General features: G+C 70.9%; 98 protein-coding genes and 2 pseudogenes (1 of these 100 running past the window's edge). 42 read left to right on the forward strand and 58 right to left on the reverse strand.

The genetic code is table 11. From position 1 onward, the window contains the following. Positions 1-135 precede the first annotated feature (135 nt). Complete coding sequence (locus ACZ470_RS17725) at positions 136-3,420, reverse strand: GH92 family glycosyl hydrolase (RefSeq protein ID WP_468428158.1); 3,285 nt, start codon at positions 3,418-3,420, stop codon at positions 136-138. A 323-nt stretch (positions 3,421-3,743) separates the two neighbouring features. Between ACZ470_RS17725 and ACZ470_RS17730 the strand changes: the two genes are divergently transcribed. The 3 genes from ACZ470_RS17730 (at position 3,744) to ACZ470_RS17740 (ending at position 6,929) form a co-directional block, all read left to right on the forward strand. Then, positions 3,744-4,931 carry a peptidoglycan-binding domain-containing protein gene (locus ACZ470_RS17730; protein WP_468428160.1) on the forward strand — a complete coding sequence of 396 codons (1,188 nt, stop codon included), beginning with the start codon at positions 3,744-3,746 and terminating at the stop codon, positions 4,929-4,931. A 103-nt stretch (positions 4,932-5,034) separates the two neighbouring features. Next, on the forward strand, positions 5,035-6,258 hold the full coding sequence (locus ACZ470_RS17735; RefSeq protein WP_468428161.1) for a sensor histidine kinase: 1,224 nt from the start codon (positions 5,035-5,037) through the stop codon (positions 6,256-6,258). Continuing rightward, positions 6,255-6,929: a response regulator gene (locus ACZ470_RS17740; RefSeq protein WP_468428163.1), complete on the forward strand. Its 675-nt coding sequence runs from the start codon at positions 6,255-6,257 to the stop codon at positions 6,927-6,929. The genes ACZ470_RS17735 and ACZ470_RS17740 overlap by 4 nt, the downstream gene beginning before the upstream one ends. 49 nt (positions 6,930-6,978) lie before the next feature. Here the strand turns inward: ACZ470_RS17740 and ACZ470_RS17745 are convergent, their stop codons facing one another. Next, positions 6,979-8,277 carry a HEAT repeat domain-containing protein gene (locus tag ACZ470_RS17745; protein WP_468428165.1) on the reverse strand — a complete coding sequence of 433 codons (1,299 nt, stop codon included), beginning with the start codon at positions 8,275-8,277 and terminating at the stop codon, positions 6,979-6,981. A gap of 224 nt (positions 8,278-8,501) precedes the next feature. On the opposite strand from ACZ470_RS17745, the gene ACZ470_RS17750 reads away from it, so the two are divergent. Next, a complete protein-coding gene (locus ACZ470_RS17750) occupies positions 8,502-11,624 on the forward strand; it encodes a discoidin domain-containing protein (RefSeq protein WP_468428167.1) in 3,123 nt (1,040 codons plus the stop codon). Between the two features lie 88 nt (positions 11,625-11,712). Here ACZ470_RS17750 and ACZ470_RS17755 read toward each other — a convergent pair whose 3' ends face one another. Beyond that, positions 11,713-12,246 carry a YbhB/YbcL family Raf kinase inhibitor-like protein gene (locus ACZ470_RS17755; protein ID WP_468428169.1) on the reverse strand — a complete coding sequence of 178 codons (534 nt, stop codon included), beginning with the start codon at positions 12,244-12,246 and terminating at the stop codon, positions 11,713-11,715. 107 nt (positions 12,247-12,353) lie between these two features. On the opposite strand from ACZ470_RS17755, the gene ACZ470_RS17760 reads away from it, so the two are divergent. After that, the gene (locus ACZ470_RS17760) at positions 12,354-13,046 is read left to right on the forward strand and encodes a GntR family transcriptional regulator (protein WP_468428170.1); all 693 of its coding nucleotides are present in this window, start codon (positions 12,354-12,356) and stop codon (positions 13,044-13,046) included. Positions 13,047-13,152: 106 nt separating this feature from the next. Beyond that, positions 13,153-14,631 (forward strand): hypothetical protein, encoded by a 1,479-nt coding sequence (locus ACZ470_RS17765; protein ID WP_468428171.1) that lies wholly within the window; start codon positions 13,153-13,155, stop codon positions 14,629-14,631. Between the two features lie 62 nt (positions 14,632-14,693). On the opposite strand, the gene ACZ470_RS17770 is transcribed toward ACZ470_RS17765, so the two are convergent. Then, positions 14,694-15,383 carry a hypothetical protein gene (locus ACZ470_RS17770; protein ID WP_468428172.1) on the reverse strand — a complete coding sequence of 230 codons (690 nt, stop codon included), beginning with the start codon at positions 15,381-15,383 and terminating at the stop codon, positions 14,694-14,696. 45 nt (positions 15,384-15,428) lie between these two features. Then, entirely contained in the window at positions 15,429-16,217 is a 789-nt protein-coding gene (locus ACZ470_RS17775) for a leucine-rich repeat domain-containing protein (RefSeq protein WP_468428174.1), read from the reverse strand. Between the two features lie 161 nt (positions 16,218-16,378). On the opposite strand from ACZ470_RS17775, the gene ACZ470_RS17780 reads away from it, so the two are divergent. Together ACZ470_RS17780 and ACZ470_RS17785 are read left to right on the forward strand one after the other, a co-directional pair. Next, positions 16,379-17,065 (forward strand): hypothetical protein, encoded by a 687-nt coding sequence (locus ACZ470_RS17780; RefSeq protein ID WP_468428176.1) that lies wholly within the window; start codon positions 16,379-16,381, stop codon positions 17,063-17,065. A 202-nt stretch (positions 17,066-17,267) separates the two neighbouring features. Next, positions 17,268-17,621: a hypothetical protein gene (locus ACZ470_RS17785; protein WP_468428177.1), complete on the forward strand. Its 354-nt coding sequence runs from the start codon at positions 17,268-17,270 to the stop codon at positions 17,619-17,621. Between the two features lie 70 nt (positions 17,622-17,691). On the opposite strand, the gene ACZ470_RS17790 is transcribed toward ACZ470_RS17785, so the two are convergent. From ACZ470_RS17790 to ACZ470_RS17835, 10 genes are all read right to left on the reverse strand, one after another. Then, positions 17,692-20,493 carry an erythromycin esterase family protein gene (locus tag ACZ470_RS17790; RefSeq protein WP_468428179.1) on the reverse strand — a complete coding sequence of 934 codons (2,802 nt, stop codon included), beginning with the start codon at positions 20,491-20,493 and terminating at the stop codon, positions 17,692-17,694. Positions 20,494-20,608: 115 nt separating this feature from the next. Beyond that, on the reverse strand, positions 20,609-21,502 hold the full coding sequence (locus ACZ470_RS17795; protein ID WP_468428181.1) for a septum formation family protein: 894 nt from the start codon (positions 21,500-21,502) through the stop codon (positions 20,609-20,611). Positions 21,503-21,759: 257 nt separating this feature from the next. Then, the gene (locus ACZ470_RS17800; RefSeq protein ID WP_468428183.1) at positions 21,760-22,674 is read right to left on the reverse strand and encodes an alpha/beta hydrolase; all 915 of its coding nucleotides are present in this window, start codon (positions 22,672-22,674) and stop codon (positions 21,760-21,762) included. 12 nt (positions 22,675-22,686) lie between these two features. Further along, positions 22,687-23,526: an alpha/beta hydrolase family protein gene (locus ACZ470_RS17805; RefSeq protein WP_468428185.1), complete on the reverse strand. Its 840-nt coding sequence runs from the start codon at positions 23,524-23,526 to the stop codon at positions 22,687-22,689. Further along, positions 23,523-23,846 carry a DUF4387 domain-containing protein gene (locus ACZ470_RS17810; RefSeq protein ID WP_468428187.1) on the reverse strand — a complete coding sequence of 108 codons (324 nt, stop codon included), beginning with the start codon at positions 23,844-23,846 and terminating at the stop codon, positions 23,523-23,525. Before ACZ470_RS17810 ends, ACZ470_RS17805 begins: the two co-directional genes overlap by 4 nt. Before the next feature lie 3 nt (positions 23,847-23,849). After that, the gene (locus ACZ470_RS17815) at positions 23,850-25,211 is read right to left on the reverse strand and encodes an acyclic terpene utilization AtuA family protein (protein ID WP_468428189.1); all 1,362 of its coding nucleotides are present in this window, start codon (positions 25,209-25,211) and stop codon (positions 23,850-23,852) included. 57 nt (positions 25,212-25,268) lie between these two features. Beyond that, entirely contained in the window at positions 25,269-26,549 is a 1,281-nt protein-coding gene (locus tag ACZ470_RS17820; RefSeq protein WP_468428191.1) for an MFS transporter, read from the reverse strand. Between the two features lie 82 nt (positions 26,550-26,631). After that, entirely contained in the window at positions 26,632-28,053 is a 1,422-nt protein-coding gene (locus ACZ470_RS17825) for an MmgE/PrpD family protein (RefSeq protein WP_468428193.1), read from the reverse strand. 92 nt (positions 28,054-28,145) lie between these two features. Continuing rightward, a complete protein-coding gene (locus tag ACZ470_RS17830) occupies positions 28,146-28,865 on the reverse strand; it encodes a GntR family transcriptional regulator (RefSeq protein ID WP_468428195.1) in 720 nt (239 codons plus the stop codon). Between the two features lie 84 nt (positions 28,866-28,949). Continuing rightward, positions 28,950-29,867, reverse strand: a complete 918-nt coding sequence (locus ACZ470_RS17835; RefSeq protein ID WP_468428197.1) for a LysR family transcriptional regulator — start codon at positions 29,865-29,867, stop codon at positions 28,950-28,952. Between the two features lie 190 nt (positions 29,868-30,057). Between ACZ470_RS17835 and ACZ470_RS17840 the strand changes: the two genes are divergently transcribed. The 6 genes from ACZ470_RS17840 to ACZ470_RS17865 all read left to right on the forward strand — a co-directional run bounded on the left by ACZ470_RS17840 (position 30,058) and on the right by ACZ470_RS17865 (position 36,664). Beyond that, on the forward strand, positions 30,058-31,200 hold the full coding sequence (locus ACZ470_RS17840; RefSeq protein WP_468428199.1) for a tartrate dehydrogenase: 1,143 nt from the start codon (positions 30,058-30,060) through the stop codon (positions 31,198-31,200). Continuing rightward, positions 31,197-32,483 carry a hydantoinase B/oxoprolinase family protein gene (locus ACZ470_RS17845; protein ID WP_468428201.1) on the forward strand — a complete coding sequence of 429 codons (1,287 nt, stop codon included), beginning with the start codon at positions 31,197-31,199 and terminating at the stop codon, positions 32,481-32,483. The genes ACZ470_RS17840 and ACZ470_RS17845 overlap by 4 nt, the downstream gene beginning before the upstream one ends. 84 nt (positions 32,484-32,567) lie before the next feature. Beyond that, positions 32,568-33,842: an MFS transporter gene (locus ACZ470_RS17850; RefSeq protein ID WP_468428203.1), complete on the forward strand. Its 1,275-nt coding sequence runs from the start codon at positions 32,568-32,570 to the stop codon at positions 33,840-33,842. Positions 33,843-33,903: 61 nt separating this feature from the next. Beyond that, positions 33,904-34,890 carry a phosphoglycerate dehydrogenase gene (locus ACZ470_RS17855; protein WP_468428205.1) on the forward strand — a complete coding sequence of 329 codons (987 nt, stop codon included), beginning with the start codon at positions 33,904-33,906 and terminating at the stop codon, positions 34,888-34,890. Positions 34,891-34,935: 45 nt separating this feature from the next. Next, positions 34,936-36,321, forward strand: a complete 1,386-nt coding sequence (locus tag ACZ470_RS17860) for an acyclic terpene utilization AtuA family protein (protein WP_468428207.1) — start codon at positions 34,936-34,938, stop codon at positions 36,319-36,321. Then, on the forward strand, positions 36,314-36,664 hold the full coding sequence (locus ACZ470_RS17865) for a DUF4387 domain-containing protein (protein ID WP_468428209.1): 351 nt from the start codon (positions 36,314-36,316) through the stop codon (positions 36,662-36,664). Before ACZ470_RS17860 ends, ACZ470_RS17865 begins: the two co-directional genes overlap by 8 nt. Positions 36,665-36,759: 95 nt before the next feature. Here ACZ470_RS17865 and ACZ470_RS17870 read toward each other — a convergent pair whose 3' ends face one another. Both ACZ470_RS17870 and ACZ470_RS17875 read right to left on the reverse strand, forming a co-directional pair. Beyond that, the gene (locus ACZ470_RS17870; RefSeq protein WP_468428211.1) at positions 36,760-38,052 is read right to left on the reverse strand and encodes a sialidase family protein; all 1,293 of its coding nucleotides are present in this window, start codon (positions 38,050-38,052) and stop codon (positions 36,760-36,762) included. A gap of 227 nt (positions 38,053-38,279) precedes the next feature. After that, the gene (locus ACZ470_RS17875; protein WP_468428212.1) at positions 38,280-39,050 is read right to left on the reverse strand and encodes an aminoglycoside adenylyltransferase family protein; all 771 of its coding nucleotides are present in this window, start codon (positions 39,048-39,050) and stop codon (positions 38,280-38,282) included. A 553-nt stretch (positions 39,051-39,603) separates the two neighbouring features. Here ACZ470_RS17875 and ACZ470_RS17880 point away from each other — a divergent pair. The 3 genes from ACZ470_RS17880 to ACZ470_RS17890 all read left to right on the forward strand — a co-directional run bounded on the left by ACZ470_RS17880 (position 39,604) and on the right by ACZ470_RS17890 (position 42,837). Further along, positions 39,604-40,074 carry an SsgA family sporulation/cell division regulator gene (locus tag ACZ470_RS17880; protein ID WP_468428214.1) on the forward strand — a complete coding sequence of 157 codons (471 nt, stop codon included), beginning with the start codon at positions 39,604-39,606 and terminating at the stop codon, positions 40,072-40,074. A 41-nt stretch (positions 40,075-40,115) separates the two neighbouring features. After that, complete coding sequence (locus ACZ470_RS17885; RefSeq protein ID WP_468428216.1) at positions 40,116-40,295, forward strand: hypothetical protein; 180 nt, start codon at positions 40,116-40,118, stop codon at positions 40,293-40,295. 181 nt (positions 40,296-40,476) lie between these two features. After that, a complete protein-coding gene (locus tag ACZ470_RS17890; protein WP_468428218.1) occupies positions 40,477-42,837 on the forward strand; it encodes an ATP-binding protein in 2,361 nt (786 codons plus the stop codon). Here the strand turns inward: ACZ470_RS17890 and ACZ470_RS17895 are convergent. Further along, a complete protein-coding gene (locus ACZ470_RS17895; RefSeq protein ID WP_468428219.1) occupies positions 42,802-43,518 on the reverse strand; it encodes a GNAT family N-acetyltransferase in 717 nt (238 codons plus the stop codon). The two genes, ACZ470_RS17890 and ACZ470_RS17895, sit on opposite strands and share 36 nt — an antisense overlap. 83 nt (positions 43,519-43,601) lie before the next feature. Here ACZ470_RS17895 and ACZ470_RS17900 point away from each other — a divergent pair, with 83 nt between their 5' ends. Then, a complete protein-coding gene (locus ACZ470_RS17900; RefSeq protein WP_468428221.1) occupies positions 43,602-43,943 on the forward strand; it encodes a VOC family protein in 342 nt (113 codons plus the stop codon). 92 nt (positions 43,944-44,035) lie between these two features. Here ACZ470_RS17900 and ACZ470_RS17905 read toward each other — a convergent pair whose 3' ends face one another. The 5 genes from ACZ470_RS17905 to ACZ470_RS17925 form a co-directional block, all read right to left on the reverse strand. Beyond that, on the reverse strand, positions 44,036-44,659 hold the full coding sequence (locus ACZ470_RS17905) for a hypothetical protein (protein WP_468428223.1): 624 nt from the start codon (positions 44,657-44,659) through the stop codon (positions 44,036-44,038). Between the two features lie 146 nt (positions 44,660-44,805). Then, positions 44,806-45,363 (reverse strand): pyridoxamine 5'-phosphate oxidase family protein, encoded by a 558-nt coding sequence (locus ACZ470_RS17910; RefSeq protein WP_468428224.1) that lies wholly within the window; start codon positions 45,361-45,363, stop codon positions 44,806-44,808. A gap of 88 nt (positions 45,364-45,451) precedes the next feature. After that, positions 45,452-46,225, reverse strand: a complete 774-nt coding sequence (locus tag ACZ470_RS17915) for a hypothetical protein (protein ID WP_468428226.1) — start codon at positions 46,223-46,225, stop codon at positions 45,452-45,454. Continuing rightward, positions 46,222-46,836, reverse strand: a complete 615-nt coding sequence (locus ACZ470_RS17920) for an ABC transporter ATP-binding protein (RefSeq protein ID WP_468428644.1) — start codon at positions 46,834-46,836, stop codon at positions 46,222-46,224. The genes ACZ470_RS17915 and ACZ470_RS17920 overlap by 4 nt, the downstream gene beginning before the upstream one ends. Positions 46,837-47,045: 209 nt before the next feature. After that, on the reverse strand, positions 47,046-48,452 hold the full coding sequence (locus ACZ470_RS17925) for an amino acid permease (protein WP_468428227.1): 1,407 nt from the start codon (positions 48,450-48,452) through the stop codon (positions 47,046-47,048). Between the two features lie 244 nt (positions 48,453-48,696). On the opposite strand from ACZ470_RS17925, the gene ACZ470_RS17930 reads away from it, so the two are divergent. Next, entirely contained in the window at positions 48,697-49,737 is a 1,041-nt protein-coding gene (locus ACZ470_RS17930; RefSeq protein ID WP_468428229.1) for a protein kinase family protein, read from the forward strand. Here the strand turns inward: ACZ470_RS17930 and ACZ470_RS17935 are convergent. The 3 genes from ACZ470_RS17935 to ACZ470_RS17945 form a co-directional block, all read right to left on the reverse strand. After that, positions 49,715-50,488 carry a methyltransferase domain-containing protein gene (locus ACZ470_RS17935; protein ID WP_468428230.1) on the reverse strand — a complete coding sequence of 258 codons (774 nt, stop codon included), beginning with the start codon at positions 50,486-50,488 and terminating at the stop codon, positions 49,715-49,717. The genes ACZ470_RS17930 and ACZ470_RS17935 overlap by 23 nt on opposite strands. A 92-nt stretch (positions 50,489-50,580) precedes the next feature. Continuing rightward, positions 50,581-52,041 (reverse strand): glucose/sorbosone family PQQ-dependent dehydrogenase, encoded by a 1,461-nt coding sequence (locus ACZ470_RS17940; RefSeq protein WP_468428232.1) that lies wholly within the window; start codon positions 52,039-52,041, stop codon positions 50,581-50,583. Between the two features lie 140 nt (positions 52,042-52,181). Beyond that, complete coding sequence (locus ACZ470_RS17945; RefSeq protein WP_468428233.1) at positions 52,182-53,162, reverse strand: helix-turn-helix domain-containing protein; 981 nt, start codon at positions 53,160-53,162, stop codon at positions 52,182-52,184. Between the two features lie 109 nt (positions 53,163-53,271). On the opposite strand from ACZ470_RS17945, the gene ACZ470_RS17950 reads away from it, so the two are divergent. Next, positions 53,272-54,300 carry a saccharopine dehydrogenase family protein gene (locus ACZ470_RS17950; RefSeq protein ID WP_468428235.1) on the forward strand — a complete coding sequence of 343 codons (1,029 nt, stop codon included), beginning with the start codon at positions 53,272-53,274 and terminating at the stop codon, positions 54,298-54,300. Between the two features lie 54 nt (positions 54,301-54,354). Here the strand turns inward: ACZ470_RS17950 and ACZ470_RS17955 are convergent, their stop codons facing one another. Beyond that, positions 54,355-55,143: a helix-turn-helix domain-containing protein gene (locus ACZ470_RS17955; protein WP_468428646.1), complete on the reverse strand. Its 789-nt coding sequence runs from the start codon at positions 55,141-55,143 to the stop codon at positions 54,355-54,357. Between the two features lie 163 nt (positions 55,144-55,306). Here ACZ470_RS17955 and ACZ470_RS17960 point away from each other — a divergent pair, with 163 nt between their 5' ends. After that, complete coding sequence (locus ACZ470_RS17960) at positions 55,307-56,158, forward strand: alpha/beta fold hydrolase (protein WP_468428236.1); 852 nt, start codon at positions 55,307-55,309, stop codon at positions 56,156-56,158. A gap of 32 nt (positions 56,159-56,190) precedes the next feature. On the opposite strand, the pseudogene ACZ470_RS17965 reads toward ACZ470_RS17960, so the two are convergent. Then, a pseudogene (locus ACZ470_RS17965) lies at positions 56,191-56,709 on the reverse strand (FAD-dependent oxidoreductase); the annotation flags it as partial. A gap of 96 nt (positions 56,710-56,805) precedes the next feature. Further along, complete coding sequence (locus ACZ470_RS17970; protein WP_468428238.1) at positions 56,806-57,690, reverse strand: NAD(P)-dependent oxidoreductase; 885 nt, start codon at positions 57,688-57,690, stop codon at positions 56,806-56,808. Positions 57,691-57,739: 49 nt separating this feature from the next. On the opposite strand from ACZ470_RS17970, the gene ACZ470_RS17975 reads away from it, so the two are divergent. Next, positions 57,740-58,147 carry a MerR family transcriptional regulator gene (locus tag ACZ470_RS17975; RefSeq protein WP_468428240.1) on the forward strand — a complete coding sequence of 136 codons (408 nt, stop codon included), beginning with the start codon at positions 57,740-57,742 and terminating at the stop codon, positions 58,145-58,147. A gap of 28 nt (positions 58,148-58,175) precedes the next feature. On the opposite strand, the gene ACZ470_RS17980 is transcribed toward ACZ470_RS17975, so the two are convergent. The 14 genes and pseudogenes from ACZ470_RS17980 to ACZ470_RS18045 all read right to left on the reverse strand — a co-directional run bounded on the left by ACZ470_RS17980 (position 58,176) and on the right by ACZ470_RS18045 (position 79,911). Further along, positions 58,176-58,814 (reverse strand): DUF1707 SHOCT-like domain-containing protein, encoded by a 639-nt coding sequence (locus ACZ470_RS17980; protein ID WP_468428242.1) that lies wholly within the window; start codon positions 58,812-58,814, stop codon positions 58,176-58,178. A 146-nt stretch (positions 58,815-58,960) separates the two neighbouring features. Then, positions 58,961-60,958, reverse strand: coding sequence for an ABC transporter ATP-binding protein (locus ACZ470_RS17985; protein ID WP_468428244.1), 1,998 nt, complete (start codon positions 60,956-60,958; stop codon positions 58,961-58,963). Next, positions 60,955-62,223, reverse strand: coding sequence for a cytochrome P450 (locus ACZ470_RS17990; protein ID WP_468428246.1), 1,269 nt, complete (start codon positions 62,221-62,223; stop codon positions 60,955-60,957). The genes ACZ470_RS17985 and ACZ470_RS17990 overlap by 4 nt, the downstream gene beginning before the upstream one ends. Further along, on the reverse strand, positions 62,220-63,701 hold the full coding sequence (locus ACZ470_RS17995; protein ID WP_468428248.1) for an acyl-CoA reductase: 1,482 nt from the start codon (positions 63,699-63,701) through the stop codon (positions 62,220-62,222). The genes ACZ470_RS17990 and ACZ470_RS17995 overlap by 4 nt, the downstream gene beginning before the upstream one ends. 27 nt (positions 63,702-63,728) lie before the next feature. Beyond that, positions 63,729-65,144: a hypothetical protein gene (locus ACZ470_RS18000; RefSeq protein WP_468428249.1), complete on the reverse strand. Its 1,416-nt coding sequence runs from the start codon at positions 65,142-65,144 to the stop codon at positions 63,729-63,731. A gap of 7 nt (positions 65,145-65,151) precedes the next feature. Beyond that, positions 65,152-70,455: a type I polyketide synthase gene (locus ACZ470_RS18005; protein WP_468428251.1), complete on the reverse strand. Its 5,304-nt coding sequence runs from the start codon at positions 70,453-70,455 to the stop codon at positions 65,152-65,154. A 131-nt stretch (positions 70,456-70,586) separates the two neighbouring features. Then, positions 70,587-71,186: an EF-hand domain-containing protein gene (locus ACZ470_RS18010; RefSeq protein WP_468428253.1), complete on the reverse strand. Its 600-nt coding sequence runs from the start codon at positions 71,184-71,186 to the stop codon at positions 70,587-70,589. Positions 71,187-71,883: 697 nt separating this feature from the next. Next, positions 71,884-72,430, reverse strand: a pseudogene (locus ACZ470_RS18015) (MFS transporter); the annotation flags it as partial. A 243-nt stretch (positions 72,431-72,673) separates the two neighbouring features. Beyond that, a complete protein-coding gene (locus ACZ470_RS18020; protein ID WP_468428255.1) occupies positions 72,674-73,645 on the reverse strand; it encodes a GlxA family transcriptional regulator in 972 nt (323 codons plus the stop codon). 67 nt (positions 73,646-73,712) lie between these two features. After that, positions 73,713-74,351 carry an HD domain-containing protein gene (locus ACZ470_RS18025; protein ID WP_468428257.1) on the reverse strand — a complete coding sequence of 213 codons (639 nt, stop codon included), beginning with the start codon at positions 74,349-74,351 and terminating at the stop codon, positions 73,713-73,715. A gap of 168 nt (positions 74,352-74,519) precedes the next feature. Continuing rightward, positions 74,520-76,397 (reverse strand): LamG-like jellyroll fold domain-containing protein, encoded by a 1,878-nt coding sequence (locus ACZ470_RS18030; RefSeq protein ID WP_468428259.1) that lies wholly within the window; start codon positions 76,395-76,397, stop codon positions 74,520-74,522. 192 nt (positions 76,398-76,589) lie between these two features. Further along, positions 76,590-78,008 carry an oxygenase MpaB family protein gene (locus ACZ470_RS18035; protein WP_468428261.1) on the reverse strand — a complete coding sequence of 473 codons (1,419 nt, stop codon included), beginning with the start codon at positions 78,006-78,008 and terminating at the stop codon, positions 76,590-76,592. Between the two features lie 86 nt (positions 78,009-78,094). Then, positions 78,095-78,874 (reverse strand): polyprenyl diphosphate synthase, encoded by a 780-nt coding sequence (uppS, locus tag ACZ470_RS18040; protein WP_468428263.1) that lies wholly within the window; start codon positions 78,872-78,874, stop codon positions 78,095-78,097. A 170-nt stretch (positions 78,875-79,044) separates the two neighbouring features. After that, positions 79,045-79,911: a helix-turn-helix transcriptional regulator gene (locus ACZ470_RS18045; RefSeq protein ID WP_468428265.1), complete on the reverse strand. Its 867-nt coding sequence runs from the start codon at positions 79,909-79,911 to the stop codon at positions 79,045-79,047. A gap of 147 nt (positions 79,912-80,058) precedes the next feature. Between ACZ470_RS18045 and ACZ470_RS18050 the strand changes: the two genes are divergently transcribed. From ACZ470_RS18050 to ACZ470_RS18060, 3 genes are all read left to right on the forward strand, one after another. Next, the gene (locus tag ACZ470_RS18050) at positions 80,059-80,985 is read left to right on the forward strand and encodes an SDR family NAD(P)-dependent oxidoreductase (RefSeq protein WP_468428267.1); all 927 of its coding nucleotides are present in this window, start codon (positions 80,059-80,061) and stop codon (positions 80,983-80,985) included. Between the two features lie 56 nt (positions 80,986-81,041). Next, on the forward strand, positions 81,042-81,812 hold the full coding sequence (locus ACZ470_RS18055; RefSeq protein ID WP_468428268.1) for a class I SAM-dependent methyltransferase: 771 nt from the start codon (positions 81,042-81,044) through the stop codon (positions 81,810-81,812). 276 nt (positions 81,813-82,088) lie between these two features. Then, positions 82,089-83,714, forward strand: coding sequence for an alpha/beta hydrolase (locus tag ACZ470_RS18060; RefSeq protein WP_468428270.1), 1,626 nt, complete (start codon positions 82,089-82,091; stop codon positions 83,712-83,714). 70 nt (positions 83,715-83,784) lie between these two features. Here ACZ470_RS18060 and ACZ470_RS18065 read toward each other — a convergent pair whose 3' ends face one another. The 3 genes from ACZ470_RS18065 to ACZ470_RS18075 all read right to left on the reverse strand — a co-directional run bounded on the left by ACZ470_RS18065 (position 83,785) and on the right by ACZ470_RS18075 (position 87,598). Then, complete coding sequence (locus tag ACZ470_RS18065) at positions 83,785-84,099, reverse strand: hypothetical protein (protein ID WP_468428272.1); 315 nt, start codon at positions 84,097-84,099, stop codon at positions 83,785-83,787. Positions 84,100-84,377: 278 nt separating this feature from the next. Then, entirely contained in the window at positions 84,378-86,858 is a 2,481-nt protein-coding gene (locus ACZ470_RS18070) for an ABC transporter permease (protein ID WP_468428274.1), read from the reverse strand. Then, positions 86,852-87,598 carry an ABC transporter ATP-binding protein gene (locus ACZ470_RS18075; RefSeq protein WP_468428276.1) on the reverse strand — a complete coding sequence of 249 codons (747 nt, stop codon included), beginning with the start codon at positions 87,596-87,598 and terminating at the stop codon, positions 86,852-86,854. Before ACZ470_RS18075 ends, ACZ470_RS18070 begins: the two co-directional genes overlap by 7 nt. 203 nt (positions 87,599-87,801) lie before the next feature. Here ACZ470_RS18075 and ACZ470_RS18080 point away from each other — a divergent pair, with 203 nt between their 5' ends. After that, positions 87,802-88,440 carry a TetR/AcrR family transcriptional regulator gene (locus tag ACZ470_RS18080; protein WP_468428278.1) on the forward strand — a complete coding sequence of 213 codons (639 nt, stop codon included), beginning with the start codon at positions 87,802-87,804 and terminating at the stop codon, positions 88,438-88,440. A gap of 78 nt (positions 88,441-88,518) precedes the next feature. Continuing rightward, positions 88,519-88,857, forward strand: coding sequence for a DUF4333 domain-containing protein (locus ACZ470_RS18085; RefSeq protein WP_468428280.1), 339 nt, complete (start codon positions 88,519-88,521; stop codon positions 88,855-88,857). A 138-nt stretch (positions 88,858-88,995) separates the two neighbouring features. On the opposite strand, the gene ACZ470_RS18090 is transcribed toward ACZ470_RS18085, so the two are convergent. Next, the gene (locus ACZ470_RS18090) at positions 88,996-89,433 is read right to left on the reverse strand and encodes a hypothetical protein (RefSeq protein ID WP_468428282.1); all 438 of its coding nucleotides are present in this window, start codon (positions 89,431-89,433) and stop codon (positions 88,996-88,998) included. Positions 89,434-89,643: 210 nt separating this feature from the next. Beyond that, positions 89,644-90,273: a TetR/AcrR family transcriptional regulator gene (locus tag ACZ470_RS18095; RefSeq protein WP_468428284.1), complete on the reverse strand. Its 630-nt coding sequence runs from the start codon at positions 90,271-90,273 to the stop codon at positions 89,644-89,646. A 71-nt stretch (positions 90,274-90,344) separates the two neighbouring features. On the opposite strand from ACZ470_RS18095, the gene ACZ470_RS18100 reads away from it, so the two are divergent. Then, on the forward strand, positions 90,345-90,887 hold the full coding sequence (locus ACZ470_RS18100) for an SRPBCC family protein (protein ID WP_468428286.1): 543 nt from the start codon (positions 90,345-90,347) through the stop codon (positions 90,885-90,887). Positions 90,888-91,024: 137 nt separating this feature from the next. Here ACZ470_RS18100 and ACZ470_RS18105 read toward each other — a convergent pair whose 3' ends face one another. Together ACZ470_RS18105 and ACZ470_RS18110 are read right to left on the reverse strand one after the other, a co-directional pair. Continuing rightward, a complete protein-coding gene (locus ACZ470_RS18105) occupies positions 91,025-91,567 on the reverse strand; it encodes an SMI1/KNR4 family protein (protein WP_468428287.1) in 543 nt (180 codons plus the stop codon). A gap of 45 nt (positions 91,568-91,612) precedes the next feature. Further along, a complete protein-coding gene (locus ACZ470_RS18110; protein WP_468428289.1) occupies positions 91,613-92,719 on the reverse strand; it encodes a GlxA family transcriptional regulator in 1,107 nt (368 codons plus the stop codon). A gap of 70 nt (positions 92,720-92,789) precedes the next feature. Between ACZ470_RS18110 and ACZ470_RS18115 the strand changes: the two genes are divergently transcribed. From ACZ470_RS18115 to ACZ470_RS18125, 3 genes are all read left to right on the forward strand, one after another. Further along, positions 92,790-93,788 (forward strand): NADP-dependent oxidoreductase, encoded by a 999-nt coding sequence (locus ACZ470_RS18115; RefSeq protein ID WP_468428291.1) that lies wholly within the window; start codon positions 92,790-92,792, stop codon positions 93,786-93,788. Between the two features lie 24 nt (positions 93,789-93,812). Then, a complete protein-coding gene (locus tag ACZ470_RS18120) occupies positions 93,813-94,550 on the forward strand; it encodes a phosphotransferase (RefSeq protein ID WP_468428293.1) in 738 nt (245 codons plus the stop codon). Positions 94,551-94,682: 132 nt separating this feature from the next. Then, the gene (locus ACZ470_RS18125; RefSeq protein ID WP_468428294.1) at positions 94,683-95,198 is read left to right on the forward strand and encodes a GNAT family N-acetyltransferase; all 516 of its coding nucleotides are present in this window, start codon (positions 94,683-94,685) and stop codon (positions 95,196-95,198) included. A 61-nt stretch (positions 95,199-95,259) separates the two neighbouring features. Here the strand turns inward: ACZ470_RS18125 and ACZ470_RS18130 are convergent, their stop codons facing one another. After that, positions 95,260-96,243 (reverse strand): phosphotransferase family protein, encoded by a 984-nt coding sequence (locus ACZ470_RS18130; protein WP_468428296.1) that lies wholly within the window; start codon positions 96,241-96,243, stop codon positions 95,260-95,262. Between the two features lie 178 nt (positions 96,244-96,421). Between ACZ470_RS18130 and ACZ470_RS18135 the strand changes: the two genes are divergently transcribed. Together ACZ470_RS18135 and ACZ470_RS18140 are read left to right on the forward strand one after the other, a co-directional pair. Further along, entirely contained in the window at positions 96,422-97,168 is a 747-nt protein-coding gene (locus ACZ470_RS18135; protein WP_468428298.1) for a phosphotransferase family protein, read from the forward strand. Positions 97,169-97,353: 185 nt separating this feature from the next. Continuing rightward, positions 97,354-98,433 carry a hypothetical protein gene (locus tag ACZ470_RS18140; RefSeq protein WP_468428299.1) on the forward strand — a complete coding sequence of 360 codons (1,080 nt, stop codon included), beginning with the start codon at positions 97,354-97,356 and terminating at the stop codon, positions 98,431-98,433. Positions 98,434-98,454: 21 nt separating this feature from the next. Here the strand turns inward: ACZ470_RS18140 and ACZ470_RS18145 are convergent, their stop codons facing one another. After that, positions 98,455-99,336, reverse strand: coding sequence for a hypothetical protein (locus tag ACZ470_RS18145; RefSeq protein ID WP_468428648.1), 882 nt, complete (start codon positions 99,334-99,336; stop codon positions 98,455-98,457). A gap of 115 nt (positions 99,337-99,451) precedes the next feature. Beyond that, on the reverse strand, positions 99,452-100,489 hold the full coding sequence (locus ACZ470_RS18150) for an SDR family oxidoreductase (RefSeq protein WP_468428301.1): 1,038 nt from the start codon (positions 100,487-100,489) through the stop codon (positions 99,452-99,454). Between the two features lie 146 nt (positions 100,490-100,635). Between ACZ470_RS18150 and ACZ470_RS18155 the strand changes: the two genes are divergently transcribed. Then, positions 100,636-101,484: a helix-turn-helix domain-containing protein gene (locus ACZ470_RS18155; protein WP_468428302.1), complete on the forward strand. Its 849-nt coding sequence runs from the start codon at positions 100,636-100,638 to the stop codon at positions 101,482-101,484. 33 nt (positions 101,485-101,517) lie between these two features. Next, positions 101,518-102,039, forward strand: coding sequence for a hypothetical protein (locus ACZ470_RS18160; RefSeq protein ID WP_468428650.1), 522 nt, complete (start codon positions 101,518-101,520; stop codon positions 102,037-102,039). Between the two features lie 67 nt (positions 102,040-102,106). On the opposite strand, the gene ACZ470_RS18165 is transcribed toward ACZ470_RS18160, so the two are convergent. Further along, positions 102,107-102,766 (reverse strand): MSMEG_1061 family FMN-dependent PPOX-type flavoprotein, encoded by a 660-nt coding sequence (locus ACZ470_RS18165; protein WP_468428304.1) that lies wholly within the window; start codon positions 102,764-102,766, stop codon positions 102,107-102,109. Between the two features lie 207 nt (positions 102,767-102,973). Beyond that, positions 102,974-104,365 carry a Mucin-2 gene (locus ACZ470_RS18170; protein WP_468428306.1) on the reverse strand — a complete coding sequence of 464 codons (1,392 nt, stop codon included), beginning with the start codon at positions 104,363-104,365 and terminating at the stop codon, positions 102,974-102,976. Between the two features lie 239 nt (positions 104,366-104,604). Here ACZ470_RS18170 and ACZ470_RS18175 point away from each other — a divergent pair, with 239 nt between their 5' ends. The 3 genes from ACZ470_RS18175 to ACZ470_RS18185 all read left to right on the forward strand — a co-directional run bounded on the left by ACZ470_RS18175 (position 104,605) and on the right by ACZ470_RS18185 (position 107,660). Beyond that, positions 104,605-105,411, forward strand: a complete 807-nt coding sequence (locus tag ACZ470_RS18175; RefSeq protein WP_468428308.1) for an ABC transporter ATP-binding protein — start codon at positions 104,605-104,607, stop codon at positions 105,409-105,411. Between the two features lie 121 nt (positions 105,412-105,532). Continuing rightward, the gene (locus ACZ470_RS18180; protein WP_468428310.1) at positions 105,533-106,264 is read left to right on the forward strand and encodes an SDR family NAD(P)-dependent oxidoreductase; all 732 of its coding nucleotides are present in this window, start codon (positions 105,533-105,535) and stop codon (positions 106,262-106,264) included. Positions 106,265-106,580: 316 nt separating this feature from the next. Continuing rightward, a complete protein-coding gene (locus ACZ470_RS18185) occupies positions 106,581-107,660 on the forward strand; it encodes a PP2C family protein-serine/threonine phosphatase (RefSeq protein WP_468428311.1) in 1,080 nt (359 codons plus the stop codon). Positions 107,661-107,827: 167 nt separating this feature from the next. Here the strand turns inward: ACZ470_RS18185 and ACZ470_RS18190 are convergent, their stop codons facing one another. Further along, positions 107,828-109,435, reverse strand: coding sequence for a monooxygenase (locus ACZ470_RS18190; RefSeq protein WP_468428313.1), 1,608 nt, complete (start codon positions 109,433-109,435; stop codon positions 107,828-107,830). A 60-nt stretch (positions 109,436-109,495) separates the two neighbouring features. On the opposite strand from ACZ470_RS18190, the gene ACZ470_RS18195 reads away from it, so the two are divergent. Further along, on the forward strand, positions 109,496-110,170 hold the full coding sequence (locus ACZ470_RS18195) for a TetR/AcrR family transcriptional regulator C-terminal domain-containing protein (protein WP_468428315.1): 675 nt from the start codon (positions 109,496-109,498) through the stop codon (positions 110,168-110,170). Between the two features lie 44 nt (positions 110,171-110,214). On the opposite strand, the gene ACZ470_RS18200 is transcribed toward ACZ470_RS18195, so the two are convergent. Continuing rightward, positions 110,215-110,958: an AraC family transcriptional regulator gene (locus ACZ470_RS18200; protein ID WP_468428317.1), complete on the reverse strand. Its 744-nt coding sequence runs from the start codon at positions 110,956-110,958 to the stop codon at positions 110,215-110,217. Between the two features lie 54 nt (positions 110,959-111,012). Here ACZ470_RS18200 and ACZ470_RS18205 point away from each other — a divergent pair, with 54 nt between their 5' ends. Then, entirely contained in the window at positions 111,013-112,179 is a 1,167-nt protein-coding gene (locus ACZ470_RS18205; protein WP_468428319.1) for an MFS transporter, read from the forward strand. 42 nt (positions 112,180-112,221) lie between these two features. After that, entirely contained in the window at positions 112,222-113,295 is a 1,074-nt protein-coding gene (locus ACZ470_RS18210) for a hypothetical protein (protein ID WP_468428321.1), read from the forward strand. Between the two features lie 8 nt (positions 113,296-113,303). On the opposite strand, the gene ACZ470_RS18215 is transcribed toward ACZ470_RS18210, so the two are convergent. Then, a complete protein-coding gene (locus tag ACZ470_RS18215; protein WP_468428322.1) occupies positions 113,304-113,702 on the reverse strand; it encodes a VOC family protein in 399 nt (132 codons plus the stop codon). 93 nt (positions 113,703-113,795) lie between these two features. Between ACZ470_RS18215 and ACZ470_RS18220 the strand changes: the two genes are divergently transcribed. Continuing rightward, positions 113,796-114,614 carry the 5' portion of a helix-turn-helix transcriptional regulator gene (locus ACZ470_RS18220; RefSeq protein WP_468428324.1) on the forward strand. 171 nt of this gene lie beyond the right edge of the window, so only the first 819 of its 990 coding nucleotides appear in the window; its start codon is at positions 113,796-113,798; its stop codon lies off the right edge, out of view.

Consider the following 114,614-nt stretch of genomic DNA (forward strand, 5'->3'; position numbering starts at 1 on the left):
GAGGTCAAGGGGGCTCCACCGACTCCCAGCGGGTGCCGGTGTGGCGGGTGTTGCACGTCTGGATTGGGTACGGAGGGGACATCGTGACCGTCCACGGGTCACGCTCCCGCCGAGGGCCGACGAACGTACGGAGTGCTACCTGACGGTGATCGCGTAGATCTGCACCCGAGGATCGTTCTGAAGGCCGATGGAACGCACCGTCTTCGACGCGTCGAGGTCCGCGGAGGAACCGAACAGACGCACCGGCGGGCCGTCCACGCCCTGGCCCCGCTTGATCCGGTGCGGCATCTCCAGCGCCACGGAGCTGCCCTCCGGTGCCGCTCCCGCCCAGTCGCCCACGGTGACCGGCACTTCGGCGGTCGTTCCGTCGGTGTAGCGGACGGTGAGCATGGTCGTCACCGGGCCGTGGTGGGACGCGGCGACCAGGCGCAGATCACCGTACGACCCGGCCGGCAGCAGCATGGCCTGACCGCGGGCCTCGACGAAGTTCGCGGCCGTCCCGGACGGATCGGGGGCGTCGTAGGTCACGCCGGCCCAGACGACCGGACCCGCCTCGGGCAGCAGATCGGCGTCGTAGCTCCAGCCCCCTCCGTCGAAGTCGCCCTCGCCGGAAGCCGCGACGGTCGCGGTACCGTCGTGATTCACCTCCTTGCCGAGGTCCACGGCGCACTGCTCCTCGACGTCCGCCGCACAGCGGGCCGCGGCGCGCACCTCGATGCTCGCGGTCCGTTCCACGCTCTTCACACCCTTCGCCGCGGCCGTGATCCGCACGGTGTACGAACCCGGGGCGGTTCCGGCCGGCACGGTCACGTCCACCGCCGCGGTCCGCTGCACCGGAAGCCGATGGGAGGTGAGCGAGAAGGGCTCGGAGGTCTTCACGGTCCAGCCGCCGGGAGCCTCGGCGCCGACGTCCACCCGCAGGGTGCCGGGGGACTGGCCCAGCACGTCCAGCTTCAGACGGACGCTCTGTGCGCTGTCGGCCGTCGGCAGGACGTCGGAGCGGGTCCGGAGAGACGCGTCGAGGTGGCGGCGGGAATCGGCTGCCGCGCGGTTCACGGACGGCGGCTCCGCGCCCTTGCCCGTACCCCAGGACGACGGCCGGCTCGTCATCTCGAAGGCGAGACTGCCGCCCTTGGCCACCGCGTCCCAGTCCAGCCAGGTGGCGCGCAGGTCCTTCCCGCCGAACGTCGCCCGCTTCACATAGCGTTGGGCGTCGCTCGTACCCGGCGCCCTGACGGTCAGGGTGCCGCCCTGCTCGTTGCCGTAGGCGCCGATGCGGATGACCGCCGACGGGAACTGCGGGCTGGAGACGGCGAGGAAGTCGCCCCCGTTCGTCGTCGGGTACAGGCCGAGGGAGGAGAAGACGTACCAGGCCGACATCGTGCCCAGGTCGTCATTGCCGGTCATGCCGTCGGGGCCGTCCGTGAACAGCGTCATCGCGGCGCGGACCACGGTGGCGGTCTTGGCGGGCGCGCCGGCCCACAAGTACATGTACGGGGAGTGCAGATCGGGCTCGTTGTTCGGGTTGTAGGTCGGCTTCCCGTAGTAGTCGTACGGTGCCGAGATCCAGTCCTCGCGAGCGGTTCCGGCAGGGTCCTCGAGGAGTTCGTCGTACGCGAAGAAGGCGTCGAGCCGCTTCTCGGTCTCCCGTTTGCCGCCCATCAGGGAGACGAGCCCGGCCGGGTCCTGGGGCACCAGCCACTGGTACTGGTAGGCGCCGCCCTCGTGGAACTGGTGACCCGCCTCGACGGGGTCGTAGGGAGTCAGCCAGGTGCCGTCGGTCGTACGCGGCCGGAACTGCTTGATGGAGGAGTCCCACAGGTTCCGGTACCACTGCCCGCGTGCCGCGAACATTCGGGCGTCCGCGGTGTGGCCCAGCCCCTTGGCCATCAGGGCCAGTGACGCGTCCGCCGCCGCGTACTCCAGGGTCGCCGAAGCGGGATGACGGCAGTCGTTGTCGCCGCCCTTGTCCGGGCAGTCCTTGCCCGGTTCCAGACCGCTGGGGATGTAGCCGCGCTCCTGGTAGGCGTCAACGCCCGCACGCCCGTTGTAGGGGGAATCGTCCGGCGGCGTGCTGAGGGCGTTCTTCCTGAGAAGCGCGTACGCCTCCTGCTCGTGGCCCGCGAGCAGGCCCTTGGACCACGCCTCGACGAGGAAGGGCGTCACGGGGTCGCCGGTCATGATGTTGGTCTCGCTGTTGGCGAGCGACCAGCGCGGCAGCCAGCCGCCGTCCCGTCCGATCGCGACGACCGACAGCGCGACATCGCGGGCCACCTTCGGCTGAAGCATCTGGAGCAGTTGGTTCTGCGGCCGGTGGGTGTCCCACAGCGACAGGTTCTGGTACGGCGTGAACCCGGACGCGTCATGGGTCTTGCCGTCGAAGCCCGCGTACCGGCCGTCGACGTCTCCGGCGAGGTTCGGGTGCAGTTGCGCGTGGTAGAGGGCCGTGTAGAACGCGCGTCGCCGCTCGGCCGGTCCACCGTCGATCTTGACGGCGGCGAGCTGCCGTTCCCAGGTCTCGTGCAAGGCCGCGCGGGTGGCGTCGAAGTCGTAGGAGTCGTCCGTCTCCGCCTTCAGGTTCTTCCGTGCGCCCTCGATGCCCGTGTAGGACAGGCCCACCTTGACGACGACGTCACGGTCGGCGCCGGCGTCGAAGGTCACCCAGGCACCGTTCCCGCCCTCACCGGCCGCGTCCCGCCCACCGGGGGCGCGGGTGGTACCGCGCCAGGTGCCGTGCGAGGTGAACGGCCTGTCGAAGGTCGCCGTGAAGTACACGGTGTGACGGTCCTTGCCCGCGCAGAAGTTGCCCGCCTCGACACGCCCCTCGACCGTCCGGTCGCCGACGACGTGCACCTCCGAGCTGTACACCCTCTGGTTGGCCTTACCCGTGTTGAACAGGACGTTGGCGCGGTCGGTCGAGGGGAAGGTGTAGCGCTGCCATCCCGTGCGGGGGGTGGCGGTCAGTTCGGCGTCGATGTCGTATTTCTTCAACCCGACGCGGTAGTAGCCGGGTTCGGCGTCCTCGTCGTCGTGCGAGTAGGCCGAGCGGTAGACATCGGGGTCGACGCTGTCGACCGCTCCGGTCGTCGGCATGAGCGGCAGCTCGCCCATGACGGAGCAGCCGACCCCGGAGAGGTGGGTCTGGCTGAATCCGTGGATCTTGTCCTGCTGGTAGTCGTAGCCTCCCTGGCCGCCGGTGTCCGGGCTGACCTGGACCATGCCGAAGGGGGCACTCGCGCCGGGAAAGGTGTTGCCGAAGTTCTGTGTACCGATGAACGGGTTGACCAGGGAGGTGAGTTGAGGAGAGTCCGCAGCGGTCTGGGCGATGGCCGGTGCCGGGCCCAGGGCACCGCCGGCGACGATCAGCGCGGCGAGGACTGTCGATGCGCGGTTACGCAATCGGTGGAGGGGTCTGTGCATGGAGGGGGTCTCCTGTTCCTCACCCGTCATGGACACCTGGCTGGATGGAAGCGGACTAGATCACGCGTCTGACATCGTTGTCAATACCTCTGAAAGCCTCCCGTCGGAAGCGTCGCCCGGTGATTTGACAGTGCCCCAGTGCGGAGAGAGCCTGAAATTGGTCAGTAACTGCACGTCGCCCCATCGGGCTCCGAACCACGAGGTGACGCCGCGTCCGATCCGCTCACGATCACCACAGTGAATGGACGACGAAGATGTCGCTGCGATGTCCACGCTTCTCCGGGGATCCGGTCCTGGAGGCATGCCTGGCCGGTGCACATCGGATGCATGACCCGGAGCAGGGGCTGGCGGTCAAACGCGTCCAGGCGGCACTGATCGCCCTCGGCCGTTCCGTCGGCCCGGCCGGGGCCGACGGGATCTTCGGGCCGGACACGGGCTCGGCGGTGTCCGACTACAAGGCCGACAAGGGCCTGTCACCCACCGATCCCGTCGTGGGCAAAGGAACGATGGGCGCGTTGGACGACGATCTCTTCTTCGACCCGCCCAGCCTCGACCCGGCGTTCAGGGAGTTCAGCCCGGCCGTCGCCGACCACCGTGTCGAGCCGTTCGCCGGCCTGGAACTCGCCGTGCTCATCGACGCACCGCTGAACTCATGGCGACACAGGCTGGGGATCTCCACGCTCAACGGTCTCAACTCCGGTGGACTGCTCGGTGTCGTCGCCCGCGGCCGCAGCGGCGACCTGCGCGACCGCTTCCTGGCGACCGCGGCGCCGACGCAGGCCGGCGGCGCTGACGCGGCAGCGTTCTTCGCCAACGCCGTGCAGTCGGACGGGGCACTGGGACGAACGGTGAGCTTCGACGCCCAGGACGGCTCGGTCCGCTCCTTCATTCTCATCAAGGACGACGTGATCCTCGGACGGGAGACCATACAGCGCGTGAGCACGGGAGGCCGCGCGCCGGTGACGCTCCAGGGCGTCCTCGTGCACGAGCTGACCCACGCCCGTAACCTCGCCGCCGAGCAGGCGCTGGTCGACACGCCGGACACCGACGGAGGCACCTACCACGACACCGACCTCGCGCAGACCCGCTCGGCGACCGGCCGGCCGACCGTGGAAGTCCTGCGCTCCTTCGTCATGGAGATCTGCGCGCGCCACGTGCACTGGGTCGTCCTGAAGGAGATGGAGGGCAATCCCACGGCCCCGAGGTTCCTGCCGCCGGACAAGCTCGCCGAGGCGGCGCGCTTCTACTTCCAGGACGTCTTCACCCTCTTCGACTCGAACGGATACATCTCCGCCATCAACGCCCAGGGACAGGCGGCGACGTTCCGCCAACTCGGTCTCTGGCTGCGGCGGTGCCAGGAGCATTCGTTCACCGACGACGCGGACGAGAACGCCCGGACACGGCAGCTCTTCGGAGACGCGGCGGACTTCTGCGATGAGCAAGCGGCCACACTGCCACTCGAATTCCCCGAAGCGGACGGGCTGTTCCCGCTCCCAGCCGATTTCCGGTGACGGCCGGCGCGGCGGGCGGGCCTGGGGCGAACGACGGACACCGAGTGTCCGCCTCGGACTCGGCGTCTCATGACGCCGCCCCCACTCACATAGAGTGGTGCCCATGATCTCCGTGGAGGAGGAACCGCCTCGTGCGCTGCTCGCGGGGGCGTCGCGTCGGTGGGTGCGGGCGTTGCCGTGGGTGGTGGCGTTCGTGCTGTGCGTCGCTCTGCTGCCTACGACGATCGTGGTGCTCACCGCCGATTACGGTGTGAACGGTGCAGTGGCGAGTGCGCTGGCTGTGGCGCAGGCGGCGCCGCTGTTGCTGGCTGTCGTCCGGCCGTTGCGTGCCTGGTATGTGATCTTCGCGGCGGATGTGGCGGGGGCGCTGGTTCTGCTCAGTGTGGACTTTGAGGAGCGGTTGCTGTGGCCGTTCCCGCCCATGGAGATCGTCGGGTACGTCGGCCTGTGCCTCGCCCTCGGGCTGCGTGAGTCGCGCCGGACACTGCTGCTGGTGTGGCTGGCGACGGCGGGCGTGAACGTCGGGCTGGGGTTTGTTGCGCCGCATGGCGCGGACGCGATGAGTGTTCTGCTGACCATTCTGGGTGGTGTCACGCTTCTGCTCGGTGGTGCGTTGCGTGAGCGGTATGAGGTGCAGCGGAGGCTGGCCGAGCAGGAGACGATCAGTGAGGCGGAGCGTGAGCGGCGGACGCTGCTGGAGGAGCGGGCCCGGATCGCGCGTGAGCTGCATGATGTGGTGGCGCACCACATGTCCGTCATCACCGTGCAGGCGGACACTGCGGCGTACCGTCTTGAGCGGCTGCCTCCGGATGCGCAGGAGGAGCTGGCGTCGATCGCGGCGACGGCACGTGAGTCGCTGAGTGAGATGCGCCGGCTGCTTGGTGTGCTGCGGAACGAGGAGACGCACGGCGAGCTCGCGCCCCAGCCGGACCTGACCCGGATCGGTCAGCTGGTGGAGGCGACAGTGCGGGCGGGGGTGCCGGTGGAGTTCACCCCTTGCGAGGACGCAGAGGTGCCCGAGGCGGTGGGGCTGTCCGCATACCGCATCATTCAGGAGGCCCTGGCGAACGTCGTTCGGCACGCGCCTGGTGCCCCGACGCAGGTATCCGTCTCGGAGGACGGCGCGAGGCTCACTGTCCTGGTCGTCAACGGTCCGCCGCCCGTGCCGCCTTCCGGGCCGTTGGAGGCGGGCGGGACGGGGCATGGTCTGGTCGGGATGCGTGAGCGGGTTCGGATCATCGGCGGCACCCTTGATGTGGGGCCGCTGCCGGACGGCGGTTTCCGGGTCGCCGCCCAACTTCCCCTCTCTGAAAGGGATGTCACGTGACGACGCGCGTCATCATCGTCGACGACCAGGCCATGGTGCGGGCCGGTTTCGCCGCGCTGCTGGCCGCGCAGAGCGACATCGACGTGGTGGGTGAGGCTCCCGACGGTGTGCAGGGGGTTGAGCTGAGCCGGCGTACCCGTCCCGACGTCGTGCTGATGGACGTCCGCATGCCCGAGATGGACGGCCTCGAAGCCGCCCGCCGCCTCCTGGCGCCGCCGCCGGGCGTGACCCACCGGCCGCGTGTGCTGATGCTGACCACGTTCGACGTCGACGACTACGTCTACGAGGCGCTGCGGGCGGGCGCGAGCGGCTTTCTGCTGAAGGACGCCCCGCCGGCCGACCTGATCGCCGCGGTCCGCGTGGTGGCCGCGGGTGACGCACTGCTCGCGCCCTCCGTCACGCGCCGCCTGATCGCGGACTTCGCCCGGCAGCGCCCCGCCGCCCGGGGCAAGCCCGCACTGCGGCTGAAGGCGCTGACGGAACGCGAGACCGAGGTCCTCACCCTGGTGGCCCGCGGCCAGTCCAACACCGAGATCGCGGAAACGCTGGTCCTGGCCGAACAGACGGTGAAGACACACGTCAGCCGCGTCCTGACCAAACTCGACCTGCGCGACCGCGCCCAGGCGGTCGTGTTCGCCTACGAATCCGGCCTGGTCACCCCGGGCGAATAGCACAACCCCTCCACGGATCCGCGCCCCGGAACGCCGGGGTCACGAGCCGTCACACAGGCAGCGCCCCGGCGGGGTGGCCGTGCTCTCGGCCGCATGCGGTGAGGGCGAGGACGCCCCGGCCCGATGTCCTCACGTGTGCTCCCAGTGCTCCGGGGTCGACCGACAGCCGCGCCGCGATGTCGTTGGCGTAACAGGTGTCGGGAATCCCCAGCTCTTGCTTGACCTGGAGATACCGGGCGGTGAACGCCTCGGAGTCGCCGGAGTCCACGTCATCGAAGGCGTCGTCGGGGAAGCCGTCCTGGTGCGGCAGCAGGTAGCCGGTCTCGGCCGGGTGTGCGGGGCCGTCGTCGCCGTTCTCCTCGGCGTCGTACGCGTCGTAGTGGCGTACGACTTCGCCGTCCTCGGCGATGCACCAGGCGGTCCAGCCGTCACCACAGCTCATCCCGTACCACTGGGCGGATCCGAAGCGGCGACTGAGGTCCGTGCAGCGTTGTCTCACGACGCGGGGAAGGGCCTCGTCCTCGTCGTCCGCGTCCTCGATGCGGTGCGTGTCCTGGGAGGAGTCGCCGAACACGAGCGTCCAGCCATTCAGAGCAGGGCTGACGAAGACGCGGGAGCAGGTGGCGTGCGGATGGGACCGGTGCCCACCGTGGTGGTCCTGGTTCCAGGCCGCCGCGCCCGTTCGCAGCGTGACCGGCTGAGGGTTGCCGAGATCGAACGCCTCCAGCACCGCCTCCTGATCGGTGGTCGGCACCGCGTACCACGACCCGCACAGGTGCATGCCGTCAGGAACCTCGGCCGACAGCTTGATCTTCGTCAGGCGGCGCCAGGCGTCCTGGTCCCTGGAGTCGAGGCCCTCGGGCCCGGCGATGGCGGCGAGAGCCTCCAACGCGCCTGCTCGCACCCCGGGCCCGGGTGCCGGCAGGCGGCGCACGCGTCGCAGGCCGGGCACGGCCGAAGTGCCGATCGCCTCGAACGTCCAGACCGCTCGCTGCCGGACCTCGGGTTCCGGATCCCCCAGCAAGGGAACCAACCCGTCGAGGAACTGGGCTGCCTCCTCGCTCCGGGACTGGAAGGCGAAGAGCGCGTTGCTCCGAACCGCCGGGCACTCGTGCTTCAGCAGTGGTTCGTAGATCCGCGGGTCGTCCACCTCCAGTCGGGCCAGCGCCCACCCCACCCTTCTCGCGACCTCGGGGGAGTCCGCCGTCGCAGCCGCGTGGACGAGGGGCAGGAGGGAGGGCTCACCGATCCGGCACAGCACATCCGCCGAGACCGTCCACTCAACGGGCGATCGCTCGTCGCAGAGCACGGCCAGCACGGCCCCGACGACAGCCGATCCTTGTTCCACCAGAGCATCACGCGCAGGTCGAGTGTGCTCCCAGGAACCTGAGAGCGATCCGGTCACCAGTCCCTTGTCCATGGCGTGCACCCTAATCGGGGGCACTGACAAGGCGGCCGGACGGAGTCGGGGGCACCCGCCCGCCCCTCCGCACCTATTGACGTACCGGCACATGGGACCGAAGAATTCTCGCCATCGACCTGACAACGTTGTCTAAGTGAGAGGTGCCGAGAGTGCTGCCGAGATCCCCGATCAACCGCCGCCGCTTCGTCCAACTCCTCGGCGCCACCACGGCACTGGCCTCGCTTCCCGTCGCCGTCGGCAGCGGCACTGCTCGTGCCCAGGGGCGGAGCCAGGCGGCACCGGACCCGGTGGCGGAGATCTACTACCGTGTCCTGCTGAACCACACCCACTGGTCCGAAACCCAGTGGGACGCGGCGCGCGGCTACTACACGAACAAGGACTTCGGCTTCGCCGTGGTCCTCGGCCACGCCATCCTGCTCACTCACGGCACCTACGACGGTGAACGTGCCGGAATCGACGAGCGGACCCTGAAAGCCCGGACCATCGCCACGATCCGGCACTTCGCCGCGTCCAACAGGCTGGCCGGCGGCACCCAATGGGGCCGGACGCTGTTCTTCGACACCACCTTCCAGCTGTACTTCGTACTCGCCGCGCGGCTGCTGTGGGACGATCTCGACGAGGCCACCAGGTCCCGCGTCGACACCATCGCCCGCGAACAGGCCGCCTACACCACGAACCTCGGCACGGGCGACGACCCGAACTCCGGCAGCTGGACCCCTCGCGGCCTGCTCGGAGGCCACGAGGGGGACACCAAGCTGGAGGAGATGGGCGTCTACGCGCAGTCCCTGGCCCCCGGGCTGGCCTGGGCCGCGGACGATCCGCGGCACGGGGACTGGGCCGAGGCCTTCGGCGCCTGGTCGCGCAACGAGGCCGGCCTGCCCCAGGCGGACCTGGCGAACCCGGCCCGCGTCGACGGGGTTCGCGTCTCCGCCAACACCGCCCGCAATCTGTACGACACCTTCATCGTCGAGAACCACGGCTCCTTCGGACCTCACTACCAGGAGGAACTGTGGCGCACGTCGGGCCGTAACGCCGCCCACTTCATCACAGCGGGCCGCGCGCTGCCTCAGGTGCTCACCAGCCAGCCGAACGCCGATGAGCTCTGGCGCACTCTCCTCGGAGTGATGAGCGACGCCGGCGAGCCGTTGATGCCCATGGTCAACGATCGTGAGCACCTCTATGGCCGCGATGTCATCCCACTCGCGTTCCTCGCCCAGGTGGCCGGGGACCGGGCCGCCGCCCGGGCGGAAGTGGCACTGGCGGAGCGACTGGAGGCGTACCAGAGCTACCCGCCCGAGTTCAGGCTGGCGAAGTTCTCCGGTGAGCCGAAGTACGAGCCGGAGGCCCGCGCGGAGCTCGCCATCAGCTACCTCCTGCACCTGTGGGCGAACGACCAGGGCCGCACGGTCCGCCCCCTCTCCCAGGACGAACTGTTCCGGCGTGCCTCGGGAGTCACCGACTTCGGCCCGGGGCCCGGCCTGGTGTCGCACCAGACCACCGCCGCCTGGGCGGGCGCCGTCACCAAGCCGGGTTTCGTGAAGTTCGCGTGGCAGCCCTCGCACGACGACTGGCTGTTCAAGCTCAGCGGGCCCACGGCGATGTTCCTGCCGACGACTTCACTGAAGGTGACGGGCCGCCAGGTGCGGACGTACGCCAGGATCAGGGACGGGTTCGACGGCAGCGCCACGATGCTCCGACTCGGGCCGGGGTACGCCGGATTCACCACGCTGCCCACCGGCGCCGTCGTCTACGCGACGTCGGGCGTCGCAGCGGGCGAAGGACACCTGGAGATCCACAACCTCACCATGCCGGGCCTGGCGGGCCTGACAGGGTCGCGGACCTATCGCTTCGCCGAGGGCAGCGCCACCGTCGCTTCCGCGGACTCCCGACCGGCCGCCACGACTCCACGCGTCGACGAAGTCGCCTTCCCACGCACCGAGGTACGGCATCTGCGCATGCTCGGCGTCCGACCCGATCCGGCGTACGGCTACTCGCTCTACGCCTTCGAAGCCCGCGACGGAGCGGGCGGCGCGGAACTCGCCCGGGGCGGGACGGCCACCGCCTCCTCCTACGACCCCGGCAAGGAGCCGGCCCTGGCGGTGGACGGCAACGCGACCACGCGGTGGGCGGTCTCACGGGCGGACCGCCCCCGGGCGGACAGCTGGCTCGCCGTCGACCTCGGGTCCACGCACCCGGTGGACCGGGTCACTCTGCGCTGGGAGGCGGCCGCCGGGCGCGCCTACACCGTGCAGGGGTCGGCGGATGGACGGCAGTGGCGGGACCTCGCCTCCTGGCCCGTGCCCGACGTCAGCAGCCGGGGTGGCTGGCTCGACGTGGACGGCCGCGCCGGTCTGCTCGTGAGGGGCTCCGATCTGCCGCTGACCGTGTCCCGGGACGAGATCGTCCTGGCAGACGGTCCGGCCGCACCTCTCCTGGTCGAGGGACTTCCCCGTGCCTCGACCCATACCCTGCGCGAACGAGCCGCGGCGGCCGTCCCCCGCGCGGATGCCGATGTCGTCCGCGCGGCGCTCACCGACGACCATCTCAGCCTGTTCAACCTGTCGGACGCGCCGGTGACCACACGCGTCGACATTCCGCAGTCTGGCGCCGGGAGGGTGCTGTTCGAGGGTCGTCAGACACTGACCGCGGACGGCAGCGCCTACGACGCCGCACTCGACGCAGCCGAAGCCCGGCTGCTGCCGCCCCGACTGGCCTTGCGCCCGCTCGACGGCGGGCGTCTGCCTGCGGGGCTGCGAGCGGAGGTGGTCGACGGCGCCACGGTTCGACTCACCGGACCGGCCTGCCGCTTGGAGGTGACCGCCCAGGGACACAGCGAGGTGGCGGTGGTCCGTACCGGCCGTACCACGACGGTCACCGTGAAGAGGGCGACCGCCCACCCCCTGCGCGATCTGGCGTTGGGCCGCACCGTTTTCCCGACCAGCCCTCTCCCGCCCGGCATGTCGGACCCCTCAGCCGCCGTCGACGGCGACCCGTCGACGGCGTGGACGCCCGGACCGCAAGGCCGCATGGTCGTCGACCTCGGTAGCCAACTCCGAGTCCGCGACATCCGCACGGACTGGACGAGCGGCCATGTACCCGTACTCCGAGTGGAGTTCAGCAGCGACGGCCTCACCTACACACCGGCCGGCAAGCTCACCGGCCACGGCCGCACCCGCCGCCTTACGACGGACACCACCACCCGCTACGTGGCCCTGACGACCGACGCAGGCGAGGGAAACAACGCCCGCCTGATCCATCTCTCGCTGCTGTGACCTCAGGCAGGAATGGCGCCCGCCACCGTCATGGAGCGTCAACGTGACGCTTCATGACCGGTGTTGACGCGCCGGGTCATTCCGGTCGTCAGGCCGGGGTCTCGGCGGTGGCGGTCAGCACCGCGCGGCCGAGGGTGTGGCCGGCCATGGTGAAGCCGAGGACGGCCGGGGTGGCGTCGGCCGGGACGCCGATGGAGGCGACGTCGAGGGCGTGCACCACGACGAAGTAGCGGTGCGGGCCGTGGCCGGCCGGTGGGGCGGCGCCGATGTAGCGGGCCGAGCGGGTGTCGTTGGGCAGTTGGAAGGCGCCCTCGGGCAGGCCCGCACCGGTGTCGTCGCCGGCGCCCTCGGGCAGCTCGGTGACGGTGGCGGGGATGTCGGCGACCGCCCAGTGCCAGAAGCCGGACCCGGTGGGGGCGTCGGGGTCGTAGACCGTGACGGCGTAGCTCCTGGTGCCTTCAGGGGCACCGCTCCAGGACAGCTGCGGGGAGACGTCCTTCCCACCGGGCATGCCGGAGGCGTGCTGCTCGGGCGGCCAGGTGGCTCCGTCGGTGACGGTGGTGCTGGTGACGGTGAAGGACGCCGCCTCGGGGAGGCGGGCGAAGGGGTCGTTGGCGTTCATCGCGAGGTTCCTTTCAGGACTGTGCGTTGGGGGCGGTGGCGCGCCCACCGTTGAATCGACGATAACACTAATAATCGATTATCCATGAGATCGTCTATGCTGAGGGCATGACTGATACGGCTCACACCCCTGCCCCCGCCGGGAAGCAGATGCTCTCCGAGCAGGTCTACGCACATCTGCGGGACGCGATCCTGCGGGGCGACTACGCCCCCGGTGACCCCCTCAAACCGCAGGACCTCGCCAAGGAGCAGGGCGTGAGTCTGGCCGTTGTGCGCGAGGCACTCGTGCGGGTCGTCGGCGACGGGCTCGCCGACCGGCTGCCCAACCGCGGCTTCGCCGTCCCGGCCATCTCCGACCGCCGCTGGCAGCAGATCGCGGAGGCCCGCCGGACCATCGAACCCGTCATGCTGCGCTTGTCCGTCGAGCGCGGCGACGTCGACTGGGAGGCCCGCGTACGCGCCGCCCATCACCGCCTGGCCCGCACCCCGGCGTACCTGCCGGAGGAGGGCGAGTACTACAGCGCCGCGTGGTCCGAGGCCCACCGGGTGTTCCACCGCACCCTGCTGGAGGGCTGCGGCAACCCCGTCCTGCTGGAGACCTTCGACCGCATGTGGACCGCGAGCGAGCTGGCCCGCCGCTGGTCGGCGCACCGCGACCCCGGCCGGGACGGTGCCGGCGAGCACCGTCGGCTGGAGGAGGCGGCGCTGGCCCGCGACGCCGACACGGCGGCCGAGGTCCTGGTCCAGCACCTCACCCAGACCGTGGACATACTGACCGGGCAAGCACCCTCGAACCTGTGAAGGGGGTGCTGTGCGAGGGACCCGAGTGGGCCGTTCCACAGGGGAACGCGGCCACCGTATCGGAGACTCGGCGGTCGGCTCGTCGAGCCGGAAGGAGCGCTTGCCCATGTCGGACGTCGCACCGCGGCCGGTTCATCTCGACAAGGTGGTGGAGGGACTGGCGGAGAACCCCGCGCTGCCGCCCGAGTTCGTCCGCCGTCTCTTCGCCCACCGCAAGGGCCGTGGCAGCGTCGCCGGGCGCCCGGATCTGAACGACGACATGATCGCCGAGATCATCGCCATGGACGAGCACTGGCTCACACACTCGCTCGCTCTCAACGGCCGCCTGCCGCACACCTTCCGGATGACACTCGCAGGGCATCCGGATCCGACGATACGCGCGGCCGTGGTGGTCGGTGCGGACGGCGGCGCGGCGCGTGAACTGTTCGAGCGGCTGCTCGGCGACGCCGACCCGACGGTGCGTGAGTACCTGGCGCAGAGCGATCACATGCCGGCGGATCTGCGCGCCCGGCTGGCGGCCGACCCGGACCCGACGGTTCGCGCGACGCTCGCCCAGTGGTGGACGCAGGCCCCCGAATCGGTACGCCGGCTGCTGTTGACCGATCCGGACGACACCGTGCGCGCGGGGGCCTGCGCGACCTACTACCGGCGACTTCCCCATCCCGCCCCGCCCGCCGACCTGCTCCCCGCGCTGCTGGCCGACCCTGTCACGCGCGCCGGAGCGGTGCGCCACTGCACCCTTGACGCCGACATGGCCCGCCGACTGGCCGACGACCCGGAGGAAGTGGTGCGGGAGGAGGTCGCCGGGCACCCCGACCTCCCACCGCCACTGCGTGACCTTCTCGCCGAGGACCCCAGCCCGCAGGTCAGGCTCCGCGTCTTCGCACGCCGGGACACCCCTGAGCCGAGCCGTGCCGCGATCCACGCACGGATCCTGTCCGAGACACCCCCGCGGGACTGGCTCACCGATCCCCACGCCGACCTGGACGACGACGCGCTCGACAAGCAGCTCATGAACGAGATGGCACATCTGCAACTGCGGACACTGCGTCTGCCGTGGGTGACCGCCGACCCCCTACCGCACGTGGACTCGCCCTACGCCTGTTTCCGCGCCTCGGCCGCGATGTCCGACCTGCTCCCCGCGCCGGTCGTGGCCCGGCTGCTCGACGACGAGGAGAGCAGCGTCCGTACGGCGGTCGCAATGGGCGCCCGGGACCGGATCGACGCGGCCACCGCCGAACGCATCGATCGCGAATACCGCCCGGAGAAGAAGACCCGGTGGCGTCCGGCCGACGATCTCCCCCTCCCGGCGGACGCGCTACGGCGCCTGGCCGGCGATCCCGACCCGAGGATGCGACAACTGGCCCCACGCGACCCCGGCCTGCCGATGGAACTCGTCCGCCGCTTGGCAGCCGACCCCGACCCCACGGTGCGCCACGCGATCGTGGCGCATCCCCGGCTTTCGGTCCGCGACCTGACACGACTGCTGGCCGACCCGTCGGAACAGGTCGCCGCAGCCGCCGCCGCCAATCCCAGCCTGCCGCCCGAACACATGCACCGGCTCCTGACCCTGGCTGGTCTGTGACCCAACGGTTCGTGTCAGGTGACTGAGGCAGGAGCGCTCCATGATCGACTCATCGCGGCTTGTCACGTGAGCCAGGGCTGATCGACGACCGGGCGCAGGCGTTGGCCGTGTGGGGTGAAGGTGAACGATTGCTGGAACGGGCCGCTGCCGTGGCGTACGGCGAGCAGTAGCGGCTGCTCGTGCGCGGGGGGCCAGCCGTCGCCGGGACCGGGCTCGGTGCCGTTCCACAGGTGGAAGACCACCATGGGCAGCCCGGGGTCGTCGGTGAGATAGCCCAGTGACTTGCTGTACAGCGGGTTGGTGCCGCCGAACAGCACCGAGGGCGGTCCGAACCGGTCAGTGACATCGGCCCAAGTGCGGTCCTTCGCCGCCCAGTCACGCACCTGGTCGACCATGGCCCGGTATTCCTCGTGGGCCAGAGTACGGTCCGGCCTGAGCCAGCCACGCGCCTGCGCGAACTCCGCGTACACCGACGCCGGCCCGGAGTCGTAGCTCGGCTTCGGGATCAGTTCCCGGAAGGCCCCGGTCACCCCGGTCGCGGTCCCCATCCCGCGCTCTTCCCACGACCGCCGCAGCCGCTCGTACGCCTCCGGCTCCCGTTCCGCCATCAGCAGATGGTCGATCAGCATCCGAAGGGCAATCTCACCCCCGAACATCCCCGGCGCCCTCAACGCCCTGTTCAGTTGCTCGACGAGATAGGCGTGGATCTCTTCGGCCGACGCCGGCCCACGGGAGTCACCAGAATCGCTCACCCGTACAGTTTCCCCACACCACCGACCCCGCGCGGGCGCTTCGCGTCAGCGAGGCAGTCGGCCGGCCGGCGGCTGGCCGATGTCCGGCCCGCCGGTGTGCGGCGTCCGAACGTAGCCCTCGGGCGGCGTGGGAAGCGCGTCGACGCACGTCGTCGAGCAGGCGTTGACCAGCAGCGGCAGGACGTCGGCGCCCGACGTCCACAGGGAAATCCAGACCTGGCGGAGGTTCACGCCCTGGACGGGCCGGTCGCAGACGCTGCACGTGCGGATCGCCGCGGCACCCCATACACCAGGGTCGAGGTTCTCGAGATCAACGGCCTGAACGCCGGTGCCTGCGGCCGGCAGCGCCGGAAACGGCGGCCGTCGCTTGTAGTTGCCGTAGACGGCGCGTGTGCTCACCGTGCTGCGCCGCAGGTTGGGGCATCGAGTGATTTCGTACGGGAACCAGTGCAGCCGGTAGGACGTGTACGGGGTGAACTCCTCGATGCTCGTCATCGCACCGATCTCGGGCGGGATACGCACCAGGTTGCTGCCGTACAGCACGAGGTGTTTCACCGAGGTGAGTGTGGCGATGGTCGGCGGGAGCGTGACGACCTGGCGCCGCTGTTCCGCTGTGAGTTCGACCAGCGGCTTGAAGACTTCCCGTCGGTCGGCCGCCGCCTCCTCCACCAGTTCGAGAAGGCGGATCCATCCCGGTGCGGTGGTGTCCTGCCGTTCCGGATGGAAGCGGGTCGGCCGCTGAGCCTTGGTGCCGTTTGCGATGCACCCGCAGAGATCGCGAGACGAACCCTGACCGCCGGGCCCGACGGCGTCGGCCCAGCGGTTCGGGAACACTCGCGGTGTCAATTCCTCACTCATCGGCCCACAGTAGACGTCACGACCGCCGGCCGTCCGCCAGGTCCGGCGTACGGTCCGCGCCGAGCGGCTACGGTGGTCCCACCGCCTCCCGGGACGGATCAGGGGTAGGCCGGTGATGCCGGAAAGGGGCGGACGGGGTGGCTGGACGGGCGCGCTACTGGGCCGGGGTGGTGGCCTTGGCGGGGGTCGCGGTCCTGATCGGGCTGCTGGCACGGCCCTCGGGTGGCGACGGCGATACCGGCGGATCCGCCGCCGCGACCCCCGCCTTCTCCATCGCCCCGGGATCCTCCGGGCGGCCGGTCACTCCGACGGCACCGGTGCCGGAAAGCCCCGTGGAGACGCGCCTCGGCCTCTTCTCGTTCGGCGGCCTGTGCCAGGAGGACGGGAGCCGTCCGGTCCCCCGGGCGGCACGCGTGTCGACCTCGGGACCCCACCCCATGGTCGTCCATGTCAACGGGCTGCTGCACCAGTTCGACGGCTCCGGCGGCTACGACCGCGCCGACCCGTTCACTCCGCTGCCCGAGCGGGTACAACTCGTCGCCTGCGCCCAGTACAAGGGGCTGGGCAAGCGCCTCAGGGTGTGCCAGTACGAGCAGCCCGCCGAGGCGAGGCGGAAGATCACCCATTACGAGGGCCGGTACGAGGTACGTGTCCTGGAGGCCCGTACCGGCCGCCTGCTCGGCACCCACCGCATGGTCGGCCGCACCGCCGCCGAGTGCACACCGTTCGTCGAACGCGGCCCGGACACCAAGGAGTTCGAGCCCCCCGGTGACGCGGAATTCCGAGACCTACTCGGCCCGTACACGCGGGGGGAGAAGCCCTGAGCGGCCTCTGGTTGAGGATGCCGAAGCCACTCCTATTGCGAGGCCATCAGTCCGACCTTCCCGCACCGGGCGCCGAGCGGGACGCGGATCCGCCCCGGTGGGCAACCGGCTGGAATTCCTCGCGGACCGAAGCTGCCATGGGATGTTCCGCGAGGGCTACCCTGCCCTACGATGTGGGCGCGTCTCGCTTCGGAGGGAAGTCATGGGCTACCGGGAACGGCGGGTTGAACTGATCGCCGAGCGAGCCGCACCGCACCTCGAGCCCGGCGAGCAGATCCAGACGGGATTCATCGCGCAGAGCGGTTCGGGGATCTTCACCGTGCCGGTGGCGACGTTCGTGGTCACTGACCGCGCGATCCTGATCGTGGGCCGCGACGGTGCACAGCGCCTCCCCCGCGACTTCCGCTTCGGCGAGCCGACCGGGCTGTACCACAAGATCGAGCTCGATCGCACGTACAAGGTGCACCGGCAGTACTACTCGGAGATCACCGCCGCCGACGAGGCACTGCGCGACATGCAGGCCCGCGGCAACCCGCCGGAGAGCGAGGAGCGCTGACCCTGGCTCGCTCGCCAGTGCGTTGCGCGCCCCCTACCTGACACACCGTCAATCCATGCCGGCAAGAGCCTTACGTGTTCCACCGGGTCAGGCCGGGCGTCCAGGTGGGCGGTGACGTACACCCCGCCACCCGTGTCCAGCGGTCGAGCGCCGCCGGGGTCCTCGTCGCGGGAGAGCAGGTGCGCGGAAGCAGGTGACTCGGCCGGATGTCGTGCAGGTACGCCACCGCGTCCGCCGCCCTGAGCAGGTTGACCGGGTCCGGGTCCCTGGGCCAGTGCGTGCCGATCTCGCGCTTGGGCCGGGTCGTGCCCAGCCACTCGCGGACGGCGGGTGGTGCGGTGCGCAGGTCGAGATACCAGTCGTGGTGGCTCACCCGGTCCAGGGTGTGCTCGACCGAGCCGGCAGCGATGGGCCCCGTGTGGAACGTCTTCACGTCCTCGTCGCGGGGTTCGGCGACACCCCGGTCGGTGGCGAGGAAGGACCCGTGGCCGAACGCCAGGCCCACGACCCGGTAATCGTCTCCGAGCACGCCGCGCAGCAGGCCGCCCTGGGTGACGGGGTAGTCCGGGTCGAAGCCCTCCAGGTACGCGTGGCCGTTGTGGGCGGCCAGCATCGTCCGGGCGCCGGTCTGCCGGAGCCACCAGACGGTGTTGTCCGTCATCGCGAAGTCGCGGTGGGCGAGGGCCTCGCGTTCCTCGGCCGGGTCGTCGTAGTCGAAGGCGTACTGGCGCGCGACCTGGTCGACGACCTCCGCGTTCCGCACCGCCCAGGCGTGGTCGTCCCCGGCCTCGGTGTCCTCGGCCGGCTTCCGGGCGCTCAGAAGTTCCAGGACACGTCCGGTGCGTTCGGCCTTCTCCCGCCGCACGGCCAGAGGCGCCTTGATGTAGGCCTCCATGTACTCGCCCGCGGGCAGCGTGGGACGCAGTCCCCGGTAGAGCTCGGTGACGGTCGGCAGCAGGTCGGGGTGGGCCTCACGGACGTGCCCCACGACCCGGTCGTACAGATCGGGACTCGCGTAGCTGCTGTCGTTGCCGGCGAATCCGAGCGGGTCGTCGGGGTGGGCGATGTTGTACGCGCGCATCCAGCGGATCAGGTCCAGGACTTCGCGGGTGTGCATGAAGAGATAGGCGTTGTGGTACTCCTCGGACATGATCCGGGCGGGGTCGCCGCGACCCGTGCGCACATAGTCGTTCAGGCGGAGCCCGGCACTCCAGGGTGCTTCGAGGACGAGGGAGCGGAAGCCCTTCTCCGCGACCAGGTACTGGAACGCACGATGCTGGAAGGCGAGGAACTCGTGTCCGCCGTGGGCGGCCTGTCCGATGCCGACCAGTTGCGCGTCGCCCACCGTCCTTCCCAGGGGCCGCAGGTCGTCGAAGGGACCGGTGGGCTCCACGGTGCGCAGGGGGTGCGCGACCTTGCGCAGGTCGGGCAGCGGGTCGGGCAGCGGGTCGGCGGACCCGACGGACGTGTGGGGCCGCTGTTCGGACACGTCCCGGTCGAGCCTTCGGCTCGGCCGGATCTCGTCCAGGTGCACCACCACGTCCGCCGATCTCAGCAGGTTGACCTGGTCGCCGGGCGGAGGGAAGTCCGTGCCGATCTCCCGTTTGGGCCGGGTGGCGTCCAGCCCGTTGCGGGCGGCGGGCGGCGCGGTGCGCAGGTCGAGGTACCAGTTCGGGTGACTCACCCTGGCCAGGGTGTGTTCCACCGAGCCCGGAGCGGCGGGCTCGACTTCGAACCGCCTGACATCCTCGTCGACCGGATGCTGCAAGCCCTGTTCGGTGGCGTGCACGGCGCCCCGGTCGAAGGAGAGTCCCACGGCCAGGTAGCCGTCGCCCAGCCGCTGCCGGAGCACCTCTCCCTGTACGAGGGGGAGGTTGGGGGTGGAGGACGCGGTGTACAGGTGGCTGTTGTGCCCGCCGAGCACCAACCGGTGCCCGGTGCGGCGTTGCCACCACAAGGTGTTGTCCGCCATGACGGTGTCCCGGTAGATCATGGCCTCCGGCACGGCGTCGGGGTCCGTGAAGTCGAAGGCGTACAGGCGCGCCACCTGGTCGATGGCGGTGGCGTGCTGGACCGCCCAGGCGTGCTCGTCACCGGCCCCCGCGGCGTCGCGGGCGCGGAGCAGCGAGAGTACGCGGCCGGTGCGCTCGGCCCGCGCACGGCGCTCGTCCAGGGGCGCGGCGGTGGTGGCGCGGATCCACTCGCCGACCGGCAGGGTCGGACGCAGGCCCCGGTACAGCTCGGTGACGGAGGGCAGCAGATCGGGGTGGGTCCGCCGGACGTGGTCGACCACCCGGTCGTACAGCTCCGGCCCGGCGTAGCCGTTGTCGTTGCCGGCGAATCTGAGCGGGTCGTCGGGGTGGGCGACGTTGTAGGCGCGCATCCAGCGGATCATGTCCAGGTACTCCTGGCTGTGCAGCAGCACGAAGGCGTTCTGGAACTCCTCGGACATGATCCGGGCGGGATCGCCCCGACCGGTGAGCAGGTAGTGGTCGAGGCGGGCGCCGGCGCTCCAGTTGGCCTCCAGGACGAAGGAGCGGAAGCCCTTTCGTTCGACCAGGTACCGCAGGACCCGGTGTCTGAAGGTGACGAAGTCGTGGGAGCCGTGGGCGGCCTCGCCGATGCCGACCACCACGGCTCCGCCGACCGCCTGTCCGAAGGCACGCAGGTCCTCGAAGGGACCCGAGGGTTCGACGGTGCGCAGCGGCCGGGCGGCCTTCTCGAGCGCCGGCAGTGGGTCGTCGCCGGCCGGGACGGGTCCGCCCGAGACCGCGGACCCCCCGCCGGCCGGGGACAACGCGACCGTTCCGGGGACGACGGTGAGCCAGACGAGTAGCGCGACGGCGAGCCGCCTTGTCACGGAGGGGGTCATGACGCCAGGATCCCCGCCCGGGTGCCGGGCCGCGCTCCGTGTGTCACCCGCCCGGAGCAGCGGCGGGCGCAGGGCCGTCACCAGGTGATGGCGGCCCCGCCGGTCCGACGGCGCGTCAGCCCGCCCAGACCTCGGCCTCGTCGGCCGGGACGGTGGTGGCCAGGCCCAGCTCCTTGCGGGCGGCGACCGACTTGTTCGGGTCGATGCCGGAGAACGCCGGGTCGTAGGCGAGGTAGAACGCGTCGGCGTCGGCGGCGTTCGCGGCCTTCTTCCAGTTCCCGGCCGCCTTCGTCAGCGTCGCGCGGAGCTTGTCGACCTCGGTGCCGTCGATGCCGCCCAGGCCCTTGAGATGTGCGTCGAGGGCGGACGCGACGGCCTTGGCCTGCGCCTTGTAGCCGGGCAGGTCGTCCTCGACGGTGTCCTTCTTGGACTGGTTCGCCCACAGGGCCTCGTAGACCGCGTTCGAACCCTCGAGGTACGTGGTCTGCTCGGGGTTGAGGGACTTCGCGGTGTCCAGCGAGCCGCTGAGCGTGCCCTGGTCCGCGGTGTAGGTGCAGCTCACCGCGCGGTCACCCGTCGCCCAGCTCTCCTTGGTCGGGGTGTAGTAGAAGAGGGCGGCGCCCTTGGGGACGGCCCAGGTGTCCGGGGTGTACTTCTGCGCCTCGACCGGGCATCGGTCGTCCGCGATCGCCGAGACCGCGTCGTCGCCGGGGTACTCCGTGCCCGTGCCCTGGTCGAGGGCGAACTCGCCGACCACCTGTCCCTCGTGCGCCTCTTCGCAGGGCACGATCTCGACGGAGTACGCCTCCCCCTCGGCCTTGCCGTTCGGGTTGTAGCAGTCGCCGATGTCCAGCGAGAACACCGAGCGCTGGCGAGCCACCTTCTTCGCGCCGTCCTTGGCGCTGTCGACGGCGTCGGAGACGTCCGAGCATCCCACCGCGCCGATCGCGAGCAGGGCGGCAACGGCGGACATACCGCGAAGGGAATGACGTGGGGCGCGGAAGGCCATGGCGTTTACATCCTCTTGAGTGATCTTCATGAGGCTGGGCACCGTATGCCGGTCCATTGGCCCGGCTGTGGGAAGGCCCTCACCTCGTCGCGGCGTCTCTGACTCGCGAGGGGCCGCGAGGGTTGTACGCGGGCTCCTCGAAGGTGAAAGTCGGGAAAGCCCGGTGGATTCCTGGGGAGCCGGGCGCTGCTGAGCAGGGAGTGCCGCGCGCAAGGACGGGCGTGCCGCGAAGATCACGGCACGATCGGGTCGTCGGCTCACCGCGGGCGCGCGCTGCTGTCGAGCAGGCCGCTGAACGCCGTGACCATCCTGTTCACGGCATCGCTCGCGGCGTCCGAGATGCCGGCGAACTTCCAGAATCCATGCGGCAGCGTCGGCTCTTCGAAGGCCAGCACGGGTACACCCGACGCCCGCAGTCGCCGGGACAGGACTCGTGCCTCGTCGCGCAGCGGGTCGCAGCCGGCGCCGGCCAGCACGGTGGGAGGCAGAACGGCCAGGTTCCCGGACCGCACCGGGGCGAAGCGCGGGTCCTGTCGCTGCGCGGGGTCGGGGACGTACGCCTCGATGAACCACTCGATGGCCCGGGAGGTCAGCCCGTACCCCTCGGCGAACTCGGTACGCGAGGGCAGGGCCGGGTCACCCGAGACGAAGGGGTAGGCGAGCAGCTGAGCCACGGGAGCCGCGGGCGCCCGCGCGGTCCCGAGGGCGAGAGCGGCACCGAGGGCCAGATTCGCTCCCGCGCTGGTACCCGCGACCGCGATACCGGCCGGCGCCCGCACCCATGACGTCACGTTCTCGTGAACCCACCGGACGGCCTCCACCGCGTCCTCGTAGGCGCTCGGAAACCGGTGCTCAGGTGCGAGCCGGTACTGCACGGACACCACCGACCGCCCCGTGACGGTGCACAGCGTGCGTGCCTGCGCGTCGTGCGAGTCCAGGTCGCCCTTGACGAAGCCGCCTCCGTGGAAGAAGACGACGACACAGTCGTCGCGGCTGCCCCGGTAGAGGCGGACCGGCAGGGACCGGCCCCCGAGCGGCGCGACGTCATCACGCGCGCGGGGACCGGGGGCCGGACGGGCGGTCACCGGCTCGCGCGGTGAGCCGAGAGAAGGCTCGGTGTGACGCGAAGTGAGGACACGGGCGATCTGCGGGTCGAGTTCGTTCGCGGGCATGGCAGTCGCTGTTCACCCGTGGACGCACGCTGCGAGGAACCGCCGCACCGCGGGCAGCACGGCGAAGTGGTCGTGGGCCGTGTCCGGGACCGTGTCGAGCCTCGCGTCGATTCCGTGCTCACGCCAGTTGGCGCGCAGCGCGTGGATGCGGTCGATACGGTTCCCGCCGGCGGGGGCGGGGCCGTGTGCGTCGGGCGGTGCGAGTTCGGCGGTTCCGGTGTCGTTCTCGCCGATGACCAGCTGGACGGGCACCTCGCGGAGGGGAGCGGGGTCGATCCTCACCCCGAACCGTTCCTCGGCGTCGGCGGTGCCGTGCCACCAGGGTGTGGTCGGGTCCAGGAGGGTGACGCGTCCAGGGGCACCGACGGACAGTGAGGCCAGCCGGTCGGGGTGCAGGTAGGCGAAGCGGTGCGCGAACTGGCCACCGCCGGAGAAGCCGTGCAGATGGAAGCGGTCGGTGCGCACATGCCAGCGGGCGGAGAGCTCCGCGACCATGTCCAGGAGCATCGTGTCGGCACGGAACCCGGCCGGAGAGAGCAGCTTGTAGCTGTCCACGTCGTTGGGCCCCGTCATCCCGGCGGGGAACAGCGGAGCGAGGACCACGCAGTCGTGACGCTCGGCGAAGTCGGCGAACGCGTCGCGGAGCGTCTCGGAGCGGCGCCGGGTCCCGTGCACGGCGATCACGAGGGGGCGGGGCGGGCCGTCGGGACCGTGGCCCTTGGGGACGTACAGGCAGTAGGAGAAGCGCGGGTCCGTGGCCAGCGCGAACTGCGTGGTGGGACCGGTCAGGAAGGCCACGCCGGGGTGGCCGGCGGGCAGGTCCCAGGGGGACAGGGGACGTTCGGCGGTCATGCGACGGGGTCCGGTTCCACGGTGAGGTCCATCAGGGGGGCGTACTGCTGGCCGGCGTAGCAGTCGGCGTCGCGCAGGTCGCCCTGGATCTCGGGGCGCGGCAAGGAGACCTTCACGGCCAGGGCCAGGGGATGGTTGACGAGCAGGATGTGCTCGGGGTCGACGCCGTAGAGGCGGGAGAACAGGTCCTTGTTGAGGAAACCGCCGGTCACGAGCGTGTCGTAGGCGGCCTGGTCGTGACACATGAAGTCGAAGGTGAGGGTGAAGGGGCCCGCGTTCTTGGAACGGACCAGGGAGCAGAAGTCCAGCAGGGTGGCCATGGCTCATACCTCCTCGGTGACGGTGCGGAACAGTTCGGTCGGCGTGACGCCGGTGACGACGTGGTGGAGGGTGAAGCGGTACAGCGGCCCGCGGTCCGTCTCGGGCGGGGAGAAGGGGTAGGCGATCGTGGAGACCAGGCCGTCGTACTCGGGGATCGGCAGATGGCTGCTCGCGTGTGCGACGAACGTCGCGACGGCGTGGGCGGTGGCCTGGTCGGGAGCCGTCACCGTGATGAGGACACCGATCTCGCGAGGGCCCAGCGGCTCGGGTTCACCGGCCGCCAGTACGGCCCCGTCGCCGTAGAGACGGAAGTCGATGTCCACGTCGGCGGGGTCGACGGTGCCGCCGAACACGTCGAGGATCTTGTCCGCGAAGTACTTCTTGGCGAAGGGCACCAGGTCGGGCAGGCGCCTGATGACCACGTGGTCGCGGACTCCTCCGACGATGACCGTCTGGTAGCCCACGAGTTCGGCGCCTTCGAGCTTGTTCGTGTAGCCGTCCGCGGGGATGAACGCGGCCCCGCGGACCCGCACGGTCCGTTCGTCGACGGCCTCGTACGTGGCATCGGTGGTGTCGAGGGTGCCGGACGGCTCCGCGATGCGGAACGGGTCGGCGTTCTCGTACAGGGTGTGTGCGGCGACGGAGCGGGGGGTGAGCCGGCTGTCCTCGGCGAGCGTGGTGACGTCGAAGTGGTCGTCCCGCAGGCGCACCAGGAGGCCGTTCGCCGACGGGGGGACGGCGCAGGCGGCTCCGCACTCGATGGTCTTGGCCATGTGCCAGGTCAGTCCGGGGTCGGCCCCCCGCATGTGCGGTACGGCCGCGAACAGCGCGGTGTCGCTGGCCCGCCCGGTCAGAACGACGTCGCAGCCGGAGCGCAGGGCTTCCTGGATCGGCTCGACGCCCATCATGGCCACGGTGTGACTCCGTGCGAACAACTCCCGGTCGATGTCGGGGGCGTGGGGCAGCGGCTTGATCCGGTCGGCGTCGAAGAGCGCCCGGAGCCGCTCGGCGGGCTGCTCGGAGTAGATCAGCCCCAGGGTGAAACGCAGGTTCTCCGCTGCGGCGATGCCGCGCACCAGGTCGGCGACGCGGTCGACGCCGGCGTCCCGGCCACTGGTGCCGCAGGACCCGATGATCAGCGGCACACCGAGCTCGTCCCGTGCCTTGAGCAGCAGCCGCAGGTCGCGGCCGACGGCCTGGTCGGAGAGCTTGGGTGTCCCGGAGCCGAGGGCGGCGGGTCCGGAATCGGTCGATCCGGCGTCACAGGCGATGACGTGCGGGCGGGCGTCGACCCCGCGTCGGAATGCGTCGGCGTCGAAGCCGGCGCCGAGGGCTCCCGTCGGAGCGAGGATGCGGAACTCCATGAGTGTGACTGTTCCTTGCGTGGTGGGGTTGCGGTCTTCTTGCGGTGGGGCGGCCGGTCAGGCCTTGGCGGGCGTGACCCGGCGGGACAGACGGGTGAAGACGATGAAGGTGATCGCGGCGAACGCGGCACCGTCGAGCAGCATGAACCGCCACCCCGTGACGTCCACCACGAGGCCGAGCAGCGCCGGGCCGAGAGCGGCGCCGGTCGACGAGGCGACGGTGTACAGGCCGGTGTACGTCCCCACGACGTGCCGGCTCGGGGCGAGGTCCCAGAGCGCGACCAGGGCGTTCACGGCGAAGGTCGCGTACCCGACGGACGTGATGACCAGGGCGACGACGGTGCCCGGCACGGTGGGGGAGGCGAAGCCGACGAGGAGGCCGACGACGAACAGCGCCACGCCGTAGCGAATGGCCCGCACCTGACCCAGGCGGGTCGACGCGTAGGCGAGCGGGATGACGCAGGCCAGGAAGGCGACGGCACCAGGCAGCGCGAGCCCGCCCGCCGCGCCCCGGGAGAGCCCGAGCGTCTCGGTGCCGTACGGGGTCATGAGCGTGCGCAGCGCGGACCACATGCCGGCGAAGCAGAAGATGCCGACCATGAGCAGTGTCCGCGCGCGGGACGGGTCGCGCACCAGATCCTTGATGACGGCCCACGGCGACGAGAACGCGGACGGTTCCGTGTCGGGCTTCTCGTCGTGTGCCGCCGGGACGGCGGTCGCGGTGTGCCGACGGCCCAGGAACCACCACGAGGTGGCCAGGAGGCACAGCATCAGCAGGGGAGGGAGGGCGAAGGCGAGCGTGGTACTGCGGTCCACGACGAGCAGGCTGATCAGCGACGAGACGACGATGGTGAGACTGACGCCGGCCTTCACGAAGCCCTGGGCCTTGCCACGGTGTGCGGGGGAGACGTAGTCGGAGACCAGCGTCTCGGTGACCCCTTTGAACGCGTTGGCGGTGGCCGCGAACGCCACGACGCACAGCATCAACGTGGGCAGGCCGCCGGTCCAGGGGATCAGGGCGAAGGGCACGGAGGCCAGCGCCGCGCCGATGAGGACGATCGACCAGCGGCCCCTGCCGTCGCGGGCGCGTCGGTCCGACAGGAAGCCCATCCACGGCTGGATCAGGACACCCAGGAGGTTGTCCATGCCCATGATCAGGCCGATCAGACCCGCGGAGGTCAGATACCGACCCAACTCGGCGGGCACCTGGGCGTCGTAGAAGTTCCACACGGACTCCTGGGCGAAGACGGCGAGCGTCACCCACAGGACCGTGGTCGCGCTCATCCGCTTCCGGGAGCGCAGGACCTCGGGCGGCTGGGGTGGTGCAATCTCCGGCATGGCGGCTCCTTTGCCATATGCCATAGCAAGTGGTCGGTCCGTCGACCGCGTGTCGCACGGCTGGGTGAGTGGGGCGGGTGGGTCAGTCGGCCACGGCCGGGACGTGCGCTGCCGGGGCGGGCGCGGAGTCGGCCCCGGTGCCGTCCAGCACCATGGCCGCGAGGAGCGGCGCGAGATCCGTCAGCTCCTCGGCCGCCCACGTCAGGGAGAGGATCCGCGCCCGCTGGGTGTCGGAGGCGAGGTGCCGCAGCAGTCCGTGGAACTTCTCCTCGAACTGCGCGTCCGTCATGGCCGTTCGGCCCCCGCCGGGTGCGTCGCGGACCTCCTCCGTGAGCACGTCGCCGGAGGTCAGCGTGACGGTGACCCGGTTCGGGATGTACTCGGGGAAGATCGCGGTCAGGGCCGGGTCCTCCGCGACGGTGGTACGTGCCATCAGCGCCCGGACGGCCGGGTCCGCGAGGGCCTCGTCGCGGTAGGACCCGGTCGTGAGGGCGCCGTCCAGCAGTGCGCGGGCCACGGAGTACGGGAGGCTGTGGTCGGCGGTCTCCCGTGTCGTCGGATTCCACTTCTCGGGATCCCCGCCGAGGAAGTCGTGGCCGACCCGCGTCGTGTCCACGTGGATCGAGGAGATGGCGGCGAGGTCGGCGATCCGTTCCCGTACGGCAAGAGCGGCCCAGACGGCCGTCTGCATCTCGCCGTTCGTCGGCAGCATCTTGGTCAGTGTGCGTGAGATCGCGTAGGACTTGTCGTCCCGGTTGCCGAACTTCGCCGGGTCCAGGGAGAAGTCGCCGGTGATCTGGTTCCTGAAGCCGGAGGTCCCCTCGAAGATGGGCGACGGCCCGGTGAAGCCGTGCTGGGCGAGTCGTGCCGAGACGACGCCGTTGCGGGCGGCGTTGGGCGCGGAGCAGCCCTTCCACTGGGAGAGCGCCCCGGTGCGCACCTGCCGCATGGAGATGTGGCTGTTGAGGGCGATGTTGATCGCCTCGGTGAGTTGCCGCTGGGAGAGCCGCATCAGCCGGCCCGCCGCGATGGTCGAGGACAGCAGTACGTAGTTGACGTGGTCCCACCCTCCGCGGTGCAGGTTCGCCGCGTCCTGGAAGCCGCACTGGATCTCGTAGGCGAGGACGATCGCCAGGAGGAGGTCCTCACCGGAGGAGCCCTCGGCCTCGGCGACGGCCAGGCACGCGGGGATGTTGTCGCTGGGGTGTCCGACCTCCTCGCCGATGTAGCCGTCGTTGAAGTCGAAGTAACGCACCATCGTGCCGTTCACGAAGGCGGCGATGTCGGGCGTGGTGGTCTGCCGGGTGCCCAGGACCGTACAGGCGGGGGAGGGGTACGCCTCGGCGAAGGCGCGACCGTTGCGTACCGGAGTGGCGTCGAAGGCCCCGAGCCCGCACCCGAGACTGTCGACGAGGCGTTGCTTGGCGGTGTGGACGGCGTGCGCGCTCAGGTCGCCGTAGCCCAAGGACAGGGCGTAGGAACTGAGTTCGTCGGCAAGGGGCATGGACGGCTCCCGCTCGTTTGTTATTTGCTATAGCATGTCGGCTGTGCGGACACGGCGCCTCGAGGCTGTGACCGTCGGTGGCCGCCCGGGGCTCAGACCGGGAAGCGGCCCGAGATCAGGGAGTCGCTGGACGCCTGGCTGTGCGCGCTCATCAGTTCCGCCGCCAGGTTCCCGTCGCCGGAGGCGATCGCGTCGTAGATGGCGCGGTGCTGGCGGTAGCGCTCCTCCACCGCGCCGCGCCGGTCACCGCTGATCTCGGACAGGACCGTGCTGCGTCGTTCGTCGGTCCCGAAGGCATCGACCATCCGCAGCATCTGGAGGAGTGTCGCGTTGCCGCCGGCCTGGTCGACCAGGGCGTGGAACGTCCGCATGCGCTGGAGGATCTGCTGGATCAGCTCGCGCTCCTCGTCACTGTCCGGCTCGGTCTCGGCGGCCCGGGCCCTCAGGCCGTCGGCGCTGTCGAGCGCCGCCCGCATCTCCCGCCGCTGCTGGGCGGTCGACTTCTCGGCCGCCAGGCGGGCCGCCAGGGCGCGGAGCGAGTCCCCGATCATGGTGAACTCCCGCAGTTCCTCCTCCGCGAACTTCGAGATGCGGACGGAGCGCGGTCCCGTCCTCTCGACCAGGCGGTCCTGCTCCAGTCGTCGCAGCGCCTCCCGCACCGGCGTCGCGCTGATGTCCAGTGACTCGGCCAGACCTCGCTCGGTGACCTTCTGGCCCCTCTCGAGGACGCCGGAGATGATCGCCTCGCGGATCGCCGAGTAGGCCTGGTCGCCGAGCGTCGCGGAAACCGCCAGGTGCGGAAGTTGTCCCATGTGCAGTACCGTATTTGCTACAGCATCATCGCAAGACGTTGCGGCCCGCCGGTTCGGCCGGACTCGACACCCAGCCCGGGCTGGTCAACCCGGGCCGATGACGTTCCCTGACGGCTGGTTCAGCCGACGCGGAAGCCGTGTGGCGAGGAAGTCGATGAGCCGGCTGACCCGCTGCGGAACATGGGCATCGTCCGCGATCAGGGCATAGATGTCGGCGGGCGGCGTCGGGACGTCCGGCAGCACCCGCACGAGTTCTCCGCGATCGAGATGCGGCCCGACCTGCCACTCCGACCGCATGATGATGCCGCGGCCCTCCAGCGCCCAACCGGTCACCACATCACCGTCGTTGCTCGACAGGCTGCCGTGCACCCGTACGTGCCGGGGCCGGGCCGCGTCCCCGAACCGCCAGAGCGCGTAGTCGCTCTCGTTCTCGCGCAGCACGATGCAGTTGTGGTCGACCAGGTCCTCGACGCCGGCCGGTGCGCCGTGCTCGGCGAGGTAGGACGGTGCCGCGCAGGGCAACCGCCGGTTCTCGGCCAGGCGCCGCATCCGCAAGGACGAGTCGGGGGGAGTGCCGACGTGGACGGCCACATCGAATTCGCGCCGGTGCGGCCGCAGGGGGAGCGCCGACGTCTGTATCCGGATGCGCACTCCGGGATGGGCCGCCGCGAACTCCCCGAGCAGCGGCGCTATGTGCGCACGACCGAGCCCGAGCGTGGCTTCGACGACGACGGAGCCGCGCAGTCCGCCGGAACCGTCGGTGACGGTGTCCTCGAGTTCGCGTACCTGGTCGAGGATCGCCTCGACCCGCGCGGCGTAGAGCTCACCTTCGGAGGTCAGCACCAGCCGCCGGGCGCCGCGCTGGACGAGCCGGACGTCGAGACGGCGCTCCAGCGCGCTGAGGCGCTTGCTGACGACCGGTAGGGAGCAGCCGAGTTCCCGCGACGCGGCCGTCAGGGTCTCGCTCGACGCGACCACATGGAAGAACTGCAGGTCGTCCACGAGTGAACGGTTCCTGATCTGTCGTCGACCGGAGCGCCGTGGGCTTTCCATGGAGGAAAGGCTACCTTGCCGGTCCATGTCTTGTTCAGCACGTCTTCGCTGGCCATGGTGGGTCCACGCGGTGGCTGGACGCTTGAACCGGGCGTTCACCACGGACGCACAATCGATCACGTGGCCCGAGGAGTGGACCGTGCCGAACCCCTACCGCATCGCCGTGATCCCGGGTGACGGGATCGGACGAGAGGTGGTCCCCGAGGGCCTCAGATGCCTCCGTGCCGCCGCCGAGGTCCACGGATTCCGGCTCGCCGTCACCGAGTTCGACTTCGCCAGCGCGGACTACTGGCTGGAGCACGGCACGATGCTCCCCGAGAACTGGCGGGAGCTGCTCGGTGGCTTCGACGCCATCTTCTTCGGGGCGGTCGGCCGGCCCGAGGTCGTCCCGGATCACGTCTCGCTGTGGGGAAGCCTGCTGCGGATGCGGCGGGGATTCGACCAGTACGTCAATCTGCGGCCGGTCCGGCTGCTGCGCGGCGTCCGCGGTCCGCTGCGCGACCACCGGCCCGGCGACATCGACTTCCTCGTCGTCCGGGAGAACACCGAGGGCGAGTACTCCAGTATCGGCGGCCGCATCTTCGAGGGCACCGACCGCGAGACGGTGGTGCAGGAGACCGTGATGACGCGCACGGGCGTCGACCGTGTGCTGCGCTACGCCTTCGACCTCGCCTCGTCCCGCCCGCGCAAGCACCTGACCTGGGCGACCAAGAGCAACGGGATCTCGATCTCCATGCCGTACTGGGACGAGCGCGCCGCGGAGATGGCGGCCCGTTACCCCGAGGTGACCGCGGACAAGGACCACATCGACATCCTGACCGCCAAGTTCGTGCTCCGGCCGGACCGGTACGACGTCGTGGTCGCCAGCAACCTCTTCGGCGACATCCTCTCCGACCTCGGTCCCGCGTGCACCGGCACCATCGGCATCGCACCCAGCGCCAACATCAACCCCGACCGCACCCACCCCAGCCTCTTCGAGCCGGTCCACGGATCGGCCCCCGACATCGCCGGCCTCGGCATCGCCAACCCCGTCGGCCAGATCTGGAGCGGCGCGATGATGCTCGACCACCTCGGCGAGCCGGAGGCGGCCGCACATGTCGTGGCAGCGATCGAAAGCGTGCTCGACGAGCAGCCCGACGCGCTCACCCCCGACCTCGGCGGTTCGGGCACCACCGCGGGGCTGGGCAGGGCGATCGCGGACCGGATCGCCGCGGGCCCGCCCGAAGGGCACGGCACCTACGGGGATGCCGACCGCACGGCGGGACGGGCGGGGGCCTCATGACCAGGCCGGTCTCCGACCCGATCGGTCTCGAGGTGCGCTGGGACCGGCTGGCCGCCGCCACGGACGAGGCGGCCACCACCATGCTGCGCACGGCCTTCTCGACGATCATCCGCGAGTCCAATGACTACACGGTCGTCCTGATGGACCGCCAAGGGCGCACGATGGCCGAGTCGCGCGCCGGCATCCCCGGCTTCGCCGCCCTGATGAGCTCGCTCACCGCCCTTGTCCTCGAACGGTTCCCGGCCCGCGAGTGGCAGGACGGCGACGCCGTCGTCACGAACGACCCGTGGATCGCCACCGGGCACCTCCCCGACATCGCCATGATCACACCGGTCCTCCACGGCGGCCGACTTGTGGCGTTCGTGGGCACGGTGGCGCACTCCCCGGACATCGGTGGCACACCCTCCCTGAGCGTCACCGAGCTGATCTCCGAGGGCATCCTCATTCCCCCGCTGCGCCTGTTCCGGGCCGGCAGGGTCGAACAGGGGGTCAAGGACCTGCTGCTGGCCAATGTGCGGCCGGCCGACCAGGTGTGGGGCGACCTGGAAGCCCAGGCCGCCGCGCACGCGGTGTGCCGCCGACGGGCCCGGGAGTATCTGGCCGACTTCGGCGAGCCGGACTTCGAGGAGTTCGCCGCCCAGGTCCACGCGGTGACCGACGCCGCGATGCGCGCGGCCGTGCGGGAACTGCCCGACGGCGTCCACCGCTCCACCCTGGACGCGGACGGCGTACCCGGCCACCCCACGCACATCCGGTGCGCCGTGACCGTTCGGGGCGACGAGATCGAGATCGACTACACCGGCAGCTCCCCCCAGGTGCCCTTCCCGACCAACTCCACGCTGAACTACACACGCGCCTACTCCGTGTACCCGCTGAAAATCCTGCTGGATCCCGCCACCCGGACCAACTGGGGCTCCTACCGCGCCCTTCGGGTCACCGCGCCGGAGGGGACGATCGTCAACCCGACCTTTCCCGGGCGGTCCCTGGGCGGGGCCACCGAAGTCGTCCACTGGCGACTGACGATGCTGGGGCCCGATCACGACCTGACGGCAGGGAGCAGGGACGCGCCACGGGCCGAGGCGAGCAGCGGTGTCCGCTCGGTCCGCTTCCCCGGACACGGGCCGCTCCGGGCCACCGTCTGGAACCGGTACGCACTGACGCCGGGAATGGAGCTGGCCGGCCCCGCGATCTTCGAGGAACGCGAATCCTCGTGCTCCTTCGGACCCGAGTGCCGTATCAGGGTCGCGGACGACCTGTCCCTCGTGGTCGATGTCGAACAGTGACCCCCGGCCGGTTGACCGCATGCCCGCACACATCACCTCATCCAGCAGCCTCCAGTACGGTGGCGGTGCGAAGGGACGACCCCTATGACGACGACGTCGGCAGGGCAGCGCCAAGGGACTCGGCGCATCACGTTCCTGGTCGCTCTCGCGGTTTTCGCCCAGGAGTCGACGTGGAACTTCTATGAATCACAGGTGCCTCCCCTCCTCAAGGAGCACCTCACCAGCGCGGCCGTCGTGGGCCTGCTGATGGGCATGGACAACCTGCTGGGCATCTTCATCCAGCCGTGGATCGGCAACCGGTCGGACCGCACACGGACCTCCTGGGGCCGGCGGATGCCCTACCTGGTGGTCGGGATGCCGATCGCCGCCGCGCTGTTCGTCGTCATCCCGCACACGGCGGCGACACTGCCGCTGCTGATCGCGGTGATGTTCGGCTACGCACTCGTGGCCAACACCTTCAAACCCATCGCCGAAGCGCTCGTCCCCGACTTCATCGCGCCCGAGAGACGCAGCCGCGCCAACGCCGCGGTCAAGATCGCCTCCAGCGTCACCGCCATCGTCGCCGCGCTCCTCAGCATCTTCCTGGTCGACCACCACCTGAATCTGGCGTTCGCCATCCCCGCGGTCATCATGCTGGTCTCCGTCGTGGTGCTCGCGGCCACCGTGCGTGACAGCCAGTCCCCGGCCTACCGGGCAGCGCTGGAGGAGAGCCGCGAGGCGCGGGACGCCGAACGCAAGGACCCGCGCGTGCGGGACACCTTCGTGGAGATCCTCAAGGACGCCGACCGCAGCCGGCTCCTCATCCTCGTCGCGATCCTTCTCTTCGGCAGCGCGTGGGCCGCCTCGCGGTCCCTGATGACGCCGTACGGGATGGAGGCTCTCGACATGTCACGAGGAGCCGCCGGCGGCCTCACACTGCCCAGCGGCATCGCGTTCATCGTGGCCGCCTATCCCGCGGCGGTCCTGGCCGAGCGTTACGGACGGCTCCGGGTCATGGCCGGGGGCATGTCGGTCTTCGCCGCGGCCATGGTGCTGGGCACGGTCGTCGGGACACCGACCGGCGCCGTCGTTGCCCTGTGCCTCGCGGCAGCGGGCGCGACCTGCTTCCTCGTCAACGCGGTGGTGGTCCTGTGGAACCTCGCCCCCTCGGCCAGGGTCTTCGGCACCTACGCCGGCCTGTACACCGTCGGCTGGGCCGGCGGCGGCTTCCTCGGCCCGGCGGTGGTGGGCGGCATGGTCGACATCACCGGCTGGCGCCTGATGCTCATCGATGTCGCCGTGGTCGCCGCGTTGGCGATCGCCGTCGTCGTCAGGATCACCACGCTGCGGCGTCGGGCCGCCCTTGCCCTCGCCAAGTGACGCATCACGCCCCGCAATCCTCGAACCGAGTGAAGGCGCAGCCAGAAATGAGGAACCATCCGTGCCCCGCATCCTGATCACGACGGACCATCTGCGGCCGGGCGACGAGGTCGACCAGTATCTGCGGAAGCACGGCCACACCACGGTCCACGCACCGATGACCGGCCGACGCGATCCCGAAGAGCTCGTGGCCGCCCTCGACGGGATCGACGGGGCGCTCGTCGCGAACGAGCCCCTGACCGCCGACGTCCTGTCCCGCGCACCCCGTCTGCGAGCGGTCGTACGCACGGGAGTGGGATACGACTCGATCGACGTCGCCGCCGCGGCGGAGTTCGGCGTCACGGTGAGCAACCTGCCGGGCATCAACGCGGGCGCCGTCGCCGAGTACACCCTGGGCCTGCTGCTGGCGGCGGCGCGGCGCCTGGTGCAGAGCGCGGCGGGGGTCGCGGCCGGTGGCTGGCCGCGGGAGGACGGCCACGAGCTGCGCGGGTCGACCCTCGGGCTGATCGGGTACGGGGCCGCGGCCCGTGCCGTGGTACCGCTCGCCCAGGCGTTCGGCATGCGGGTGCTCTGCACGACCGGCGTGCCCGACAGCGAACGGACCGACCCCTCGGTGGAGTTCGTCGAGTTGGCGGAACTGCTGGCCGCCTCCGACTACGTGTCGGTGCACACCGCGCTGACGGAACGGACCAGAGGGCTGCTGGACGCCGCCGCGTTCCGGCGGATGAAATCGACGGCGGTCCTGGTCAACACCGCTCGGGGAGCCGTCGTCGACGAAAGGGCGCTCGCCGAGGCCGTCCGCACGGGCGAGATCGCCGGGGCGGCACTCGACGTGGTGAGCGAGGAGCCGCAGCCGGCCGACAGCCCGCTGCGCCACGTGGAGGGCATCGTCGTCTACTCCCACATGGCGGGGCAGACCGCCGAGGCACGGGCGGCCGCCGGACGGGCAGGCGCGGCCGAGTTGCTGGCCGCCCTCGAAGGGCGCCCGCGGTTCGCGGTGAACGCTCCTGCGCCGGCGGACGGCCCCGCTGCCGGCGACATCGGATGAACGCCGGCCCGACAGCGCGCCGGACGTCGAAAAGAGAAGAGGACCATGGACAACGAACGGGTGGACAGCATCAGAGTGCTGGCGCCGACCGGCATGCTCGGGGCCGGTTTCCCCGAAGCCACCGTGGAGCGCGGTCTGGCGCTCGGTGCCGACGTGATCTCCGTGGACGCGGGAAGCACCGACTCGGGCCCGTACTATCTCGGAGCCGCGCAGCCCAAGACCACGAGCGCGGCGGTCGCCCGTGACCTGCGTGTCCTGCTCAAGGCGGCGGCGGACGCCGGCATCCCGCTGATCGTGGGATCCTGCGGCACCAGCGGCACCGACGCCGGGGTCGACTGGATCGCCGGGATCACCGCCGACATCCTGGCCGACGAGGGGCTCGATCTGCGGGTCGCCCGCGTCTACAGCGAGCAGGACGCCGGCACACTCACCGGGCACCTGGAGGCGGGCCGGATCCACGCTCTGCCGCCCCTGGGCGAGTTGCGGGCCGAGACGCTGGAGAGCTGCACGCACATCGTGGGCATGATGGGGCACGAACCCATCGTCGCCGCGCTGGAGGCCGGTGCCCAGGTGGTACTCGCCGGCCGCGCCACCGACACGGCCGTCGCCGCCGCCTACCCCCTGATGAAGGGAATGCCGGCCGGACCCACCTGGCACGCCTCCAAGATCATCGAGTGCGGCGGCCAGTGCACCACCGACCCCCGGGCCGGGGGAGTGCTGGCCACGATCGACGCCGACGGCTTCACCATCGAACCGCTCGACCCCACGGTCGCCTGCACGCCCGTACTGGTCGCCGCCCACATGCTCTACGAGACGGTGAACCCCTTCCGGATGCGCGAGCCCGACGGCACGCTGGACGTCCGGGACGCCACCTACACCGCTCTCGACGACCGCCGGGTGCGGGTCGAGGGCTCGCGGTTCCACGTCGCCGACCAGCACACCGTCAAGCTCGAAGGCGCCCGCGTCACCGGCTACGAGACCATGTCGTTCACCGCCATACGCGATCCGCACATCCTCAAGAACATCGACGACTGGGCGGACCTCCTGCGCACGGTCATCGGACAGCGCGTGGAGCAGACACTCGGCCTGAGCGAGGACAAGTACGCCTTCGACGTACGCCTCTACGGCCACAACGCCGTGCTGGGGGACCTCGATCCGGCCCGGGGCGCGCCGCGTGAGGTGGGGGTCATGCTCCTCGTCAACGCGCCGGACCAGACCACCGCCACCGCCGTGGCGAAGGTCGCCAACCCGTTGATGCTGCACCTGCCGACACCGGACATGAACTACCTGCCCAGCCTCGCGTTCGCCACCTCGCCCGCCGAGATCGAACGCGGGCCCGCCTACGAGTTCGTGCTCAACCACGTCGTCGACAGCATCACCCCCACCGACATGTTCCGCATCGAGCTCGAGGAGGCCCCGCGCCTTGGCTGACAACGGCCCCACCACTCTCGCGGACCTCGCGTACGAGGTCCGGTCCAAGAACGCCGGACCCTTCTGGGTCACCATGGAACTGTTCATGCGCGACGCGGACGGCTATGCCATCGCCGCCGACGAGACGTTCCTCGACGAGCGCAGGATCGCCGAGCTCTACGGAGTCGACGAGACGGACGTCCAGTTGTTCCGCATCCCGTCCCTGAACGTCGTCAAGATCTCCTTCCCGCGCCCCGTCGGTCAGGCCTCGCTCCGTGACCGCGACGTCCACTCCGGTCAGCACCACGTCCCGCTGGCGACGCTGCCCGTACCGGACCGAGCCGTCCGGCGGTCCTCGGACTGACCGAGGGCGTCGGCTCGCTCGGCGGGTGGACGCAGTGCCTCGCCCCTCCGGGCGAGGCACACGTCGTACTCGGGTGAGGGTGTCGAGCCGGTTGGCTAGCGGGTGAGGGCGCCGGTGGCGAAGTACGGCTTGCACACCGTGCCGTCGAAGTCGGTGGCGATCTGGAGCACGCGGCTGCCGTCGGGGGAGGGAAGCAGCGGAGAGCTGTAGTTCTGGCAGTAGTTCACGCCGGGATTCGGCACGTTGACCGGCGAGGGCTGCTCCCGCCAGGGGCCGCTGCCGTTCCGCGTGTTGGTGAGGATGGTGTGGCCGCTGCCCGCGGCCAGGGTGCCGTCCCGGTTGAGCAGACGCTGTCCGATGAGCAGGAGCCGGCCGTTCGTCCCGCTGCCGGGTGTCGGTGCCCAGGCAATGGTCGGGGTGGCGCGGAAGTACTTGCCGTCGGCGGTCTCGGGCCGGATGCCGAGGGATGCGGGGTTTCCCCAGTTCCAGCCGTCTGCGGAGGTCCGGTAGTGCACGACGCACTGGTACTGGCCCCCGGGCGTGCAGATCTCGTAGCTCATGAAATAGGTGCCGTTGGGAAGCTTCCGCACCATCGGCATGCCCGGCCGGTCGGACGCCAGGCTGCTGGCCACGGTGTCGTGGTGGCCTTCCCAGTGGACGCCGTCATAGCTGCGGGCGGCGACGAGTTTCTGGCTGTGCGCGCCGTCGGTTTCGTCGGCGTAGTGGCAGACCAGGGCGCCGTCGGCGGCGACGGAGAACTCCGGTTCCCACAGGCCCCCGGTTCCTCCGGCGGCGGTGCAGGACGACAGGTGGCTCCAGGTGCGTCCCACGTCGTTGCTCCGCCATATCCGCAGCGCCATACGGCGGTCCGGCTCGTCCTGACCGGCTGAGGAGGCCCACAGCAGTGTGCCCGCAGGCAGTGCGCCGACCCGCCGGGGAAGCTCGAACAGGGTGGCGCAGCAGAGACCTTGGCCGGCGGCGGACTCGGGGTCGGCGACGCTGCCGACCTGACGGAAGCTCGCGCCGGAATCGGTGCTCTCGTAGATGGCGCCGATGCCGTTGTTGCCGTCGAACGTGACCACGCTGGCCAGGACGCGCCCGTTGGCCGTGCCGCTGTGGGCGAGCCGTATGGCGCGCGGGTACAGGCCTGTTCCGTCGCGCAGCGGAGTTCCTGTCGCCGTGGGGGAGGGGAGGCCGCCCCCTGACGCCGGACCGGTGGTGGCGGACGAGACGGGAGGTGTGGGAGGAGTGGCCGCTGCGGGGACGGTGAGCGCCAGTCCCAGTGCGCAGGTCAGGCCGAGCAGCAGGAGCCGTGCGGGGCCTCGCCGCACAGCCGGGGAGGGCTCGCGACGGCGTTTGAAGGAACGGAGAAGTCGAAGGTTCGACATGATCTTCCTTCCTGTGAGGAGGAGGCCGCGTCAGGCTAGAGCCAGATGTACATCGATGTAAACGGGTCGGGTCGACGGCTTCGGGCGACAAGCCGAACGATCGCGACACGGCCTTCGGGTCCGATGCGACGGGAGCGCCGGGAAGAACCGCAGGTCGTTCCGTGCGGCTGGGACCAGTCGGGGTGACCCTGCCGATGAGGGTTTCCCCTGTGGAAAACCTGCCTTGCTCACATCCGTGGGGTTCGGGCGCGGAGCCGGTCGATCTCGGCGAGTACGCGGTCCACGAACGGACGCACCCGCGCCCGCAGCTCCTCGCTCCAGTGGTCCTCGGAGTAGGGGGAGTTGAGATACAGCTGTCTGGCGTACCCGAGGGCGGGACGGTGTTCGGCCGGGAGCCGGGCCAGGGCCCAGTCGGCGGCGGCGTCCTTCGGCTCGATCCGGCCAGTGGCGAGTGTGGTCCAGATGCGGGCGAGGGTCAGCAGGACGTTGCGGGTGTCGCTGTCCAGGTCGTTGAGCAGGCCGGGGACACCCGCCACGCTCGCGCGGACCAGGTCGGCGTGCGGGACGGGGTCGAGGACCTGCGCCGGGGGCGGGCCGGTGAGGGCGCGGTCGCCGGTCAGCGCCATGGTGATCAGGAGGGCCAGGTCGGGCATCGGCTCCGGCTGCGGGACCATCCCCGCCTCGTACTCGGCCCGCAGCCACTCGCCGTAGAGGAAGTCACCGGTCGGCGGGTACCGCCACGGCCGGACCTCGGACTGGACGACGACGGTCAGCTCGACCGGGCGGGCGTCGCTCCGGGAGCCGGAGAGGCGGAGCAGGCCATCGAGGAGTGTCCGACGGTCCTGCTCGTCCATGCGCCGCCGCGAGACGACCAGCACGTCCACGTCGCTGGCCGGCCGGAGTCCGCCGAGCACCGAGGAGCCGTGGAGGTAGCTGCCGATGACCTCCTGGCCCAGCACACCGCCGACCAAGCCCACGATCTCCCGCACTTGATTCACTGCGCCAGCGTCTCTCGTCATCCGGCGGACCGCACGGCGTTTCGCCGAAGGTCCGGCCGCACCGTTCACGATCCGGACATCATGGACAGGCGCGATATTCGTCGGTTCCTGCCGGTGCGTCGACAGCCGCCGCACCCCCTTTCGGTTTCTCATACACATGACTACTGCCGATTCGATCGGCTCCGGTGGTCCACACGCGCAAACTTCTGTCGTTCATCGGTAATCAAAGAGAAGAGACGTCTTTCCCGCGGTGCCACGGCAATAACAACGCCCTGCCGGTTCCCATGGTGGCGCCCCGACATGCCGGACCGTGCAGATGTCGGCATTTCGGCTGCCGGCTAGGTATGTCGGGCCCGACAGGTCCGTATACCGAAGGCGAGAGAAAGTCGCGTGCGTTTGTCGCCGCACATTGATATATCCGGCAGTCGGCGCGGTATATGCGTATACCGATCTCCCGGTGTCGCGGTGACGTCGTCTTCCTCCCGCACGTTATTTTCGGGAGAGGTGTTCAGGTCTTTGGGAAGGCCGCTCTCGAATAGTTGGGGTGAATATCATGAAGAAGCCCTCCGGCGTCCCCCCGCAGCGCTCGAGCGTGTCGCTGTGCACGACGCACCTGCTGATGCACGACATGACCGGCGGTCGGAGCGTTCCCGTCCCGATCTGCCTGGCCTACTCCACCGAAGACCCGTACACCGTGTACCTGGACAGCCACGCCCATGCGGAGACCCGGGTCACCTGGGCCGTCTCCCGTGATCTGCTCACCGCCGGCATCAGAGGCCGGGCCGGTGCCGGTGATGTGTCGGTCTACCCCGGCCACGACGGCGACGTGGGCAGCGTCTACCTCCTGCTCGCCGGCCACGGCGGAACACCCGACGGGGATCCGGCCCTGCTGCGGGCCCGGATGCCGGACATCGAGGCCTTCGTCCAGTGGACGGAGCACGTCGTCCCGCCCGGCCGGGAAGGCGAGTACCTCGACCTCGACACGCTCATCGGGAACCTTCTGGATCACGGTCCCGGCGCGTGACCGGTCGCACCCTCCCTCCCGAGCCCACGAAAGTCGCTTGCGTGCCTGACGACCTGTACACGCGGTACATGGCCGCTTCCACCGCTCACCGCCGACACACCCGCACCTGCGCGCAGTGCACCACCGTTTTCCACTGCACGACCGGGACCCGGCTCTACGAGGTATTCAGCCGCCTTCAGGACGCCTACCTCACCCACCGCCGCAACGAGTGCGGAACGTGACCTCGATCGGGAGACCGAACGGCACATGGGCACTATCGGTCAGCCGGCGAACAATTTCTGGTTACGCGCGACGGATTCACGTCATGCGTTCCTGCGCGGGGCCACGGTTCCTACGATGATCCACCGCACCGCGTAGCTCAGAACACGCGCCGAATGAGGAATGTGAAGGTGAGGCATGGCCATGGGGTACACCCAGACCCGGTGCGGACTGCCGAGCGCAGTGACATCGTTCGTCGGCCGCAGCGCCGAACTGGGTCATGTGCGACGCCTGTTGAATGATGCCCGGCTGGTCACCCTCACCGGCCCTGGAGGGGTCGGCAAGAGCCGGATCGCCCTACGGGTCGCCAGTGACCTCGCCGCCGAGTACCCCGACGGTGTCTGCCTGGCGGAGCTTTCCGGACTGCACCAGGGTGACCTGCTCCCGCAGACCCTGGCGGACCTGCTCGGCATCCGCGACCTCGGGTCCGGCGATCCACTCGACGCCGTCGTGGCCCACCTTCGCGGCCGCCGCATGCTGCTGGTGCTGGACACCTGCGAGCATCTGGTGGATTCCTGCGCGCTGCTCGCCGACCTGGTCCTGCGGGAGACCCCCGACGTACGGCTGCTCGCGACGAGCCGTCAGCCGCTGGACGTCCCCGGTGAGCACACCGTCGCCGTCCCGCCCCTGAACGTCGAGTCCGGGGACGCCGCCGAGCTGTTCGCCCAGCGTGCCGCGGCCGTCGTCCCCGGATTCCAGGTCACCGACGACAACCGCGACGACGTCCGGGCGCTCTGTCGTCGGCTCGACGGCATTCCGCTCGCCATCGAGCTCGCGACCGTGCGACTGCGCGCGATCCCGCTGGAGCAGCTCGCCGCCCGCCTGGAGGACCGATTCCGCGTCCTGACCGGTGGCCGCCGCACGGCACTGCCCCGCCATCAGACGTTACGCACCACCATCGGCTGGAGTCACGAACTCTGCTCCCCGGAGGAGCGGTTGGTGTGGTCAAGGCTGTCGGTCTTCGCCGGCACCTTCGACCTGACCGCCGCGGAGCGGGTGACCGCGGGCGGCGACATCTACGAGGAGGAGGTCGTCGAGCACTTGATCAGCCTGGTCGACAAGTCGATCGTGCTGCGCGTGGACGACCCCTCCGGCTCGGGAACCCGATACCGGCTGCTGGACACGATGCGGGAATACGGCGCGGAGTGGCTGGAACGCATCGACGAGGAGGACACCACCCGCGACCGCCACCTCGCCCACTACACCGACCTGGCCGCCCACTTCCACCGCGCCGCCTACACCGACCGCCAAGTGGACCTGGTGCGCGCGCTGGCCCGCGACTGGGCGAATGTGCGTACGGCACTGGAACGCTCCCACGACCGCGGTCACGCCGCTCCGGTCGACGCGCTGCGACTGACACTCGGTCTCGTCCCGTACTGGCTGTGCACCTCCCGCTTCAGCGAGGCCCGGCTGTGGCTGGAGCGCGGCCTGGAACTGGTCACCGACCCGGTGCCGGAACGCGCCGAAGCCCTGGCCCACTACGCCCACTTCTCCTTCGTACAAGGTGACCGCACGGTCGGTGAGGAGGCGAACCAGCAGTCGCTCGACCTGGCGAACGGGCTCGGTGACGACCGGCTCCGCGGCTATGCCCTGCAAGTCGTCGGCCTCGGTCACATGCTGGCCGGACAGGACGTCACGGCCGACGCCCACTACGCCGAAGCCCGCGAGCTGCTGCTGTCCAGCGGCTATGAACTCGGGATCGGCTTCGTCCACATGCACGACGCGATGATCGCCGGCTTCACGGGAGACTCCCGGCGGGCGCTGGCCGCCGAGCGTGCCTACCAGGAAGCGTTCGGCTCCACCGGAGAGTCCTTCTACCGCTCCTTCATCCAGGAGTTCATCGGACTCGCCCTGTGGGTGGAGGGCAGGCACGCCGAATGCGGCCCCGTCATCCGGCGGGCCATCCGCCTCAAAGCCGGCCAGGACGAGGCGGACGGCATCGCCACGTGCCTGGAGATCCTCGCCTGGGAAGCCGCGGCCACCAACCGGCCGGTGCGGGCGGCCTGGCTGCTGGGCGCGGCCGACGCCTACTTCCGCGCCGGAGACGTCGTCCTGATGTGGTCCCGGCCCAGCCTGGCCCAGACGCACGAGCAGATCATGGGGCAGGTCAGCGGCCAGCTCGGCCAGGCGCGGTTCAGTGAGCTCTTCCGCCAGGGGGCGGAACTCGACGAGGACCTGGCGGTCGCCCTCGCCGCCGAGGACGCCGAGGAGCCCACACCCGAACAGCCGGCCGGGCCCGGCGCTGCCACCGGCGTGGACACACTGACCAAGCGCGAGCGCGAGGTCGCCGAGCTCATCACCAAGGGGATGTCCAATCGCGAGATCGCCGAGCAGCTCGTCATCTCCAAACGCACCGCCGATTCCCATGTCGAGCACATCCTCGACAAACTGGCGGTCTCGCGGCGCGGCCAGATCGCCGCCGTCCTGCACGCCGCGCCCGCCGGCTCTCCCGGACGCCCCGCGGACGATTCACCTCCCGCCGCTCTCGCTCCGAACAACCCTTAGTGTCCATTCCTGCGGTGGCGGGTCGATCCCGAGGACCGGCAGACACTCGGCGACAGCGACGAGTTCGATGTCGTCCCGCCGCCGCTCGGCCCACTCCTCACGGGTCAGCCGCCAGCATCTGATCTGCGCCCGCTCGCCCCGCCGGCTGTCCCAGGAGACACCGTTCGGCGCGTATCCCAGAGCCTCGGACACCCGGTTCGACGCGTGATTGTCGACGAACGCGTCACTGCTCGCCTCACTGGCCCCCAGCCCCTCGAAGGCCAGATGCAGCACCGCTCGGCGCATCTCCTTCCCGAACCCGGCGCCGCGTAGATCGGGGCTGAGCCAGGAGAAGGTGGTGACCGTTCCGAACCTGTCGAAGTCGACGCCGATCAGATCCTGCATGCCCACCGGCACCCCGTCGACGACCACGACGAAGTAGAGACGCCAGGAGTCGGCACTGACCCGGCCCCGGCCGGACCATATCCCCCGCAGCCAGCGCCACTCGCGTTCCGGGCTGTCCTCGTACAGGGACATCGGATCGTCGAACGGCCAGGGAGGGCCCGTGGCCACCCCCTTGCGCACCGTCGGTACCAGGCGTTCCAGGAGCTCGTCGGTCGCTCCCAGCAGGGACAGCCGAGGCGTGTGCACCTGCACGTTCAACGGGGGATACGCGGACAGCGGCGTAGCGGGCGTCGGCATGGAGGCAACCCTAGAAGCGAGCCATCACCCCGTGCATCACCATTTCCGCCCGGACCGGAGCACGCCGCACCTACCATGGCGGCATGGCCGTCGACCTCTTCGCAGGCATCCCAGTCAACGACTACGCGGCGGCGCTGGCCTGGTACGAACAACTGCTCGGCTCCCCGCCGACGTTCGTCGCGAGCGACACTGAGGCCGTATGGGAACTCGCGGAACACCGGTCCATCGCCGTCGAACAGCGGCCCGAGCACGCCGGCCACGCCCTGCACACCATCTTCGTCGACGACTTCGACGCTCACGTCGCCCTCATCGCCGATCGGGGACTGGAGCCCACGCGGCGCGAGACCTATCCGAACGGCGTGCGCAAGGCCCTGTACCACGACCCGGACGGAAACGAGATCGGCTTCGGCGGCGCTCCGCTGTGACCCGACCGGCTTCCTGATGGCCACCGGGGGCGGGAAGCGGCAGCCGCCGCCTCCCGCCCCGGCCCGTGACGTCGTTCTCGTTCGGCGGCAGGTCAGCGCTCCAGGTCGCCGCGCATCTCGACGAAGAGCTTCCCCGCCTCGGCGAGCGTGCTGTCCTCGAAGAGCGCGACGGCCGCCGTGCCCTCGTCGGCCCAGCCGCAGATGACGTTGCCGTCCTCGCTCAGCGAGGCGAGCAGGCACTCCACCGAGCCGCCGAGCGGTCCCGGCTCCACCGGCTGAGCCTGGGGGTTGCCCAGCTCCGGGTCCCACTGGATGTACTCGAGCATGCCCCGGAACAGGTGCTCACGACGCTCGTTGGTGTCCTCGGGCACATGATCGACGCCTTCGAACAGCACCGGCTTGCCCTGCCCGCCCGGGTCCCCGTAGTTGCCGGTGACCAGTGTCATGCCGTCCCGCATCTCGCCCGGGTCGACAGGGATGTCCGTCAGGGCTCCGTCCCCCGTCAGCTTGTCCAGGCCGCCCGCTGTGGGAGCGTCCACCAGGGTGCGCGGACCGCTCCGCTCCGCCGTGGGCGTCGGCGAGGCGGGTTCGGAGGCCTGCCCGCTCGGGGATGCGATGGGAAGCCCCGCTTCGTCCTCCCGGCAGCCGCTGACCGTCAGCATCGCCAGCACCGCCACGGCCGTCAGGCCCGCTCTCGCCGCAGACGTTCTCTTCATGACATCCCCCCGATATTCCTTCGCCCGGTGTCTCCCGCCGCTTCGTGCGGCAGGTGGTGATCAGTGATCAGTGACGAGTGGTGCCGGCCGGACGGTTCCCGCCCCGGGCAGAAGGATCCGTGGACTTCCGCAGTCCCGACGGCCGCTCAGAACACCCACCGGGTATGGCTGAAGACCCCGTTGTCCCGCCCGAAGCCGTACGCCGTGATCGGGGCCACCGCGTACACCACGTCGTCCCCCTTCCGGAACGCGTCCCCGATCCCGTGGAAGGTGCCTTCGGGCGAGGTGATGTGCGGCCCGTACTTCGCCTCGAACGCGGCGATCACCTCCTCCAGCAGTGCCGGATCCGTGACCGGCTCCGCCCTGCCCTCGACCACCAGGTCGAGCCCTTCGGTGAGCGAGTTCCCGCCGGTGGTCAGGGCGCAGTGGGCATCATGAGCGAGGTTCCTCGCCTTCTGTTCACCCCGGCCGGTGGAGAAGTACGCCGCACCGCCGTGCCAGGCGGCGATCACGGGTGTGACGTGCAGCCGCCCGTCGGGCCGCACCGTGGACACCCAGAAGATCTCCGCGGTCTCCAGCTGCCGTCGGGCCTCGGCCCACTCGGTGGCGGTGACCTCCGCGGCACCCGGGCGGGGATTGAGCGCGGAGCTGTAGCGGGCGTCGAGCTCGGCCGTGGGTTGGTTCTCGGATCCCTGTGTCGGCATGACGGATCTCCTTTCTCACCCCCTCCTAACCACCGGCGGTCCGGGCCGAAACCCTCACCGCACCCGTTCGTGTCCCCTGCCCGCCCGATCACCCGTGATGGCGGGGGCGCGCGGGCGGCTGGTGGGTGCGGGTGCGGAAGGCGAAGGCCGCGAGAGCGGTGGCGGTCATGACGGTCAGCCAGACCGCGCTGTGGATCAGCGGACTCAAGGTGGCGTTCCGGGTGAAGCCCGCGGCCAGGCTCGTCTGGAGGGAGCCGTAGCTCGGCAGCAGCTCGACCAGGGCCTTGTCGGCGGTGGTGCTGGCGACGGGATTCTGCGGCGCCAGGTCGATGATGCTGGTCATGATGATCGTGACCAGTCCTTCGACCTCGCCGTGCAGGAAGAGGGCCAGGCACATGCCCATGGCCCCGTAGACCAGGCAGACCGTCAGCACCGCGATGCCGAGGAGGAAGGGCTGGAGGGGAGTCCAGAACAGCAGCATCCATGCGGTGGCGTAGGTGCTGACCAGCACGGAGGCGACCAGGAGCGTGGTGAGCTTGGCGCCGATGAGGGCGGTCCGGGGGTAGCCGGCCGCGGTGAGGCGACGGTCGAAGGCCCTGGTGCGGCGTGCGGCGCTGAACATCAGGAAGCCCACCAGGAGGGACACGGCGTTCAGGGAGCCGCTGATCATCGTGATCTCGTCCCCTCCGGCGCGCAGCCAGGTTCCGGTGGCGCGCAGCCGGAAGGGAAACGTCTTCGGCGTGGTGAGGGTTTTCGCCACGGTGATCCACATCGGGATGAAGACGATCAGGAGGACGGTGGCCAGCCGGTTCTTCGCGATGGCCAGCAGGGCGTAGCGGCAAGCCACCAGATAGGCGCTCATGCGGTGTCCGCCGAGGGTGAGGGCCCGAGGAGGCCGTCGCGCAGCTGGTGGAGGACATCCAGGCGTTCGGTGTCGTGGGCGAGGTGGGAGACGATGATCACGGTGCGGCCGCGTCCTTTCAGCTCCTGGGCGAGGTCCCAGAACCGCAGGTAGGTTTCCCAGTCGAAGCCCTGGTACGGCTCGTCGAGCAGCACGACGTCCGGGTCGTGCATCAGGGCGAGGACCAGGTTCAGCTTCTGAAGGGTGCCGCCGCTGAGGACCTTCACCGGTGCGTCCAGATAGCCGGTCGCGGAGAGGGCGTCGATCAGCCGGAGCGCGCGGCCGGGGCTCGGGAGGCGGTAGGCGACCTGGAAGAGCCGCAGATGCTGGCGCACGGTCAGCTCCTCGTCCAGTACCGGGTGCTGCGGGCAGTAGCCCCGCGTGCCCACCAGGTCGACGCGTCCGTCGTCGGGGCGCAGGTCGCCGCTGAGGACGCGCAGCAGGGTGGTCTTCCCGGCGCCGTTCTCCCCGACGATGCCCACCAGCTGACCCGCCCGTGCCTCGAAGCTGACCCCGCGCAGAACCTGCCGGGACCCGAAGCCCTTGTGGACCGCCTCGACGCGCAGCACCACCGCCGGTCGCTGCCTCACGTCCGGGGCCGGGCGCCGGCGTGGCCGACGGCTCGGACGACGTGCGCGCCTACGGCACACGGACACCGGAGGGGCGGCCGGCCCTCGTCAGGGGCGACGGGCAGCGGGCTCGAACTGGCCACGAGGGCTCCTCGAGGGCGGTGGGGTGCAGGTTCCGACCAGCCAACGACGCACGGGCCTGTTGAGACACGTCAGGCCGGTGCCTTCGTTCGCTGCTTGCGGGCCGCCATCACCGCGTAGACCAGCACGCCCGCGAGCAGGAACAGCACGCCCTGGTAGACGGCCGCGTATCCGGCGCCCGCGACCAGCCACAGCGAGAACCCGGCCGCGACCGAGGCGATCACGGCGTCGCGTACCAGCCGTGCGCGGTCGACGCGGTCGCGGTGCCCGGAGAGGAGGTGGAAGAGCTGTGCGGCGGTGGCCAGCAGGTACGGCACGGTCGCGGTGAACGTGGTGACGAGGACCAGGATCTCGAACACCTTCGCCGAGCCGGAGGTGTAGTTGTAGACGGTCAGCAGTGAGGCGAGGACGACGGTGACGCCGACGCCGACCGTGGGCACCCCGCGCCGCCTGCGCGCGAACGCGGCGGGGAACAGCCCGTCCTTCGCCGCCGCGTACGGGGTCTGCGCGCTGAGCAGCGTCCAGCCGTTGAGGCAGCCGGTCATCGACACGAGCGCGGCGAGCGCCACGGCCCAGCCGCCCCAGGCGCCGCCGAACATGGCGTTGACGGCGTCCGAGAAGGGCGCGCTGGAGTCGACCAGCCTGTCGTGGGCGACCGTGCCGAAGACGGAGAGTGTGCCCAGCAGGTAGACGAGGGCCGCGCCCGCGGTGCCGATGACGGTGGCGCGTCCCACGGTCCGCCGAGGATCCTTGACCTCGCCCGCGCTGACGGCGGCGGACTCCACGCCGAGGTAGGAGAAGAGCAGGATGGCGGCCGAGGCGGACACCGCGCCGATCGCGCTGCCGTCTCCGGCGTGGAAGGGGCCGAGGTTGTCCGGGTCGAAGAAGAACAGCCCGCCGACGGCGACGAGCAGCAGCGGCGCGAACTTCAGCACGGTGGACACCAGCTGTACGGCGCCGACGTACCGGGTGCCGGCGAAGTTGGCGAGCGCGGGCAGCCACTGCAGGACGAGGGCGGCGAGGCAGGCGGTCCAGCGGTGGTCGTTCACCGGGATCAGGACGTCGAGGTAGCCGACGGCGGCGACGGCGAGGGCCGCGTTGGACACCCAGGTGGTGATCCAGTACGCCCAGGCGGCGAGGAAGCCGGCGAAGTCGCCGAAGGCCTCACGGGCGTAGACGTACGGGCCGCCGGTGCGCGGGTCCCGTTCGGCGAGCCGGCCGAAGACCAGGGCGAGGGCGATGGCGCCGACGGTCAGGACACCGAAGGCGAGCAGGCTGATCGTGCCGTACGGGGCGACGGAGGCCGGGAGCAGGAAGATGCCGCCGCCGATGATGTTGCCCATGACCAGGGCGGTGGCGACGGGCAGCCCGAAGCGGCGGGCGTGCCGGCCGGGGTGACCGGTGGTGGTGTCGGCGGGGGCCGCGGGGGTCTCCTGCGGGGCCGGAGCCGGTGGGGGGACGGTTCCGGTGACGTGCATGGGGTGGTGCGCCTCTCTTCGAACTGCTGCCCGGGATCGCCGGGACGGCGCCCATGGTCGGGCATGGCCCGGGGCCGCTCCAAATCAGACGCTTTTGTCCTGCCCTGACCCGTCCCGCACCGTAAAAGGTGCGCTGTCGCGGGCCCGGAACCGGGAATCGTTCGGCGGCGATGCGGGCCTGGGCGTTCTCGGCTCCGTCGCCGTGAGAGGGTGGCGGCCGGAGGCATAGGTGAAGAGCCCTGACATGACCCGCGGTGCCCGCCTGGCCGCCCACGGTGCCGTGTCCACGTCACTGGCGCTGTGCGGTGATCGCCAACTGCGCGAACGCGTGGAGGCCGCGACACCGATCGGTTCCGGCATCGGCGGGAAGACAGTACTGCTGGACGTCGACGGGACCCCGGTCTTCGTCAAGCAGATACGCCTGACCGATCCGGAGCGACGGCCGGAGAACGTCCACTCCACGGCCAATCTTTTCGACCTGCCGGACTTCTGCCACTACGGCGTCGGCAGCATCGGCGGCCCGGGGTTCGGAGCCTGGCGGGAGCTGGCCGTGCACTCCATGACGACGAACTGGGTGATCGCCGGGGACTACGAGGGTTTCCCCCTGATGTACCACTGGCGGGTGCTCCCCGATGGTGGCCGGCCACTTCCCGAGGAACTGGCCGATGTGGAACGCGCTGTCGCCTACTGGGGAGGCGGAGCGGAGGTGCGCGGCCGGATCGAGGCCCTCCAGCGGTCCTCGGCCAGTCTCACGCTGTTCCTGGAGTACGTCCCCCAGAACCTGCACGACTGGTTGGGCGCCCGGACCGGCGACGGTGACCAGGTGGTTGAGCGGGCCTGCGCCATGGTGGACGACGAACTGAAAGCCGGCGTCTCGTTCATGAACGCTCGCGGACTGCTGCACTTCGACGCCCACTTCGAGAACATCCTGACCGACGGCCGGCGGCTCTTCTTCGCCGACTACGGCCTGGCGATCTCCTCCCGCTTCGAACTCGCACAGGACGAGGCCGACTTCTTCGACCGGCACCGCGCCTACGACCAGTGCTACACCGTCACGCACCTGGTGAACTGGCTGGCCGTCGCTCTGTACGGGCACGAACCGGAAGAACGCCAAGCGTTCGTGCGTACCTGCGCCCAAGGGGTGATCCCGGGAGAGATCCCGCCGGCGGTCGCGGCGATCCTCGTCCGTTACGCGCCGGTCGCCGCGGTGATGGGGGACTTCTACAGCCGATTCCGGCAGGAGAGTCGGATGACTCCCTTCCCTATCGCGTACAGATCACCGTGACGAGGGCGAAGGACGCGTAGAACTGGCCTGCGGAGAGGCCGGCGAACCAGCGGCGGCCCCGCTCCTGGTCGACGTAGTTCTCATCGATGGCCCGCTGCATGTTGCGGCCCAGTCCCAGCATGTGGTCGGCGTCCTGGAAGTCCCGGAACACCGGCGTGGTCGTGTCCACGGTCCGGACGAGGAAGCCGGCTCGGTCGGCGAGGCGGGCGAGACTGCGCCCGATGGTGGCATGACGGACGGCCCTGTCCGTGGTGTAGCGGGTGAATGCCCTGCTGGTCTCGAGATCTTCGGCGTCGACAACCAGCGTGTCCCAGTCCGGCTCGACGAGACCGATCACTGCTCCCGGCCGGGTGACGTGATGCAGTTGCGCGAGTGCTCCGGCAGGCTCGGCGACATGCATGAGGACCCGGTCGATCTTGGCCCGATCAACCGAACCCGCAGCGACGGGCAGAGCGTGGACGTCACCCTCCCGGATCTCCACCACGGGCCGTCCACGGGTGCGCTCCCGGGCCTTCGCCAGCATCGCAGGGTCCCGGTCGACGCCGATCACAGCGCCCGTCTCGCCAACCCGCTCCGCGAGCGCCAAGAGATCCGTCCCCGGTCCGCATCCCGCATCCAGCACCGTCTGGCCGGGAGCGATGTCCAGCAGATCCACCAGCTGCTGCTTGTACGTGCGGCCGGCGCCGTCCGCGGCGGCGCGCAGCATGTAGGCAGCCTGGTCCGGTCGGGTGACACCAAGTGACGTCGACATACCCGCCATCCAAGCAGGTTGATCCGCTCGGGGACCGGTCATCCGGGGACGGTGTTCGCCGCCCGGGTCGTGGGGCCCGGGCGGCGTGCTTGTCACCTCAGCTGGAAGACGAGGATGCTTCCGGGGTTCTGGAGCGTGGTCGTGGGGGCGCCGTTGGGGTCGCGTACGAGTCCTTCGGCGTCGGTGGCGACGTAGACGGACTTGCCGTCGGGGCTGAGCGCGATGTCGCGGTAGCGGTTCTGCGCCGTCCACAGCTTGGTGCTCTCGGCGACCCTCTTCTTGTCGTCGGTCAGCTTGAGCCGGTAGACCGAGCCGTCCTTGAGGGTCGTCATGAGCAGCGAGTCACGGAACTGGGGGATGCCGCCCGTCTCCGGGTAGTACGTGACGCTGGAGTTGGCCAGGGACGGCCAGCAGATGAAGACGAGTTCACCGCACTTGGGATCGGCGAAGTTGTGGTCGCTGCCGACCGTGCCGAAGGTGCGAATGGGCGGGGTGAAGGTGCCCCTCCAGTCGGTCTCCTTCTGCTGGGGCACGGACTCGGGAACCTCGAGGTCGCTGTAGGTGAGGTCGGCGCACGGGGTGGGGGCGGACGCGGACCACTGGTGGTAGGCGTAGGCCTTGTCGTCGCGGTAGCCGGCCACGTAGGGCCAGCCGTAGTTGGCGCCCTTCGTCAGGACGTTGACCTCGTCGTCGGTCTTGGGTCCCTGGTCGCTGTTGTAGAGCGTGCCGTCGGTGCCGAAGTCCAGGCCCTGGGCGTTGCGGAAGCCGTAGGCCCACACGTGGCTGCGGACGCCGTCGAGGACGGGGTTGTCGGCGGGGATCGAGCCGTCCTCCGCGTTCAGCCGCAGCGTCTTGCCGCGGTAGGCGATCCAGTCCTTGGCCTTGATCTGCTCCTCGGTGGGCAGCACCTGTGCGCGGTTGGGCTCGCAGTAGTGCTGGAGCTGGTTGGCGCCCTGGTCGCCGATCGTGTAGTAGAGCTTGCCGTCGGGGCCGAAGCGCAGCCGGGCGCTCTGGTGGTCGGTGCCGGAGGCGAGGCCGGCGATCAGGTTCTTCGGCTTGCCCAGGGTGCCGGTCCTGCTGTCGTAGGTGTAGCGGTCGATGCGCAGCCGCTGGTCGACCTCGGCTTCCGAGGGGTTCGAGTCGTACGTGTAGGAGACGTAGACGTAGTCGCGTCCCTTCTTCTTCAGCAGGTCGGGGTGGAGGGCGAGGCCCAGCACGCCGTCCTGGCCGCCCTCGGTGTGCCAGGCCTTCTCGGTCAGGTCGAGTGCGGTGCTCTTGGCGCCGGTCCGCGGATTGACGCGGGTGATCTTCTTTCCGCTCTTCTCGGTCGCCCACAGGAAGCCGTCGGGGCCCCAGACGATCTCGTAGGGATTGTCGAGGCCGGTGGTGACAACCCGCTTGGTGAAGCCGTCCAGGGAAGCGCTGTCGGTGCCGGTGCCGGAGACGTCGCCGCCGGTGGGGCCGCCGGCGGTTGCCGGGAAGACGCCTGCCTGCGTGATGCCGAGAACCAGAGCCGCCGGGACGGCGGCCAGCGCGATGCGTATTCGACCCATGAGTGCTCCTTCTCGGGTTCCCCCTCCGGTCAGCATCACCTGACGTGTCCGCCACGTCGCCGCGCGTATCCGCCAGGCGGGTGACGGACCCGACGAGCCCGCCGATGCCTTCGACCCCGCCGCACTTCCGGCCCGGCCGCTCAGGGGCGGTGGTGCCGCCGGCTGTCGTCGAGGAGTGGTTCCCGCGTGCGGAACGTGCGGCGATAGGTGTCCGGGGGCAGGCCGACCGTGCGGTTGAAGTGCCTGCGCAGCGTCGTGGCGGTGCCCATGCCGGTGGCCGCCGCGACGGCGTCGACGCTGTCGTCGGTGGTCTCCAGCAACTCCTGGGCGCGCCGGATCCGTTGGGTGAGCAGCCACCGCAACGGGGTGGTGCCGGTCGCGGCCCTGAAGTGGCGGCCCAGGTGGCGCGAGCTCATCCGCGCCCTGCGGGCCAGGTCTTCCACCGTCAGCGGCTGATCGAGCCGTTCGAGCACCCAGGGGAGCAGTTCGGCGAGGGGGTGATGGTCCGGGGCAGGCATCGGGGCGGTGACGAACTGGGCCTGCCCGCCGTCCCGGTGGGGCGGCACGACGAGGCGGCGGGCCACCGCGTTGGCGGTCGCCGAGCCCCGGTCGAGGCGAATGAGGTGCAGGCACAGGTCCATGGCGGCGGCCTTGCCGGCGGAGGTGAGCACGCTGCCGTTGTCCACGTAGAGAACGTCCGGGTCCACGTCGACCTTCGGATGGCGGTCGGCCAGGGCCCGGGTGTGCGCCCAGTGCGTGGTCGCACGCCGGCCGTCCAGCAGGCCGGCGGAGGCCAGCACGAAGGCGCCCGTGCACAGGGAGACCACGCGTGCGCCCGCCTCGTGGGCCGCGCGCACCGCGTCGACCAGGTCGGCGGGCGGGGCCTCGTCGATGTCGGCCCAGCCCGGGACGATCACGGTGTCGGCATGGGGGAGCCGGTCGAGTCCGTGATCGGGCTCGATCACGAACCGGCCGGCCCGCACCGGACCCGGCCCGCATACGACGAGGGAGTACCAGGGACCACCCGTCACGCCGTCCGGGGCGGAGCCGAAGACCTCGAATGCCAGGGCCAGTTCGAAGTGGAGCATCCCGTCGGTGACGGCCAGCGCGACAGTGTCCATGTCTGGAAGTGTACGGGTCATGTCGTTCCCGACACTCGTGCGCGCCCGTCGCCGCCGCCAGGATGGTCGCGACGGAGCCGAACGGATCATTCGAGCGAGGGAAGCATCCATGACGACGGGGCCCAGGGTCGCGGTGTACGGCGCATACGGACACACCGGCCGGTTCGTGGTGGCGGAGCTGCGGGAGCGCGGGTTCCTCCCGGTGCTCTCCGGTCGCGACGCCGACAAGCTGAAGGCACTGGCGTACGAAACCGGATTGGAGGCCCACCCGGCGTCGGTCGACGACCCGGCCGCGCTCGACCGGACGCTGACCGGCGCGGCGGCCGTGATCAACTGCGCCGGGCCCTTCGCCACGACGGCCGCCCCGGTGATCGAGGCGGCCCTGCGGGCCGGGATCCCGTACGTGGACGTGGCTGCCGAGATCGAGGCCAACGCCGACACCTTCGCGCACTTCACCGACCGGGCACGAGAGGCCGGAGCGGTGGTCGTTCCCGCGATGGCCTTCTACGGCGGCCTCGGTGACCTGCTGATCACCACCGCGATGGGCGACTGGACGGCGGCCGACGAGGCGCACATCGCCTACGGGCTGAGCGGTTGGCACCCCACCGCCGGGACGCGTGCCGCGGGCGCGGTCTCCCGGCAGCGGCGGGACGGCCGGAGCGTCCGCTACCGGAACGGACGGCTGGAGTACCACCAGGACGACCTGCCCACCCTGGAATGGCCCTTCCCCGCCCCGATGGGCCCCCGGGACGTCATCGGAGAGTTCACCATGGCTGACGTCGTCACCGTTCCCAGCCACCTCTCCATCCCCGAAGTGCGCACCTACATGGCGGTCGAGGCGGCCCGGGACATCGCCGCCCCGGACACGCCGGCACCGGCCGCGGCCGACGAGCGCGGACGGTCCGGGCAGACCTTTCTCGTCGACGCGGTCGTGCGTTCCGGCACCCGTGAACGGCGTGCCGTGGCCAGGGGCCGGGACATCTACGCCGTCACCGCGCCGCTCGCGGTGGAAGCGCTCGACCGCATCCTCACGGGACGGACCAGGACGACCGGGGTCGCCTCCGCCGGCGAGATCTTCGACGCGCCCGACTTCCTCCGCGCGCTGGCCCCGCACATCGCCCTGGAACCGCGCCCGTAGCGAGCAGGCCACTCACGGGGGTTGCCGTACTCACCGGAGGTGCGGGCCAGGCGGTCAGCCCCGAGCGTGAGCCTGGTCGGGTGTTCCCCCGGTCGGCCACGCACGGTCGTCCACCGTCAGAAAGGGCTCGCCCACCACGGTCGTCGGCGTCGCCCCGGTGAACGCCACGATGTCCCGATGCAGATGGGACTGGTCGCAGTAGCCGCCGTCCGCCGCGACGCGCGCCGCGCGTTCACCCGCGACCACGCGGTGCACCGCGTGGTCGAAGCGGACCAGCTTCGCGGCGCGTTTGGGCGGCATGCCGATGTGCGACTGGAACCGGGACCACAGACGCTTGCGGCTCCATCCGAGTTCGGCCCCCAGGTGGTCGACCCGGACGAGGCCCCTGGAGGCGAGGATCCGGTTCCAGGCCCACGCCACCGCCGGATCCACCCGCGACCGCGGCTCGCATCGGCGGGCGAGCATCAGGTCCGTGAACGCGAAGCGGTCCTCCCACGAGGGGAGCTCGGCCAGTCGCTCACGCATGCGTGACGCCTCCCGGCCCCACAGGTCGTCGAGGGAGACCATGGCACCGGACAGATCGGCCGGAGAGACGCCCAGAACCGTGCCCGCGATCACTGGAGACAGGCGCACCTGCACGCACTCGGCGCTCTCACCCCACGCCCGGACCCCGCCTCCGGAGCCGAACCCGGGCCCGGCGACGAGACTTCCCCGCTGCCGCCGCCCGGCGCCGTCGTCCACGACGGGCGCGCTCGCCCCGAACTCCAGGACCAGCATCACGGCCGGGTGCGGGACCACCCGCAGGCCGCCGGCGAGCGGGCCCGGGACCCGGAAACCGGCCATGTTCACACCAGCCACCCGGCTGGGCCGCTGCGGACGTGCGACGTCCCACACAGCGGGATCGTCACGTTCACTCGTGGTGGACCCCATCACCCCATGCTACGGGGGCCAGGAGAGGGAACATTTGTCCAAGCCGTGGGCGTCCGCGGGAGGCGACAGTGGGCCCATGACTCCTCCCGACAGGCACCCGCTCATGAGCGGAGACGCCGACGCCACCGATGAATCGATCCTCCCCTTGGAGCACGGCGACATCTACGTTCGCCAGGACGGTCCTCGAGACGCCCCCGCGCTGCTCCTCATCCACGGATCCGCCACCTCGAGCCGTTCGTGGGACGCGCTGGTTCCGCTGCTGACCACCTCCCATCGCGTCATCCGGATCGACCTGCCCGGGCACGGCCGCTCGGCCGAACCGGTCGGCCGCGGCTACGAAACCTCCGCCCAGGCACGCACGCTCGGCACGGCACTGGACCGGCTCGGCGTCGAGCACGTCACGGCCGTCGGCCATTCCAGCGGCGGCTATGCCGCCACCGCTCTCGCCGAGCAACGGCCCGACCTGGTGACCGCGCTCGTACTCATCAACACCGGCCCCGGCATGGACGCCTTCATCGCCCCGGACACCACCGCGATCGACCCCGCGCGGTGGCCACCGTCCGACGAGCTGATCCGCCAGTTCGCGAGCACCGGATTCCGCGCGGGCTTCCAGGTCCCGCAAGAACTCGTCGACGAACTCCGCGCCATGACCCCTCACGCGATCGCGGCGGCGATGCGGGCGTCCACCGCCTATCTGAACCAGCGGGCACTCCCGGCTCGGCTGACGGCACTCGACAGGCCACTACTGGTGATCTTCGGCGACCAGGACCGCAGATGGCGGCCCTCGTCCGCGGCCGACTACCGCGTCGTTCCCGGCGCGAGGGTCGAGATGCTGCCCGGCGCCGGACACACCCCCATTCTGGAGGAACCGCAGCGGACCGCCGCACTTCTCCTGGCCTTCACCGAGAGCCACACCACGCGACGGTGACCGGCGGAGTTCAGTGCAGGGTGAGCGGGGTCGCGGAGACGCCGGCCGTTCGCGAGCCGCACGGCGTCGCGGGTCACGGCCGTCACCTTCGCGTCGGAGCCGTCGACGACCGTCACACCGAGCCGGGCCGGCCGCTTCGCCACCGAGCGCCGGCCCCGTGAGTGCAGGTACGGGCCGAGCACGCCGCCGCAGACCAGGGTCACCGTGCGGCCGGCCTCCGCGAGCTCGGCGGCGGTCTCGATGCCGGTGGGACCGGCGCCGACCACCGTCACCCGGGCTGGCGCGGGCGTGTCGTCGAGGGCCGACCGCAGCCGCCGGGCCTCCTCCAACGTGGAGAGCGGATAGGCGAATTCGGCCGCCCCCGGCACACTCGGCTCGGCGCTGCCGCTGCCCACGGCGTAGATCAGGTAGTCGTAGTCGAGCGTGCCGCCGGCCGCCAGTGTCACGCCGCGTCCGGCCGCGTCGATCCGGGTCACGGTGTCGACCACCAGCCGGACGCCGGCGGCGAGGACGTCCTGGTAGGCGACGATCGCGTCGTCGGACCCGCCCACCTTGAGTGCGTCCCACGAGTTCGCGACTCTGGGACAGCGCGGGTGGGGCAGGTCACCTCACGGGGCTCGGGTGGAGCTGGGACGGACAGGAATCGGTCAGTCTGCGCGCGGTGTGCCGAACTCCTCGATCAGCACGGGATACTGCTCCCTGCCGTGGCCGGCGGCGATCGAGCGGTCGGCCATCGCCTTGAACAGCTTCGGCAGTTCGGCGTTGATCCCCACCGCCTCACTCTCCTCGATCAGGTGCTCCATCGCCCGCGCGTCGGTCTCCAGGGCCGACACCTCGGCGGGGAAGGAGCCGCTGTCGATCTGCGCCGCGTACCCGGGCAGCCATTCGGCCACACCGGTCGCGATCCGCCGCGCGAACGGCGCATACGTGGCGGCGTCCACGCCGGCCGTCCGGAGCAGGGCGGTGCCCTGGAGCCAGGCGTTCAGGACGCTCCACATCATGGCCAGGCCGGCCACGTCGTACAGGGACGCCAGCCCGTGGTCCGCACCGAGGTAGGTGACGGTGCCCAGCGCGTCGAGGGCTGACTTGTGCGCCTCGAAGTCCGCCTGCTGACCGCTGTGCAGGAGCACCGCCTCGGCGGTACCGATGGCCGGCGGGACGGCCATGATGGCGCCGTCCAGGTACCGGGCGCCGCGCTGCTCGGCCCATCGGGCGGCTTCCCGGGCCTGGGCCGATGAGCCCGAGGTCAGGTTGATCAGCATCGTGCCGTCCAGTTCGACGTCGCCCTCGTCGAACAGTTCCCGCACGGCCTGGTAGTCGGTGACGCAGATGATGGTCAGGGACCCCGCCTTCAGCGCGTCGCCGACCGTCGGCGCCGGCCGTGCGCCCTCGGCCACCAACCGGTCGGCCTTGGAAGGCGTACGGTTCCACACGGTGGTGGGGTGTCCGGCCTTCAGGAACGCGCCGGCGAGGGCCTGGCCCATCAGCCCAAGTCCGATGACTGTCACGGGTGTTCCGGTTTCGTTGTTCATGGCAGCATCGTCAACGTTGATACCGGTCTGAAGGTCAAGAGGGGTTTCGATGCGGATCGGGGAACTGAGCCGTCGTACGGGCGTCCATACCCATCAGCTGCGCTACTACGAGGCTCAGGGACTGCTGGAGGCGGACCGCGGCGCGAACGGATACCGCGAGTACGACGAGAGCGCCGTGCTGCGGGTGAAGCAGATCCGGCACCTGCTGAGTGCCGGTCTGTCCTCCGAGGACATCGCGTACCTGCTGCCCTGCGCGGTCGGAGAGGCCCCGGAGCTGCTCGGGTGCCCCGAGTTGCTGACCGCGATGCGGTCACGGCTGCGGCGACTGGACGAACAGATGGACCGGCTCGCTCAGTCCCGCGCCGCTCTCGCCGACTACATCGACGCGGCCGAGCGCATGGGCTACGAGAGCTATCCGCCCTTCGACGATGCCGACGCCGAGCCTGTCCCCGCCTGAGCACCCGGCGCGGGTCAGGATCGACGTCTCAGGACCTGCGCAGCAGCCACTGCCCGAACGTCCGACGCGGCGGCCGCACCACCACCGTGCCGTGGGTCTTCTGGCCGACCAGTTCCACGCGCAGGATGGTCGGGGTGTCCGAGGGTGTCCCGGCGGAGCGTTGTCTGAGCTTGCAGTGGACCAGGGTCAGACCGTCGACATCGACCTCGATGCCCGGCCTCGTGACCAGCGTGAGGCTTTTCCCCGCCATGGCCACGTCGATGCGCAGGGTGTCCTGTGTGATCACGGCCTCGGTGAAGTCGAGCGTCACGTCGCACCACGTCACCTCGAGCTCCAGCCGCCGCGGCAGCACCCAGCGGCCCGTCCGCTCGACCGCGCCACTGAACACCTGCGCGATCCGGACGACGTCCTTGACCTCGGCCGGGGTACCGTCCCGGGCGGTGGACACGGCCGGCAGATCCGCGGTGAGCACGGCCAGTTCACTCAGGGTCCGCGCCGACAGGGCGGCTTCCAGGCGCTCGTCCAACTCGTCCGCGGTCAGCAGACCGTCCCCCGCCGCGATGCGCAGCACATCCACCGCCCGGTCCCGGTCCGCGTGAGAGGCTCGCGGCTCGGGCGACGAGCCGGGCGCGGAGCGCTTCCCGGTGGGTGAAATCTCTCCCGACATGCTTCCGTCCTGGTCCTGTCGAATGTCTCAGCGCCACGCGGGCAGCGACGCGAGGAGAAGACTAGCGCTATATCGCGACACGGGTGCCATCATGCCGGGGCTCGGGCGCGACAACAACCGCGCCCTGGAAGCCAGTCGGCGCGAGATCAGGGTCCCGCGGGATCCACGACGGTGGGCGAGGCGGGGTTCGGGATGCTCCCCGCGGGGGCGTACTGGGCGGCCTGCGCGGCGAACATCGCGGCGTAACGGCCTTTGGCGGCCATGAGTTCGTCATGGGTTCCGTGCTCGGTGAGGTGTCCTTGGTTGAGGACGTAGATGCGGTCGGCGTGGCGGACGCCCGACATCCGGTGGGTGACGAGGACGACGGCCCGGTTCGGGGCGGCGAGTCGGCGGATGCGGTCGAAGGCCTCGATCTCGGCTTCGGGGTCTAGGGCGGAGGTGGGCTCGTCGACGATGAGGACGCCGTCGGCCCGAGATGTCGAGCTGCGCCAGTGGGTACGGGCCAGACCCATCTTCTGCCATTCGCCGCCGGACAGTTCGATCGCGCCGCGGAACACGCGGGCCAGCAGGCTCCGCAGTCCGTCGGGGAGTTTGGCGACGACGGGGCCGGCGCCGGCGTAGTCCACCGACGACCGCAGGTCCTGAAGTGAGGCGTCGTGTTCGGGGCGGCCGATACGGATGTTCATGGCGGCCGTCACCGGCCAGCGCTGGAAGTCCTGGGTGAGCAGGCAGACGCGTTCGAAGACCTGGGACCGGTCGAGGTCGCGGACGTCCGCGCCGCCCCACCGCAGCGTGCCGTCCTGGGGTAGCAGCAGTCCCGAGAGGACCTTCATCAGGGTGCTTTTGCCCGAGCCGTTCTCGCCGACGACGGCGGTGACCGACCCCATGGGCAGCGTGAGCGTCACCTGGTCCAGAGCGGGGGTGTCACGGTCGGGGTAGCGGTAGGTGACGCGATCGAGGACGATCTCCTCGATCGTGTCGGGGACCGGTGCGCCGCCCTCCGGGATGGCCCGCCGCGCCGCTTGCTCCAGGAAGCGTCCGTGGTCACGGACGTACAGGGACTCCTCGTGCAGCTGGTTCACGTTCATCACCAGCGCGCCCAGACTCGCCGAACCGGTCCGCACCGCGATCACCGCGGTTCCGGCGACGGCCAGACTCATGTGCCCGCCGATGATCAGCCAGAACATGGCGCCGTACGTCGCCGCCATCGCCAGGCCGGACAGCGCGGCGGCGACCCACTCGGTGAGGGCCTTGCTGGAGGCCAGCCGCTCCTGCTCCGCCTCGGCGCTCTCGGCCATCCGCCGGTACCGGCCGAGGAGGAAGGCGCCGACGGCGTGGACGCGCACCTCCTGGGCGGCGCTGCGCTCGGTGAGCAGGTTGCCGATGAGACGGCTGGCCCGGAGGTGCTCGATCCAGCTCATCACCGACACGTACCGCTCCTGCGCCACGCGCATGGCGCCCCAGCCGCGCGGGGCGGCGATCAGGATCAGCATGGGCAGCAGGGCCGGGTGCAGCACCGTGAGCACGCCGGCCGTGGTGAGCAGCGAGATGACGCCGTTCAGCGCGGCGACGCAGGCCCCGATCATGCGGCGGGCGGAGGCCGGCCCGTACTGGGCGATGTCGACGAGCCGGCGGAAGTCGGGGTCGTCGATGGCTTCCAGTTCGACCGAGGCGGCGGCGGCCAGGTACTGGGTGGTCGCGATCCGTTCGACGACGGGTTCCAGGCGCCCGGCCCGGGAGGTGGACCAGGCGGCGAGGGCGGAATTGACGACGGCGACGGCGCCGGCGGCGATCAGACCGGGCAGCAGGGCGTGCAGGCGTTCCGTCGCACTGCCGGTGCCGCCCAGCAGGGCGTGCATGACGGCGTTCACGGCGAGCAGGCCGACGGCCGCGGCGATGCCCTGCCCGAGCTCGCTGACCGCCACCGCGACGAGCGCTCGGCGGTCGGCGGTCCAAGCCATCCGCAGTGTCGCGCCGACCAGTGCCGGCATGGAACGCAGCGCGGACACCATGGTCAGGTCGAGAGTGGCGTGCTCGTGTTGGGACCAGCCCATGTCGTAGCGCAAGGGGCCGCCGAACAGTTCCCGTTCGGCGTCGGAGACCTGGGGTTCGGCCATCCGCACGCGTCCGAAGAACCTCTTCATCGGTCGCCGCCCCAACTGGGCGGTTCCCCCCGGGAGGCGAACCGCGCGGGCAGCCGGTCGAGGCAGATGTGTCGTCCGTTCTCGTAGGAGCGGGTGGGTTGTCGGGTGAGGGTGAATGGGGGGTGGCGGGTGAACTCCTGGAGTACGTGGGTGAGTTCGGTCCGGGCGAGGTGGGCGCCGAGGCAGTAGTGGATGCCGTGGCCGAAGGTGAGATGGTGGTTGGTGCCGCGGTCGAGGCGGAAGGTGTCGGGGTCGGGGAACACACCCGGGTCGCGGTTGGCGGCGCCGGTCAGCAGGATCACTCGGGCGCCGGCCGGGATCTCTGTGCCGCTGAGGACGGTCGGGCGGGTGGTGACACGGGTGCCGTGGTCGACGGGTGTCCACAGCCGGAGTGTTTCGTCCACGGCGGCCGGGACGAGGTCGGGATCGCGCCTGAGTTCGGTCTGGAGTTCGGGCCGGGAGCCCAGTTGCCACAGCAGGTGGGCCAGGGTGTTCATGGTCGTCTCGTGGCCGGCGATGGCGTACGCGACGAGCATGACGTGCAGGTCCTCGTCCCTTACGGGCCGCCCGTTGAACGGTGTGCGCACGAGGGCGCTGAGGTGGTCGTCGCCGGGCCGCCGGCGCGCCCGGCGGATTTCGTGGTCGAACAGTTCGGTGAAGGCGGGCCAGAAGCCCGCGGGCCCGTTGTCCGTGGCCATGCGGGCCCAGGTGTTGCTGGTGAGTTCCCGGATGCTGCGCTGGGCGTGTTCGGTGAAGCCGACCGCGAGTCCCACGGCGGCCAGCGGCAGCGGCACCGCCAGCTCGGCGATCAGGTCGCCGTGGCCGCGTTCGGTGATCGGCGTGATGTGCCGGCGGACCAAGTCGGCGAGCGCGCTGTGCAGTTGGCGGACCCGGGAACGCTGGAGGGGCGGTTTCATCGCGGTGCGGAAGTGGGTCTGCTCGGGCGGGTCGTATTCCAGCGGGGCGAAGCGGGGGGTGCCGGGGGCACGGGGGAAGAAGACGCCGGAGGCGGAGCTGAACGTTCGGTGGTCGGCCAGCGCGGCGCGGACGTCGTGGTAGCGGGAGACGATCCAGGTGCCGCCGTGGGCCCGGGAGCGGGTGACGGGCGTGGAGGTGCGGATCGCCCGGTGCACGTCCACGGCGAGGTCCGGGCTCAGCTGCGGGTCGTGGGCGTCGAAGTCGGCTGTCAGACGGGCCAGGTGGGAGCGGCGGGGCGCGTCTCGGTCGGGCGTGGCGTCGGGGGCGCCCGGTGCGGTCCGCGTCATGGGTGGCCTCCGGGCGCGGTGCTGGGGTCGTGGGTTTCGTCGCTGATCCAGCGGACCATCCGCCGCAGTGGTTCGGTCGCGTCCTGCGGGAGGTCGGGGCGGTAGTCGGTCGCCCGTCCGAGCGGCACCAGGCGCTGCACGCCGTGGAAGGGGGCCAGGTCGCGCAGCCGTTCCTTGAGGCTGTCGGGGTAGACGCCGAGGGTCTGGGTGGACGTGTCCATGGCGGAGAGGGCCTGCTCGGCGTCGTCGACCGGGACCACGTTGGCGACGCGCCCGGACAGCGCGGTGTGGAAGGGCACGGTGTCCGTGGTGCGGGAGAGGACCACGGCGCCTTCGTCGGCTCTGCCGCCGATCACCTGGTACCAGGGGCCGCCGGTGGCGCGCAGGGCGCGCAGCTGTTCGCGCAGGGCGGGGTCGAAGTGCCGGGCCGGGGTGCTGCGGTGGGCGGGGAGCGCCTGGATCTCCGTGTGCAGCAGCTCCGCCCATTCCTCGGCCCGTTTCAGTCCCGCCGCGTGCGTGCCGGTGACCACGTGCACGACACGGGCGTTGAAGCAGGCCAGCTGGTTCAGTTCGCCGACGTCGGCGGCGGCCAGTCTGGCGGTGCGGGCCATGGCCGCGGTGTGGGTGAAGCCCTCGGGGCCGATCACCGTGCCGCTGGATTTGGGGTCGAGAGCGACGAGGTCGAGGCCGGGGCGGATGTAGCGGGTGATGTGCCGCATCGCCGCCATGCCGCCCCAGGCGATGATCTTGTCCAGGTTGCGGGGCTGGTAGAGGGCCTGCTCGAAGCCTTCGGCACCGCCCTTCCAGTAGGCCACCGCCAGGTGCCGGGCGAGCGGGTGGTCGGGCGCGGCGTCGGCCAGCGTGCGGGCGATCGCGACCGCTGTGAGGGGGTCGTTCGACGGTGTCTTGATGATGGCGTCGGAGCGGGTGAGCGCGTTGCGGATGACGGTGAGCGCGGCGATCATCGGGTGGTTGCCGGCGATGACGTGGACCGTCCGCGCCCCGACGGCGCGGACCTCCGCGCGGCGTCCGCCGCGGCCGGGCACGGGGGCCCATCCGTCGAGGAACCGCGTGCCGATGGTGTGTTCCGCCACGTCGTGCAGTGCCTGAGGGGTGAACAGCTCGGGCAGGCCCTCGTAGGCGGCGCGCAGGACCGGTTCGGTCATGTCGGACCAGGCGGCGGCGGTGTGCAGCGCCTCGCGCAGCAGCGGATTGGCCGCAAGCGTCAGTCGCGGGCCGAGCGCGGCGAGTTGGTCGATGATCTCGGAGGTGCTCAGGCCGTGCAGTTCCCGCAGGCCGCCCGGGTCACGCAGGACCAGACGGGGCAGGAGGGCGGCCGGGTCGGGGGCGTGGAAGGCGGGGCGCCCGGGACGGCCCCCGAAGGGGACGAGCGGGCCGGTGACGGTGGTTCCCCGCACATAGGCCGGTACGGTCAGGGATTCGGTGGTGGTGTCGGGCGGAAGGGTGGGCGCGGTCATGGGGCGCTTCCTCGCGGGTCGGCGGAGTCACAGGGCGGCGTCGGCGAGATAGTCCAGGGCGTCGTCGAGAGCGTCCGCGGTGGCCGCGCACGTGATCTTGTCGTCGTCCTCGAACCGGGAGATGCCGGGTTCCACCCGAGGTGTGGTGCGGCCGCACGGGCAGGGATCGTAGGACACCGCGACGTGGTCGCCGGTGACGAAGCCGCCCCAGTAGACGTCCGCGGTGAGGTCGAAGAAGGCCGCCCTGCCGCGTACGGTGCCCTGCCGGGGGAGCGGCCCGCCGGTGCCCGGGTCCAGTACGTACGGGACGATCCACGGTTCGACGTGGTAGGCACCCGCGGGACAGACCAGGCTCAGCATGATCAGTTCCACCATGGCGTAGCACAGCCGTACCGACGGCACTCCGGCGAACCGGGCCACCTGGGCGGCCCAGTCCTGTGGCAGTACCGAGCCTTTGGTGCCCCCGCCGGGCATGACGACGGAGTCGGGGGCGAACACGTTGTCGAGGCCCTGGTCCAGGCCCGCCCGGGCCCATTGGTAGGAGGTCTCCCACAGGCTGAGCGAGACGATGCGCTCGCCCCGCAGCCGTTCGGCGAGGTCGGCGGTGAACCGGCGCATGGCCCGGGGTGCCGAGCGGCGGGCGGCCAGGTAGTGGTCCCGCTGTTCACGCAGGGCCGGGGGGATCTCGGCCTGGCCCGGGCGTTTGCCGGCCGCCTGGACGCGGGCGGCGAGGAGCATCAGGTCGGCACTGAGGTGGCCGGGGTCCAGGGTGTGGAAGTGGTCGGGGCTGTGGCGGGCGAGTTGCTCGGACATGGCCGTGGCGTGCCGGGCGATGCCGCTGCGGCCACTGCGGTGGGAGGGCCACACGACGTGGACCGGCTCGTCCGGGTCGGTGCCCGGTGGCACGGTGTCCCGCCGCACCATCTCGTACAGCAGGGCGTACTGCTCCGCCGTGTGCGGCACGAAGGACATGGTGCCCGAGGTGCCGGAGGAATGGGCCAGGCGCAGCCGGGTGCTGTCGTCGACGAGGGTCAGCCAGGCGTCGACGCTGTCGCAGCCGGCCGTGTCGAGGCCGCCGAGGTCGACGGTGGTGAGCTGTGAGATCCAGCGGGTGAGCTGGTCGAACCGGCCCTGGGACAGCAGTGAGGCCGGGTAGGACTTGTAGACGGTGTGGGGCAGGAGCAGCACGGCCGCGTCGTCGAGTGTGCCGATGTGGTCCAGGTGCTGTTCACGGGCGAGCGCGCCGACCACCGGCAGGCGGTCCGCCAGTTCGGTGAAGCGCAGCCGCAGCGCCGCGAGCTGAAGCGCGGTCAGGTCGGGCGCGGGCAGCCGGTGCATGGCGTCGCGGTCACCGCCGAACCAGCGCAGCGGGTCGTCGGCGAACCGCCGCACGTCGTCGCCGGGGTGGCGAGGGGGCCGGGGGCGCGCAGGTGTGGTGGTCATCGGCGGATCACTCCTTTGCACGGGCGGGGCCTTGGGGCGGCTCGGTCTGTTCGGTTCGTTCGACCGGCTCGGCCGGTCCGGCTCCTTCGGCCTGCTCCGCCAGTTCCGACAGATACGTCGCGATGTCGGCGGAGGCGGGCCGGTTCCACAGCAGGGTGGGTGGCAGCGGGACGGCCAGACGGTGTTCGAGGTCGGTGCGGAAGGCCACGGCGCGCAGGGAGTCCAGCCCCAGATCGGACAGGGCGTGATGGGCGGCGACGCCGGCGGGTTCGCCGCCCAGGACGCGGGCGGCCGACCTCCTGACTTCCTCCAGCAGGACTTCGTAACGGCGCCCGGCGGGCAGCTGCCGCCAGGACGGTCCGGGGGCGGCGCTCCGGGCGGGGCCCACCGCGTGTCCGGTCCGGGACCGCAACTCGCGCAGGAGCGGAGGCACCAACGGCGGGACGGGGCCCCGCACCGGGTCCGGTTCGGCCAGGCGGAACACGGCCAGCTCGCCGTGGAGGCCGGCGTCTGCGCCGCCCCACGCCTCCAGGGCCTCCTCGCCGTCGAGGGCGTCCGTGCCCCGGGCCCGTAGCTCGGCGGTGACCGTGTCGGCGCCGGCGGCCATCCCCAGTCCGCGCCAGCTCGTCCACGCCAACGACAGCGTGTCGCGGTGCCCGCCGGTCCGGCGGTGCCGGGCCAGCGCGTCGAGGAAGGCGTTGGCCGCGGCGTAAGGGCCCTGACCCGGCAGGTGCAGCAGCTGGCCGGCGGACGAGTACAGGACGAAGAAGTCCACGCTGCCGGGAGGGAACAACCGGTGCAGGGCGAGGGCGCCGCTCGTCTTGGCCCGCATCACCTCCTCCCACACGGGCCCGTCGGCGTCCGGCAGAGGGCCGCCGGCGGTGACGCCCGCCGCGTGGACGACCCCGCGGACCGGCGGCAGGCCGAGCGCGTCGGGGTCCAGCGCCCGGCGCAGGGCCGCCTCGTCGCACACGTCGGCGGCCACCACCCGCACCGTGGCGCCGGCCTGCTCCAAGGCCCGTACGGCGGCGACGCGTTGGGCATCCGCTCCGGGCGGCAGGCCGTCCCAGTCCCGGCGCGGGGGCAGCCCCGTGCGGCCGACGAGCACCAGTCGGCGTGCGCCGCGTCCGGTGAGCCAGGCAGCGGTGCGCAGGCCCAGCACGCCGAGTCCGCCGGTGATGAGGTAGGTGCCGTCCGGGTGGCACCGCGGCCCGCCGTCCGGGACGGGTGGGGCCGGCACCAGCCGGGTGGACCAGGCGGTGCCCGCCTCGACGGAGACGACGTCCTCGGCGCCGGTCCGGCCGAGGAGCCCGGTGAGCGTCGCCAGGTCGTCCGGGCCGGGGCGGGAGGGCAGGTCGAGCACTCCGCGCCACAGGTGCGGGAGTTCACCGGCGAGCGTGCGGCCCAGGCCCCACAGGGCGCCCTGCGCCACCGCCCGCAGGTCACCGGGCGTCCGCGCGCCGCGGGTCACCGCCCACAGGGACGCCTGGGTGCCCTGCCCGGCGAGCGCCGCGGCGGTGCGGGCCAGGAGCCGCACCTGCTCCAGCGCGGCCCGGTCGCACCCGGGACCGCCGCCGGGTGGCGGCGCGACCAGAACCACGTCGCCGGGTCCGGCGCGCAGCCCCTCGGGACCGGGCAGGTGCTCGGCGCCCAGGGCCCGGGCGAAGCCGGGTTCGGACCCCACCGCCACCACTCGCCGCGGGGGCCGGGCCTCCGGCTGGGACGGCAGGGGGCGGCGGGCGGTGACGAACACGGTGCCGCCGTCCCGGTCCGGGCCGGGCGCCGGGGAGGCATAGCGCAGCCCGCGCATGCGGACGCGGATCCGCCCCTCGGGGCCCACGAGGTCGAGGTCCACGGTGTCGTCCGTGCCGGGCCGCAGCCGGATCACGAGCACGGCTTCCTCGGGGACCGTGCCGCGGTCCGCCGGACACACGGTCGCCAGCGCGGCGGGCATCCGCAGGCGTGGCGGACCCGGCAGACACACCGAAGCGGTGGAGAAGGCCGCGTCCCACAGCGCGGCCCACGTGCGCGGCCGTCCGGTGGGCGCGGTGACCACGGCGTACGCCGACTCCTCCGCACGCACCAGTTCCTTGACCGTCCAGGCGAACCCCATGGACGGCACGCCCAGGTCCGCGAGCCGGCCGGTCACCAGCGAGGGATCCTCCACGCGGGCCTCCGGGCCGGGGCCGGTGAGCGGCGGCAGCGCGTCATGGGCGCACGAGGCGGTGCGGGCGGTGGTGTGGGTCAGCCAGGCGCCGGGCCCGGCACCGTCCTCCCGCGCGGCCAGGCGCGAGCACAGCCGCAGCGCATCGGACCGCAGCGTGACCCGCACGTCGCGGGGCGCCTCCACCGCGACCGGCACGGCGAGACGGACCCCGGTCAGACAGCCCAGGTCCGGGTCCTCGCCGTCCGGCGCGGCGGCGCGCGAGCCCGGGCTCTCGTCGGCTGCCGCCGTGGCCCGCGCGAGGGTGTGCAGCAGCACGGCGGCCGGCACCACCTCGGTCCCCGCCACGGGATGGTCGCCGGGATAGGGGCGGTCACCGGTGTCCAGACGGGTCTGCCACAAGTGCAGCGGGCCGAGGCCGGGTCCGGCGGTGTGCTCGCCGAGCAGGGTGTGCCCGGCCGGGTCGTGGCCGGCACGGGACGAGCCGCCCGTACCGGAGGGCGCCGCCCAGTGCCGGGTCCGCCGCCAGGCGGTGGCCGGCAGGTCCGTGAGGCCGCCCTCGGTGTGGTGGGCCGTCCAGTCAAGGTCGACGCCCGCGCCGTACAGCGCCGCCGCGTTGGCGAGGAGCGTGGCCCGCTCGGGGGCGTCGCGGCGCAGTGTGTGCGCGACGACCGGACGCGGTCGGCCCGCGGCGTGCACGCCCGCCAGGGTCTCGGCGACCGAGTGGGCGACCACCGGATGGGTGGCCACCTCGACGAAGGCATGGTGGCCGTCCTGCCACGCCGCCTCCACCGCGGGCCGCAGCCGCACGGGGGCCCTCAGGTTGACGGCCCAATACGTCCCGTCGCGGGGTGCGCCGTCGCGCGGTCGCGGCAGCGCGGTGGTGTACAGCGGCAGCCGTGGCGGACGGACGGTCAGGTCCGCGCAGGCCCTTTCGAGGGGTGCGGTCAGCGTGTCGAGCAGCGGGGTGTGAAAGGCCGTGTCACTGGCCACCGTCCGGGCGGCCGTCCCCTGCCCGGCCCAGGCGGCCGTCAGGCGGGCCAGCGCGTCCGCCCGGCCCGACAGCACGCAGCTGGTGGGTGAGGCGTCGATCGCCGCCCACACGTCCGTCACGCCCTCGGACGCGATGCGCCGCGCGGCGTCCCGGAAGGACAGCGGAACGAGGACCATGGCGCCGTCTCCCGCGGCGGTCCGCACCAGGGCGGCACGTCTACAGGCCAGCCGGGCGGCGTCCGCCTCGTCGAGCACGCCCGCCACGGCCGCGGCGGCGATCTCACCGACCGAGTGGCCGATCACCGCAGCCGGCCTGAACCCGTAGGAGCGCCACACGGCCGCGAGACCGAGCTGCACCGCAACGGTGAGAGCCTGAACGCGCCCGGTGTCGCCGAGATCCGCCGTCTCGAGGGCCTCGCGCGGCGAAAACCCGGCCTCCCCGCGGAAGACGGCGTCGATCCGGTCCAATACGTGGGCGAAAGCGGGCTCTTCGGCGAGCAGGGTCCGTCCCATGCCGGGCCACTGGGCGCCGTGCCCGGAGAAGACCCAGACCGCGTCCCCGAGGGGTGCGGCCGGCGCCCACTCCCGCTCGTCCTTTCCGGCCAGGCCGCGCAAGGCGGTCAGCAGCTCTTCGCCGGTGTCGGCGACCACGGCGGCGCGGTGCGCGAGATGGGAGCGGTGCACGGCGAGCGTGCGGCCGACATCGGCGAGCGCGAGGCCCGGCTGGGCGGACGCGTACCCGGCCAGCCGTTCGGCGTTGGCCCGCAGGTGGCCCGCCGACGCGCCGGAGAGCGGGAACAGGCCGCGGGGGCGCCGGTGGGGATCGCGACCGGATGTGACGGGAGCCTGTTCCACGATCAGATGGGCGAGCGTGCCGCCGTAGCCGTAGCTCGACACGCCGGCCCGTCGCCGGGGACCGCGTGCGGGCCAAGGACGCGCCTCGGTGACCAGACGCAGCCCCGAGGACGCCCACGGTATCGCCGGGCTCGGGCCGGCGACGCCGGGCGTCGCCGGCAGCCGCCCGTGGCCCAGCGCCAGGACGCAGGTGAGCAGGCCGGCCGCGCCGGAGGCGGCCTCCAGGTGGCCGATGAGTCCCTTCACCGACCCGATCAGCAGCGGATCGCCGGCCTCACGCACCGCGCCGTGGACCGCGGCCAGCGCCTCCGCCTCCACCGGGTCACCCGCGCGGGTACCGGTGCCGTGGGCCTCGACGTAGTCGACGTCGCCGGGCGCGATCCCGGCCGCACGGCACGCGGCCCGCAGCACCGCCTCCTGCGCGAGTGCGCTCGGCGCCATGATGCCGGGGGTACGGCCGTCCTGGCCGACGGCGCTGCCGCGGATCACGGCGAGCACGCGGTCGCCGTCGCGGCGTGCGTCGGTGAGCGGCTTGAGTACGGCGATGACGCATCCCTCACCGCGCCCGTACCCGTCGGCCGCCGCGTCGAAGGGCTTGCTGCGGCCGTCGGGGGAGGTCGCTCCGGCCCGGGCCAGGGTGACGGCGAGGCCGGGGCCGGCCACCAGCATCACGCCGCCGGCCAGCGCGAGGCGGCACTCGCGGGCGCGCAGCGCCTGGCAGGCGGTGTGCACGGCCACGAGGGAGGAGGAGCAGGCGGTGTCGATGACGGCGCTGGGGCCGCGCAGGTCCAGCGCGTGCGAGACGCGGTTGGCCGCGCCGCACGGCGAGGCGCCGATCCCGCTCCAGGCGCGGATGCCGGGCAGATCCTCCAGTACCCGGCGGCCGTAGTCGTCGGCCCCGACGCCCACGTAGACGCCGGTGTCCGATCCCGCCAGGCCGCGGGCCGGCACGCCCGCGTGCTCGAGCGCCTCCCAGGCCACCTCCAGGGTCATGCGGTGCTGCGGGTCCATCATCGCCGCCTCGTCGGCCGGGACACCGAAGAACCCGGCGTCGAAGCCGGCGATGTCGGCCCTGTACGCGCCGCGGGACGGCGTGCCGCCGAGGACCCGCCGGGCGGCGGCGCCACCCCGGTCGGCCGCCTCGGCCCACCGGTCGGCCGGCAGGTCGCCCACCACTGGTTCGCCGTTCGACAGCCGCTCCCACAACTGCTCCGGCGAGTCGATGCCGCCCGGAAGACGGCAGGCGATGCCGATCACCGCGACGGGCTCGTGTTCGGGATGTGCCGGGACGTCGGGCATGAGCCGCACTTCCTCCTCGGGTCGCGTGGACGGTCCTGCTCGGGCGCCCCTCGCGGGCGGCTCGCGGCAGGCGGCGGACCGGCCGGCCGCACCGAGGGCGGTGCGGCCGGCCGGCGTTCGGACAGGCGGCGTCAGAGCTTGACGCGCGTGCCCTCCCAGATGTCCTTCTGCCAGATGTCGCCGAACAGCCAGTTGCCCGGCGCGTCCGGGTCCGGGCTGGTGTAGTACTCCTTCCAGGCGGTCAGCAGTTCGTCGACGGACAGGCTCCCGTCGCCGTCGCGGTCGAGCTTCTCGAAGGCGATCCGGCTGTTCTCCGTGGAGGTGCCGAATGCCTTCTGGAAGCAGGCGAACTCACCGGCGTCCACGCTGCCGTCGCCGTCCCGGTCGCAGATCGCCCACAGCGCCTCGGCGAGCGGCCGGAAGCCCTCGGTGAAGCCCTTCTCGTCCTCCGCGAACGCGCGGCGCAGGCCCGTCCGCCATTCCAGGGGAGTGATCCGGCCGTCCTGGTTGAAGTCGACGGCCGCGCTGACGTGCTGCCAGAACAGCCCGAACGCCTTGAAGAGAGCCTGCGCGTTGTCGGAGCCGAACGGCTCGCCGATGTACGCCACGATCCGGGCCGCCAGCGCCAGGGCGTCGGCGCTTTCGAGGACACCGTCGCCGTTCTGGTCGCCGTGTCCGAAGCACACGTCGAGCTTGCGGTCGAGGAGCTGGTCGACGTCGTGAGGACTCATTAGCTGGACCTTCCTGTGCCGAGGAGTTCCGGGCCCGTAAAGCCGGCCCGGACGCGTCCCTAAGAAATTAAGCGACACGGAAGGGGATGCACATAGCTAACGTAAAACGCCTCTGATTTGGCTATAAGGCATCTCTGACCTGGGCAGACGCGTCACACACGGACGAGGGGAGACATAGAGCGGTCGCTGTGGATGTCCAGCAGTTCACGAGTGGCCAACAGGTAAGTAGGAGCGGTCGAGAAACCTGTCGGCGTCGGTGTTTTCCAGTCTTTTCGGACGCGACGATTTCGTATTCTTAAATGAAAGTATTATCGATTACGAGGGTCGGTGCCATCGCCGCCGCTCCGGGTCAGTTCAGGAAGTCGATGAGCCGGCCGTTGAGCTCTTGCGGTTCGGTGAGGGGCAGGGAGTGGTGGGTGGTGCGGGGGAGGAGCGCCACCTCGCCCTGCGGGAGTGTGCGGCGGGCTCGGTCGGCGACTTTGGTGGCATCGTGGGCGCGGCTGTGTTCTGCGAGGAGGACGAGTACCGGCATGCGGAGGCCGGCGGTTCGGGGGCGGGCGCCGGCGATGAGCTTGCGGCCGGGGACGGTGGTGGCCAGCGCGTAGAGGCGCTGCCAGGTCTCGTCCGGTCGGGTATCCGCTGTCTCCCAGGCCAGGAAGGCGCGGGCGCGGGACTGGCTGGGGCGGATCAGGGTGGGCAGCAGCGGGGCCGCGATCAGCAGGAGCGAACCGGGAAGGTCCAGCGGTGTGGGCTCGGCAGGCCGTTCGCTCGGCACGAGAACGGCAGCGGCGGCGAGCACGACCAGGATGAACGGCACGGACACCAGGAAGATCCACCGCCAGCCGAGCAGTTCGGTGATGATCCCGGAAACCACGAACCCGAGGACGAGGCCACAGCTCGCCACGGCCGCCCACACGCTCAGCGCCCGGGACCTGCGCGGTCCTTCGGGGAACATGAGCACGATCAGCGCCATCGCCGCCGGAAGCGCGACCGCTTCACCGGCGCCCTGCAACAGCCGGGCTGTCACCAGCACGGCGAAGGACGGCGCGAGCCCGGCCAGCAGCGACGCGGCACCGAAGAGAGCGGTGCCGAGCAGGAGGATACGGCGCCTGCCGAGCACGTCGCCCAGCCGGCCGCCGAGCATCAGCAGCCCGCCGCCGGTGATCGTGTACCCGACCACGACCCAGGTCAGCGACATTGACCACGGTCACGTCGACCGCGATGAAGAACTGCAGCATGGCCATGCAGCACAGCACCAGCCACGCACGCGCCGGCGACGAACCGTCCCAGCGCGAAAGGAGATTGCCTGAAAACACCGAGTGCTCCGTTGCCCAGAAGAAGTTCCGAGCAGCACGAACGTGCCGCTCCGGTCCAACCACGGAGCGGCAGAACGTTCAACAGAAGTGAGACGAACGCCCCGCCGCTAGCGGAGCGTCCTCGTCACCGCGGCACAAGCCGCGCACGAAGCACCGGACATGGCACCGATACTACGGGAGCCGCGGATCGGGGCGCGTGGTCGCGAACCGGGCGCGGTAGTGAGCCGGCGGGACGCCGAACCGGGCCACGAACGTCCGCCGCAGTGTCTCGGCGCTGCCGAAACCCGCCACCCGAGCGGTTTCGGCCACGCCGTGACCGGCGTCGAGCAGGGCCTTCGCGTGGTCCAGTCGCACGGTCTCGACGAACTTACCCGGTGTCGTGCCGAGTTCGGCGCCGAACAGCCGGGTGAGGTGCCGAGGGCTCACCCCGGCGAGGTCCGCCAGTGAGCCGGTGCTGTGCTTGAGCGCGGGCTGCGCCGCGATCAGGTCGGTGACCGCACGCAGCGCAGGGGTGCGCGGCACCCGGGCCTTCAGCGGCGCGGAGAACTGGGACTGACCTCCAGGACGCTGCATGAACATCACCAGGTTGCGGGCGACGTCGCGGGCGAGGTCCGCGCCGTGGTCATGTTCGACGAGGGAGAGCGCCAGGTCGATCCCGGCGCTGATGCCCGCCGACGTGATGACGTCACCGTCCTGGACGAAGAGTGAATCCGGCTCGACCTGGATGTCGGGGTAGGCGCGGGCGAGGAGCGGGGCGTGTCGCCAGTGGGTGGTCGCGCGACGTCCCGACAGTACGCCGGCGGCAGCGAGAACGAACGAGCCCGTACAGATGGAGACCAGCCGGCCCACACGGGTACGCAGCTGCCGGACGGCGTCGGTCAGCATCGTGGGAATCGGCTCGGTGACGAGCACATCCCCACCCGTGACCACGAGCGTCTCGACGTCCTCGAGGTCGGCCGCCCTCGAGTCCACCGCCAGGCGTGTGCCGATCGAGGTACGTACCGGCTCGCCGGACGGCGAGGCGTAGCACAGCGTGTACCGGGCGCCGAACGCGTTCGCCTCGGCGAACACCTCCGCGGGGCCCGATACGTCCAGCATCTTCATGCCGTCGAACACCAGGAACGCCACACGGTGATCCGTCATGGGCCGTCCGCTCCTCTCCTCACTCCCTCCCAGGATGTCCGAAACCACCGCAACGTCGCTGATCAGGTCACTCGGGCCAGGCGTTCTCCTGAATGATCCGGACGAAATCCTCACGCCGGAACGACGGGTCGAAGTGGGCGAGCACGTCGTCGTTCATCGTGCCGAACGTCGTCTGAGGCCGGTCGGACATGCCGTGGTAGAACGCCTGGAGGATGCGCCTCTTGAAGTCCGGCCGCGGATGGGCGGCCACCACCTCCGCACGCTGCTCCGGCGTGATCTCGTCGAGATCCAGCCCCAGGACGTCGGTCTCCACGCCCAAGGTCACCACAGCCACCTCGGGTGCCAGGCGGAGCGGAACCTCCGGCGTGGTGTGCAGGGCGACCGCCAGCCAGACGTTGCGCGCCTCCTCCTCGGATCGGCCGTGGTCCCGCAGGAACGTGTACGCCACCTCCGCACCGTCGAGCTCGAACCGGCGGTCCTTCGTGCGGTAGTCGTCCGTCAGGCCGAGATCGTGGAAGAGCCCGCCGACGTAGGCGAGCTCGGGATCCACCTCGAGCCCTCGGGCGGCGCTCTTGAGCACTCCCCACAGGAACACCCGGCGGGAATGGTGGAACAAGGTGTCGTCCGCCGCTTGGCGCACGAGCGCGCCGGCCTCGCGGACCAGAGCAGTATCCGGGATGGCGATCCCGGCGATCGTTTCGGGCATGGTGCCTCCTCGGCAAGGAAGGTCGGAGAGCCGGGTCATGTCCCGGCTCATCCCACCCTCTCCGGCCGGCTCCTCCCTCGGAACTGTCCTCAAGGACGGCTGACCCACAGATACGGACACGCGGGTGCGGGGTGGTAGCCGATGCCGGGCGGCACCGTGCCGCCGTGATCAGTCGACGGGGGCCAGGAACTCGGCCGGGGACAACGGGCGGCCGACGATGCGGGTGTCGCCCATCCAGCCGTAGAAGCCCTGTCCGAACCGCTCGTCGAACTGGGTGGCACCGAGCACGAAGGGTTTGCCGAGCGTGGCGATGCCGGTCGACGGCTGGGCCGGATTGCGGGCGATCTTCGAGCCGTCCACGTACACGATGGTGCGGCGGGCGTCGTTGACGACGGCGATGTGGGTCCAGCGCCCGACCGGGATCGCATGGCTCCACGAGGTCGGGTCGGCGTCCTGGCGGTCCGGATACACCACGAACTGAAGGAAGCGTTCCGGAGATACGTTGAGGCTGCACGTGGGTTCCAGCGGAGACCAGCCGGTGGTTTTGCCGATGTCGCCGTTGCGTCCCTCCCAGCTGAGGATGCCCATCCAGGCGTGGTCGCCCTCGAACGGCTCGGGCAGCCGTACGAACGTCTCGATGGTGTAACCGCGCAGGAACTTCTCGCTGTTCAGGCGTGCGCGAGGCCCGGTGGCCAGGATGGCTCCGCGGTCGGGGCTCTTGCCTCCGTCGAAGCGGAGACTGGCGTGTGCGGGCTGCCCGGGATGGTGTTCGGCCGATACGGTGAGCACCTTCGCGTCGCTGTCGTGCAGGCGGCTGACGGTGAGGTCGTTGCCGTTGCCGGACAGGTCACGCACGACGGTCCCGTCCGGGACCGGGGCGCCCGCCGTCGGCAGGGCCGCCCCCGAGGAGTCGAACCGCCAGTAGGCGACCGTGCCACGGGGCATGACGGCTGAGGCCGGCCGAGGCTTCGGCGACACAGGCGGAGCGAAGCGCCGGAAGCGGTCTGCGAAGTCGATCTCCAGGCTGAACCGGTCGACGGGACCGGTCAGTTCGAGCGTCTCGGCCTCCAACGGGGTGCGGTCGGACGCGTCACGGGCCAGGAACCACGGGGAGAACGTCTCCACATCGATGACGCCCCGTACGAGGTCGAAGCCGTAGAGGCGGATCATCCCCGCGCCGCCGTAGTAGCGGTCCTGGTAGTTGGTGACATGCAGGTGGACATCGTTGTCAAAGTCGTTGGCCAGGACGGTGCGGCCGGGCGGCCAGTAGTGCCCGCCGAGCGCGAGGAAGATCTGGTCGTTGCGGCGGATGAGCTCGTCCCACATACGGGTGCCGTTGTCGGACAGATGGGCCGCGCCGTCGTCCCCGGCCCACACCAGGTCGTGGGTGGTCAGTACGGCGGGCAAGGTGCGGTGCTCGTCGAGCACGCCCTGGGCCCAGTGCAGGCCGGCGTCGGACACCCGCCAGTCCAGGGCGAGGACCAGCCACTCTCGGTCGGCCGCGCGCAGGACGTGGTAGCTGTTGTAGCCGTCGGGGGAGGCGCCGCCGAAGGTGGGCGCGGAGGCGAACCGGTGCGGGCCGAAGGCGTCCAGATAGGGGGTGTCACCCCGCTGGTCGTCACCGGAAGCGATGTCGTGGTTCCCGGCCAGGACGCTGTAGGGCAGCCGGCCGTCGATCAGGCGGAAGGTACGGGCGGCGAGGGTGATCTCCTCGCGTGTGCCGTGCTCGGTGATGTCGCCCAGGTGCGTCAGGAAGGCGAGGTTGGCGTCCCTGCGCCGGTCCACCAGGTACCGGAACGTGGCCCGCAGCGGCTCTGGGTCGGCGCTGTCGGCGTCGAACAGGTACTGCGTGTCGGGCAGGACCGCGAGGGCGAATCGCGGTGAGGCGGGGTCGAAACGGCCCGAGCGTGCCGTGTCCGGGGCGGCGTGCGCGGGCTCGACGCCGGTGGCGAGCGCGGCGGCGCTCATGGCGCCGGCAGCGGGAATCGCGACGGCGGCCTGGAGCAGGCTGCGTCTGTCGGGGTGAGAGGAGTCGGCAGGAGTCATTCCCGCTCCTTGTCGCAGGTGGTGAGTGGGGCTGCGGGACACTCTCTCCACCTGCTGTGACCACGCCGGGACAGCCAACTGAACGCCGCTCGAAGAAGGATGAGCCGGGCGGCGGCACGCTCTCCGCCCCAGCCACCACGAGAGACCGCCCCCAGCCGGCCGGAAACGGCCGGCTGGGGGCGCACAGAGGAGTCATGCCTCCGCGAGCAGTGGTTCGTAGGGCGTGGAGCGCCGACGGCCGGACATGAAGGACAGGAAGTCCTTGATGAACGAGCTGCGGGTGCAGACCCCCTCGGCGCCGGCCGTGTCGCGACGAAAGGCGGTGCGGAACAGGGCGCGGTACTCGTCCGCGTCGATGATCTGGTTGCCGTCCTTGTCGGTGGCGTCGAAGAGGACCTCGGCGACTTTGATCAGGGCGGGACCGGCCAGCGACGGAACGGCCGCGGCGTACTCCTGGGCGCTGACGCGACCGTCGCCGTCGGTGTCGAGGGCGGCCTGCAATTCCCGCCACCAGTCGGCGAAGGCGTTGTAGAGCCTGGATTCCTCGGGTTCGTTCAGATCGAGGCGGCTGGACAGTTCGCGGGCCATGGCGGCGAGATCGGGCCAGTCCAGATATCCGTTGCCGGTCTGGTCCAGCACCTCCGTGAAGAACTCCTCCGCGCTGCGCTGGAGTCCGCCTTGTGCGGCCGGGTCCGGTTGCTGAGGAAGCGGGGTGATGAGCCGGATGAGGGCTCCGGCCCGGTTCATCCTGTCACGCAGGGCTGTGATCGTGCGTGCCCGTGGGTCGTCGCTGTCGGGGGACAGGGCGAGCAGGTCGGCGATGGTATCGGCCTTGATCCAGCCGTCGGGGAGGAATCGGGCCAGGCCGACGGTCAGATAGGCGCCCTGCATCAGGCCCTGCGCGCCGGGCAGTTCGGGCAGCCCCGCTCGTCGGCGAAAGGGTTCGGGCAGGGACGCCACAGTGATCGCCCCGATGACTGGGCCGGCGACGGCACGCCCGGCTGCCCACAGAGTGGGCAGACCGGTCAGCAGGGGCGGGGCCGGGAGGTGGTCGAAGAGCTTGTAGAGGATGATGCGCATGGCCTCCGTGTTCTCCAGCTCCTCCTCCACCACCCGGTCGTAGTGGGCCCAGAACTCGTGCAGGGAGGGCGGCAGGTGGCCGGCTGCGTCTCCCAAGGCGGCGAGGAACGCCTGGAACTCCGCGTACAGCTGCTCCATGGCGTTCTGCTCGAGGGGCTGTCCGCTCAGCCGGCACATGGTGACGGTACTTTCGAACATGGTCGCGACGACCCACGCTCGTACGTCGGGGTCCATCGCGTCGTAGGGACGGTTGCGGGCGTCAGTGCCGTTCAGCCGTGCGTGCAGACGGTTGAGCCGGGCCGCCTCGCGGGCTCGGACATGATCGTCGGCACCGAACATGCGCTGCAAACTCAGGAAGGTGTTGCGCAGCCGCCGCCAGGGATGGGCGACGAACGTGGAGTTGTCGATCAGCGCGGCGCCGATCTGAGGGTGCGCCGCCTCCAGGACGGTGGCCCGGACCATGGCCAGCGCCCAGCGAGGGTCGTTGACGAACGCGTGGAAGTGCGAGCCAGGTCCGAATAACTGCCTCATCTCCTCCTCGATACCGGGTTGCGAGAAGCCACCGTCGCGATCCGCCGTGCCGGCACCGGTGCTGGGGGATTCGCTGTCTGCGTGCGTCACGGTCGGCGCTCTCCATTCTGGTGGGGCAGCACGCCGCCGAAGCGGCGATCGCGCTGCCGATAGGTGTGCAGGCAGTCAAGGAAGTGCGGTGCGCGGAAGTCGGGCCACAGCACCGGCGGGAAGATCCATTCGGCGTAGGCGACCTGCCAGAGCATGAAATTGGAGATGCGCTGTTCCCCTGAGGTCCTGATGACCAGGTCGACATCAGGGGTGTCGGGGAAGGGCAGGTGCGCGGCGAAGCTCTGCTCGTCCACGGCGTCCGCCGGCACGCCACTGCGGATGAGCGACCGTGCGGCCTCCACGATGTCCCCGCGCCCGCCGTGATCGAACGCGACGGTCAGCGTCATCCCCTGATTGGCGCCGGTCAGCGTCATCAGGTCGGCGAAGTCCTGGGCCAGCCCTGTCGGCACCCGGGAATCGGCCACCCCGAGGAAACGACAGCGGATGCCACGCGCGTGCAGGAGCGGGGCGTGTTTGCGTACCACGCGACGCACCAACTGCATGAGGAAGTCGACCTCGGTGTTCGGACGGCGCCAGTTCTCGGTGGAGAACGCGTACAGACTGAGCCATGCGACGCCGGCCGACCGGGCCGCCTCGATGACATCGATCACCGCCGTCTCCGCAGCACGGTGCCCCGACGTCCGCGGCAGCGACCGCTGCGCGGCCCACCGTCCGTTGCCGTCCATCACACAGGCGACATGCCGGGGCGCCTTCCTGAGCGTCTCGGCCCTCGGAGCAGGAGCGTCGAAGGCTCCGACAGCCTGCTGACGCGTCATGCTCACCCCACCCCCTCAGCTCGGACAGTGACGCCTCCCGCGACGCGACAAGAACCCAGCGGCCCGTTCACCACCGTCTCCCGGAAGAGTGCCAGCACACATCAGGGCAGGCAGTGCCGGTTCCCACACTTCACCCTTGATGCGTCTGTCCGATTTGATGCCGCCGCCGGTCAGGGGAGCGCCGTGGTGGTACGGCCACCGGTGACCCGCAGCAGATCGAGCCTGCCCGCGTCGCTGCTTCCGGTCGCCGCCGTGTAGGTGACCATGCGCAGATCCGCGCCGGGGACGATGAGGACGTCGCAGTCGAGCAGGATGTCGCCGACCTCCGGATGCCGGACCGTCTTCCGGTCGGTCGTGTGCTGCGTGGCGGCCGTCCGCGCGGCCCAGTGACGAGCGAAGGCGTCGGAGGTGCCCCGCAGTTCCCTTACGAGACGATCGAGCCGGGCATCCCCGGGATAGCGGGACACGGCGTCCTTGAGGTCGGCCACGATCGAGGCCTCGAAGGCGTCCTGCCCGCGCTCGGACCGGACGGGATGCATCGCGGCTCGAGCGGCACCGTCGCCGAACAGGGCGCGGGCCAGGTTCCGTTCGAGGGGCGGGAGGACGGCCGGGTCACCGTGCAGGCCACTCCACATGGCGTTCCACCACACCAGGGTCCAGTCGGCGCTGAACACGCCGATCGGGACATCGCCCAGGCGGGCGGTGAGCCGTTGGATCCCCGCGGGCACATGGGCGCTGACCGTCCCGTCCTGCGGCGGCAGGAGCCCGGCGCTGCGGTACAGCTGGTCGCGCTCGGCCCGTGAGAGCTGAAGGGCCCGAGCGAGGGCGCCGACCACCTGGCCCGAGGGGTTCTTCGCACGTCCCTGCTCCAGACGCAGGACGTAGTCGACGGAGAGCCCGGCCAGCTGCGCGAGCTCCTCGCGGCGCAGTCCCGGGGCACGCCGGCCGTTCGCCACGGTGAAGCCGGCGTCCGCCGGGGAGAGTCGGTCGCGCCAAGCGCGCAGGAGCGCACCGAACGCGGAGCGGGAGGAAGCCATGGGTTCATTCTCGCCGTGCGGCGCCGGATGAGCCTGGGTACTGCCAGTCCTGGTGACGGTGACGGCACTGGCTGGCGCCGGCGGCAGCGGCGAACGTGGAGATGCCCCCAACCGAGCGTCATCGGCTGACCAGTCAAGGAGCCTCCCATGCAGCACACCATCGTGATGACCGGCGCGAGCCGCGGGATCGGCCGCGTCGCCGCGGAGCACATCCTGCGTCGGTCGCCAGGCGTGCACCTTCTCGTCGTCGCCCGCGAGTCCTCCGGCGCACAGCTCGCCGCGGACCTCTCCGCGGGCGGTCACACGGTCTCGTACGTCTCGGTGGACCTCAGCTCACTGGAGAGCGTCCGCTCGGCCGCCACCGAGATCCGTGACCGACTCGATGGCGGTGAACTCCCCCCGCTGAGCGGTTTCGTGGGCAACGCGGGCATCCAGTACACCAACGCGCTGACCGCGGGACCCGACGGGTTCGAGTCCACCTTCGCCGTCAACGTGCTCGCCAACCACCTGTTCGTGCGACTGCTCCAGCACCGCTTCGTCGCTCCGGCCCGGATCGTGATCACCACCAGTGACACCCACTTCGGCGACTTCAAGCACAACCTGGGCATCGTGCCCGGCCCGGCCTGGAAGTCCCCCGAGGTCCTGGCCCGCACGGGCGCCTTCCCCGCGCCGCGGAGCACGGGTGCCGGGCGCACCGCGTACTCGACGAGCAAGCTGGCCACGATCTACCTCGTGCACGAGTACGCGCGCCGGCTGCCGGCCGGGATCGACGCCGTCACCTACAACCCGGGGCCGGTCCCCGGCACCGGCCTTGCCCGCAACGCGGGACCCATGACCCGGTTCGCGATGCGGCGCATCCTGCCGGTGATGACCCTCACGCCGTTCGCCACCGGCCGTGGTGCCGCGGGCCGTTACCTCGCCGACGTCGTTCTCGGCACGACCGAGGCGCCGACCGGGTCCTACGTCGACCGCGGACGTGCGGCCCGCTCGTCGGAGGAGTCCTACGACCCGCAGCGCGAGCGCGAACTCTGGGACGCCGCCGAACGTTTCACCGCGACGCGGACTGCCCGATAGACGTCGCCAAGGACTCCGGGAACGAGGGAATCGCTGTTCGTGTCACGATGCTCGGCATGTCTGGTCGCGCGCTGAGTTTCGGAGTGGTGGCGGAAGCGTACGAACGGTTCCGGCCGGGGTATCCCGTGGAGCTGTTCGACATGGTGATGGCGTACGCGGGCCATCCGGTTCGGACCGCCCTCGAGATCGGCGCCGGGACAGGCAAGGCAACCCGTCTGTTCGCTCAGCGGGGGGTCGTGGTGACCGCTACCGATCCTGACGGTTCCATGCTCGCCGAGCTGCGCAAGCACGTGCCGACGAACGTCAGGACGGTGCAAGCCGCGTTCGAGGACTTGCGACCGGGCGACGAACCGTGTGGGCTGGTCTATGCGGCAGCAGCGCTGCATTGGACGAGGCCGGAGGGCCGGTGGCCGCGGATGGCCGCGCTGTTGGAACCGGGTGGCGTATTCGCCTCATGGGGCGGGCCGTTTCGACTGGCCGACCCGGCTGTGGAGGAGGCCGTCCGCGCGGCGCGGGCGCCGTTCCTGGAGAGTGACGAGATTCCGTCGCCCGACGGGACGCCTCCGGATCATGCGATGCAGTGGCCGGGTACGGAGCTGCAACGGTCCGAATGGTTCACCGACGTTCGGCAGTCCGTGATCGAACGGCGTGTGACGATGAGCGCCCGCGACTACGTTGGTCATCTCTCCACCGTCTCGGCCTATCTCCTCCTGCCGACCGAGGAGCGAGAGCAGGTGTTCGGCCAGATCATGGGGGTACTGCCGGACAGAGTCGAGATGGTCGCCGACATCACCGTCCATCTCGCGCGTCGGCGCCGCGAGGATTGATCACGACTCCTCGCCCTCGGCGGCGGCCTCCTGGCACCCAGGGTGCGACGGCTGGTTTCGTGCCACCACCTGGAGATGGGCCATCTGGGCGCAGTTCGGTCGGTGGGGGCGGTCACCACCGTGAGCGATTCCGGCCGATGCGGCTCGGCCATTCGGCTGCGGTTGCCTCGCACGTCCGGCCGCGTCGGGGTGTGGTGGAAACGGATGCGTGCCGAGGACCGGCGCAGTGGTGGCCTCGGGCGTTCGGCCACGGAGCACGAGGGACGGAGTATGCCCATGCCCCCCATACGCGGAGCCATAGCCGGCCGCCGACGTCGTACCGCCGTCGTCACGGCGTTGTTGACCTGCTCGACGATGGTGACCGGGCCGAACATCGCCTCGGCAGGCGGTGCCCCCACCGTGCCCGCCCCGCAGCTGGACTGGAGCCGGTGCGTACCCGGCAGTGAGTTCGACTGCGCCACCGCGAAGGTGCCGCTGGACTACGACGATCCACGTGGCCGCACCATCGAGCTCGCGGTCGTGAGACGGAAGGCAACCGACCCCGGTCGGCGCATCGGCACCCTGTTCTTCAACCCCGGCGGGCCCGGCGGCCCCGGAACCCTCCAGATGCCCCAGAACTACGAGTCCTTCCCCCGCGAGGTGCGGGAGCGGTTCGACATCGTCAGCTGGGACCCCCGCGGAGTCGGCAACAGCACCGCGGTCGACTGCTTCGGGAGCCCCGAGGAAGCCGCCGACTGGAACGCGAACCATGCGGCGGGCTTCCCCGTGGGCGAGGAGGAGCGGGCGGCCTTCATCGCCGCGTACCGGGACCTGGCACGGCGCTGTGAGCAGCGGGCCCCCGAACTCCTGCGCCACGTGTCGACCGCCGACACCGCCCGCGACCTCGACCGGCTCCGCCAGGCGGTGGGCGATCCGTACCTCACCTACCAGGGGATCTCCTACGGCACGATCCTGGGCGCCACCTACGCCAACCTGTTCCCTGGCAAGGTCCGCGCCATGATCCTCGACAGCAACTGGGACCCGCAGGCCTGGACGAACCACGGCTCCGACGACGACCCCCGGCTCACGAGCTTCCTGCGCATGGGCTCCGACCGCTCCGCGGCGGCAACCTTGGACCAGTTCCTCACCCTCTGCGGGTCCACCACCACCGCCCACTGCGCCTTCTCCGCCGGCAGCCCGAAAGCCACCCGGGACAAGTTCGACCAGCTGATGCGGCGGCTCCGTGAGCAGCCCGTAGGCGCGTGGACGTATGCCGGCACGTTCGCCAACGTGGTGAACAGCCTCTACGTCGTCCACCCGGGGTGGACGGAACTCGCCGGGAGACTCCAGGACCTGTGGCAGGGCCGCGTCGCGGAGCCGTCCCCGTTCCCGCCCCCACCACCGGTCCCGAACCCGAATCCGTATCTGGGCGAGGAACAGGGCGCCGCGGTGCTCTGCGGCGACAGCCCCAATCCGCGTGACCCGGGCGTCTACCACGCCCTGGAGGAGGCCGCCGCCGCCCGCGCGGGCGACGCCGGACGCTTCTGGACCTGGGCCAGCGAGGGGTGCGCCACCTGGCCGGCCGTGGCCGCCGACCGCTACCGCGGCCCGTGGAACAAGCCGACGGCACACCCCGTCCTGGTGGTAGGCACCCGCTACGACCCCTCCACCCCCTACTCGGCCTCGCAGGCCATGACCAGGGAACTGGCCGACGCCCGCCTGCTCACCGTCGAGGGCCACGGGCACACCGCACTGCTCAACCCCAGCAGCTGCGTCCAGGCCCACGAGAGCCGCTACTTGATCGACGGCACCCTCCCGCCGGCCGGAACAACGTGTCGACCGGACAGGCCCCCCTTCCCCGCCCCCAAGCCCGGCGGCGGCATCGCCACCGGCGGGGGAGGGACGGCCACCACCATCACCTGAAGCGCGGCGGCCCCCGGTTCCCGGGAGCCGCCGCGGGCACCGCATCTCACAGGCCCAACGAGGCCTCGGCTCAGTAGTAGAGCCAGAGCCTGTAGTAGTTCGAGTTCGACGCGTCGACCCTGCAGTCGTAGTCGATTGCCCAACCGCTGGGTCCCACAGTGTTGGCCACGCCGGCGGCGAGGCATTCGAGGTACCAGTAGTACCGCTCGAAGGGACGCCACGAGGCCGGGACGGAAGCCGGGGCCCACGAGGAACCCTCGCTCGCCTGCGTTGATACGGCCCCGGTGGCCGTGGTCGTGGGGGCGGCTGCTGCCGGCACGGTCAGGGCTCCGAGTGCGAGCGCGGTGCCGAGTGCCGCGCTCGCCAGAGCGTGACGCATACGCATGTGCATCTCCTTATCCGGATGGGCTCGTAGTGCTGAGCCGCGCAGGGAGGGAACTGTGCGACAGCCGATCGGTGGTGCCGTCCTGGTGCGTCAGAGCAACACCGGCACACACCAACCGGACTGCCACCAAAGGCTGTTGGTCGTCGCCCAACCAGTGCAACGGCAACTGGCTGTCCCGGACAGCCGCGGGCTGTCCGGGCTGGTCGGTGACTCGTCCGGATGGCGTCCCGGACAGAGAAGGGCCGCGTTGCGCGGCTACCTCCCGTCTCGCGCGGCGCTCAACGGACCCCGCTCCCCCCACCCGTGCGCAGGGCCGCCACCACGGGCACCACCGTGCCGGTCACCACCAGGAGTGCCGAGACACCCGTGACGGCGACCACCGTCGCGTACGGCACCGACACCGGCGCGGCCGGGAACAACTGCCCGAGGGCGCCCACCAGTCCGATGAGGTTGACACCGAAGGCGAGCAGCGCCAGTACCACCCCGACCGCCGCGACCAGCAAGGACTCCGCGACGAAGAACCACAGGGTCTGCCGGGGAGTCGCCCCGGCCATACGGAGTGCGGCCATGTCATGGCGGCGGTCCGCGGTGGCCATCAACAGGGTGTTCAGGATGGCCACGAAGCAGAACAGCACCACGATCACCCCGGTGGCCCGCTGCCGGGTCTCGGTCAGCCGTTGGCCGAGGGCGGCCTCGGTGGCGATCAGTTCCCGCCGGCTCGCAAGCCGTGCTCCGCCGCCCTCGACCGCGGCCCGGACCGCGGCGAGCGCGGCCGCACGGTCGGTGCCGGGATCGAGGGCGAGGTAGGCGCGACGGACCAGTCCGTCACGCGCGAACAGCCCGGTGTAGGCGAGCCGTTGCGGCAGGTAGGCCACGTCCTCGCCGGGCAGGGCGGCATACGTGGCGGCAACGGTGAGGACGACACGCCGACCGTCCGCGAGCACTACCGGGACCCGGTCGCCGACCTGTCTGCCCCAACGTGCGGCGACCGCCATGCTGTTGCCGTCGAGGTCGGCGAGCGACCCGCCGACGACCGTCAGCCGCGTCGTCCGGCGCAGCGCCTCGGGGTCAACGGCCAGTCCGTCGTTCTCCTCCAACCGCCCGTCGCCGTCCGGCAGATGGATCGTGGTGAGCACCGGCGCGGCCAGCCGTACGCCGTCGATGCCGGCCACCCGCCCCATGACCTGTGTGCTGATGCCCGGTGTGCCGTCGGGCACCAGGGCAAACGGTGCGCCGACCGTCTCGCGCAGCCCCTCGTTCCGCGCCGCTTCCAGTGAGTCGGTGGCCGTGAGCAGGGACAGGGCGAGGCCGACCGTCAGCAGGACGGGGGCGGCGGTGGCCGCCGTACGACGGCGCGCGGTGAGCGCGCTCTGCCGCACGAGCAGGGCGACCGGCCCCGGCAGGCGGCGCAGCGGCCGCATCAGCGCCCGGACCACCGGACCCACGAGGAGGGGAGCGAGCAGGGCGGTGGCCACCACGGGCACGAGCAGCGTGACGACGTACACGGTGGGGGAGAGGACCGTGCGCGGTGCACCCAGTGCGATCCAGCCCGCCGTGCCCACCGCGCAGGCGAACCCCACCCCGCCCAGCAGCATCCGCCCACGCCCCGGCGTGTCGTCGACCGCCGCCTCCCGCAACGCCTCCACGGGCTCGACGCGCGAGGCCCTGCGCGACGCCCCGACGGCTCCGCAGAGCGCCACGAGGACACCCGTGACGAACGCCGCGCCGGCCGGCGCCAGCACCCGCGGACGTGCCGACAGCTCCACCCGGAACCAAGGCGGTGCGATGTCCAGCGCGACGAGCAGTGCCGTCAGCCATCCGGTGCCCAGCAGACCCAGCAGGCCTCCTACCGCGGACGCGCAACAGCCCACCAGCAACGCCTCACCGCGCACCATGCGCCGCACCTGTCGGCCGGTGGCGCCCATGGTGCGCAGCAGCGCGATCTCCCGGTGACGCTGCACCACCGCGAAGGCGAAGGTCGACGCCACCACGAACACCGCGGTGGTACCCGCGACCGCGGCCATGACGGGCAGCAGGGTGAGCGTGTTGTCCAGCGCCTTCCGGTCGGTGCCCGCGTCGGCGTCCGCCCGGTGACGGTCCTGCCCGGTGAGCACCGCAGCGTCGTCGGCCACGGCCTCCTGTATCCGGCCGACGGGGCCCGTGGCGACCAGGGCGTCGACACGCGGCGAGATCCTGGCTGCCTCGGCCTCCGTGAAGAACACGGCCTTCTCCCAGGGCACCGGGGCCACGGTCCCCACCACGGTGCGCCGCTCCGGCCCGGCCGCCGTCAGCACGGTCACCTCCGCACCCACACGCGCCCGGTCGGCCGGTACGACGATCTCGTGCGCGGCGCGCGGCGGGTGGCCGTCGCTCAGCCGGTACCCGCCGAAACGCGCCACCGGCCAGGGATGACCGACCTGGTCGTCGGGGCCGTCGGCCACCTGCGCGTAGAAGGCCCGGTCCACCACCGTGTGCCCCGTGCCGGACACCTCCCGCACCAGTCGCGGCGCCAGCCCTTGTGACTCCGGCAGCGACCGCACACCCAGGTCGTGCCGGGCAGGGTCCCACCGCGGGTCGACGGGCAGGACGACGGCGGGGGCGCCGGCGAAGCGGCGCGGCGGACGGTCCGGGCTCTCGGCCGAGGCCGACAGCGCCACCCCCAGCGCGGTGAGCTGGGCGACCGCCAGGACCAGCGCCGCGAACGCCCCCAGGAACGACACCCATCGGGCACTCACGGTGCCCAGCGCCACCCTCAGCATCGCGCGGCCTCCGACACTGCCCTGCCCCTCGCTCCGCCCAGCGCCGCCATCCGGGCGGCGACCGCCTCCGGAGCCGGGTGGTGCAGCTCCCCGGCCACGAGGCCGTCGGCGAGAAACACCACTCGGTCGGCGAAGGCCGCGACCTGCGGATCATGGGTGACCATGACCACCGTTCCCAGCCCTTGGTGGTCCGGGGTGTCCACCAAGCTTCGTAGGTCCCGCAGGAGTTGACGCCCCGTGGCGAGGTCGAGGGCCCCGGTGGGCTCGTCCGCGAAGAGCACGGCGGGCCGGGTGACCAGGGCACGGGCCACGGCGACGCGTTGCTGCTGGCCGCCCGAGAGTTCCCCCGGACGGCTGTCGCCCCTGTCCGCCAGACCCACCCGCTCCAGCGCCCGCCGTATCTCCCCACGAGCCGGGCGCCGTCCGTCGAGTCGCAGCGGCAGCGCGATGTTCTGTTCCGCGGTGAGCGAGGGCAGCAGGTTGTACGCCTGGAAGACGAAGCCGGTGGCCCTCCTGCGGTGGGCGGTCCGTGCCGTCTCGCCGAGCGACGAGATGTCCGTGCCGTCGAGGACGACGCGGCCGGCACTGGGCCGGTCCAGCCCCGCGGCGCACTGGAGCAGGGTGGACTTGCCCGACCCCGATGGCCCCATGACCGCGGTGAAGCTCCCCCGGGTGAAGCACAGGTCGACCGGGCCGAGCACGGTCACCGCCGATCGCCCGGAACCGTATCGCTTGGACACGGCTTCGAGACGCACTGCTTCTTCCAACGCTCCGCCCCCTTGATGGATGGTCTTCCACGCCCCTCCCGACCCTTGTGTACGCCGTCCACATTTCGTGGGCCGCGCCCGCCGAGGCGCGGGCGAGGGGAGGTGTCGTACAGTACCCCCAGTTGTGTACGCCGTCCACATCCAACGGGAGACGGTCACAGGAACGAGGAGCACCGATGGCACCCCGGGACACCTACCGGCACGGGAACCTGCGGCAGGCGCTGATCGCGGCGGGCGTGGAACTCGCCCGCACGGGCGGCCCGGACGCGGTAGTCCTGAGGGAGGCCACCCGGCGGGCGGGTGTCGTCCCCAACGCCGCCTACCGCCACTTCGACGACCGCCGCGCCCTGCTGAGCGCGGTGTCCCAGGCCGCCCTGGCGGAACTCGCCCGTGCCATGGAGGTGCGGGTGGCGGCAGAGGCCGAAGAGCGACCGGAGGGGGACGAAGCCGAGGAGCCCGCCGTGGCCCGCGCGCGCCTGAGGGCCCTGGTCCGCGGCTACCTCGCCTTCGCGCGGGCCGAACCCGGTCTGTTCCGCGCGGCGTTCGTGACCTCGGACCTGAAGGAAACCGACAACGAGGCCGCCGCCGGAACCGGCGGCCGCACCGCCTTCCGGCTGCTGTCGGACGCCCTGGACGACCTGTCGGCCTGCGGCATTCTGCCCGCTGAACGCCGCCCGGGCGCCGAGTACTTCGTCTGGTCGGCCGTGCACGGCATGGCCGTACTCCTCATCGAGGGACCTCTGCGGGGCCTGCTGCCCAGCCAGGCGGAAGAGGCCGAGCAGAGGCTGCTGGGGGCCATCGAGCGAGGACTCTGACCAAGATCTCGACTCGCCGCCCGCCTCGCCGTGCAAGGGCACTTGCCTCCACCGTCGTGGTGCCGGTAGGAACCATGCGTGACTGATCAAGGGAAGTTCGCGCGTACTGTCATAGCGCTCTCGTCCGTCGTCGTCGCCGGGTGCGCTCTCACCGTGACGATCAAGATGGTGAACACCGATACCGAAGCGACCTACCCGCCGCGCCTGTTGGACCAGGAGGCGGTGGAACGGCAGGCTGTGGCGGCCGTACGGGGGATGAAGAACATGTCCAGGGACGGCGTGAGCTGCCCGGCGGCCATGGAGGCCAAGAAGGGCAACACGTTCCACTGCACCGTTCAGGTCGGCTCGAACCCCAAGACCGTCACGGTCGAGGTCACTGACGACCAAGGCGAACTCGCCATGGAGTACACGCCCTGAATGGCGTAGGAACCGCGGCGTCCCCGATTGCTCGTCCGTCGGAAAGGCGCGCTCCGCCGCGGTGATCAGGATTCCGAGAGTCGGCCGGGCGACATTTCGGTCGCCGGATGACGGCGATCGGGCCCTGCCCAGCCGAGGTCAGGAGAGGTCAAGGTCCTTGATCCAGAAGCTCAGTTGTGCGAAGGAAGTGGAGGTGACGGTGTAGACGGGGACCGGCGTTGTCGCGGTCCGGCGCGAGTGGCCGACCGACATCAGCTCACTCCTTCCGATATGTATCGGTGGGACGCCGACGTGGAGGAAGACCGCATGTGGCTCCCAACGGAAGTCGCCACTGGGCCGGGAGATCACTCCTGCGATCTCGTTGCTCTCGATCCCCTCAACTCCCGCTGTGACCTGCCTCAACGCACTGCGGTCAATCGTGTCCGCGAAATGAGCAAGTCCCGGAAAGCGCGTCACGTCATCGACCAGCACAGTGGCAAAGCCGATCGGCGATCGCAGGGTGGCAAGGTCTTCCAGCAAGCCGGGCGGCCGATCATCCCCCGCACTACGTCGCCGCCAACGATCCCAAAGCGTCACGAGGCCTCCAAGTCGAACCAAGCCGGCGTTGGGCCCACTCGATCCCAACTGGCAGGCTACCGGTCCTCGCGGCTGCGCCGCATGCTGGAAAAGGCCGGCGTCGGCTACGTCCTGCCGTTCCGTGCCGTGCCGTACGGGCGAGGCCCTTGGGTGGCTGCTGACCGAACAGCCGATCCCGTCGTCACCCGTCACGACACGAGCGACCACATATCAGCTGCCGGCCACGGTGGTTGACGGAGTGGCGGGTCGGTCGGGGAGGGAGCCGAGGAGCGCGGTGGCGGCCTCCTCGGCGAGGTCCTCGGCATGGGCCGGGAGCGGTGTGCCTGCCCTCAGGTGACGACGTACCAGGGCCAGGGGCAGGTCGACCAGCGCGAGTGCGACGCGATCGCCGGCCTCGGGACCCTCGCCGCCGAGGGCGGCGGTGAGGGAGGTGAGGGCGGCACGCAGACGTTGATGGCCGCGATCCGCGCGGCGGAGGTGTTCCTCGGACCAGTCGGCGGACCCGAAGTCCTTGGCGCCGTAGAGGAGTAGGGTCGCCTGCTCTGGGTGAGTGCGGGACCAGGCGATGACATGGCGTGCCGCCGCACGACCGGCCCGCAGAGGATCGACGTCGGCTTCGAGAGCTGCGAAGTAGCCCTCCTGGAAGTTCTCGACCGTCCGTAGCCACACTTCCGCGAGCAGGTGGGTCCGTCCGGTGAAGCGGTGGTACACCGAACCACTGGGGGCGCCCACTTCCTTGGCGACCGCGGACATGCTCACCGCGCCCGGGCCTCGTACCGAGGCTTGGCGCACGGCCGCGTCGAGGAAGCGGTCCGCGTCGAAGTGGGGTGGTCTCGCCATGGGTTGGAGAGTACTCTCCAAAATATTAGAGAACACTCTCTAGAACACTGGCGCTGGCCCGGGGAGGCCGCATGGGGATCTACAACGTTCACGAGCGTCTGCTGCCCGCGACCAAGAGCGAGGTGGGTGCGTTGCTCGACTCCGTCTCCGGCAGCTGCGACATGCTGTGGCCGCACGGGAGATGGCCGGCCATGAGGTTTGACCGGCCTTTGGCCCCCGGGGCCGTCGGTGGCCACGGGCCGGTGCGTTACACCGTGGCCGCGTACGTGCCCTCGACATGGGTGCGCTTCACCTTCGACGGGCCGCGCGGCTTCCACGGATTCCACGAATACGCGGTGTTCGAGGTGGACGAGGAGCACACGCTGTTGCGTCATGTCCTTGCCATGAACGCCCGCGGCACGGCCCGCCTCACCTGGCCACTGGTGTGGCGGCCGCTGCATGACGCATGCCTGGAGGACAGCCTCGACCGAGCCGAACAGGCCTGCACGGGCACGGTGGCGACCCCGGCACGCTGGGGCCCGTACGTACGACTGCTGCGAGGCATCGCCTCCCACCGGGCCCCCGCACCGGACGGCGACCGTGGTGTCCGGGTTCACGCTCACCGCGGTGGCTGACCCGGGGGGTGCCCTGACGCGGTGCCCCGGGTGGTCCCCGCCCGGGGTGCCATGCCTGGCCATGCGAACGGACAGCAGTGGTGGAGCGCCTTTTCACCGTGAAGTGTGAGCCGCCACCCTGGGTCTCGGTGCCGAGCTCAGTCCCACCAGCCGTCGCCGGAATTCCAGCGCCGCACCCACTGTTCGAAGCCCCATGCGTCGTCCCCGGGCACCGGGCCGGCGCCGACGTCGGACACCATCCAGACCTCGCCCCGGCGGGGCCCTGTGGTCACCAGTACCCAGAACGACTGCCCGTCCTCCGATCCGAGCACGACCGATCCCTGGGTGAACACCGCATCCACGCGCGGATCCTCCTCAGGATCGACGCTCTCGTCGTCCTCCCACAGCCAGCCTGCTTCCAGGGGGAACGGCTCCCCAGGCCGGCGCGGCCCGAGATCAGGCCAGCCGGCGGGCAGCCAGCCGAGCGGCTGGAGGCCGCCGTCCTCTGCCGGGCCGAGGCTGCACCCGTTGCTGATTTCGGCAACGAACGTCCGGTACGGCTCCGGAAGGACCGCGCTGTTCTCGGACTCCCAGGCTGCGACGGCTTCATGCCCGAGAGCAGGTTCGCGCCACTCCGGCGGGAACGCGGCGCCCAGGAAGTCGAGCGTGGCCTTGTCCGGCCTCTGATCAGGTGTGGTCATCACGGAAGGATGCTCCCAGAAGCGGCTGACACTGATCTCTGAGCCCTACCTGTCAGAAGCAGATGCCGCTGGTGCACTCACGTCGCCCGCGACTGGACCCGACGCACGGAAGGTGCGCCGGTACGCCGACGGGGCGACCCCCGCCTCCGCCGCCAAGTGCCGCCGCAGTGAGGTGGCGGTGGCGAAGCCGACTTCGTGGGCGACCCGTTCCACCGGCAGGTCGCTGGTTTCCAGCAGCTGCCGCGCCCGCCGCAGCCGCTGCTGGGTGAGCCAGCGGCCGGGGCTCAGACCGGTCTCCTCCCGGAAGCGCCGGGCGAAGGTACGGGTGCTCATCGCCGCGTGCTCGGCCAACTCGTCCAGCGACAGAGGCAGTTGCAGTCGCTCCAGTGCCCAGTCGCGGGTCGGCCCGGTGCCGGTCCTGCTCGCCGGCGGCAGCGGCTGCTCGATGTACTGCGCCTGCCCGCCGTCCCGGTACGGCGGCACGACGCAGCGACGGGCCACCTGGTTGGCCACCTCGCTGCCGTGGTCCTGGCGTACCAGGTGCAGGCAGACGTCGACACCGCTCGCCGCCCCCGCGGAGGTCAGCACATCACCGTGGTCGACGAAGAGCACGCCGGCGTCGAGCTCGACCCGGGGGAACAGCTCCCTGAAGTGGTCGGTGAGCGCCCAGTGGGTGGTGGCCCGGCGCCCGTCCAGGAGACCGGCGGCGGCCAGCAGGAAGGCGCCGGTACAGATGGACACCAGACGGGTGCCGGGCCGGACGCGGGCCAGGGCGGCGAGGCCCAGCGGGTCTGGGGCGGTGACCGAGGCCCGGGAGATCGCGTACGGAGGGATGATCACGGTGTCGGCCTCGGCCAGCACCTCGGGACCGTGCCCGGGGGTGACGGTCAGGTCCGAGTCGGTACGCACGGGCTGCCCGTCCGCGCTCGCGGACAGCACCTCGTAGCGGCCGTCGGCGGAACCCAGAACCCGGTGCGGGATGCCGAGCTCGAAGGGGTAGACGCCGTCAAGGGCGAGGACGACGACCTTGTGGGCGCCTGGCCGCGGCTCCGGGCGCATCAGGCGGTCCAGTTCGGCTGTGCGCTCGGCGAGGTCACGGGCCCGGGAGGGCCCGGCGGACACGGGCCGGGCGGTGGGAGTGTCGACGGTCATGGCAAGAATGTATCGGAGGATGACCTTCTTGCCATCGCGCCTGCCATGGCCGTACGGCCATGATCGAGTCATGACTTCGACGGACACCCCTGAGAACCTCAACTCCGCGAACCCCGCCGCCCCGGACGGCGCCCCCGTGATGCTCGCCCTGCACCAGACGGCCCTCGGCGGCCCCGAGGTCCTGCGACTGACCGAGCTTCCGCGGCCGACGCCCGGCCCCGGGGAGATCCTCGTCGCCGTGCACGCGGCCGGACTCAACCCCACGGACTTCAAGCACCGCGCCCTGACTATTTTCCTGCCGCCCCCGCCGCTGACCCTCGGCTGGGACGTCTCCGGCACCGTGGTGGAGACCGGCTTCGGCGTCACCCTCTTCCAGCCCGGTGACGAGGTCTTCGGCATGCTGCCCTACCCGTACGGGGTCGGCTCCCACGCCGAGTACGTCACCGGCCCCACCCGCGCCTTCGCCGCCAAGCCCGCCGGGATCGACCACGTCCAGGCGGCCGCTCTGCCGCTGGCCGCACTCACCGCCTGGCAAGCCCTCGTCGACACCGCGGACCTCCGGCCCGGACAGCGGGTGCTGATCCACGCCGCGGCCGGCGGTGTCGGGCATCTCGCCGTACAGATCGCCAAGGAGCTCGGCGCGCACGTCACCGGAACGGCGAGCGCCCCCAAGCACGACTTCCTGCGCGAGCTCGGCGCGGATGCCTGCATCGACCACCGCTCCGAGGACTTCACCGACACCGACGAGCGCTACGACGTCGTCCTGGACGCCCTCGGCGGGGAGACCGCCACCCGTTCCGTGAGCGTGCTCCGCCCCGGCGGCGTCGTCGTCTCCCTGCTGCCGGGCGCCGCGGACACCCAGGCCGCGGCGGACAAGGCACAGGTCCGCGCCGTCGGCCTCCTCGTCGAGCACGACCAGGCCGGAATGCGCGCCGTCGCCGACCTCGTGGAGCGGGGCAGGCTCCGTGCCCACGTCTCCGGCACCTTCCCCCTCGCCGAAGGAGCCCGGGCCCACGTTCTGGGAGAGACGGGCCGCACCACCGGTAAGCTGGTGATCACCGTGCGCTGATGGTCGTCGAGGGAGTTGGGCAGGGTGTCCGAGCTGTCCCTGCCGGGAGGTTTCGTCAATACGGTCGTTCGTGTCGGGGACACGGTGCGTCGTACAGCCTCTGCTCGCACGGAGTTCGTCGGTGATCTGCTGAGGTTGTTCGAAGCGGAGGGCTGGAGCGGAGCTCCGCGGTTTCTGGGTGTGGACGAGAAGGGCCGCGAAGTACTCGGTTACCTCGATGGGCATGTGGCGTGGGAACCCCGGCAGCCCGCCGCTGTGTCGTCGGACGAGAGCCTGGTGGCGGTGGCGCGGCTGGTGCGTCAGTTCCACGACCTGACGGTCGGCACCGCGCCGGCTGGAGACCGTGAGGTCGTGTGTCACAACGATCTGTCGCCCAAGAACACGGTGTATCGGCCGGTGAACGGCGAGCTTCGGCCGACGGCGTTCATCGACTGGGACCTGGCAGCGCCGGGTGACCGGATTCATGACGTCGCGCATGTCTGCTGGCAGTACGTCGGTCTCGGCCCTGAGGTGACCGATGCCGGGGATGCTGCCCGGCGCATGAGGCTGATCGCTGACAGCTACGGGTTGTCGGACCGGAAACGCCTTGTGTCCACGGTCTTGTGGTGGCAGGACCGGTGCTGGCGAGGCATTGAGGCCGAAGCCGATGCCGGTGACGTCGCCATGGCCGGCCTTCGTGACACCGGGGTGGTGGGAGTAGTCCAGGGCGCGTATCAGTGGGTCCTCGATCACCGGGGTGTCCTGGAGCACGCACTGCGGTGAGCCGGGTCCCCGCGGCGCGCAGAGCCGCCAACCCCTGTCGGGGAGGTGGAAGTCGGCAGCTGGGCGTGGTTGTGTAGGCGGGCAGGGCGCCTCGAACCATGTGACCACGGCGAGTACACCAGGGAGGGCTCCGTGCAGTTGCGCGATGTCACACCGGGCGATGTCGATGCCTACATCCGGATGCGGTGCGACCCCGTCATGATGGCCGACCTCGGCGGCCCGCTGCCGCGCGAGGGCATACCCGGCAAAGTGCGCCGGGACGCGGCCGACGCGGCGGACGACGTCTGCTGGATCAAGATGATCATTCCCGATCCGGACACACCCGACGTGGTTGCCGGATCGGTGACGATCTGGTCCCATGACCCCGACGACGAGCCCATGTCGGAGATCGGGTGGATGATCCTGCCGGCGTTCCAGGGCCGCGGCTTGGGCAAACACGCGGCCCGGGCCCTTCTCGAACAGGCTCGGGACGAAGACCGCTGGGGCGTCGTCCACGCGTTCCCGGCGACGGGCAACGGCGCCTCGAACGGTATCTGCCGGTCCCTCGGGTTCCACTTCATCGCCGAGCAGGACGTCACCTTCGCGGACCGCGTACTGCGGAGCAACCACTGGGCCATCGACCCGCGCACCGACCTCAAGTCACCCTGACACTCACCTCACAGGCAACAACCGACCCTGGCCCGCACACGTGCAAGCCGCCGATCCGGCTTCACGCGTAGCGCGTGAAGAGGGCCTGGAGGTATCCCTCCAGCCGCCTGGTCAGCAGCGTGGGGGTCAGATCGGCACGGCCCAGCTCGCGCCACGGGGCGGCGACCTTCTCCGCGTCCGGAGCAAAGGCCAAGGCGTCCAGCAGCCGCCAGTAGAGGTGGGCGGCGCGGTCTTCGGTCAGCGTGCCTCCCGCCGCGACGTAGCGGTCGGCGAACCGCATCCCCGCGGCGACCCCGTGCAGCAGAGCCAGGGCCGTCGAGCAGTGGGCCACGTCCAGGTCGGCCGGTCCCCATGAGGTCTCCACCCAGTCGACGACGCCACTGATGCGCAGACCGTCGCCTTCGCCCGTGAAGAGGACATTGCCGGGATGGAAGTCCCGGTGCAGGAAGCAGGCCCGGTACTCCGGGGGTTCGCGGCGGATCACGTTCACGGCCCGCTGCCACAGCTCAGGCTGATCGGTGTCCTCGGGCGGGCTCACCCGCTCGGGAGAGGTCCACGCCTGGTACGCGCGCGGCCGTGCCTCTGTGGTCACCGGCAGCCGGTGGATGCGCAGCAACTGGCGCGCCAGTAGTTCGGCACGCCGGTGGGCCTCCTCATCACCCAGGCGCACGGTTCCGGGGAGCAGGGACATCAGCAAGGAGGGGTGACCGCAGTACCGCGCTGTTGCGTCCACGGCCACCAGCGTGGCGGCGGGCACATCTGTACTGTCGAGCAGGCGCAGAACGCCTGCCTCTCGGGTCAGCAGGCCCTCCGCGTGCCGAACGAAGAAGGGCTTGACGAACGACCGCAGGACCAGCGAGCGGCGACCGCCCGGCCCGCAGATGTCCAGACGGCGCATCTCCGACGTCCAGCCGCCACGCAACCGCGCGACTTCCTCGATGAGTTCTGCGTCGGACAGCGCCTTCTCCACCCAGGCACGCGTCGCGCCCCATCCCTGGTCCTCAAGATCGGTACCGATGTGCTCGGCACTCTCGTCCGCGGCCATGGAGGCAGGCTATCCGCCTCATCGACGGACGCGTGTGGCCACCCGCCCACCCACCCACAACGTTTGACGCTTCCTCAGTGGGTTCGGGTGGGCCGGGCCCAGCGGAATGCGGTCGGTCGCGCTTGGGCAGGCCATAAACCTGGGGACGTAGACGGTCCTCCCCGGGATACTGGGCGCCATGGATGAGGTCAAGGTCGTCGTCGCCCATTCCGAGCGCGCGACCTTGCGCGTCGGCGACGTGTTTCTGAAGGTGGACGCCGATCAGACGCGCATTGACGTCGAGGTCGAGGCGATGGCTCTGGCGCCGGTCCCGACCCCGAAGGTCCTGTGGCACAGGCCGCCCGTGCTCGCGATCGCCGCGGTCCCGGGCACGGCGCTCGGCCGTCTCGGCGAGCCGTCGACGGCGTCCCCGGCGGCGTGGGCCGCAGCGGGTGCCGCTGTCCGCAAGCTGCACGACGCGCTGTTGCCACCCCGGCCCGGACGGGCCGGCCGGGGCCTCGACGAGTTGACCAGGGACCTCGATTTCGAGTGCGAGTGGCTGGTGGCGAACGGCGTTTTGCCCGCCGATCTGGTCGCCCGCAACCGCCGGGTCGCCGAGGCCGCGCTCCGGCCGTGGACTCCGGCGTTCACGCACGGCGACCTGCAGATCGCTCACGTGTTCATCGACGGCGACGGGATTACGGGCATCATCGACTGGTCCGAGGCGGGCCAGGGCGATGCCTTGTTTGACATCGCCACCTTGACACTCGGACACGAGGAGCACCTCGGCGACGTCGTCGCCGGCTATGGCGCCGACGTCGACTTCGACGTGATCCGTGCATGGTGGTCGTTGAGGAGCCTGCTGGCGGTTCGATGGCTGATCGAGCACGGCTTCGACCCGATGGCACCGGGCTGTGAAGTCGACGTACTGAAATCCCGGATGTGAGGCTGCACGGGCCGGACTGCCGTCAGTGCGTTCCCCTGCATTGCACCGAGCCTCCGCCACAGGTCATACCTGTACTCCGCGAAGCGGACGACCCTGAGTACGGGCACCGCCCGCACATGATGGCCCAACTCGTCGCGGATTCCCCACCGTAGCCACCCGAACGAGATGACCTTTAAGGTGTGTGGGTGATCTTCAAGAGGAAGCAGGAGGCTTCCGGCCTCATCGCCACGGTGTCCGAGCTGGAGGAAGCGGTTGCCGCTCGCGACGGTGACCGCACGGGGCGTGCCTTCACCGCCATGATGAACGGTGTGCAGTCGGCGTCCGACCCTGAACGCGTTCTGGCGGGGCCTCGGTTGGCGGCGCTGCTGCCCGCCTTCCCGCCCACGGGTCCGCGGCCGATGCTGGCGATGGCGGCCGGCTTCTGTGTCGAGCGCGGGGCCGATCCGGTGGCCTGCGCGGAGCCGATCCTCGGCGGTGCCCACAGGGACCTGCTCGACGCTTTGGAGTTCGCCCGCCGTTGGACTGCCACCGGCACAGCCAAGGACGAACTGCCGGAGGCGGACGAGAAGATCATTGACGACGCCCTGCTGACCCGTCTGGGCGACGACGTGCACGAGGCCACGCGGCTGGCCCTGGCCTGGTGCTCGGTCGAGCAGTGGCAGCCGTCCGCGCTGGCCGTGCTGTGCCGCAGTGCTGAGGCGCGCCGCCGACACGCCTCCGCGATCCTGCCCGCCTGCCGCGACCTGGCCGCCCTGGAACGGCACGACCTCAAATGCCTGGCCTACGCGCTGGCAGTTCTGGACGACGAGCCCCTTGTGGTGCTGCACAGGCCCACCGGGACCGGGTTCGAGGTACGCATCGGTGGCATCGGGGACAACTTCCAGTTGCACACGCTGCTCGCCCACGTCCTGGTCGGCGGCGGCCACGTTCCCGGGACCCCGCCTTCCGCGGAGAGCGTCCGTCTGGCCACGGACCCCGAGCCCGCCCAGGGACGCACCCGGGCCATCGCGACCGGGGCCTTCGAACTCCTCGCCCCGGACGGCGAGCGGATCTGGAACGAGGGGCTGCCCGAGGACATCCCCATGGTGGAGGGACGCCGCCTGCTGGTGCTCGACGAGCCCGCATACCAGCGCAGTTGGAACGCCGACAGGTTCTTCCCGCACCTCCCGGGCACAGCCGAGCTGACTCGTGTCCTGACCGAGGACGAGACGCGGACCTGGTTCGCCCGCACGTCGTCCGACACCGCGGTCCGCCGACCTTCCTGACTGGACGGTCCGGGCGGCGGCCTAGGTTTCCAACACGTACCACTGTCTGGGCGATGTGCCACGCACGTACAGATGCCGGCCTCGGCCTATCGGGCGTGCGTATCGCTTGAGCGGTGCCCCGTTGGGGAGGGTGAGACCGGCTTCCTCGACCAGCAGCGCCTCGCTGTCCGTCAGGCGGCAGCGGTGCAGGCGATCCGGTTGTCGGTCGCCCCCCAGCATGGTGATGTGTTCTCCGTGCACGGCCATACCCGCTGGAGCGACCACAGGGGTCGTCCGTATCCGGGTCTCACCGTTGGCCCGGACCTCGAGCAGCGGGAAGGTCGGGTAATAGTTGGCCCACGCGACACCGTCGTCAACGTTGAAGGCGTAGACCGTATCGATGTATTCGATGCCCTTCGGAGGCGTGTACCCCCATTGGCGGTTGCCGCCGCTGTCCCAGCGCACCAGGCCGGCGGCGCTGATCGGGTCGATGTACACGCCTTCGTCGAAGTAGGCACTCCATACATGGTGCCGCCGGTCCGCCATCAGGAACTCGACCGCACGTCCCATCTCGAAGCTACGGCGGCGACGCCCGTCCGTCCCGTAGATCTGCGCATTGTGGTCCCCTGCCGCGCTGTACCCCTGCACAACGAACCGGCCATTGGGCAGCGCGTCGAGGTGGGTCACCCGCAAGCTCACCTTGCGCAGGAACCGTTCGCGGACCGCGCCGCCGTTGTCGATGACCAGAAGCGCGTCATACGGAGACCTACGGGGCTGAGGGCGGGGCCTGCCGTACGAACTCGGGCGGAGTTCCGCATCGGGGCAGATCAGCCAGAGAGTCCGGCCCCAGGCGTCCACGGTGGTCGCCAGAACCTTCTGGTGCTCGTACTGCCCAGGCAACAGTGCGTGAGGACGCAGTGCCACCTTCCTCAAGAAATCACCTCACGGGCGAATGAACATGACTCGCTCATGATCGCATCCCTCCGAACCCGTCGACCAGAGCCCCGACACCTGGAGCCGGCAATCGAGCCTTGGTCGGTCAGGCTTTGACCAGCGATTTGGTGATCATGCTTTCGGCGGACGCGATGATTGCCTCCTGGGAGGTCCGCGGCCGCAGTCCCAGGAGGCTGCGGGCCTTCTCGTTCGACACGTGCTTGACGTATCCGAGGTCCGCGGCGACGGGCCTGAACTCCGCCTTGAACAGCGCGGCGAGCCGGACGATCGTGTCGGGGACGGTGCGGGTCGGTACGTTCTTGGCCGCGTCACCGAACCGTGTCCGCAGAACGGCGCCGATCTCCTTCATCGCGACGGCGGGTTCACCGGTCGCGATGAGGAACCGCTGCCCGGCGGCGCCGGGTGCGGTCATGGCCGTGACGTGTGCGTCCGCGACATCGCGGACGTCGACCACCGGGACGTACATGTTCGGGTAGCCGGGCATCTCACCGTTCAGGCTGCGCTGGACGATGTGGTTCGCGCCGGAGACGCTGCTGCCCAGGACGGGGCCCATGACGGCCACCGGGCAGATGGTGGTCAGCTCGGTGCGGGCACCCTCGGAGCGGATGAAGTCCCAGGCGGCCCGCTCGGCGAGGATCTTGCTCCTGCCGTACGCGTCGACGCCCGGACCGTCGAGTGGCGACCAGTCCTCCTCGGTGAAGACGTGGTCGACGTGGCCGTGCCCGAACCCGACGGCGTGGAAGGCCGAGGTCAGCACGACCCGTTCGACGCCTGCGTCGCGAGCTGCCCGCAGGACGCGCAGGGTGCCCTCGCGTGCCGGGGCGATGACGTCGTTCTCGTCCTTCACGTTCCCGGTGTGGATCGGCGAGGCGACGTGCAGCACGTAGTCGACGCCTTGGACCGCCGCGGCCCAGCCGGCGTCCTTCGTCAGATCGGCCTCCACGAAACTCAGGGCCTCGCCTCGGCGCATGCCCGCCGCTTCCAGCGTGGTGCGGATGTCGTCCTCACGGCGCAGTGAGCGCACCGTGCTGCGGACACCGAATCCTCGTTCGAGGAGCTGGAGGATGATGTGTCCGGCGACGAAGCCGGACCCGCCGGTGACGAGGACGCGTTCCTGGGCCATGAGGTCATTCCCTTCGAGGTGAACGGCTGCGACATGCCAGCCGGGAACAACGTCGCGCGCATCGACGCCTGCGAACCAGCCCCCCGTGACACTGGTAGTGGCAGGGAGTAGGCAGGTTCGGCCGCCCTGTGCCTACCGTGGCCGGTATGAACTCCGAACCGAACGTTCTCGGTGCATACCTCCGGGCTCGACGCGAACTCGTCACTCCCGAGCAGGTCGGGATCCCGGTGACCGGAACCCGCCGTGTTCCGGGGCTGCGCCGCGAGGAGGTCGCGATGCTGGCCGGGATCAGCGCGGAGTACTACCTGCGGCTGGAACAGGGCCGCGACCGCAACCCGTCCGTCCAGGTGCTCGAGGCAATCGGACGCGTCCTGCAACTGGAGGACGACACCTACCTGCTTGGCCTCGCGGTGGAGCGACCGCGCCGGAAGCGCCGGAGAGCGCGGCGGGAGACTGTGCCGGCGAGCACCGCACGCTTCGTCGCGGAACTGCCCTTCCCCGCCTTCATCGAAGGCCGCTACCTGGACGTGCTCGTGGCCAACCCGCTCGCCGCCGCGATCTCCCCACGTCTGAAGGCCGGAGGAAACCGGCTCCGCGACGTCTTCCTCGACCCCGCGGAACAGGCTCTCTTCCAGAACTGGAGAGGTGCCGCAGCCGGGCTGCTCGCCGGATTCCGCCGCTCGGTCGGGGGCGAGACCGACGACCCGAGAGTCATCGAACTTGTCGGCGAACTCACCTTGATCAGCCCGGAGTTCCGCCACTTGTGGGCCCGTCACGATATCGGCCCACGCGCCGGAGCGACCGTTACGTTCCACCACCCACAGGTCGGGACTCTTCATCTCGACCGCGAAAAGCTCGCCGTCAGCGGCACCGAGGGCGCCATGCTCGTCGTCTACCACCCGGCACCGCAGACGGACAGCCGCGAAAAACTCGCCCTTCTGGCCTCCGTGACCGCCACCACGGACAGCGACACCTCCGCGTCCATCCGGTCTTAGGACGTGTGTCGGAAGTGCTCTAGGTTGGCCGACGTGAGTGGGCGGGGGCGGGGTTATCGATACGTCGGACCGGTCGAGTTGAAGGCTGCGGTCCGACTTGGCGACGGCGGGCGTCGGATCGGCTCGGTGGGTGACTTCGGTGGCTGGATCGTGGAGCAATCGGCGGCGGAGCTGGCAGAACCGTTCACCTTCGTGGTCGGTATGGACGGTGTGCTTCGGCTGGCGCCGCGGCGCAGCGAGCACGTTGCCTGTGCCGGCGGAGACATGGTTCTGAGTGCCGGCGAGATCAGCTTCATGCGCGAGGTGGACCGGTGGACCGTGAGCGAGATCAGCAACCAGTCCACCGGGTATTGCCCGGACGTCAGTTCCTGGGCGGAGGTCGCCCGAGCTCTGGACGCTGTAGAGCTCCGGCGGCCTTCCGGCTTCACCCACGCGGTCGTGTTCCGGCGGTGCCCCGACTGCCAGGAGCACAACATCGTGCGTGAGGACGACTTCGTCTGCGTCTTCTGTGGCAGCGATCTGCCCGCGGCGTGGAACGTGGATCCCATCGCGTGACGGCCGAGGGCCCCAGCCACGGAGCCGGCAACCTGGTCTGATGGATCAGCAAGCGTTGGTCGGCCCGTTACTCATACCGGTACTTCAGCGAATCCGCCTCCGCCTGCTGGATGTCAGCGATCGTCAGCTCCGGCATCCGCAGCTGGGCCAGTGTCACCTCGGCCGAGGTCGGCTGGGCGTCAGCCGGGAGCCACTGCTCCGGCTTCCAGGCCCCGCTGCGCAGGAGCGACTTGGGGCAGTGCGGGTAGACCTCCTCGATGCCCACCACCAACGCACTGGCGGGCGGCTTGCCCACGGCCGTCAGCTGCGACAGCAGCTCCGGGCGGGTGGAGACGCAGGCCCGCCCGTTCACCCTGAGCGTCGTGGTGCGCCCCGGGATGACGAACAGCAGCCCGGCCCGTCCGGTGGCGATCACGTTCTGCAGGGTGTCCAGACGCTTGTTGCCGGTCGCGTCCGGTATTGCCACCGTCCGTTCGTCCAGGACGGCGACGAACCCGGCAGGGCCGCCGCGCGGGGAAACGTCACAGTTGCCCTCGGCGTCCACGCTGGCGACCAGGACCAGCGAGGAGCAGCCGATCAACCTCCGCGTCTGCTCGGTGAGTTCGTTCATCTGCTTGCGCAATGCCGCCTCGTTGGGCAGTTCGTAGGCCCGGCGCAGCGCCTCCTGGTCGGGCACGGCGTCGAGGAGCAGCGAGTCGAAGGCACTGTTGGCAAGGCGTGGCGTCATGCCCCGACCCTAACGGGCCGACCTGCGATCGGCCTTGGCCGGTGAGTGCGGGGACGTAGCCGGTAGTGGATGCGGTCGGCGGCAGGCCCTCTCCGACGGTGCGTGAGGCCGCGTGGCAGCGCATCGAACAGACCGGGGCGAACTCGATCACATGGGTTCCAGCTTGTGCGACCGGCAACGGGAGAGTGAGGCGGTTCTGCTCGGCGGTCAGGCGGGGACACCGGCCCGGTTCAGGACGGCGGCCATCTCGTCCTCGGGGAGCGCGGGGTTGGCACCCGCGCTGGAGGCCAGTTCAGGGACATGGAGCGCCTCGCGGAGCCGGTGGAGCGGCAAGCGCGGGTCGCCGGCCGCCGCTTGGCGCGTCCAGACCGCGGGGTCATGGCTGAGTCGTTCGATCAACGCGGGCGTGGCGGCCGGGTCCCGCACCGCCAGCCGACGGTAGTGCCCGTCCGGGTGGTCCGCGTAGCGCGCGGCGAGACCCTCGCGGGGGAAGCGGGGGTGCGTCTCCGCCATCCAGGCGGAGAACGTCCCACCGAGCCGCGCGTACACCCGCATCAGGACCTCCTCCGGGGTGTCGGGATGGTGCACACTCAAGAGGTTCTCCACCAAGGGGTCCTCGGTGCGCGCGAGCAGGCTCACGAGGTCGGGCGGCAGGTGGGAGCTCTGGGCGGCGGTGCGCCGGAGCAGCGGGTGGGCGGAGGTCGCGGCTCGTCGCAGCACCTCGGGATCGGCGAACCCGTCCCGTACCCACTCCACGTCCCCTCTGCCGAAGGCCCCCGCCGTGAAGTCGATCGCCATGCGCCGCGTCTCGTCCAGTTCAGGTCTTAGGGAGACGGCGAGCCGTACGGCCTCGTCGGGGTCGACGGCGAGCCGCTCCACGAGGTCGGTGGGCAACGAAGGATTCTCGGCCAGGGCAGCCAGGTGCGTCCGTTCGGCGACGCACCGTTCGGCGTCGGCGCGATGCAGGAGGCCGCGGCGCAGCGCCTCGGCCACGGACTTCGGGTCGCGGAGGAGTTCGGCGGTGACGTGGGCGTCCCGTCGGCACTCCCACAGTGCGGCGGCCCGCCGTACCTCGGGGTCCGGGTCGGCCAGCAGAGCCGATTGCTCGCCCGGCGTCAGGATCTCCCATGCACGCACCGCGCCCCGGCGCGCGGCCGGATCGTGGTGCGTAGCCAGCGAGGCCACGAACGACGGCGCCAGGTGGGGCGAGTCCAGCAGAGCCGCGCGCACGGAAGCATCCGGGTCGTCGAGCAAGCGGGCGCATGCGGCGTCCGGCAGCGGCGTGACCGCCGTACGCGGGCCGTGCCACCTTTCGGGTCCGTACGCGAGCGCAGCCCGCACCTCAGGGGAGGGGTCATCCGCCAGCCGGGCCCGCTGTGCGGGCTCGGCCCTGGAGCTCATCGCGAAATCGATCCGGCTGCGCGGGTTCGGGTGGGCCAGGATCGCCGCGACGGCCGGCTCGGGGAGTCCGGCTCGCTGGAGGGCGTGACAAGGCGGGCCGTCACCGCCCTCGATGGCCAGCAAGCGCAGCAGCAGCGGTGTCGGCAGCGCCGGATTGCGGGCTACTCCGTCCAGCGCGGATGCGTGGAACGCCACCATGATTCCCCTGCCCCTGTGTTTTCCCCGAGTTGTCCGCGGCCATGATCTCCCGTATGCCTGTCAGGAACCGCCAAAGGCTCCGGCTGTCCAGGGTGTACGGCGCCGTGAACCGCGGCGTCGTCGGCGTGGCACGGTTACGGTGGGTGTGCCGGCGAGTGCGCCGCAACCGGTGGCCGCCGGCGGGCGGTGGCGGCATGAAAGCCCGGTGAAGTTGCCGTCCACAGCACTACTCTGCCGATGTGACCGAAACCCAGGAACCCCGCGCCGTCCTCGCTCTGACGGATGTTGCCGTCCACCGCCGTACCACCGGACAGGAGATCGTTCTCGACGGGATCAACTGGACCGTTCGGCCTGGCGAGCACTGGGCGCTGCTGGGGGCCAACGGAGCCGGCAAGACCACCCTGCTCCGGCTCGTCGGGGCGGTGATGTTCCCCACCGTCGGCACTGTCGAGGTCCTCGGTGATCAACTCGGCCGTGTCGACATGCGCGAGCTGCGAGCGCGCGTCGGCCTGGTATCCGCCGCCCAGAAGGTCCCGCTGGACGCCACCGCCCACACCGTCGTCCTCACGGGCGCGACCGGCACGGTGCAGCCCTTGTGGCGGGAGTACGACACCGCGACCCGCGAGCGCGCCCACGACCTGCTCGCCGAGCTCGGGTGCAAGGAACTCGCCGACCGCCGGTTCGGTGACTGCTCGGGCGGCCAGCGCTCCCGGATCCTCATCTGCCGTGCTCTGATGGCCGATCCGTCGCTGCTCCTGCTCGACGAGCCGTTCAACGCGCTCGACCTCCCGTCGCGCGAGGACCTCGTGGACGCGCTGCACCGGCTGGCGGCCGACAGGGCCGACCTCGCCACCGTCACGGTCACCCACCACTTGGAGGAACTCCCGCCCAGCACCACTCATGCCTTCCTGCTCAAGGAAGGTCGCGAGCTGGCATCCGGCCCGGTCGACGGCGTGCTCACCCCGGACAACATGACGGCCTGCTTCGGACGCCCCATTCACGTGGCCCGCCACGACGGCCGGTGGTACGCACGCTCGGGCCGCTAGCGTCGTGTGACCGGGAACAATTGGCCCGAAAGGTCGTTCACGCGTTTGATGGGTACTGGACTGCGAGCGCGGTGCAGATGCGGGGGCCAGGTGATCGGGCTTCGATGACGTAGGGGATGTCATGTTGCTGGAGAACAAGACCGCCATCATCTACGGCGGCGCCGGAGCCATCGGCTCCGCAGTCGCCCGCGTCTTTGCCGACGAAGGCGCCACGGTCCACCTGGTCGGGCGCACCCACGCACCTTTGGAGGAGCTGTCCCGCAGCATCGCCGCATCCGGGGGGCGCGTCGAGGTCGCCACGCTGGACGCGACTGACCGTGCCGCGGTCGAGCAGCACGCCGGCGCCGTCGCCCGGCACTCTGTGGGGATCGACATCGCCTTCAACGCCACTTCCAACGACGACCTGCACGGCACCCCGCTGGTCGACATGGCCGACGAGGACGTGCTACGTCCCGTCCTCAAGGCGGTCACCACCCACTTGACCCTGGCCACCGCCGTCGCCCGCCACATGATCCCCCGCCACACCGGGGTGATCTTGGCCATGGGTGGCGGTCGAGAAGCCATCCCTGGCCTCGGCGGCTCCCACATCGCCTGGTCCGCCCTCTCCGGCCTGTGCCGCCAGCTCGCCGCCGAACTCGGTCCGCACGGCATCCGGTCCGCCTGGCTGCTCTCTCCCGGCTCGCCCGATCCATCCAACGCGCCCGAGGACGACCCCGAGGCAACCGTGACACTGCTCCACCGCCGGCCCCGCCTGGAAGATGTCGCCCACGCCGCGGCCTTCCTCGCCTCCGACCGCGCGCCGACCATGACCGCCACCGAGCTCAATGTCACCGGCGGAGCCGTCGTCGACTGAACGCACTCGCCGACGGCGCGATGCGGCATCGTGCTGGCGCGCCGCCCGCGTCCGACGCCCGGGCCAGCCTAGATTCTTGCTGGTCGAACAAACCGTGCGGGGAGGTCGTCCGTGTACCTGGTGTCCCCTGTCCGTCGTGGCCTCGCCCGTCGCGGTACGCAGTCCGCGAGCACCACCGTGGCGGCCGTACGCCTCAACCGCCGGTGGTGACACCCTTCGGGACCGGTGCCCGAGATCTGGCCGGCTCCCCGCCAAGAGCCTGCGGGCGGGTCTCGTGAAGTGGTTTTCCGGGGTTGGTGCCCGGCGGCTGAGGAGGGTGCCGTGGCTGCTGCCCGTAGTCCTGATCGGCGCTGGAGTGATCTTCAATGTGGTCACCCCGCCCGATGTCGCGGTGGGGGCGACCTTCGCGGCCGCGCCACTGGCGGCGGGAGCTTTGTGGACCTTCCGCGGCACACTGCTGGTGGCGATCGCGTCGGTGTCGATCCTGGCCCTGCTGCTGTGGTGGGAGAAGCTGGCCACGGGGGACTCGTTACTGCGGCTCGGGACCATTGTCACCGTGAGCCTGTTGTCCCTGGCCATCAACCAAGCACTGCGCATGGGCGAGGAACGCCTTGCCTCGTTCCGGGAAGTGGCCGAGGCGGTCCAGGTCGCACTCCTGCCTGCTCCACCACCGAGGATCGGCCGATTGGAGTTCGCGACCCGCTATGAGACGGCCCACGCGGACGCCCAGATCGGCGGCGATCTGTATGGCGTGCAGCAGACGCCCTACGGAATTCGCTTCCTCGTGGGCGATGTACGGGGCAAAGGGCTCGAAGCCATCGGCAGCGTGTCGACGGTCCTGGGCGCTTTCCACGAAGCGGCCGACACGGAACCCGACCTCGGGGCGGCCATGGCCCGGATCGAGCAGGCGCTGCTCAGGGACAGGGCGCGCCTCGAGGGGAGTGTTTCCGAGGGGTTCGTGACCGCGGTACTGGCCGAGGCCCCGGCCGACGATCCGCACAGCCTCCGCATCGTGAACCGTGGCCACCCGGCGCCCCTCATGCTCTCCTCGGACGGCTCCCGCCCACGCGCGCTGGAGCCGGAGAGCTACTCCCTTCCGCTGGGACTCGGCGATCTCGACAACACCCTGGAGCATGAGGCGCAGTCCTGTCTGTTCCCTCCCGGGGCACTGCTCCTGCTGTACACGGACGGCGTGACGGAGGCCCGGGGCGCCCGAGGCACCTTCTACGATCCCGCCGACCGGCTGGCAGGCCGCAGCTTCAGCCAACCTGCCGGACTGCTGGACGCTGTGGTGGCGGACGTGCGCCGCCATACCGGCGGCCACAACGACGACGACATGGCGCTCCTGGCGGTCATGAACGAACCGGCGGACGGCCGGGCAGGCGCGGAGCCCTGAAAGGGTGCGGTGGGTTGGTTTCCCCAGGTTGGTCCGGTTGACGCCACCGGGCGAGCTACGGCCATGAGGGCGAGGCGACACTCATGCTTCGCCCCCAGCAGCCGCTGAGAGCCTGCGGCAAGCAGCTGGCCGGCTGACCGCCTGCCGTGCCCGGTTCCCCTTGTCGCCTACTTCGCGTCACCAGCCGCACGGGTGCGTACGGTCACGGCGGGCGACGCGGACCTCCTCGCCACGCCGTCCGCGGCCGGGACCTCAGGGGCTCTCGCGGGAGCGCCGGCCCACGCGGTGAGCGCCTCGTCGCGCTCCCCGCGCCGCGCATCGGCGTCTCCGGTCCGGGTGGCCCACGCGATGTGACCGTCGGGACGTACAAGGGCCTCGCTCACCCCGCGCAGCTCCGGGTGATCGTCGTGTTCCATGACGGTCGCCGCGGTGACCCGCGGACCCCACCCCGCACCGACGGCCGCGCCGGTTTCCGGGTCGCCCGCGAGATCGAGGTGCACGAACCGGGCCGTGGCGAGCAGGTCGTAGACCCGGGTCGCGGGTGATCCGGCGACGGTCAGACCGATGTCGGGCATCTGCCGCCCCACCAGCGGGTCGGCGTCGGGCGTCGTGGGCGGGTACACGGTGCCGAGCGCGGAGACCTGGGCGGCGAGGGAGCGGTTGACCTCCTCCACGTTCAGGAGCCTGTCGAACAAGGAGCGCAGAGCGGACGCGGGACCCCGGTACTGCGTCACGAGCGGGAGTTCCGCGAGCAGGGTCTGGATCTCGGTGTTCTCCGTGACGGCCCGGCCCACGGGGCGGCGCTCCGCGTCGTAGCTGTCCAGCAGGGCCGGGGGCGCCCAGCCGTGGACCGCCGCGGCCAGCTTCCAGCCGAGGTTCATGGCGTCCTGAAGGCCGGTGTTGAGGCCCTGGCCCGCGGCGGGGAAGTGGATGTGGGCGGCGTCGCCGGCCAGCAGCAGACGGCCCGCGCGATAACTCTCCGCGAGCCGGGTCGCGTTGCCGAAGCGGGAGAGCCAACGGGGCTCGGCGACACCGCAGTCGGAACCGCAGAGCCGGATCAGCGACGCGCGGAACTCGTCCAGCGACACGGGCTCCCCGGCCGGTACCCGCATGCGCTCGGGATCCACGAGGACCAGCCGGGTCACACCGCCCTCGAGCGGCGCGACCAGCACCCCGCCGGCGCGAGCGGCGTCCAGGACGGCGGGGTCGGTGTCAAGGACCGCGAAGTCGCCGAGCACGCCGGTCAAGGTCTCGTCGGTCCCCGGGAAGCCGATCCCGGCGGCCTGCCGCACCACGCTGCGACCGCCGTCGCAGCCGACCGCATACCGGGCGCGAACGGTCTCCGCCCCGCCGTCGGGCCCGTGCACCTCCACCTCGACCCCGTCCGCGTCCTGACGCAGCGCGGTGACCTCGTGGCCCCGCAGGACCTCCACCCCCAGCTCCCCGGCCCGCTCGGCCAGCAGCGCCTCGGTGTGGGCCTGCGCCACGAACAGGGTGTAGGCGTGCCGGGAGTCCAGCGCGGAGAAGTCCAGGTGTGTGGGCAGCATCGCGAAGTGCCAGCCGGGCACCCTGCGGCCGAGCGGGAGGAACCGGTCGACCAGCCCGCGCATGTCCATCAGTTCCACGCTGCGTGGGTGCAGGGTCAGTGCCCGGGAGTCCCGCTGGGGCGTGGGGCGGCGCTCCACCACCCGGGTGCGCACCCCGGCCAGAGCCAGTTCACAGGCGAGCATCAGCCCGGTCGGTCCGGCACCCACGACGATCACATCGGCAACCATCGAAATCACCCTCCACCTTTTAGTGAACGCTGTTCAATAATCGTCACTATAATGACTCGCATGCACTCCACGTCAACCCGCACCCGCGGCCGGCCCCCGAGGATCGACCGTGCTCTCGCCCTGCGCGTGGCCCTCGAACTCCTGGACAGGTCAGGTCTCGACGCGCTGACCATGAGGCGGCTCGCCGACGCGATGGACGTGCAGGCGGGAGCCCTGTACCGCTACTTCGCGACCAAGCAGGACCTGCTCACCGCCATGGCGGAGCACATGATGGAGGGAGTCGCCGAGACGGCCGCAGCGGCCGGCGACGGCCACTGGAGCGAGCGCCTCGCCGGCCTCGCGCGTGCCCTGCGGGCCGCCCTGCTCGCCCGCCGCGACGGTGCACGTGTGTTCGCGGGCACGCACTCCACGGGAGACAACACCCTCGGCTACTCGGAAGCCTTCGTGGGCGTCCTGCGCGAGGCGGGTTTCGGCGACGACGAGGCGGCCCGCGCGCTCTACACGGTCGCCAACTTCACCGTGGGCCACACCCTGGAGGAGCAGGCCGCCCTCGCACCGGACGAGGAAGGTGCGGCCGGTCCGGACAGGTTGCGGACCGCGGTGGCACTGGGGAGCTTCCCCCATCTGGGCGCGACCCTGTCCACGCTCACCAGTACCGACTTCGACGGCCTCTTCGAGTACGGGCTCGGCCTGCTCCTCGACGGTCTGAGGGCACGACACGAAGCCTCGGTCTGACCGCGTCCGGCGTCTCTGTGGTTCGCGAGTTGGCCGGCCCTCCGTCAGAGGCCGGGCCAGGAGCCGGGGGTGTGGCCGAAGGTGCTCCGGAAGACGCTGATGAAGGTGCTGGCGGATGACCAGCCGCAGCGGTGGGCGACGGTGGTGACGGGGGTGTGGTCGGCCAGGAGGATCAGTGCGTGGTGGAGCCTGATCTGGGTGCGCCATTGGGGGTAGGTGAGGCCGAGGTCGTCGCGGAGGTGGCGGGACAGGGTGCGGGCGCTGGCGCCTATCTCGCGGCCGAGTGCGTCCAGTGAGCGGTTGTCCGCCGGGTTGGCGCGCAGGAGGTCGTGCAGTTCCCGGAGCAGTGGGTCGGTGGGGGTCGGCAGGTGCAGCGGTTGCTCGGGGGAGGCCTTGAGCTGGTCGAGCATGACGGCGCGTAGACGCAGGTGGGCCGGACTGTCGTCCTCCGGGGTGCGTGTGTAGGCGATGATGAGTTCGCGCAGGAGGGGATTGACGGCGAGGACGGTCGGCTGGTCGAGGCCGAGGGGGTTTTCGCCGGCGGGCAGGCCGACCAGGTGGAGGTCGAGGTCGCCGTGGGCCTGGTGGTGATGGACGGTGCCGGCGGGGATCCAGATGGCGCGGGTGGCGGGGGCCACCCAGGAGCCGGCGTCGGTGGTGACGGCAATGGTGCCCTGGCCGGCGTAGGCGATCTGGTGGTCGTCATGGCGGTGGGCGTCGATCTCGCCGCCGGACGACAGGCGTTGGGTCCGCGTGGGTGCGACGGGTGTGTGGCGGAATTTCTGCATCACTTGGCAATCTATCGAAAGCGGGACACCGACTGCTCCTCCCAGCATGGACGGGTGCGAAGGAATGCATCGATCTCCCTGCTGGCCGTGGGCCATGCCTGCGTCGACATCTACCAGGGCGCCGTCGCGGCGCTGGTCCCTTTCTTCGTGGCCGAGCGCGACTACGGCTACGCCGTGGCCTCCGGCATCGTGCTGGCCGCGTCCCTGCTGTCGTCGGTGGCCCAGCCGGTTTTCGGCGCGCTCACCGACCGGTGGGCGATGCCGTGGCTGCTGCCCGTCAGCACCCTGCTGGGCGGCGCGGGCATCGCGCTGAGCGGCCTGAGCGGCTCCTACGGGCTCACCCTCGTCTGCGTCGCCGTCTCCGGGATCGGTGTGGCCGCCTATCACCCCGAGTCCGCCCGCGTGGCCCGGATGGCCAGTCAGGGCAGCCACAGCGCGATGAGCTGGTTCTCCCTGGGCGGCAACATCGGCTTCGCGCTTGCCCCGATCATGGTGTCTCTCGTGGTCGGGCACGGCTCACTGCGCTGGACACCGGTCCTGGTCCTGCCCGCGCTCGTCGGTGTCGCCGTGTGCGTGCCGGCGCTCCAGATATTCGGCCGACGTCAGGCCGGTACCTCCACGATGTCCACAGGCATGGGTGCCGACGACGTGGCGTCGTTCGTGAAGCTGTCCTGTGCGGTGGTCTTCCGTTCCATCGTCTTCACCGGCCTGAGCACCTTCATCTCGCTCCACGCTCAACAGCGCGTGCACGGCAGCACCACCGCGGGAACCATCGCCCTGTTCCTGCTGTTCCTGGGCGGTGCCGTCGGCTCAGTGCTGGGCGGCTTCCTGGCCAACCGCTACGACCGCGTCCGCGTCTCCCGCTGGTCCTACCTGCTCTCGATCGTCGCCGTCACCGGAGTGATCCACACGCCCGGCCCGGCCATCTTCCTCTTCGTGGCCCTCACCTCGGCCGCCCTGTACGTTCCCTTCTCCCTCCAAGTCACCCTCGGTCAGGACTACTTGCCCTCCCGCATCGGAACCGCCGGCGGCGTCACCCTCGGCCTCACCGTCAGCGCCGGCGGCCTGGTCAGTCCCCTGCTGGGACGCCTGGCCGACTGCACCTCCCTTCAGACGGCCCTCACACCTCTGATCGCCATGCCTGCCCTGAGCTGGCTGCTCTTCCGCACCCTGCCCGAGCCCGTCGTCCTCAAGCCCCAACTGAGCACTCACGCCAGTTGAGGCGGCGGGGGACTGTCGGTGGCCGGTGGCAGGATCACGGGCATGGATTTCGTACGTACTACTCCGCCGCGGCCCGTCGAGGTGACCGCGGTCTTTCCCGAGCTGGCTCCGTTGGCGCGTCCTGCGATCCGGCTGCACCCCCGCCCGGGATCGCCTTCGGTCAGCGACAGTTCGGTCGGAGGTCCGTTGCTGTGGCCGGCCGAGGAACCGTGGCCGCACTGCGAGGACTCGCACCTGCACTGTGACAGCGGGTTTCGCCAGTCGCCGGCCGAAGTGCGGCTCAACAGGCGCAGGCTGGCCCGGCTGCACAAGGACCCCCATGGTTTCGAGCTCACGACCGAGGAAGAGGCGATCAAGGATCGGAACGCCGAAGCGAGCAGACAGCGATTCGACGCCGGCCCGCCGCCCGCGGAGTGCCCGGTCCCCTTGTTGCCCGTGGCCCAGTTGTATCTGCGTGACGTACCCCTGTTGCGGCCGCCCGGGCAGGCCGATGTGCTCCAGGTCCTTTGGTGCCCCTACGACCACGATCCGGACAACAAGCCGTCGACCGCGCTGTTCTGGCGGTCTGCCACAGAGGTCGCCGACATCCTCGCCACTCCGCCGGAGCCGTACGAGGCGGACTGGGACGGCTATGTGCCGGAGCCGTGTCTGCTGGCACCGGAGGCCATCACCGAGTACCCCCGCAGTCTCGAGCTGAGCCCGGAGCTGCGGCTGGCAGTGCAGGACTGGAGTCGATGGCAGGCGGCCGACGTCGGCGTGGACAGTTCGTTCGCGGAGTATCCGGCGGAGTTCTACGACGGCCATGTGGCTGACGCTCCCGGCTGGAAGGTCGGCGGCTGGCCGCCCTGGGGCCGCACCGACCCCAACCCCCGGTACTGCGGCGTGTGCGAGGCGCTGATGGTCCCGCTGCTGACCATCGCCTCCTTCGAGTGGGACGGCGGAGAGCGACGCAGTTGGGCGCCGTACGAAGACCAAGCCGCCGCCTACGCCCCGAGTCATCGTGCCGGCCAGTCCCCCGCGCAGCCGACGAAGGTGGAAGTGGGCAGCACCGACAACATGCAGCTCTACGTCTGCCCGACCTCGCCCGAGCACCCGCACACCGATCTGATCCAATGAGCTTCGCGTCAGCGTGCGAACTTCGCGACGGCCGCCGGGGTGACGGGGGTGAAGAAGTTGACGAGGTTGCCGTCGGGGTCACGGAACAGCAGCGACCGGTTGCCCCAGGGCATCGTGGTGGGCCCGTTGACGAAGTCGGTGACGAAGCCGGTCAGGTTCCGGTGAACGCGGTCCACGTCGTCGACGAGGAACTCGGTGATCACGCTGTGGTTGTCCGCCGGGCGGGCGGAGCCCGGGGCGAACAGCGGGACGGTGCGGGTGCCGGCGATCGCGAGGGAGCCGCCCGCGGTGGCGAGTTCGGCGAAGTCCTCGGTGGCCCACTTCGCCCGTGCCCCTGTGGCTCGCTCGTAGAAGTCGACGAGGCGCGCCACGTCGCTGGTGATGATGCGGATCGAGACGAACTCCATGGTGATCTCCTTGGCTGTGCTGGAGGCGTGCACTGCGCAGGCTAGGAGAAATAGTGGACAGAATCGGTCCAGTATTGGCGTTAGGTTGTGGACATGCCCCGACCCACTGCCCGCGTGCTGACACTCCTGGAGCTGCTGCAATCGGGCGGCACCCGGACGGTGGCCGAACTGGCCGACCGGCTCGGCGTCGAGGGACGCACCGTGCGGCGGTACGTGGACCAGCTGATCGACCTGGATGTGCCCGTGGAGTCGGTGCGCGGCCGCTACGGCGGGTACCGGCTCGCTCCCGGGTACCGCCTGCCTCCGCTGATGCTCAGCGACGACGAGGCCCTGGCCGTGCTGCTCGGCCTCGTCGCCGGCCGCCGAGCGGGGCTGACGGCGACGCAGCACACGGCGAACGAGACGGCATCGGCGAAGATCCGGCGGGTACTGCCCAAGCACATCGCCCGCCGGCTCGACACACTCCTGGAATCCCTCGCCTTTACGGAACGGCCCGGAGAGCTCGACACCCCGGACACCGGGGTGCTGCTCACCATCGCCGATGCGGTGCGCCACCGCCGACCGGTCTCGATCCGCTACACCGACCGCGACGGACGGCGCAGCGAACGCACGCTCCACGCGTACGGGATCGTCGCGCACGCGGGCCGGTGGTACGTCACGGGCCAGGACGCCCGGATCGGCGAGGACCGAACCTTCCGGCTCGACCGCATCGCGGACGCACGCGCCCTGCCCGGCTCGTTCGATGCGCCCGAGGGCCCCGGTCCGGCACAGCGCCTGTTGTCGGCGTTCGCCACGGCCGAGTACCGGCACGAGGTGACCCTGCGGATCCACGGGACAGTGGAGCAGATCCGCGCCCACCTGCCCGCCGCCATCGCGCGCCTGGAGGAGCGCGAGCCCGCCGCAGGCGAGACC

The organism is Streptomyces sp. NPDC031111 (assembly GCF_055570675.1).

Coding starts and splice junctions, on each gene's coding strand:
- ACZ470_RS17825 (WP_468428193.1), bottom strand. CDS start 28,053: ATGCCCCTTGCCGACGAACTCAGTTCCTACGCCCTGTCCTTGGGCTAC.
- ACZ470_RS18000 (WP_468428249.1), bottom strand. CDS start 65,144: ATGACCACCACACCTGCGCGCCCCCGGCCCCCTCGCCACCCCGGCGAC.
- ACZ470_RS17760 (WP_468428170.1), top strand. CDS start 12,354: ATGACTGATACGGCTCACACCCCTGCCCCCGCCGGGAAGCAGATGCTC.
- ACZ470_RS18100 (WP_468428286.1), top strand. CDS start 90,345: ATGGGGATCTACAACGTTCACGAGCGTCTGCTGCCCGCGACCAAGAGC.
- ACZ470_RS17895 (WP_468428219.1), bottom strand. CDS start 43,518: ATGCCGACGCCCGCTACGCCGCTGTCCGCGTATCCCCCGTTGAACGTG.
- ACZ470_RS18055 (WP_468428268.1), top strand. CDS start 81,042: ATGTCTGGTCGCGCGCTGAGTTTCGGAGTGGTGGCGGAAGCGTACGAA.
- ACZ470_RS18020 (WP_468428255.1), bottom strand. CDS start 73,645: ATGACGGATCACCGTGTGGCGTTCCTGGTGTTCGACGGCATGAAGATG.
- ACZ470_RS18060 (WP_468428270.1), top strand. CDS start 82,089: ATGCCCCCCATACGCGGAGCCATAGCCGGCCGCCGACGTCGTACCGCC.
- ACZ470_RS17995 (WP_468428248.1), bottom strand. CDS start 63,701: ATGACCGCGCCCACCCTTCCGCCCGACACCACCACCGAATCCCTGACC.
- ACZ470_RS18155 (WP_468428302.1), top strand. CDS start 100,636: ATGAACTCCGAACCGAACGTTCTCGGTGCATACCTCCGGGCTCGACGC.
- ACZ470_RS18010 (WP_468428253.1), bottom strand. CDS start 71,186: ATGAGTCCTCACGACGTCGACCAGCTCCTCGACCGCAAGCTCGACGTG.
- ACZ470_RS17870 (WP_468428211.1), bottom strand. CDS start 38,052: ATGTCGAACCTTCGACTTCTCCGTTCCTTCAAACGCCGTCGCGAGCCC.
- ACZ470_RS17955 (WP_468428646.1), bottom strand. CDS start 55,143: ATGGCCGGTTTCCGGGTCCCGGGCCCGCTCGCCGGCGGCCTGCGGGTG.
- ACZ470_RS18150 (WP_468428301.1), bottom strand. CDS start 100,489: ATGGCCCAGGAACGCGTCCTCGTCACCGGCGGGTCCGGCTTCGTCGCC.
- ACZ470_RS17795 (WP_468428181.1), bottom strand. CDS start 21,502: ATGGCCTTCCGCGCCCCACGTCATTCCCTTCGCGGTATGTCCGCCGTT.
- ACZ470_RS18210 (WP_468428321.1), top strand. CDS start 112,222: ATGGATTTCGTACGTACTACTCCGCCGCGGCCCGTCGAGGTGACCGCG.
- ACZ470_RS18050 (WP_468428267.1), top strand. CDS start 80,059: ATGCAGCACACCATCGTGATGACCGGCGCGAGCCGCGGGATCGGCCGC.
- ACZ470_RS17790 (WP_468428179.1), bottom strand. CDS start 20,493: ATGACCCCCTCCGTGACAAGGCGGCTCGCCGTCGCGCTACTCGTCTGG.
- ACZ470_RS17730 (WP_468428160.1), top strand. CDS start 3,744: ATGCATGACCCGGAGCAGGGGCTGGCGGTCAAACGCGTCCAGGCGGCA.
- ACZ470_RS18030 (WP_468428259.1), bottom strand. CDS start 76,397: ATGACTCCTGCCGACTCCTCTCACCCCGACAGACGCAGCCTGCTCCAG.
- ACZ470_RS18195 (WP_468428315.1), top strand. CDS start 109,496: ATGCACTCCACGTCAACCCGCACCCGCGGCCGGCCCCCGAGGATCGAC.
- ACZ470_RS18135 (WP_468428298.1), top strand. CDS start 96,422: ATGGATGAGGTCAAGGTCGTCGTCGCCCATTCCGAGCGCGCGACCTTG.
- ACZ470_RS18045 (WP_468428265.1), bottom strand. CDS start 79,911: ATGGCTTCCTCCCGCTCCGCGTTCGGTGCGCTCCTGCGCGCTTGGCGC.
- ACZ470_RS18215 (WP_468428322.1), bottom strand. CDS start 113,702: ATGGAGTTCGTCTCGATCCGCATCATCACCAGCGACGTGGCGCGCCTC.
- ACZ470_RS17930 (WP_468428229.1), top strand. CDS start 48,697: ATGACCCGCGGTGCCCGCCTGGCCGCCCACGGTGCCGTGTCCACGTCA.
- ACZ470_RS17990 (WP_468428246.1), bottom strand. CDS start 62,223: ATGACGCGGACCGCACCGGGCGCCCCCGACGCCACGCCCGACCGAGAC.
- uppS (WP_468428263.1), bottom strand. CDS start 78,874: ATGACGCGTCAGCAGGCTGTCGGAGCCTTCGACGCTCCTGCTCCGAGG.
- ACZ470_RS18095 (WP_468428284.1), bottom strand. CDS start 90,273: ATGGCGAGACCACCCCACTTCGACGCGGACCGCTTCCTCGACGCGGCC.
- ACZ470_RS18115 (WP_468428291.1), top strand. CDS start 92,790: ATGACTTCGACGGACACCCCTGAGAACCTCAACTCCGCGAACCCCGCC.
- ACZ470_RS17970 (WP_468428238.1), bottom strand. CDS start 57,690: ATGAACAACGAAACCGGAACACCCGTGACAGTCATCGGACTTGGGCTG.
- ACZ470_RS18065 (WP_468428272.1), bottom strand. CDS start 84,099: ATGCGTATGCGTCACGCTCTGGCGAGCGCGGCACTCGGCACCGCGCTC.
- ACZ470_RS17820 (WP_468428191.1), bottom strand. CDS start 26,549: ATGCCGGAGATTGCACCACCCCAGCCGCCCGAGGTCCTGCGCTCCCGG.
- ACZ470_RS17950 (WP_468428235.1), top strand. CDS start 53,272: ATGACGACGGGGCCCAGGGTCGCGGTGTACGGCGCATACGGACACACC.
- ACZ470_RS17935 (WP_468428230.1), bottom strand. CDS start 50,488: ATGTCGACGTCACTTGGTGTCACCCGACCGGACCAGGCTGCCTACATG.
- ACZ470_RS17905 (WP_468428223.1), bottom strand. CDS start 44,659: ATGAAGAGAACGTCTGCGGCGAGAGCGGGCCTGACGGCCGTGGCGGTG.
- ACZ470_RS17960 (WP_468428236.1), top strand. CDS start 55,307: ATGACTCCTCCCGACAGGCACCCGCTCATGAGCGGAGACGCCGACGCC.
- ACZ470_RS17945 (WP_468428233.1), bottom strand. CDS start 53,162: ATGGACACTGTCGCGCTGGCCGTCACCGACGGGATGCTCCACTTCGAA.
- ACZ470_RS17755 (WP_468428169.1), bottom strand. CDS start 12,246: ATGAACGCCAACGACCCCTTCGCCCGCCTCCCCGAGGCGGCGTCCTTC.
- ACZ470_RS17845 (WP_468428201.1), top strand. CDS start 31,197: ATGACCAGGCCGGTCTCCGACCCGATCGGTCTCGAGGTGCGCTGGGAC.
- ACZ470_RS18110 (WP_468428289.1), bottom strand. CDS start 92,719: ATGACCGTCGACACTCCCACCGCCCGGCCCGTGTCCGCCGGGCCCTCC.
- ACZ470_RS18170 (WP_468428306.1), bottom strand. CDS start 104,365: ATGGTGGCGTTCCACGCATCCGCGCTGGACGGAGTAGCCCGCAATCCG.
- ACZ470_RS17900 (WP_468428221.1), top strand. CDS start 43,602: ATGGCCGTCGACCTCTTCGCAGGCATCCCAGTCAACGACTACGCGGCG.
- ACZ470_RS17830 (WP_468428195.1), bottom strand. CDS start 28,865: ATGGGACAACTTCCGCACCTGGCGGTTTCCGCGACGCTCGGCGACCAG.
- ACZ470_RS17940 (WP_468428232.1), bottom strand. CDS start 52,041: ATGGGTCGAATACGCATCGCGCTGGCCGCCGTCCCGGCGGCTCTGGTT.
- ACZ470_RS17785 (WP_468428177.1), top strand. CDS start 17,268: ATGGGCTACCGGGAACGGCGGGTTGAACTGATCGCCGAGCGAGCCGCA.
- ACZ470_RS17805 (WP_468428185.1), bottom strand. CDS start 23,526: ATGACCGCCGAACGTCCCCTGTCCCCCTGGGACCTGCCCGCCGGCCAC.
- ACZ470_RS18200 (WP_468428317.1), bottom strand. CDS start 110,958: ATGCAGAAATTCCGCCACACACCCGTCGCACCCACGCGGACCCAACGC.
- ACZ470_RS17980 (WP_468428242.1), bottom strand. CDS start 58,814: ATGTCGGGAGAGATTTCACCCACCGGGAAGCGCTCCGCGCCCGGCTCG.
- ACZ470_RS17725 (WP_468428158.1), bottom strand. CDS start 3,420: ATGCACAGACCCCTCCACCGATTGCGTAACCGCGCATCGACAGTCCTC.
- ACZ470_RS17985 (WP_468428244.1), bottom strand. CDS start 60,958: ATGAAGAGGTTCTTCGGACGCGTGCGGATGGCCGAACCCCAGGTCTCC.
- ACZ470_RS17890 (WP_468428218.1), top strand. CDS start 40,477: ATGGGGTACACCCAGACCCGGTGCGGACTGCCGAGCGCAGTGACATCG.
- ACZ470_RS17815 (WP_468428189.1), bottom strand. CDS start 25,211: ATGGAGTTCCGCATCCTCGCTCCGACGGGAGCCCTCGGCGCCGGCTTC.
- ACZ470_RS18130 (WP_468428296.1), bottom strand. CDS start 96,243: ATGGCCGCGGACGAGAGTGCCGAGCACATCGGTACCGATCTTGAGGAC.
- ACZ470_RS17765 (WP_468428171.1), top strand. CDS start 13,153: ATGTCGGACGTCGCACCGCGGCCGGTTCATCTCGACAAGGTGGTGGAG.
- ACZ470_RS17735 (WP_468428161.1), top strand. CDS start 5,035: ATGATCTCCGTGGAGGAGGAACCGCCTCGTGCGCTGCTCGCGGGGGCG.
- ACZ470_RS18080 (WP_468428278.1), top strand. CDS start 87,802: ATGGCACCCCGGGACACCTACCGGCACGGGAACCTGCGGCAGGCGCTG.
- ACZ470_RS18165 (WP_468428304.1), bottom strand. CDS start 102,766: ATGACGCCACGCCTTGCCAACAGTGCCTTCGACTCGCTGCTCCTCGAC.
- ACZ470_RS18025 (WP_468428257.1), bottom strand. CDS start 74,351: ATGCCCGAAACGATCGCCGGGATCGCCATCCCGGATACTGCTCTGGTC.
- ACZ470_RS17800 (WP_468428183.1), bottom strand. CDS start 22,674: ATGCCCGCGAACGAACTCGACCCGCAGATCGCCCGTGTCCTCACTTCG.
- ACZ470_RS17910 (WP_468428224.1), bottom strand. CDS start 45,363: ATGCCGACACAGGGATCCGAGAACCAACCCACGGCCGAGCTCGACGCC.
- ACZ470_RS17975 (WP_468428240.1), top strand. CDS start 57,740: ATGCGGATCGGGGAACTGAGCCGTCGTACGGGCGTCCATACCCATCAG.
- ACZ470_RS18005 (WP_468428251.1), bottom strand. CDS start 70,455: ATGCCCGACGTCCCGGCACATCCCGAACACGAGCCCGTCGCGGTGATC.
- ACZ470_RS17810 (WP_468428187.1), bottom strand. CDS start 23,846: ATGGCCACCCTGCTGGACTTCTGCTCCCTGGTCCGTTCCAAGAACGCG.
- ACZ470_RS18035 (WP_468428261.1), bottom strand. CDS start 78,008: ATGAGGCAGTTATTCGGACCTGGCTCGCACTTCCACGCGTTCGTCAAC.
- ACZ470_RS17925 (WP_468428227.1), bottom strand. CDS start 48,452: ATGCACGTCACCGGAACCGTCCCCCCACCGGCTCCGGCCCCGCAGGAG.
- ACZ470_RS18070 (WP_468428274.1), bottom strand. CDS start 86,858: ATGCTGAGGGTGGCGCTGGGCACCGTGAGTGCCCGATGGGTGTCGTTC.
- ACZ470_RS18190 (WP_468428313.1), bottom strand. CDS start 109,435: ATGGTTGCCGATGTGATCGTCGTGGGTGCCGGACCGACCGGGCTGATG.
- ACZ470_RS18180 (WP_468428310.1), top strand. CDS start 105,533: ATGTTGCTGGAGAACAAGACCGCCATCATCTACGGCGGCGCCGGAGCC.
- ACZ470_RS17880 (WP_468428214.1), top strand. CDS start 39,604: ATGAAGAAGCCCTCCGGCGTCCCCCCGCAGCGCTCGAGCGTGTCGCTG.
- ACZ470_RS18105 (WP_468428287.1), bottom strand. CDS start 91,567: ATGACCACACCTGATCAGAGGCCGGACAAGGCCACGCTCGACTTCCTG.
- ACZ470_RS17850 (WP_468428203.1), top strand. CDS start 32,568: ATGACGACGACGTCGGCAGGGCAGCGCCAAGGGACTCGGCGCATCACG.
- ACZ470_RS17915 (WP_468428226.1), bottom strand. CDS start 46,225: ATGAGCGCCTATCTGGTGGCTTGCCGCTACGCCCTGCTGGCCATCGCG.
- ACZ470_RS17860 (WP_468428207.1), top strand. CDS start 34,936: ATGGACAACGAACGGGTGGACAGCATCAGAGTGCTGGCGCCGACCGGC.